Origin of the sequence: Streptomyces sp. NPDC048504, from assembly GCF_043200035.1 — a bacterium.
Classification (GTDB): domain Bacteria; phylum Actinomycetota; class Actinomycetes; order Streptomycetales; family Streptomycetaceae; genus Streptomyces.
The window spans coordinates 574,450-687,132 of the sequence record NZ_JBICXA010000002.1; the positions used below are offsets into that span (position 1 = coordinate 574,450).

Consider the following 112,683-nt stretch of genomic DNA (forward strand, 5'->3'; position numbering starts at 1 on the left):
CCGCGCAGGTCACCTTGACCGACGCCCAGTTCCAGGCACTCAGCCAGGCCGTCTGACCAGCGCCCCGCCCCTGGCCCGGCCCTGCTGCACTCCCAACTCCCACGCATGCGCGGTACGCGAGCGCACCCGCGGCCCGCATCGGACCCGTCAGCGCCTCGATCGCCCCTTTCCTCTCATTGGTGTGCGCCCTGTGCACCCACTCCCGACGGCCCGCTCCAGGACCACGGGCGGCCCGTGCCCGTGCCAACCCCTGATCACCTGGCCCCCAGCGCCCGCCTGACCCGGCCCTCCACTCACCCGCTCGACCCCCACCGCCTCCCGAGGAGATCCACCATGTCCATCCCCCGTCCCCGGCCGCGCACCCTGCTCATCACCGCCGCCGTCACCGCTTCGGCCAGCCTGTCCCTGATCCCGCTGGCCTCCGCCCACACCACCCCCGCCGCCGCCAAACCGACGGTGGTACTGGTGCACGGCGCCTTCGCCGACGCTTCGAGCTGGAACGGCGTGGTCGAGCGCCTGCAGCGCGACGGCTATCCGGTGATCGCTCCGGCCAACCCCTTGCGCGGCCTGGCCGAGGACTCGACCTACGTCGCCAGCATCCTGGCGAGCGTCAAGGGTCCGGTCATCCTGGTGGGCCACTCCTACGGCGGCGCCGTCATCTCCCAGGCCGCCGCCGGCGACCCCCAGGTCAAGGCTCTCGTCTACATCGCCGCCCTTGTCCCGGACAAGGGCGAGAAACTGAGCACGCTGTCGGACAAGTTCCCCGGTACCAACGAACTGGCCCCCGCCCTGCGCCCGGTGCCCTTCAGCAACTCCGACGGCACCAACGGCTCGGACCTCTATGTCGACCCCACCCGCTTCCGGGCCGTGTTCGCGGCCGACCTTCCCGCCTCCCAAACCGTCGTGATGGGTGCCGAACAGCGCCCCGTCGCCGCCGCCGCGTTCGCCTCCTCCGCCACGGCCGCCGCCTGGCGCACCATCCCCTCCTGGGCCCTGGTCGCCCGGCAGGACGAGGCGCTGGGCGCACCGCTGGAGCGGTTCGAGGCCCGGCGTGCCCACTCCCACACCGTCGAGATCAACAGCTCCCACGTCGCGCTGATCTCCCACCCCGGCACCGTCACCCACCTCATCGAGGACGCGGCCACCAGCACGGCCCCCTAGAGAATCAGTCCCCTGGAGAAGAGGCCGACGCAGTGCGGTGCGGCGTCGAATAGAGTCGGGACAGACAGGGGAAAGAGGCGCCTCCTCATGAGCGCAGAGCACCCGGGCACCGAAGGTCAGGGCGTCGGGACCGGTCTGACCGGCCGGTCCAGCGAACTGGACCTCATCCGAGCCGTGATCGACGACACCGCCCGGCTCGGCGGCTCGCTGACCCTGTTCGGCGATCCCGGTGTGGGAAAGTCCGCTCTGCTCGACGCCGCCGCCGATCTCGCCCGCGCCAGGGGCATGAGGACGTTGCGGGCCGCCGGCGCCCAGTTCGAGGCCAATATCGCGTTCGCCGGCCTCAACCAGCTGCTGATGCCGCTGGTCCCGCTGTTCGCGGAACTCGACCCGGACCACGAGAGCGCTCTACGAGTGGCACTGGGCTTCGGCGACGGGGCGACCCCCTCGCGCATCCTCATCTCGACCGCCGCCCTGTCACTGCTCCTCCTCGCCGCACGGGACCAGCCGCTGGTCGCCGTCATCGACGACGTCCAGTGGCTCGACGACGCCAGCGCCGACGTCCTGTCCTTCGTGGCCCGGCGCGTCGCCGGAACCCGGGTGCGCATGCTCTCGACAGTCCGCACGACCGGCGAGCCCCTGCGGATTCGCGGCGACGTCAACAGCCTCACCATGCGTTCCCTGGACGACTCGGAGTCCGAGGCCCTCCTGCTCACCCGTTACCCGGACCTGCCCCAGCACGTGCGCCGACGCATCGTCTCCGAGGCCCAGGGCAACCCGCTCGCCCTCGTCGAACTGCCGGCGACACTGACCTCGGACCGGTACCCCACAGCGGACACGCTCCCCACCGTGCTGCCGCTGACCGAACGGCTCACCAGGATGTTCACCGCCCGGATCGCCACGCTCGCACCGGAGACCCGGGACCTGCTCCTGCTGCTCGCCCTGGACGGTTCCGGCCAGGCGCTGTCCGCCGAGAGCGTGGTGGGACCCGGTGCCGCAAACCACCTCGACATCGCCGAACGCGAGCGCATCATCGTCGTCGACAGCCGCCACTCCATCGTCTTCCGCCACCCGCTGGTGCGCTCCGCCGTCGTAGAACTGGCCCGTCCCGAAGAACGGCGCAGGGCCCACCGGGCACTCGCCGGCTGCCGACGCGCCGATCCGGGACGCCGCGCCTGGCACCTCGCCGACGCCTCCTACGGCCCCGACGAGGAGGTGGCCACCCTCCTCCAGCACGAATCGATCCAGGCCCTCAAACGCGGAGACCCCTCCGCGGCGGTGGCGGCCATGACACGGTCGGCCGATCTGAGCCCGGATCCCGAACACCGGTCACAACGCCTGGCCGGGGCCGCGTACTTCGCGGCCGAGGTGATGGGAGACCTCCAGTCGGTCTCACAACTCCTCACCCACGCGCGCCAGCTGAACACCGACGTCGGCTCGCTGGCGACCGCTTCGGCCGCGGCCTCGCTCATGCTGTACTCCGACGCGGACGTCGTCTCGGCGTTCCGGGTACTCACCACCGCGCTGCGGGCGCCCGGGGCGGAGCCGACCGCGGAGGAGATCAACGCCGCGATCTGGGTCCTCTCGGTGATCGCCTCGCTCAACGGACGCAAGGAGATGTGGGACCCGTATCTTGAACTCGTCGACAAATACCGCGACTTGCTGCCAGAGGGCCTACTCATCCGCTCCGAGGTCGTGTCCAACCCGGCCCTCGTCTCCCCCGAGGCACTGCACACCCTGGACCAGGAGATCGCGACACTGACAACCGAGCTCGACCCGGGGCAGATCATCCGCGTGGGGTATGTCGCCAACGACGTCGACCGCCTCGCCGACCTGCGCGAACCGTTGCTCCGCGTCTGGCAGGACGCCGCACGCACAGGGGCCGTCGCCTCCGTCACCAACGCGCTCATGCTGCTGTGCGCGGAGAGCTACCTCGCCGGGCGGTGGGACGACACCCAGCGCTTCGCGGAAGAGGGACTGGAGCGCGCCGAGTCCTACGGATACGTCAACTTCGTCTGGTTCCTGCACTACAGCAGAGCCCTCGCCGCAGCCGCGCTCGGTCAGCAGGACAAGGCGGAAGAACCACTGGAGGCAATGCTGGCCTGGTCGATCCCGCGCCAGGCCTTCATCGTGCCCCAACACGTGCACCGCGTACGGACACTCGCGGCGATCGGCCGCGGCGACTTCGAGACGGCGTACACAGCAGCGACCAAGATCAGCCCACATGGACTGGAACCCGGCACCGCCCGACAACTCCAACTCTTCGTCGCCTACGACCTCGTAGAGGCAGCCGTCCGAACCGGCCGGTCGGACCAGGCGCGGCATTACGTCGAGGCGATGCTGCGGATGGACATCACCAAGATCTCCACCCGCTGGGCAATGCTCGTGGCCGCGGCACAGGGACTGGTGTCCGAGGGAGAGGCGGCGAACGCCCACTTCGAACGGGCCCTCGCGGCGGCGCCCGAGAACCTGTGGCCCTTCGAACGCGGACGCGTCCTGCTGGCCTACGGCGAACACCTGCGCCGGGAACGGGCCACCGTCGAATCACGCATCCACATCACCGCCGCGCTGACGATCTTCGACCGGCTACGGGCCGCACCGTGGGCGGAGCGCGCCCGAACCGAACTGGGAGCGACCGGCGTCTCCCGGCGCCAGACAGGCTCGACAGACACCCGGCTCACTCCCCAGGAGTTGCAGATCGCCACGCTCGCGGCCTCAGGCCTCACGAACAAGGCGATCGGCGAACGGCTGCACCTGTCCGCCCGCACGGTCAGCGGCCACCTCTACAACGTGTTCCCGAAACTCGGCGTCACCGCCCGCGCCGGCCTGCGCGACGCACTCACCGCTCTCACAGCTCAGGAAGACCGGCCGCCGGGTGCGGTGGTACGCCAGACCACCGACGGCCGGTGAGCTCCCAGGACCTGGCGTTTCGTCTGGTCAGCGGCCGACGGCAAACCCGGCCCCCAAGCACGCCTGCGAGCGCACGACCGATCGGGCTCCATCCGCACAACCGCTGCACGCTCGGCCACCGCATGGCCACCACGCCGAGAAACGCCCACTGGCAGTCGACCTCAGACCTACCCATTGCGATGCGTAGCCCACAGGCACCCGATCAGCCCGGATTCCAAGGTCACCCAAAACAAGAAACCCCAGGTCAGAAGCCTGACCCGGGGTTTTCCATGGAGCCCCCTGTCGGATTCGAACCGACGACCTACGCATTACAAGACCATGAGCGATCGTGTTGTGCGGTGCTTGGTCGTGCTACCTAGTGACGTTCTGCCTGATCAGAGGATGCGCCGCAGGTTGGCCTGCACCACCCCGTGACGCACCGTCCAAAGGCGTCCGGCCACCGGGCGGCCACCACGAGCGCTATGGCCACGAGCATCGCCGCCTCCACCTGCCCTCCACACCTGTTGTGGCAGACCTACAAGTCACGGAGGATGCGCGCTCCGGCGCGCGGCCCACGAACCCTGCAGCGAATGGCATCAGCGGCAGTTCACCGGACGTCGACGTAGTCGGTGACCTGGGCGCTTCTGAGGTAGTGGTCTCCGGTCTGGCGGCTGAGGGCGATGGCCCAGGTGCCGTCCTGTTTGGCGGTCTCCATGCCGATGAGGTGGCCTTGCCTGTCGGTGCCCAGTTCGGTGACGTAGCGGTATGTGGTGGAGCCACGGGGCTTGAAGTAGAGGGTGGGGGAACCGCCGTAGAGCGGCTTCCAGGTGGTGCCGTTCTTGTACTGGAGGGTGCCGGCGAAACTGAACGCCTGGTTCTTGCGGACCGGGTTCGCTGAGGCGTGGAAGCCGGTGATGCGGGTGGCGTAGCGGTAGAGGTGGACGGGTTTGGTGGTGTTGGTCGCCAGGTCGGGATTGCCGTCGAAGCGGGCGCGCCAGTAGGCGTTGCTGTTCGTCGTGGTGAGGGTGCGGGCGAAGTCCTCCTCGAACAGGGGCTTGTTGTAGCGGATCTTGATGGGGACCGTGGTCGCGTTCTTCCAGCCGCTCCTGCCGTCCTTGGAGTACTGCAGGGTGACGGTGGGCTTGGCGGGCCAGTGGGCGCGTGCGTCTTCGTAGTAGACGTAGCCGGAGACCTTGAGGGACGAGGTGTCGGTGAGGTCCGCGCTCATGTCGAGGTGGGTGGCGTAGGCGACATGGAGACTGAAGGGTTCGGTGGCGAGCTGCTGGAAGGGCCTGTCGCCGTTGCCCGCCATGAGTTCGGCTGCCGGGGCGGCGTTGTAGGAGGAGACGTGCAGCGTGTAGGCGCCGCGGCTGTCGGTGGTGGTCTCGCCGACCTCGAAGGAGGGACGGTTGCTTGCGTCAAGCCCGGCGAGGGAGATCGTGGTGTTCGGCAGTGGCTGCCAGCCGGCGGTCGTCTGGATCTCGGCGCGGCCGGTGACCGTGCCGGTGGCGCCCTGCTTCAGGTTCAGGGCGTGCGTGCTCGCGGTGAAGCGGACGGGTGCCTGGGTGGTGTGCAGGGACTTCTTGGGGCTCAACAGGTCGATCGCGCCCGGGTAGTTGACGGAGGCCCCGGGAGCGGCCGTCAGGTCGATGGACGTCTGGACGGGGACGAAGGCGGCGGTGAAGCGGCCGTCGGCCGTGGTGGTCGCGTTCACCCGCCCCCGCCCGGTCTCGATGTCGACGGGTACGCCGGCGGCGGGAGTTGGGGTGTCCGGGTGGCGGGGGTCCGTGGCGACGGCGGTGCCGCTGACGGTGACCTGCTGGTGGAGATAGTCCGGCACGGCGGGGGTGGCGGTCAGCTCGGGGATCCTGACCAGGGTCTGATACCGCAGCGTGTGCGGGGAGAGGGCGCTGGTGACGGTGGCGCCGGAGGCGTCCTCAAGGTCGACGGTGACCCGGTAGTCGCCGAGGTCGGCCAGATGGACCGGCGCCCGCCAGACCCCTGACGTCGCGTCCTGTCCGGTGTACTGGGTGAAGTCCTCGGTCGATCCGGCTTCCGGTCCGCCCGCCGGTGCGTCCAGCGGATAGAAGTGGGCCGTGATGTGCGTGAGAGGCCGGTCCGAGTGCGCGGTCACGAAGACCAGCCCCGGTTCGTACCAGCCGTCCGCGTCGGACAGGACGGGCCCGCCGGTGGCGTTGTCCGCCCGGGCCGGCGAAAGGCCCGTGAACAGGGTGGCGGACAGGGCGGTTGCCGTGGCTGCCGCCAAGAAGGTGCTGCGTCTCAAGATGGTCCCCCCAGGGAATCGGTCGACTTCAAGCGTGAGTGTGAGGATCGCGCGGAAGGGGCTGCGCCAGGTCGAGAACCTTCAGGCCGGCATTTGTGCGCGAGTTCGAGGGTCGGGTGATCGAGAACTTTAGTGACGTGCCCTGACAGAGCGGTGCCTGGGAGCGCCGTACGGGCGGTTTGCAACCTGCCAACTCCCGAACGCCCCTTGCAGGTCAGTCGAGTTAGCCGACAACAGGGCGGTCGCCCTTCGCGACGGCGCCGGCCGGGACGGGGCGTTTTCGTAGATGTGGATGTTGCTGACCTTGCCGTTGGCGTACCCGCCGTAGGCGCCCTGGTCGAGGCGACGGCATAGGCGTCATAGACGCCGACCAGGTGGGTCCATCGGCCGACGGCCGGCAGGTGCCACGTGGACCTCTCGGCCTGCGAGACCGTGCGATACCGGGTCCAGAGCGCCTCTTGGATGCACCTCGGCGGAACATGACAGTTCATCAAGTTGCGTCAAAGAGTGCCCACTTGGCGCGCCGCGTTGCCGGGGCAAGGCCTCTTCAGATATTTCGCGCAATCCCACACGATTCACCAGCCACTGCGTCTGTTCCTCCTACCGCAGCCATGCCGTCCCCGAGCCCCTGGACTCGTCCGGGTCTTCAGTCGACCAGGTAGTCGGGCAGATCGACCTGCCCTGAATCCCGGTAGGCGCGGAGGCGGTCATTGTCATCCTCGCTCACCCTCAGTACCTCATAGGCGCCAGCGACGATCCCGGGCAAAGTGCCGGACCAAAGATCCCGGTACAGCAACCAGAGCCCTTGTCGCGCGATCTGCTGGCACCGCTCCGACGAGTCGTCGCCGTCGTTGAACACCAGTCCGCTGAGTAGATCCAGGCATACGAATCTCGCGCCGGGAGAAAGGTCGCCCGCGAGCGCCGCCATCAGCACCGAGGCGACGGGCACCGCCGGCTCCTGCGGGATCGACTGAATCATGGCGTGGTTCTCGATATGAAGCGCCCGAGCCTCCTCGCTGGACTGCGCCACTGCCAGCCGCCGCAGGTCATCGGCGAGGTGCGCGGCCGTTTTCGTACAGCCACAAGCAAACGCCGACCAGTCATACCGGCCGATCTCCACATCGATCAATCGCACGCTCGCTGGTTCCTTCTTCTCAACCCCGCCGGTCCAGTCGATTCGAGATCAACTGGTCATGGGCGCTTTGCCCGCTTTCGGACTCGGTCGATCAGCTTGGCGTCGAAGTACTCGAACCGTTCGCGATCGGTCTCCACCACATCGAGAAGCATGCGGGCCATCGACGCACGACCGGTCGCGTACTCCTGGTAGAGGGTCCAGATACCCTCCCGCGCCGCGACCTGGCAGTCGATCTCCAGCTCGGGTGACCCGGCTTCGATCTCGGTCCAGTGAGACTCTCCTCCCACGCAGGCTCCGAGATTGTCGAGCAACTCGACACGCACCTCGTCGGAGACCTCCTCGTGCAGAGCAGCGACGATCAAAGAGGTGACGGGAATTGCCACCTCAAAGAGGAGGGATTGAATATAGACGTGCCCTTCCAGGGTCGCCTCGGCAATTTCCTGCGGCGTAGCGGCTACCAGCAAACGGGAAAAAATATCAGGGATATGGGCACCCGTCATGCCACATCCACAGCGCAGCGACGCCCAGTCGACCCGCTCAGCCTGGATCAGTGACGGCCTGGCACTCATTCCCTCTCCCGATGTGCTCGTTTCTCGGATGATGCGCGCGGCAAGGAATCACGCGAGCCGCAGATGCTATCTGTTGTCCCAGTCGCCCGGATGCGTGTACAAGGCCCCGGGCTCGACGTCCTCCGGAGTCAGATACGTCTGGCAAACAGTACAGATGGGCATCTCGTCCCAGATCTCCTCTTTTCCGTTCCAGAACAGCGCCCTAGTAAGCATCACGCGGTTCGCGTCACCGCCCAGGGCATTGATGACATTTCCTTCAGCGCAATATCCACAGCCCGAGGAGGCGACAGCTATCTCGCGAGTTTCGGCGTTGTAGCCTGCGGTCCACGTCTTTCTCGCCATCGCCTGACTGACGGCGATGCCATCACCGTTCGGGAAGAGGGTACGCTCCGCCACTCGGTCTCGAAGATTCCGGGCCCCGGCGAGACCATCCTCAATGCTCGTCCCCCGCGGCAAGCGGGTCTTGTTGACGACCGACGCCGACGACGCCTTGGAGCCGGGACTGCCCTTCATGACGGGCGCGCGTGAGTCCCGTGCCGACGGCTTGGTCCCCGAAGCCCCGGTGCTCGGTGAACTCGGCTTGGCGGCTGCCGCCTCGGCCTCCTCGGAGTGGGCCTGAGCGTTCGCCCGCTTGATCGCCGCCATGTCCGCGATGTCGGCCGCCGCGTTTTCCGTCGCCTCGGCGCCCGCCCCCGCCGCAGCGGCCGCGTCGCCGCCGACAGCGCCCCTGAGGTCTCCCGCACCGCCCTCTACTCCCCTCTCCGCGAGGCCGGCGGCACCGCCCCCGGCCTCGCCGCCCGAATACACGCCGCCGGCCGCAGAGCAGGACGCCTCGTGCGACGGGCCACCTCCGCTGATCCAGAACTCGCAGTTGGCGAAGTCGAAGGGCACCAGCAGGACAGAGTCCAGCAGGTTCGGGGCGACCTTGTCATCGAGGTTCGCTTGGGGCAGTTGCTGTGCCGCCGCGACGGTCGAGGAGGAATCCGTGTCACCACTGGAGGTGGTGGTGGGCGGAGACCCCGGTGAAGGCGAAGGGGTCGTGGAATGGGTCTTGGTCTTGGACTTGCAGGTGAACCCCGCGGCGCAGGTGTTCGACGGCGAGTTCGCCCAGTTGTCGTACCCCGTCGGATCCGAACCGCTCGCCGGATTGTCCGCCGCGTAGGTGTACCCGCCCATCTGGTTCGGATCGCCCGCCTGGAAGAGCGGGTCGGCGGTGAGGAACCGCCCCAGCGTCGGGTCGTAGTTCCGCGCCCCCAGCAGATCCAGCCCGGTCACCGAGTCGCTCGGTTTCCCCAGGAAGCCGTGGTTCTCGTCCCCCGCCACCCACGTCGACGGAGCTGTGCCGCGCGGGTTGCCGTAGGGGTCGTAGTACCGGCGGGTCGCCGCGAGGGTGGTCGCGTCTACGGCGGTGGTCGCCGTGCCCTGCGTGGTGGCCACCTGGTAGGTGACGCTGCCGCTGCTGGATCGGGTGATCTGGGTGCCGTCAGGCCCGGCGTAGTAGCGCAGGGCCGTGCACGTCTTCGCCGCCACGTCGAGCGTCAACTGCTCGGCGCCGCCGAAGAGATAGAGGACGCGGGTCTTGTCGGTGCCACCGACCGTCGCCGTCTGTTCCAGCAGGTTGCCGTCGGCGTCGTAGAGGTACTTACTCGTACGGGTTGTCGTCCCGGACGGGGTCGAGACCGTCGCCGTTTGGCCCTCGGCGTCGTACGTGAAGGTCTGCGTCTGGCCGGCCGGCAGTGCGCCGGACGTGGGCGTCGACCAGGTCTGGCCCTTGCCGCCGCAGGTCGTGAGCGTCAGCTGGGTGCCCTTGGTGGCGCTGGCGCTCGGGTCGGTCAGGCACAGGGTGCTCTTGGCCGCGTTGACCAGCGTGCCGGTCGACGTCGTGCGCCACTTCTGGGTCGCGTCGGTCGAGCAGGTGTCCATCACCACGCCCGTGCCGGAGGCCGTCGCGTTGCCCGCGGTGTCCAGGCACAGATTCGCCGCGGTCACCGTGCCGTCGGTGTTGACCGTCCACTTCTGGGCCGCGGCCGTCGAACTGCACGTGTTCACCTCAACCTTGACGCCCGAGCCCGTCTCCTCCACACACAGCTTTCCGCCGCCGGTGAGGGTGAAGCCGGTCGTCAGCGGGCCCGTGGTCTTCGTGGCCCGGCTGACCGTGTTGCCCGCGTTCTTCCCGGCCGTGTCCGTGTACGACGGGGTCTGCGTGGCCGTACCCGTGCCCGGGTTGCTGATCGTGGTCGCGCCCGCCTGGTCGGGGTGGGCGGCGGAGGCGGTTCCGTCCGCACCCGCGTAGGAGGTCGACTGGGTCGTGTCCGCGAGCGCGTTGCCGGTGGTGTCGTGGTTCACCGTGCCGGTGCGGTCGCCGAGCAGGTCGTAGGTGTACGTCTGCCAGTACGGCGCGGGCCCGCCCACCGTCTTCGTCTTCACCGGGGCCGCGCTGGTCTGCACGGAGCCCGAATTGCATCCGCCCACGGCGCCCACCGGTGCGGTGCCGGAGTCGGTGATGCCGGCGGTGTCCGTCCAGGCTGCGGTCAGCCGCTGGAAGGAGTCGTAGGCGAAGCACTGGGTGTCGTGGGTGGTGTTGTCCTGGAGGTCGTCCGTCGCGGTGAGCTCGCCGGCCTGGTTGTAGCGGTAGTTGACGACGTCCAGGGCCGTGGTCGACGTCTGCACCATGCTGCTGGTCTGCGTGGTGGCGCCGGTCGTCGCGTCGTACTGGGCGAAGGTCGCGAGCTCCTTGCCCGTGGGGCCGTAGTTGGTCTGCAGGACCCGGCCGAAGGGGTCGTGGACCGTGCCGTCCAGGTACGAGGGCGTGTTGGCCGCGTTGATGTAGCCGCCGAACCCGTCCAACGCGCCCTGCAGGGTGTAGCCGTAGCCGACGCGCTCGGCCGGGAGGCCGCCGTCCGCCTGGTACTGGGTGGTGGCCAGCAGACCGGTGTTCGGCGTGTACGTCGACGTCAGGGAGTACGTGGTCGTGCCGCCGGCGCTGCCCGCCGTGCCCGGGAAGCCGTCTGCGGAGGGGACTGTGAGGGTCGAACCGAGCGGCTGGTAGGACGTGTTGTAGCCGGTGATCGCCTCGGTGTACGCGCTGCCGCTGGCGCCGCCGACGTAGCGGGTCGAGGAGGTCGGGTAGCCCTTGGCGAGCGTGTCGTAGACCCGGGAGGTCTGCTGCTTGGCCGGGTCGGGCGTGGCCGACCAGGGGGCCGCGTACTCCGCCGTGGCCCGGTTGTCCCAGTCGTAGGCGTACGACAGCACCTGGCCGCGCGGGTCGGTGGTCTGGAGCAGGTTGCCGACCGCGTCGTACTTGTCGAAGGTCGTCGTGCCGGTGTCGGGATCGGTCTGGGAGGTCCGCTCGCCCATCAGGTCGTACTTGTACGACCAGGTGTTGCCCGCGCTGTCCTTGACCGAGTCGAGTTGGCCGGCAGGTGTGTAGGTGTAGCGGGTGGTGGCGTCGGCGGCCGGGACCGCGCCTGCCGTGCCCTGCTTCCACAGGATTGTGCTGCCGTCGCCACCGACGACGGCGAGCGTCGAGTCGGCGCGGACCTGGAGTGTGGCGCCCGTGGTCGCGGTCAGGCCGCTGTTCCACTTGGAGGCGCCGGCGGCCGTGAGGACGGCGAGATTGCCGTCAGTACCGAACTGGGCGTACGCGCCCGGGTTTCCGCTCGTGTTGCTGGACCAGAGGGTCTTGCCGCTGCTGAGCGCGGTGAGGACCAGATTGCCATCGGCCTGCATGGTCAGGCGCACGCTGTTGGAGGCCAGCGAGGTGCCCGACGGGATGATGCTGCCGCCCTTGAGCGTGACCGTGGCGCCGGTGTTCTTCACCACCGACTTCACGGTCTGGCCGAGTGCATTGGTGTAGGAGGCGGTCGAGGAGCCGCCGGCCGGCGGGGTCGTGTCCGTCTCGTCGGCACCGGGGTAGGCCGTGCTCGTGCCCCACTGCTTGACGGCCTGGTGCCACAGGGTGCTCTCGGTGGCACGGCCCTGGCCGTCGTACGTCGCCGTGGTCTCGGCGGGGATCTCGTTCTCGTTGGCCGCGTACAGGGCGGCGGACGGGGAGTGGTCCGGCTCCGAGTAGGGGGCGTACGAGGCGCTCGGCCAGCCGTGGGAGTCGTAGAACGTGTCGGAGATGATCCGGCCGGAGTCGGAGTCGCCGTCCGCGGTCGTCTGGACCTGACGGGGTTGGAGCATCCCGTCGAAGATGCTGGTCGACGTCGAGTAGGTGCCGTCCTCGCGCAGGGTGCGGGTGGTGACGGACGACGGGGCGCCGGGCTGGGTGATCGTGCCGCCGGGGGCGGGGACCGCACCGGGGTTCACGGAGTACGCGAACGTCATGTCCGCGCTCTGTGTCGCCTTGTCGCGTCCGGGCAGCCAGACGGCGGTACGGCGGCCGAGGGCATCGTAAGTGATGTCCGTGACACGGTTGTTGGCGTCGACGTTCTCGACGGGCACCCCGCGCAGCCGGTCGAGGGTGGACGTGACTTTCCACTGCTGCTGGTTGGTGGAGACGATGCTCGTCGGGTTGGTGTTGCCACCCGCGCTGTTCCACTTGGGCAGGTAGTCGGTGTGGGTGCCCTGGCCCGTCGTGTCGAGGGAGTCGGTGACACGGCCCGCGGCGTCGTAGGAAATGCCGCTGGTGGTGCGCCAGTTCTCGGTGCCGTCGGTGGCGAAGCCGATGCCGACCTGGGTGCCGGTGACGCGCGGGTGGGTGACCGTGCCGTAGGCGCCGAGGGCGCTGACGGAACCGTCGCCGTCGTAGTAGACCTTCTTGTCGGAGAGCAGGGTGTCGGTGCCGGGCTTGGTGCCGCAGGGGCCGGAGACCGCGGTGATGCGGTCCGGGTAGGCGAGCAGCATGGTGTTGTCGGCCGACGAGGAAGGCGCCGCGTAATCCGTGGTGGCACATTTCTCCTGCGCCGCCACGGAGACGTCGCCGTGCGCGTCGACGGACTGCACCCGGCCCTGGTCGTCGTAGCCGGTGTCGGTGCGGGTGTGCCGCCATGTGCCGTCGGCGAGCAGGGAATAGCCGTGCGACTGGGTGGACTTGATCCGGCGGGCGGCGAGGTCGGGCAGGGTGGCCTTGTCCGGCGCGGTCTCCCCTGGGTGGTCCTCCTGGGTCCAGGCCGTCCACGAGGTGCGGTCGGCATGTGCCGTGGTGGTGAAGGTGAACGGTCCGTTGACGGTGGAGGCGTTCACCGTGCCGCCGGAGGCGGTGTACGTGTCCGACTGCAGTGCGGTGCCCGCGAGTTGGTCGGCGTCGGTGACGCTCAGCACGGTGTTGCCGCCGACCTTGGCGTCCACGGTGACCGATCGGCGGGTGCCGTCGGCCTTGTAGTCGCCGTCCATGCCCTGGAGGTAGGTGGTGGTCTGCTGGGTGACCGGCTCGGGTGCCTTGCCGGTGCGCACGGTGACCGTGCGGAAGCCGCGGAACTCATCCCAGGTGCGGTACTGGTCGTCGGTCAGGTCGGAGTCGTCGCGATGCCATGCGGCGCCCGAGTAGGCGTATGTGGAGACGTGCGCCTCGGAGCCGGCCGGGATCTTCGAGGCGTCGGGGGTGTACTGGCCGGCGATGGTGAGGTCGGCGACGGTGACGCTGTGGACGGTCGTCTTGTTGAACCAGTCGGCGATCGGCTTGGAGGCGCCGGGCACCGTCCAGTACGCGGGATAGCAGGAGTTGGTGTTGGAGTCGGCCGACTTGATGTCGAGCGACTTGCCCGCGCACGGGTTCTGGTTGTACTCGACGGTGATCGACTCGCCGGTCTCCGTCTGCACGTTGGAGATGCGCGGCCGGTACAGCGGCGGGGCGGACGGGGAGTCGTCGTCGACCCGGTTGTCGATCTCGGTGCCGGTGAAGGAGACCTGGTTCAGCGCGAGGTCGCTGTTGCCGTTGCCGTAGGTGCCCTTGCCGGTGTGCCGGATGGACTGGAGCCACAGAACGGCCTGGAGCGAGCCGGCGTCCTTGGGGTCGACAGTGGTGCCGCTGACCGGGTCGACGGCGCCGCCCGCGTCGGAGTACACCTGCCCCAGGTCGTAGCTGTCGACCGGGACCAGCTTGTCGGTGTCGCCGTCCTTGACGTGGACCTTGGTGGTGATGTTGTCCAGTCGTGTGGTCGACCAGAACGTGGGCGAGGAGACGACGCAGACATCCGTCGGCACCTTGGTGGCGTCGTCGGGCAGTTTGGTCTTGTCGGTCGCGTCGCAGTGCAGGTCCCAGGGGACGTCCGGCCAGTGCGGTGCGGTGTTGTCGTCCAGATTCCCGGCCGAGCAGTCGGTGAAGGCGGACGTCGTCTGGCAGCGCTGCTTGGAGGTGAAGGCCACCTGCGCGGACGGGGTGCGGCCGGCCTGCTCGTCATCGAGGGTGTAGCCGTAGGAGATCGAGGTGAGCGTGCCGCCGTGGGTGTACGAGGTGAGGGTGCCGGTGTCGTCCGTGTCGTCGGTCGCGGCCGCTTGGCCACCGCCGAGGTCGTAGTAGCCGGTCTCGGTCGAGTAGTCGTAGCGCTGCACGAAGCCGCTTGGCGAGACGACGAAGTCCAGGTTCCAGCGCCAGCCCTCGGGCTTGTCGCAGCGGGACTTCTTGCCGTCGGCGTCGCTGTGGCACGGGTCGGAGGACCGCGGGTGCAGGACGGGGACGCCCCAGGCCGCGTGCGTGGAGTCGTCGCCGGAGTCCGACGAGGCGAGCCCCTTGGTGCCGGGGCCGGTCGGTGAGTGGTCAGCACCGAAGTAGGCGGCGGTGCCGTCAGTGGTCAGGACGCGGAAGTAGGTTCCGTCGTACAGGCCGTTGGCGGCCCCGGACAGTTCCTGTACGACAGTGCCGTCGTCGCCCTGGAGCTTGAACTCCCTTATCTCACCGGGCAGTCCGGAGGAGGTGGTCGGGACCAGGACACCGGAGTGGGAGCCGAAGGAGACGGTCGCGTTGGCGCCGCCCCAGCATTCGTCGCCCGAGCCTTTGAGAATCTTCTTGTCGTCGGAGTCGAGCAGCGAACCGCAGGAGCGGTACGCCCGCTCCACAAAGCCCGGCTGGTAACTCCAGCCGTCGCCGATCCAGGATGCCTGCGAATTGCGAGCCGAGGTCTCGCCGTCCACGGACTGCGAGTCGTACGCCAGTGCCACCGAGGGGCCGCTGTCCCCTACCCCGGCCGGCAGGTCGATGGGGTAGGAGTACGAGTAGCCACCGGTGCCAGTGGCCTGCCAACTGCCCGCCGGGGTCAGCGAGGTCGCCGAGTAGTCACCCTGTGAACCCCGGCTGCCGGAGGTGACGGCGATCGCCGAGTCCGCGGTGGTGGTCGCGGTGAGCTGGTTCGCGGTGGCGCGGTTGACGGACTTCAGGGGCGTGCGGGTGCGGCATTCGGCGCGCTGCGGAGTCGTCAGGGCACAGGCGGGGAGGCGGGTGAGGGTGAGTCGGGCTCCGTAGCCTCCGCCGTAGGCCTTGGCCACGGACGAGTAGTCGACGACCACGCTGACCTTGGCGGTACCGGACGTGGCCCTGTCCAGTCCAACCAGGAGGCCGGTGTCCGCGCCGGCCCGCAACGCCTGGGCGCGGGAGGCGAGTCGGACACGGACCTGCTCGGACTTCGCCTGCGGAGACTTCGCCTTTCCGGACGACGCCACCCACACGGGCAGCGAACCCGCCCTGGCCGGCTCGGCCTTGAGGGCGACGGTATGTGAACCAGCCTGTGGCGCGGCTGCCTTGACCGTCTGGTAGCGAGTCAGCGCACGGTAGCCACGGGGATGAGCGATCGTCGGGCGGGTCAGTTCGTGGTCACCCACAGCGGGTGTGGCCGGCAGCGGCTTCGGCTTCCAGATGTCACCGTCGAAGACATACGGCCCGACGCCGTTCTGCGCGACCGCGCCCGTCACCAAGAGCGCCATCACGGCCAGCAGAGCGGAGACGAGCGTCATCGTTCTTCGCACACCCACGTGTGACCTACCCCCGAATGAAACGGCCTTGGTGGCCCGTTGACTGAAAGGTCACGTGGTCGGCGTGAACCAGGTTGGGAGGTTAAGAACGACCTTGACCGAACCTCAACACTTTTTGCCAATGCCATGACAATGTTGTGATTTCCCTTGACGTTTCCTGTGTACGTTTTGTGCCGGGGGAGCGAACATCACTGCCGCACGCCGTCGCCGACGTCCTGACCCGTCGTCCGGCGAGCCGTTCACTGGCGCGGATGGTCGCAGATCTCGTGTCTGCCCTGTCCGTCGTGCGAAGGAGTTGTTCCGTGCTGCCGTCATCCGCCCGAAGACTGGCGCTGTTCCCGGCGCTCGGCGCACTGCTGCTCACGGCGCTGGCCGTTCCGACCGCAGCGCTCGCCGACGGCGAACCCGCCGACACCGCCGACCCGTTGCTCGCCGCACAGGCCCAGGCGGTCGCCGACGGGACCTCCGTACCGGTCGACGCGCTGACCAGCCAGACTGACACCGTGGCCGCCAATCCGGACGGTTCGTTCACGACGACCTCGACAGTTCTGCCGGTCCGCGTGCGTCAGGACGGCGCCTGGGTTCCGGTGGACGCCACGCTCGCCGTCGGCGCCGACGGCACGTACTCGCCCAGGGCCACGCCCAACGGCGTGCACCTGTCCGGCGGAGGCAGCGGCCCCCTGGCCACGCTCACCGACCCCGCCGGGCACAGCATGAGCCTGACCATGCCCTTCGCCCTCCCCGCCCCGCAGGTCAGCGGTGACACAGCGCTGTACGCGTCCGTGCTGCCTGGCGTCGACCTGTCGGTGACGGTGACGGACCAGGGCGGCTTCAGCGACGTGCTGATCGTCCATAACGCGCAGGCGGCGGCCGACGCGCGGGTCCGACAGCTCTCAGTGTCCACGGACACCGACGGCCTGGACCTGTCGGCCACCGCAGCGGGTGGCATGACGGCGACCGCCCCCGACGGCTCGGTGTCGTACACGAGTCCACCGCCCCTGATGTGGGATTCCAGTACGACGGCCACCACGTCGACGGCGCACGCGGCCGGCGTCGTCAAACCCGCCTCCTTCTCGGGGCTCTCCGCCGCCGGTGACGAACCGACGGCTCCCGCCACCTCCTCCTCGGCGGCAGGCCCCGGCTCCGGCGCCCAGGTCGGCCAGGTCCCGATGACCACCACTTCCGACGCCATCACGCTGGCGCCCGACACCTCGGTGCTCGACGGTCCGGACACGCACTACCCGGTCTACATCGACCCCTTCGAGAACCCGGTGACCAGCAAGTCCGGCGCCTTCGACGAGGTGTACTCCAACTCGGCCTGCTCCGACGCCCCGCAGTACAACAAGCCGCAAACCAACGGCGAGGGTGTCGGCTACCAGCAGTGGGGCGGCGCCTGCGGGGACGGCCTCGAACGGTCGTACTACGCGATCGACACCTCCGGCCTCGACCCGTCCATGAAGGTCATCAAGGCCGAGGTGAAGGTCAGCACCAAATACGCGGCCAGCGTCGACTGCTCCCACAACCAGCCGATCACCCTGCACACCACGGGCACGATCAACGAGAACACCGACTGGGGCAATCAGCCCGGAACTCTCGACGACAACGGCTATCCGGCCGTGAAGACGACCGTGCCCAGCGGGGCGAACGGCAACAGCAGTTGCAGCGACAGCACCGCCTCCTTCCGCGTCGACGACCAGGTCCAGAAGATCGCCGACGGCAACAAGGGCACCTGGACGATCGGCCTGTTCGGCAACGAGTCCAGGACCAGTTCCAATCTCGACTACCTGCGCATGTCCCAGACGCTCGCCCTGACCACCAACTTCGACATCCCCCCGGACGTCCCCACCAAGGTGCGCACCGCGCCCAAGCCGGTGGGCGCGGACGGCGACTGCGTCACCGGCAGCGCGGCCGGCTGGATCGGCGCGACGACGTACAGCGGCGCGGGCAGCAACATCCAGTTGCACTCCACCGTCACGACCCACATCTCCGGCGAGCACGCCGAGGCGCACTACCACGTCTGGGACCGCTCCGACCTCGACGCCGACGGAAACGCCGCGGACAAGGGCACGCCGGACAGCGGCATGGTCGCCTCGGGTGCCGACGCGGACGCACCGATCGGCTTCACCCTCAAGGACGGTCACGGGTACGGCTGGGACGTCTACGCCCAGGACAACTCCTCGATCAAGATGACATCGCCGATCAGCGACCACTGCTGGTTCAACACCGACTTCACTCCGCCACAGACACCGACGGTCGCCGACAACCCGCACTTCCCGCCGGTCGGCAGCGGAGTTAGCGACACCTACGCGGGCAGCGACGTCCATGCGGACTTCGCCGTCTCCGCGGCCGACAACACCCCGGCCGACACCTGCGCCCCGGCTACCTGCCAGGCCAGCGGCATCGACCACTTTCTGTGGCAGCTCGACAGCCAGCCGACCATCGCCACCGGCCAGCCCGCCAAGGTGACGTCCACCAGCGGCGCCACCGCCTCCGGCACCGTCACGATCAAGGTCACCGACTGGGGTGTGCACACCCTGTACGTCGGCGCGGTCGACAGGGCCGGCAACCTCTCCCAGAATCCGGTGAGTTACACCTTCACCGCACCCTGGGACCCGAAGACCAAGATCGCTCCCGGGGACATCACCGGCGACGGCAGCCCCGACCTGCTCGCCACCACAAGCAGCGGCGACCTGGAGTTGGTCCCCGGCGACAGCGACCCCGCCCAGGCGCCCGCGGCGGCTCAGGACGGCCCCGTCGGCAGCAACCCGCCCGCGATCACCGGCCCGGTGATCGTCTCGACGCCGAAGGGCGCGCCCACCGGCACCTGGAGCGACTACCTGATCGCCCACCGCGGCAATCTGCACGGTGACACGCACGACGACCTGTTCGCGTACAACACCAAGACCCAGCAGCTGTACGTGGTGAAGAACGACCTCGATCCGAAGGAGGACGGCGCCTTCCCGCGCACGCCCTACTCCACCTTTCCCGGCTTCGTCGGACGCCGCTACGACGTCGTCACCAAGGACGACTGCGAGGCCACCGACACCGTCCCCGCCGACCGCTGCACGAACGCGGGCTACGATCCCGCGAAGCCCTGGGACATCTCCCAACTGGTCGTCGACGGAGACGTGTACGGCAACGCCGACCACCCCGCCGTGCTCACGGTGGAGAACAACAAGCTGTGGCTGTACCAGACATACGGCGTCAACCACCTCGGCCATCCGCTGCTGCTCGGCGACGGCGACTGGTCCGGCCTGACGCTGATCGCCCCCGGCCGGGTCGGCGGCACCTTCTCGGTGGACGGTGGCGGCAACGGCAAGGTCACCGGCGGCACGCCCACGGTGTGGGCGCGCGATGACGCCTCGGGCACCGTCTACACGTTTCCGATCGACGTGGACAGCGGCACGCTCCTGCCGAAGCTGCTGCACGCCCCGGTGCGCACCCCGCTGGTCTCCGCCGTGAAGACGTCCTCCGGCGGCACGGTCTGCCTGGACGACGCGGGCGGACACACCGCCGACCACACCAAAATCCAGATCTATACCTGCAACGGCAGCGCCACCCAGCAGTGGGTCCTGCACGACGACGGCTCACTGCGCGTCCTAGGCAAGTGCCTCGACGCCACCGACGGCGGCACGGACAACGGCACCCTGCTCCAGCTCTACACATGCAACGGCGCGGGGTCCCAGAAGTGGACCACGGGCGCCTCCGGCAGCCTGGCCAACCCGCAGTCCGGCAAGTGCCTGGACGATCCGGTCGCGAGCGTGACCAACGGCACCCAGGTCCGCCTCTACACGTGCAACGCCTCCGCCGCCCAGAACTGGACGAGCAGCTCCGCCACGGGCTGGAACACCCACCCCGCCACGGCCCTGTCCATGGTCCTGCGCAAGCGTGACTACCCGACCGTCGCCTCTCCCGGTGACGTCAACAGCGCCACTGGCGGCCCCGACGGCAAGCCCGACCTGTACGCCACGGACACCGCGGGCCAGCTGACCGAATACCCGGGCGCCACCCCGTCCGGCACGACCGCCGCCTTCGCCGACCCCGCATCACTCGGCACCGTCACCGACACGGCCACCCACCGCTGGAACCTCACCGACGGTACGGGCACGACCGCGGCCGACCCGACCGGCAACGCCCCCGCCACGCTGACCGGCGGCGCCGCCTGGACCTCCGACACCGACCGGGGCACAGTCCTGAACCTCAACGGCAGCACCTCGTACGCCGCGACCACCGCTACCGGCGTGAACACCGCCGGCAGCTTCACGGTCTCGGCCTGGGTGAAGCTGAACTCCCTGTCAGGCACCAACTCGACGTTCGTGTCGCAGTCCGACGACCCGGCCGTCGGCGCGGCCAACGGCTTCCAGCTCTACTACTCCTCGGCCAGCCAGGTCTGGGCCTTCGGCCGCCACGACGACGACAGCACCAGCACCGCCTTCACCGCGGTCTACAGCGCGAAGGCCGCGGCCTCGAAGTGGACCCACCTCGTCGGTGTCTACGACGCGGTCGCCGGCCAACTGCTCCTCTATGTGAACGGCCACCTGTCCGCCACCAAGTCCTACACCGGCACCGACTGGAACGCCGCCGGCCCCGTCCAGTTCGGCCGCCGCATCTTCCAAGGCACCTACGCCGAGTACGCGAACGGCCGCCTCAGCGACGTCCGCCTCTACCCGACGGCACTGCCCCCGGCGGACGCGACGACGCCCGGCAACAGCATGGTCGTCGTACAAATGGGGTGAGGCATGAACACCGGTCAAACAGGGTGGAGTTGGAGCAGCAGCTCGGGAGCCGAAGTGGGTGCTCCGCCGAGCGACCGTCCCCGGCGCCCGTCCCGGCGCCGACGTCTGGCTCCGTTCGACACTCTGCCCGGACCAGGCAACTGCCCATCATGGGACAGCCGCTGCTGAAGCTTGTCGGAGTGGCGTCAGGGTGGGTGCGGTGATAGCCAGGCAGTGGTCGCATCAGGCGATGCGACCACTGCCTGCCATCGAGTGCGGCCCCACCGGGAAAACGAGCAGCAGGCTGACCGCGTAATCGTCGGGGTGCCACAACAATCGCCCTCCCCTGCACGTCCGCTTACTCGGTTGGCCAGGAGCCGGTCTGCACCGTGACCGCACGCTCGGCCACCAAATGGCTACCGCACCGATCCGAACAGACCGAGGCGAACCAACAGCAAGGGGAAAAGTACCAGTTCACAGGCCTGCAAGACGGAATCATCACTGGCTGCCAACCTTGGACCTACGCATTGCGATGCGTAGCCCACAGGCACCCGATCAGCCCGGATTCCAAGGTCACCCAAAACAAGAAACCCCAGGTCAGAGGCCTGACCCGGGGTTTTCCATGGAGCCCCCTGTCGGATTCGAACCGACGACCTACGCATTACAAGTGCGTTGCTCTGGCCAACTGAGCTAAGGAGGCCTGCGCGATACGTGCGTACCCGGCGGGGCATGGACGGGACATACCCGACCCGCGTGCCCGGGACGCGCGCGATCACGTGCCCGTGCAGTGTACCCAGGTCCCCGTGGCACCCTGTCGAAAATTTCCTCGAAGTTCACATGGGTCCAGGTACTGACAGACCAGGCAAACGCCAGGTACCGTCCTGACCCAGTTCACTCGCGTGGACTACACCACCACCTTCCTACAACGGATCGTCCGGCACGTTCCTGCCGGTAGAAGGGGGCCCTTCACCATGGCCACTGTTTCGTTCGACAAGGCGACCCGGATCTACCCGGGTTCCGAGAAGCCCGCCGTAGACGGTCTGGAGATCGAGATCGAGGACGGGGAGTTCCTCGTTCTGGTCGGTCCGTCCGGCTGTGGCAAGTCCACCTCGCTCCGGATGCTCGCGGGGCTTGAGGACGTCAACGCCGGCGCCATCCGCATCGGTGACCGCGACGTCACGCACCTGCCGCCGAAGGACCGGGACATCGCCATGGTGTTCCAGAACTACGCGCTGTACCCGCACATGACGGTCGCCGACAACATGGGCTTCGCGCTCAAGATCGCCGGCGTCAACAAGGCCGAGATCCGCCAGAAGGTGGAGGACGCGGCGAAGATCCTCGACCTCACGGACTACCTCGGCCGCAAGCCGAAGGCCCTCTCCGGCGGTCAGCGCCAGCGCGTCGCGATGGGCCGCGCCATCGTGCGTGAGCCCCAGGTCTTCCTCATGGACGAGCCGCTGTCGAACCTCGACGCCAAGCTCCGTGTCTCCACCCGTACGCAGATCGCCTCGCTGCAGCGCCGCCTCGGCATCACCACCGTCTACGTCACCCACGACCAGGTCGAGGCCATGACGATGGGCGACCGGGTGGCCGTACTGAAGGACGGTCTGCTCCAGCAGGTCGACTCGCCGCGCAACATGTACGACCGCCCCAAGAACCTCTTCGTGGCCGGCTTCATCGGCTCCCCCGCCATGAACCTGATCGAGGTCCCGATCACCGACGGCGGCGTGAAGTTCGGCAACTCGGTCGTCCCGGTCAACCGCGACGCGCTCAAGGCCGCCTCCGACAAGGGTGACCGCACGGTCACCGTCGGCGTCCGCCCCGAGCACTTCGACATCGACGAGCACAACGGCGAGGCCGCGAAGTCCCTCACGAAGGACTCCGAGGACGCCCCGGCCGGTCTCGCCGTCTCCGTGAACGTCGTCGAGGAGCTGGGCGCCGACGGTTACGTCTACGGCAGCGCCAAGGTCGACGACAACCTCAAGGACCTGGTCGTCCGCGTCAGCGGCCGCGCGGTGCCGGAGAAGGGCTCCACGCTCCACGTGGTCCCGCGTCCGGGTGAGATCCACGTGTTCTCGACCTCCACGGGCGAGCGACTCACCGACTGATCGGTTCTCACCGGCTGATCAAACGTTCCCAGGAAGGGCCCCGCGGATCGCCGCGGGGCCCTTCCTGTTGCGCACAGCCCCCGACCGTGTCGACAAATACCCCGGCAGAGCGGTCATTTCGAGCAGCGTTCGTCAACGCCTTACCCAATCCGAGGCACCAATCCATCCCCCGAATTGGTGACTAAATGTCGCCAAATCATTACCGGACGCTACCCTCACACGCGTGAAGCACTCCAATAACCAACAGCCGCGACGCGGCCGGGGCCCCGCCCGCCGGGTCGGCCGCACGCTCGCCCTCGTCCTGCCCGTCGTCATGGTGCTCTCCGGGACCCTCGCGGTCACCCGGGTCAACTGGTCGGGGAGCCCCTCCAGCTCGATGCTCACCGCGACGGACGTCACGGCGGCCGGAGCCTCCTCGCGGGCCGCCGCACGCGCCCCGCAGGACATCCTGCGCGACCAGCTCATGACCGAGCTCCAGGACAAGAACCCCGGCGTCGTCCTGACGCACCTCCAGGAGGCGGTGAACGGCCACCCGTCGCTCGCCACGCACTGCACCTCCATCGCCCGCGCACTGGGCCGCGCCGCGGTCCGTATCTACGGCGCCGCACGCGCCCAGTCCTACGCCCGCCCCGTGTGCGACACCTCGTTCGCCTCCGGGGTCATGGCCGCGCACAGCTGACCGGAGCCGGCGGGCGGAGTAGGAGGTCGGTAACGGCTGATTAAGGAACGGTTGCAGCCGAAAGATGCGGTGGGGCCGCCACGTACAGTTCGGGTCATGACCGATCCGAACGCCGCGTCGCGCCCCACCCAAGCCGTGATCCTGGCCGGTGGCCAGGGATCCCGGCTGCGCCCGTACACCGACGACCGGCCCAAGCCGATGGTCGAGATCCCCGGCACGGGGACGCCGATCATCGGCCACCAGCTCGTCTGGCTCGCCGAGGAGGGCGTGACCGACGTCGTCGTCAGCTGCGGGCATCTCGCCGAGGTGCTGCAGGACTGGCTGAAGTCGGCCGACCTGCCGGTCGAGGTGACCACGGTCGTCGAGACGGAGCCCCTGGGCCGCGGCGGCGGCCTCAAGTACGCCGCCGCGCACCTGCCCCGGCCGGACAGCGCCTGGTACGCCACCAACGGGGACATCTGGACCCGCTTCTCGCTGCGCGACATGGCCGACTTCCACACCGAGCGCGACGCCGTCGCCACGATTGCGCTGGCCCGGCCGCGGATCCCGTGGGGGGCCGTACAGACTGACAGCTTCGGGCGGGTCACGGACTTCATCGAGTCGCCGCCGACGCAGTACGCGATCAATGCGGGGGTGTACGTGTTCTCGCCCGAGTTCGCGGGGTTGCTGCCGGAGCGGGGGGATCACGAGCGGACGACGTTCCCTCACCTTGCTCGTGAGCGGCGGCTGGCCGGGTTCCCTATTCCTCAGGGGGCTTACTGGCGGGCCATCGATACCGCGAAGGATCTCCGGGAAGCAGCCAAGGAGCTTGCTGCGCTTGGTCGTTGAGTGCGGCGCCGTCGTGGCTGGTCGCGCCGTTCCCCGCGCCCCTAAAAACCAAAACCGCGGGCCCGCACTAGAAAGTGCGGGCCCGCTTGGTGTTCCCGGAGGTCAGCCGGTGGGCGACTGTGTCAACAAGCCGCCCACCGGCCCAGTTACCCCAACAGGCCGCCCACCAGGCCCGGCTGGCCGGAGGAGGATGAACCCCCGGTGCTGGAGCCGCCGTTGGAGCCGGTGCCGCCGCTCGTACCGCCGCTGGACGTGGGTCCTGAGGTGGTGCTGGGGGCCTGGCCGGCCGGGGAGGACTGCTGGGGCTGGGTGCGGCCCGCGGTGCCCTGGGTCTGGCTGGGGGCGCCGCTGGTGGCCGTACCAGAGGAGGAGTGGGTCGCGCCCGGGGTCGTCGCGGCGCCGGACGGCTTGGCCGAAGTCGCGGGGCGGGAAGGCGACTTGGATGCCCTGGGGCTGCTGCTGTGGCTCTTGGTCGGTTCTCCGGGGAGCGGGGCGCCCGGCAGTTCGTTGCGCGGGGCCTCGCCGGGGCCGGGGACGACCACGCGGCTGGAGTCGCGGACCGCGCCGCCGAGCAGGGAGCCGATGAGCAGCGTGAGGCCGATGGAGACGGCCGTGATGAGGGCGCCGCGGCGCAGGACGTAGCGGCGCAGCTCCCAGATGTCGGCGCGGGGTCCGAGGCGGCGCCAGGCGCTGCCCGCGAGGCGGCCGTCGACGGAGTAGACGGGGGCGCCCGCGATGATCAGCGGGGACCAGGCGGCGAGGTAGATGATGTCGGGGGCGTCGTAGGCCGGGACGGTCTTCCAGCTGACCGTGACGATCAGTGCCGCCGAGAGCAGCGCGCCGAAGACCGCGGCGACCCGCTGCCACAGGCCGAGGATCGTGAGGACGCCCACGATGACCTGGGCGAAGGCGATGACGAGCCCGGAGCCGACCGGGTGGTGGAGCGCGAACTGCCGTAGCGGCTCGGCGACTTCCCACGGGTGGAGGGTGTTGAGCCACTTCACCATGGAGCCGCGTTTGCCGCCGTCGAAGTAGACGGGGTCGCACAGCTTGCCCATGCCGGCGTAGATGGAGATGAAGCCGAGGAAGATGCGGAGCGGGAGGAGGACGACCCCGAGGTTCATGCGGCGGCCCGGGTAATAGGCGTGCCGTACGGGCTCGTTGGGGTTGCGCCGGGTGCGGCGCTCCTGTTCCGTGCCCTCGAAGTCCTCGAACTCCGGGTCCCCGTAGGCGGGTTCGTCGTAGGCGCTGCCCGCCGTCCGCATGGGCGGCAGGAGTCGGGTCTCGCCGGTGTCGTGGTCGCCGCCGCGCTGGGCGCCGACGACCGGGGTCTCGATGGTCTGCGCGGTCAGCTCGTCGTCGTAACCGCCGCTGCCGATACGGGGGATGACCTGCGTGGCTCCGGCGTCGCCGACCGGTTCGTCGCCGTGACGGACGCCCGTGCCGCGCACGGCCTGGAGCAGCCGGTGGGCGCCGGTGTCGTCCGGTGCCGACTTGCCGCTCCAGACGACGGGCCGACGGCGCGCGCCGGCGGCGGGGATCCGGCCGGGGGCCTCGGTGGCGCTCAGGTGCCGTGCGATCCGCGGCGACGGGGAACGCGTCGAGGCGCCCAACTGCACGCGGAAGCTCGCATGATTGACGATGATCTGCGCCGGATCGCTCGGCACCTTCACCATGCTCAGCGCGGGAGCGTCGTCGAAGCCCGACGGGCCGTCCCCCGTGGGTGTGCGGGGTGTTCTGGTGTCCACACTCATCTAACCGAGTGACGTGTGTTTAGGACACTGCTTTGACTCGCCGGAAGTGTCCGGACCGCGTCAAGCGTGTGCCCGGCGCCCAGATTGCCCCGAGTGGGGGACGGTGCCGAACGCCCGTTCAGGAACGCTTGCGTGCCGCCTCGTAGAGCACAACTCCGGCCGCCACACCGGCGTTGAGGGATTCGGCGCCGCCGGGCATGGGGATCCGGACCCGGAAGTCGCAGGTCTCGCCCACGAGTCGGGACAGGCCCTTGCCCTCGCTGCCGACGACGATGACCACCGGCCCTTCCAGCGCGGCGAGTTCACCGACCTCGTGGTCGCCGTCGGCGGCGAGACCGACGATCGAGAGACCTGCCTTCTTGTACGCCTCCAGCGCGCGCGTCAGATTCGTGGCGCGGGCGACCGGCGTACGAGCGGCCGTACCGGCGGACGTCTTCCAGGCACCGGCGGTCATGCCGGCCGCGCGCCGCTCGGGGACGAGCACGCCGTGGCCGCCGAACGCGGCGACGGAGCGGACGATCGCGCCGAGGTTGCGCGGGTCGGTCACCCCGTCGAGGGCGACGATCAGCGGGTCCTCGCCCTTGTCGTAGGCCGCGTTGGCGAGGTCCTCGGCGTGCGCGTACTCGTACGGCGGGACCTGGAGGACCATGCCCTGGTGGTTGAGGCCGTTCGTCATGCGGTCGAGCTCGGGGCGGGGGGCCTCCATGAGGTGGACGCCGCCGCGCTCGGCGACGAGCTGGAGCGCCTCGCGGACCCGCTCGTCGTTGTCGATGAACTGCTGGACGTAGAGCGTGACCGCCGGGACGCCCTCGCGCAGCGCCTCGACGACCGGGTTGCGGCCGACGACCATTTCGGACGTGCCCTTGCCTCCGCGGCCGCGCGGCGCGGGACGGCGCTGGACCTGCTTGGCCTTGGAGTTGGCGATGCGGTTCTTCTTGTGGCCCTTGCGCGCCTCGGCGGGCGGGGTGGGGCCCTTGCCTTCGAGGCCCCTGCGCCGCTGGCCGCCACTGCCGACCTGCGCGCCCTTCTTGCCGGACATGCGGCGGTTGTTGGCTGCCATGACCTACCTGTCTGTGTGATCCGTCTTGGAGTGCGGTGAATACGTACGTCTATGCAGTGTGCCGCCCGGGAGGCCGGGCGGCACAGTCGATCTTCGTTGACCGGGTGTGATCGGGGTGGGTTCAGCGGGGGCCGAGGGTCCAGCGCGGGCCCTGCGGGCCGTCCTCGATGTTGAGTCCGGACTGGTTGAGCTGGTCGCGGATGCCGTCGGCGGTGGCCCAGTCCTTGCGGCCCCGGGCGGCCTCGCGCTGGTCGAGGACCATCCGGACCAGGGTGTCCACCACCCCATGCAGGTCCTCGCCGCGGTCGCCGCCCTCGCCGACCCAGTGCGGGTCGAGCGGGTCGAGTCCGAGCACCCCGAGCATGGCGCGCACCTCGGCGAGACGCGCTACGGCGGCTTCCTTGTCGTCGGCGGCCAGCGCGCTGTTGCCCTGCCGGACCGTGGTGTGGATGACGGCGAGCGCCTGCGGGACGCCCAGGTCGTCGTCCATCGCCTCGGCGAAGGCCGGCGGCACCTCGGCGGCCGGCTCGACGACTCCCCCGGCCTTCTCCACGACCCGCTGCACGAAGCCCTCGATCCGCGCGAACGCGGACTCCGCCTCGCGCAGGGCCTCCTCGCTGTACTCGATCATCGAGCGGTAGTGCGGGGTGCCGAGGTAGTAGCGCAGGACGATCGGGCGCCAGCGCTTGACCATCTCGGAGACGAGGACGCTGTTGCCGAGCGACTTCGACATCTTCTCGCCGCTCATGGTGACCCAGGCGTTGTGCACCCAGTACTGCGCGAAGTCGTCGCCGTAGGCCTTCGCCTGGGCGATCTCGTTCTCGTGGTGCGGGAAGATCAGGTCGAGGCCGCCGCCGTGGATGTCGAAGGCGGGGCCCAGGTACTTGTGCGCCATCGCCGAGCACTCCAGGTGCCAGCCGGGGCGGCCGCGGCCCCACGGGGTCTCCCAGTCGGGCTCGCCCGGCTTGGTCGCCTTCCACATCGCGAAGTCGCGCGGGTCGCGTTTCCCGGTGATGCCTTCCTCGGTGGGCTGGCGCAGGTCGTCGATGTCCTGGTTCGACAGCTGCAGATAGTCCGGGTACGACCGCACGTCGAAGTAGACGCTGCCGTCGGCCTCGTACGCGTGACCGCGCTCGATGAGCCCGCGCATCATCTCGATCATCTCGGGGACGTGGCCGGTCGCCCGCGGTTCGTACGTCGGCGGGAGGCAGCCGAGTGCGCTGTAGCCGTCGTTGAACGCGCGCTCGTTCTCGTAGCCGATCGCCCACCAAGGGCGGCCCTGTTCACGGGACTTGGTGATGATCTTGTCGTCGATGTCCGTGACGTTGCGGATGAACGTGACGTCGTAGCCGCGGTGTTCGAACCAGCGGCGGAGGATGTCGAAGTTGAGGCCCGAGCGGATGTGGCCGATGTGGGGGGCGGCCTGCACGGTGGCGCCACAGAGGTAGATCGAGACACAGCCCGCTGTGAGCGGGGTGAAGTCGCGAATCTGCCGGGCGCTGGTGTCGTACAGGCGAATGGTCACGGTACAAGGGTAGTGGGCGGTAAGGGGTGCGCGGGACCGTATATCAGGTGCAGGCCGGTGGGGGCTTGTCGTGCAGTTCCCCGCGCCCCTAAAAGCAAAGGTCGGACCAGTTAAGCGTGTTTCACGACCAGGGCCGTTGCCACTGCCATCAGCCCTTCGTCTCGCCCGGGGAAGCCCAAGCCGTCCGTTGTTGCACCCGACACCGACACCGGGGCTCCTGCAGCATCCGACAGGAGCTTCTGGGCTTCGTCTCGCCGTTTGCCGATCTTCGGCCTCGGGCCGATCACTTGGACCGCCACATTGCCGATCGTGAAGCCCGCCTCGCGGACGACCCTCGCCGCCTCTGTCAGCAACGTGACCCCGGACGCGCCCGACCACTCGGGGCGGCCGGTGCCGAAGTGCTGGCCCAGGTCACCGAGACCGGCGGCGGAGAAGAGGGCGTTGCAGGCCGCGTGGGCGACGACGTCCGCGTCGGAGTGGCCGGCGAGGCCGGGGCCTTCGCCCTCCCACTTCAGGCCCGCGCACCACAGGTCGCGGCCCTCCTCGAAGGCGTGGATGTCGGTGCCGATGCCGACCCGGGGCAGGGGGTACGTCTCAGAAGCCATCGTTCAGCCTCCTGCGGGTCAGGACCGCCTCCGCGAGGACCAGGTCCAGGGGGCGGGTCACCTTGAAGGCCTCCTCGTGGCCGGGGACGACCACGACCGTGAGGCCGAGCTGTTCGACCATGCTCGCGTCGTCGGTGACGTTGTCGGTGACCGTCTCGTGGGCGTGGACCAGGGTGGCGCGGTCGAAGCCCTGAGGGGTCTGTACGGCGCGGAGGCGGGCGCGTTCCGGAGTCGCTACGACCGGCTCGGGTGCGCCCGGTGTCTCGGCGGGCTCGACTTCCTTGACCGTGTCGGCGAGGGGCAGGGCCGGTACGACGGCGGGAGCTCCGTCCCGTACGGCCTCGATGACCGCGTCGACCGTGTCGACCGGGACGAGCGGGCGGGCCGCGTCGTGGACGAGGACGATGTCGTAGCCGGGTGGCAGGGCGTCCAGGCCCAGCTTCACGGAGTCCTGGCGGGAGTCGCCGCCGGGGACGACGAGGAAGTCGGTGCGCTCCGGGAGGGCGTGCGCGTCCAGGAGGGTCTTCACCTCGGCGGTGCCGTCGGGCGGGGCCACTACGACGACCAGGGAGACTGCTCGGGACGCGGCCAGTGCGCGGATCGCGTGGATCAGCATGGGGGTGCCGTTCAGCGTGCGGAGCGCTTTGGGGGCGCCCGGGCCGAGGCGTACGCCCCGTCCGGCGGCCGGAATCACGGCGGCGACGGAGGACTGCGCCTGCGAAGAGCGCGAATCGTCAGACATCGGTTCCTGTCAGGTTTGTGTGCTCGACCTACGTGGGTATGGCCTCAGGAGTGCCGGGCGCGACGCCTTGACCGGACCCTTCCGTGACACCGGTCGAGCCAGCTGCCCGGGCCCGGCACACCATTATCGGGGGATGTTTCTCCGGCGTTCGACAGAGTCGCGGGGTCGTCGGAGTCTTCGACCTCGGCGGAGTCGCAATCGGCGTCGGCGTCGGAAAATTTCCCCGGACATGCCGAAGCGCCCGGCGACAAGGGAGCTGTCATCGGGCACCACGGCATTTCAGTGTGCTGAGCAGGGCGTACCAGTCGCCTGCGTCAGGACGCGAGAACCTCGTCGAGCAGGGCCTCGGCCTTGTCCTCGTTCGTGTTCTCCGCGAGCGCGAGCTCACTCACCAGGATCTGGCGAGCCTTGGCGAGCATGCGCTTCTCACCTGCGGAGAGTCCGCGCTCGCGCTCACGACGCCACAGGTCACGGACGACTTCCGCGACCTTGATGACATCGCCGGAGGCGAGCTTCTCCAGATTTGCCTTGTAACGACGCGACCAGTTCGTGGGCTCCTCGGCATACGGAGCGCGCAGCACCTCGAAGACCCGGTCCAGCCCGTCCTGACCGACCACATCACGTACGCCGACGAACTCCGCATTGTCCGCTGGCACACGCACCGTCAGGTCACCCTGAGCGACCTTCAGCACCAAATAGGTCTTGTCCACGCCTTTGATCTGGCGAGTTTCGATAGCCTCGATCAGCGCGGCCCCGTGATGGGGATAGACCACGGTGTCGCCAACCTTGAACGTCATGTGACAGGTACCCCTTCCGTGGCTATCCAGGGTAACACGGAAACTGCGGGTTCTGAATGGCGTTTTCGCAGGTCAGGGCACATCTCGGGGCTTGACAACAGCAACAGGAACGTGCTGCGGAGACCGAGCGGAAGAGGGTATTCGCAGGTCGGAGCGGCTCTCCGGGCGAGGTGAAACGCGTACGTTACACACATCCGGAGGCGCCTCCAAGCGGACGAACGTCCCTAAATGTCTGGTTCCAAGTGCTCGACTTCCGCTACTCCGTTCGGTGGGCGGAGCCCGGTACGAGACGAATCCGGAATTGATCACCGAAGCCCGTCGAGATGCCGGTGATCAATTATCCGAGGTGCCGTGCATTCTTCACCGAAAATCCGCCGACAGACGTCTGAGCTGGTTATGTGAATGCCGGACGAGTGCCGGTCGCAAGTGACCCGCGAGTCACTTGAGGCACATGGGTACCCGGTTGAGGGAGGGTCGGGTGCGGTGGTGCGGGAACGGCTCGGTAACCTAAGGCCGCTGACAGACACTTAGGGCGGCTTTATTCGGGAGTCGCCCTGCTCCGCCCACGTTCAAGGAGTAGCCGCCGCCGTGAGCAGCAGCCTTCGACGCGGCGCCCTCGCCGCCGCCACCATCGCGTTCTCGATCGCCTCCCTCGCCGCGTGCGGTGCCGGCAACGACGCACAGACGCTGGAGGTCAAGCCGGACAACGCGGCCGTCTCCGTCGGCTCCATCAAGGTGCAGAACGCGCTCGTCATCACCCAGCCCCTCACCGAGTCCGGTACCGAGGGCACGGGCCCCGCGGTGATCTCCGCGACCCTGTTCAACACCAGCAAGGACCCCCAGACCCTGGACTCCGTCAGCGTCGACGGCGCCGGCACGGCCACGCTGACCCCCGCCAAGGGCAAGGGCAAGCTGGTCGTCCCGGCCTTCGGCTCGCTCGTCCTGGGCGGCAAGGGCAACGCCTCCGCCGCGCTGACCGACCCCTCCGGCATCACGGACGGCAACGCCCAGAAGGTCACCTTCACCCTCAGCACGACCGGCGGCGTGAGCCTGAGCGCGTTCGTCGTCCCGGCCGACAGCTACTTCACCAAGTGGGGCCCCACCTCGATCCCCTCGACGCCGGCCGCGGGCGCCACCGCTACCACCTCCGGCTCGCCGAAGCCGGGCAAGAGCACGTCGGCCACCCCGACCGACTCGGCCTCCGCGAGCGCCACGGCCACGGAGTCGGCCACGGGCACCGCCGGCTGAGCGGCCGTAGCGGCGGCAGTCGTACGCCTACGACGACGGGCGGGACCTCACGGAGAGGTCCCGCCCGTCGTCGTGGAGCTGGTGAGAGAGTGTTCGCGGTTTACGGCTCGAACTTGTAGCCCAAGCCACGCACCGTCACCAGGTATCGCGGCGCGCCCGGGTCCGGCTCGATCTTGGCGCGGAGGCGCTTGACGTGGACGTCGAGGGTCTTGGTGTCGCCCACGTAGTCGGCGCCCCAGACCCGGTCGATGAGCTGCATGCGGGTCAGTACGCGGCCCGCGTTGCGCAGGAGCATCTCCAGCAGGTCGAACTCCTTGAGGGGCAGGTCGACCTTGGAGCCGGAGACCGTGACCACGTGGCGATCCACGTCCATGCGGACCGGACCGGCTTCGAGGGCGGCCGGGGTGACCTCCTCGGGCTCGCCGCGGCGGCGCAGGACGGCCCGGATACGGGCGACCAGTTCGCGGGACGAGAAGGGCTTGGTGACGTAGTCATCGGCTCCTATTTCCAGGCCTACGACCTTGTCGATCTCGCTGTCCTTGGCGGTCACCATGATGACGGGGACGTTGGAGCGGCCGCGCAGCTGGCGGCAGACCTCCGTGCCGGGCAGCCCCGGCAGCATCAGATCGAGCAGGACGAGGTCGGCGCCGTTGCGCTCGAACTCGTCGAGTCCGTCGGGCCCGGTGGTCGCGATGGCGACCTCGAAGCCCTCCTTGCGGAGCATGTACGACAGGGCGTCGGAGAAGGACTCCTCGTCCTCGACGACGAGCACTCGGGTCACGGAAGGACCTCCGGGGCGGGAAGCGGTTCGTACGGGGATGGTTCAGGGGACGCCTCGACCTCGTCGTCGAGGTCGGGGTGCTGGTGGGCACGGTCGCGGGCCGCACCCGCCTCCGGCAGCCTCAGGGTGAACGTGGAGCCCTGTCCCTCGGAGCTCCACACCGTGACCTCCCCGCCGTGCGAGGCGGCCACGTGCTTGACGATCGCCAGTCCGAGACCCGTACCGCCGGTGGCCCGCGAGCGGGCCGGGTCGACACGGTAGAAGCGCTCGAACACGCGCTCCTTGTCCTTCTCGGAGATGCCGATGCCCTGGTCGGTCACGGCGACCTCGATGTGGTCGCCGCCGCCCGCGGAGACCCGGCGGGCGGCTATGCCGACACGGGTACGGGCGGGCGAGTAGTTGACGGCGTTCTCGACCAGGTTTCCGAGGGCCGCGGCCAGCTGGCCCCGGTTCCCGTAGACATGCAGGTCGGCGGTGCCGCCGGCGGCCATGGTGATCTGCTTGGTGCCGGCCTGGTGCCGGCAGCGGTCGATGGCCTCGGCGACGAGTTCGTCGACGCGGACGGGTTCGGCGTCTTCAAGGGGGTCGTCGTTCTGGACCCGCGACAGGTCGATGAGCTCCTGCACGAGATTGGTCAGGCGCGTGGCCTCGATCTGCATCCGGCCGGCGAAACGCTCCACCGCCTCAGGATCGTCGGAGGCGTCCATGACCGCCTCCGAGAGGAGGGAGAGCGCGCCGACCGGGGTCTTCAGTTCGTGGCTGACATTCGCCACGAAGTCACGTCGTACGGCCTCGATACGGCGGGCCTCGGTGAGGTCCTCCACGAGGAGCAGGACGAGCCGGGAGCCGAGCGGCGCCACCCGGGCGGAGACCGCGAGGGCCTCCCCGCGGCCGGTGCCGCGCCGGGGCAGATCCAGCTCGACCTGGCGTATCTCGCCGTCGCGCCGGGTGTCCCGGGCCATCTGGAGCATCGGGTCGACGGAGAGTTTCCCGCCGCGGACCAGTCCGAGGGCGTACGCCGCCGAGCTGGCCTTGACCACGGCGTCCGCCTCGTCGAGGACGACGGCCGAGGAGCGGAGCACCGAGAGCACGGTGTCCACACCCGGCGGAAGCACCGGGTCCGTGTGCAGGGAGGTCCTGGTCGGCCGCTTCTGGTCGCGTTCGCTCCAGCGGAACGCCAGCATGGCGATGACACCGGTGAGTACCCCGGCGATCGCTGCCGCTGCGGCGACCGCCGCGTTCACGTCCATGCCCCCAGGTTAGGCATGGGATACCTCCTGGCCACAGCCATCGGAGTGCGACCTCGAACACTCGTCGCCCAGAGTTCACCTTGGAGCCAGTATTGATTCATTTGGGGTGGCGTAAACCGTCGCGTAGGAGCGGGAACGTGGGAGCGTGGGGTGGAAGGGCCGGTTTTTAGTCACACCGACAGGCCCAGGGCCCCGGAGCCCCCGAAGCAAACGTAGGAGAGGGAACCCTGATGCGGGACGCGTACCACGAGGAACTTGACTCGATCGGTGACGGTCTGGTGGAGATGGCCCGGCTGACCGGGTCGGCGATCGGACGCGCCACGACGGCCATCCTGGACTCCGACCTGAAGCTGGCCGAGAGCGTCATCGAGGCCGACAAGAAGGTCGACGACCTCCAGCACGACCTCGAAGCCCGGGCCATAGCCCTGCTGGCCCGGCAGCAGCCGGTGGCGACGGATCTGCGGATCGTCGTCACGTCGCTGCGCATGTCGGCCGACCTGGAGCGCTCCGGCGACCTCGCCCAGCACGTGGCGAAGCTCGCGCGGCTGCGCTTCCCCGAGCGGGCCGTGCCGCACGACCTGCACGCGACCATCCTGGAGATGGGCCAGCTCGCCCAGCGCCTGATGGCCAAGGCGGCCGAGGTCATCATCACGAAGGACGTCGACCTCGCGCTCCAGCTGGAGCAGGACGACGACGCGATGGACCTCCTCCACCGCGCGCTCTTCCAGCACCTGCTGGACGACAAGTGGAAGCACGGCATCGAGACCGCGGTCGACGTGACCCTGCTCGGCCGCTACTACGAGCGCTTCGCCGACCACGCGGTCTCGGTCGCCAAGCGTGTGGTGTTCCTGGTGACGGGCGAGCACGCGGACGAGCTGCAGCCGGACATCCAGCCGGTGACGGGGGCGGAGAGCGCGTAGCGCTTCGCCGCCCACGGACCTGTCGGCCGGGGGTTGCTGGAAGCCGGGGTCATTTCTAACCACTGTCACAACCAATGACTGGTTAGAAATGACCCCGGCCTGCGGAAGGGGCCGGGGGCTTGCGGGGGAAGCCTCAATGCGCCGTTGATGCGCCCGGCGAAGCGGGCATCCAATGGGCACAGGCACCAGCCTCTAGGAGGACCCATGGCCGAATCCCCCGCCACGACGCCGGACCCGACGCAGGAGCGCGAGACGCAGCAGCCCGCCGAGATCAAGAGCCTCCCGCTCTTCGGCGCCTGCGGCTGCGGCTCGGGCTGCGGCTGCGGGTGCCAGTCCGGCAATCCGTGCCAGTGCGGCTGACCGCCGCCTACTCCAGGAGGGGCCTCGGTGCTACGGCGCCGGGGCCCCTCCGGCGTGTTCGGCCGCCGGTGGCCCCGGACGCCGTAGGAGCGCAGCATTGAGGGGAAAGCACTAGGAGGTGCGAGGCCATGGCTCAGTACATGGACGTACATCACGGGATGAAGGGCATCACGGCCGACCAGTTGATGGAGGCCCACAAGGCGGATCTCGCCGTGGAGAAGGACGAGGGTGTCCACTTCGAGCGGGCCTGGGCGGATCCGGAGAGCGGGACCGTCTACTGCCTGTCGGAGGCCCCGTCGCCCGAGGCGGTCCAGCGCGTCCACGAACGCGCGGGGCACCGGGCTGACGAGGTGCACGCGGTGCCGTACTCGATCTGACGGCCGGCCGCCGACCGCGGTCTGAGTCAACAGGTCGGATCGGCAGGGGTGTTCGAGTCTTTGGTGCTGTTTGGGCAAAGGGTTCGGCATCGACAGTTCAACAGTCTTGTCCTGTGCATGTCTCACTCGATGAGATGCGCGGAGACCTCTTCGCCCGGCTGACGGCCGGGCGGACTCCGCAGCACTCAGGGGGGATTCATGCGCATAGCCCGCACGAGACTGAACATCGCCGCCGCCACGGCCGCCTCCGCCACGCTCGCCGTCGCGGCGCTGGCGACCGCGCCGCTGGCCGGTGTCGTCGGCGCCGCGCCCGCCGCCGTACCGCTGACGAAGGCGATCCCCGCGATCACCGGACACACCCTCGCGCGCGATGTGCCGACCCCGCTCACCAGCGCGCAGTGCGAGGCCAAGTGGCAGATCGCCTGCTACAACCCGCTGCAGTACCGCACCGCGTACAACCTCAACTCCCTGTACCGGCAGGGCATTACGGGCAAGGGGCGGACGATCGTCATCGTGGACTCGTTCGGTTCGCCGACGATCCAGCACGATCTCGACACGTACAGCAAGCAGTTCGGCATGAAGAGCGCCAAGGTGAATGTCGTCAAGTGGGGCAAGGTCCCGGTCTTCGACCCGACGAACGCGGACATGACCGGCTGGGCCGGTGAGACGACCCTGGACGTCGAGATGGCGCACGCGGTCGCGCCCGACGCGAAGATCGTGCTGGTGGAGACGGCCGTGGCCGAGACCGAGGGCGTCACCGGGCTGCCGGAGATGATGGACGCCGAGAAGTACCTGATCGACCACGGCGTCGGCGACGTCATCACACAGAGCTTCGGCGCCACCGAGAACACCTTCCCCGGCTTCGACCAGGGCGACTTCTCCAGCATCAAGAAGCTGCGCTACGCCTTCCAGGACGCCAACCGCAAGCACGTCACCGTCCTCGCCTCCTCCGGCGACGGGGGCGCCACCGACTACAACGCGGACGGCTCGGCCTTCTACGACAAGCCCGTCAACTCCTGGCCCTCTTCGGACCCGTTGGTCACGTCGATCGGCGGCACGCAGCTGCACCTGGACGACAAGGGCGACCGCGTCACGCCGGACAGCGTCTACAACGACTACGGCGCGGGCGGCGGCGGCCAGTCCCACGTGTTCGCCCGCCCGTCCTTCCAGAACGGCGTGAAGAGCGTCGTCGGCACCCAACGCGCCACCCCCGACGTCTCGATGGCCGCCGCGGTCAACGGCGGCGCGTGGACGTACTCCAGCTTCGACCCGACGGCCGTGGGCTGGGACGTCTACGGCGGCACGAGCGAGGCCAGCCCGCTCTTCTCCGGCATCATCGCCCTCGCGGACCAGGCGGCGGGCCACCGGGTCGGCAACATCAACTCGGCGCTGTACGCACTGGCGAAGCACGGCGCCAAGGGCAACGGCATCGTCGACGTGAACGACGGCACGAACAACACATATGCGGGCGTGACCGGTTACACCGCGGTCGACGGCTACGACATGGCGACAGGCGTGGGCACGGTGGACGCGCTGCGGTTCGTACCGGCGCTGGCGCGGGCCAGCCGGCGCTGACCCACCCATCCCATCTTGAGACGGCCCAGGCGCAACTCGCCTGGGCCGTCCGCGTGTTCACACGCTTCACATGCCTCAGACGCTGATGGACCGGGCGTAGTCGACGCTGACCCGCACGAAACCGGGCATCGACCCGGCCGGGCTCACGATGGTGTCGCCGTCCGTTTCCGATACCGGGTGAGCCGGCGCCCGAGCGTGTAGAGGGTGGCAAGGAGCAGTACCGACGCCCCGATGGGCCAGCCGATGGAGCCTCCGTCGCGGTAGGTCTGGATCCCCATCACCAGCAACAGGACGTTGACCGGCGGCCCCATCAGGTCGCCCAGGACGTCCATCCACCGCGTGACTTTCGAGAGGTCGTCCACGGCTTGATCGTGACAGGGGGGCGGCTCCTTGCCAAGGATCAGTTCGTCGCCCTGCCACGGCGGTTGCTCAGTGCAGCCGTTCCGCCTCGTCGTACTCCGCCGCCCGGAAAGTGGGCCAGTGCGTGATCTGCGGCTGGGAGCGCTCGATCATCGCCAGGAGAACTCGCCGTGCAGGACGCGCACGCCGATCTCGGCCCCGTCCAGGCCGGCGAGGTTGTCCACCACGTAGAGGTGGAAGCGCTCGGGATTCGCCCGGGCGGCCACGACCTTCCGGTGTTCCAGCGGCAGCGGCTCGCTGCGCGCCGACCGGCTGAACGCCTTCACCTCGATCATGCGACGTACGCACGTCCCTGGGCTCACGCCCGGCGGCCCGTTCCAAGGCCAACACGTGTGTGATCGCGGCCTGTTCGGTCTCTTCGTTGCCCATGGCACGGCACCCCCTGAGTTCCTGCGACGCCATGGTTCCGTGGGGGCCCGCGAGTTGGGAAGCGCTCGCCGGCCACAGGGCCGAGGACGTCCCCCGCCCCTCGATCGCGCGGGCAGGGGACGGGCACCCTCAGGGGTCAGGGGTCAACGGTCAGGCGTCAGCGGGCCGGGTTCATTTCACGTCGACGTAGTCGGCCGCGCCGGTCGTCGGCTGGGTGAGGCTCGTGGTCGCGAAGTCGTAGCGGTACGCGCCGTCCGCCGTCGCCTTCACGGTGGACGTGGCCCAGCCGTTCCGGTCGGTCTTGAGCTTCTTCAGGGTGACGAAGGGGCCGCTCGTGCCCTTGCGGTACTGGAGCAGCACCTGGTGTCCGATGAGGGGCACGTTCTTCTTCTGCTCCCAACCGGCCACCGTCATCCGGGCCTTGACCGTGATGTTCGTGCCCTTCTTCACCGGGTCCGGGGTGACGACGGTCTGGGACAGATAGGTCTGGCGCTTGATAACCGCGAAGTAGGCGCCCACCCCACGGGTGACGTTGCCGGCGCCGTCGACGGCCACGGGGGCCATGTACCAGAGACCGGCGAGGGCGTTCTTGCGGAGGTTGACGTTCGGGTCGGCGGTCACGAGGGCCTCGCAGTAGGAGGTGAGCTCGTTGATCTTGTGGCACTGGGCGGCCCCGGACATGACCCCGTCGACCTTCGTCCGGTCCTCTGAGCCGTGCCACAGCTCGAACGACATGCTCTTGACGCCGGACGGGTCGCTGACCGTCGCGGAGACCGAGAACACCCTCTTCTTCGTGGCCTCGACGCCGACGGTGTAGTCGAGGTTGTGGTTGACGCTGATGTTCACGAACGTCGTGTCCGCGTCGCTCTGGTCGGCCACGGCGGCCGGAACGGTGAGAGCGGTGACGGCCAGGGCGGCGCTGAGAGCGGCGGCGGTCGCGGCGGCGACAGTGGTGCGTCTGCGCATGGTGTGGTTTCCCCCCATGTGTGATGTGCCGAGTGGTGACTTCATCCGCGTCAGACAGAGGGGGCGGGTGGGGGGTTGTGCATGATCGCCGCCCCACCCCATCTCTTAACTTCGGCTTCTCCAGGGGTTGTTGGGATCACCGGGTGCCGGTCACCGGCCAACTTCCCGTGCGGGCCGCAGAGGGGACCGTCGCAGGCCGCTGGGCGACGGACGGGAGTCTCCATCGGGTGATCGCGGCTGGTCGCGGACTGATGCCAGGGCCTCTTGGCGGCTCGGGATCGCGAAGCCGACCGAGGTCCAGGAGTCCCTGTCGCCGCAGTTGTACGCGCTCGCGCCGATGGAGTTCAACTCGGCTGCTCCGTCGTGCGATTAACGCGCCATCTTCTTGAGAGTCCAGTCAAGCGTCATTGCCGACTTGCTCGTCGTGGAAGCGGTGAACATGGTGCCGCCGGAATCGGTCCGCAACTCGGAAGTGCCGCCGCACTGTACGTCCGTGGCCTTTCCCCCGGTGTGCTGGACATGCACCAGTCCCTTGCCCCGGCAGGTCAGAACGAGCTCCCCGGCCACCCCCGGTGTGCTGTCGGCACCGAAGTGGACGGGCGTCCCGGCGACAAGGCGCAGCCCTGTCCCAGAGGCGGTCACATGCAGAGCCGATGCCGTACGGGTTGGACTGGCCGTCGCGGAAGCGTGAGCGTCGGCGGTAGCTCGATCTGCCGGGTGACCGCCGCATCCCGCCAATGCCACACCGGCAGCCAGAGCCGCCCAAGCAGCAGGCGCACGCTTCATGAACTGGTCTCCCAGTACTTGATACGGATGGAATAGGAAGGCGCTGTCAGGGTACCCGAGGCAATGGTTTTGACATTGCACGGGGCGACGATCTCGGTCTTCTTCCAGGGTATTTTGTATCCGTCCGATCCCGGCTTGGCGTTCCCGATCTTGTGTGGGCTGACCGAGTAAGTTCCGGTCAAGGTCGTCGAAGCCGTGATGGAACCGTGGAGCGTGACGGACAGACTTGCCTCGGCTTTGACTATCAGCCCGTTGATCTCGCTTTTCGCCGTACCGGTCACGGACGCGCCGACGGTGGCACCCGCTTGGAATGAGACGCTCATCGTGCCGCCCTTGGGGCCGTACGGGCCGGAGCGGAAGACAGGGACGGGCGCGCCGATGAAGTAGCCCTTCTTGGCCCCGAAGCTGGTGGCGACCTCGCCCACTTCGGGACAGGCCTGCGGGCGGGCGGTCACCGCGTCAGCCGCTTGGGCGGCCGGCGCGGTAACCACACTTGCCGATGCGATTGTCGCGAGCGCCGCTATTGAGGCCCGGAACATGAATCCCCCTGGTCAGGCATTGTGCATGGTGATCTTGGTCGACCAGGAACGTAGCGCACCCACAGATAGTCGATCAACAGTTTTGAGACGAACTTGAGGCGCCTCATTTTTTGACGTTCCATCAGAGGGCATTCAATTCAGCCAGAGAGAGTTCAACTCGGCTGCTCCGCCGCGCAATTGGGTCGCTCACCGCTTCGAGAATGCGCCCGGTCACGCGGAGCGTGTTCGGCGGTATCCGTCGGACATGACGGACGCGGAACCGGCGGTCATGAAAACGCCCCCGATCCGCGCCGTGTGCGCATCTCGGGGGCGTGATCGCGGGAGTTACTTCTTCTTGCCCTGATTCTTGACCGCCTCGATCGCGGCCGCGGCCGCGGCCGGGTCGAGATACGTCCCGCCGGGCTTGACCGGCTTGAAGGACGCGTCCAGTTCGTATGCCAGGGGGATGCCCGTCGGGATGTTCAGGCCCGCGATGTCGGCGTCGGAGATGCCGTCGAGGTGCTTGACCAGGGCGCGGAGGGAGTTGCCGTGGGCGGCGACCAGGACCGTGCGGCCCGCGAGGAGGTCGGGGACGATGCCGTCGTACCAGTACGGGAGCATGCGGACGACGACGTCCTTCAGGCACTCCGTGCGGGGGCGCAGCTCCGGGGGGATCGTCGCGTAGCGCGGGTCGTCCGACTGGGAGAACTCCGTGCCGTCCTCAAGGGGCGGGGGCGGGGTGTCGTAGGAACGGCGCCACAGCATGAACTGCTCCTCGCCGAACTCCGCGAGGGTCTGGGCCTTGTCCTTGCCCTGGAGGGCGCCGTAGTGGCGCTCGTTCAGGCGCCAGCTGCGGTGGACCGGGATCCAGTGGCGGTCCGCGGCCTCCAGCGACAGCTGCGCCGTGCGGATCGCGCGCTTCTGGAGGGACGTGTGGACCACGTCGGGGAGCAGGCCGGCGTCCTTGAGCAGCTCACCGCCGCGGACCGCCTCCTTCTCGCCCTTCTCGTTCAGGTTGACGTCCACCCAGCCGGTGAACAGGTTCTTCGCGTTCCACTCGCTCTCGCCGTGGCGGAGGAGGATCAGCTTGTACGGTGCGTCGGCCATGCCTCAGAGCGTAATCCACGCATTCGGGCCACCGCCTGGCGCCCGCCTCCCAGCCCCACAGTTGACGGCTTCTGTTAATTGAGTGGTCCGCCACCCTCCCCCCTTCGTAAGTTGTGATCGCCACCTTGGCCACTTACACCCGTCCGACCGTGGGGGAACGATCCATGTCACTCGCCGCCCTGAGACGCGCCGCCCGGGAAACCGTGTCCGGCCTCCCCCGCGAGTTCTGGTGGCTGTGGACCAGCACCCTCGTCAACCGGCTCGGGGCGTTCGTCTCGACGTTCATGGCCCTGTACCTGACCCTCGACCGCGGCTACTCCGCGACCTACGCCGGCCTCGTCGCCTCCCTCTACGGCCTCGGCGGCGTCGTCTCGTCGATCGGCTCGGGCGTGCTGACCGACCGCATCGGCCGCCGCCCCACCCTCCTCATCGCGCAGTCGTCGACCGCCGCTTCCGTGGCGCTCCTCGGCTTCATGCACGACCCCGTCGCCATCGCCGCCGTAGCGTGCCTCGTCGGGGCGGCGAGCAACGCGTCCCGCCCGGCGGTGCAGGCGATGATGGCCGACCTCGTGCGCCCCGAGGACCGGGTCCGCGCGTTCTCGCTCAACTACTGGGCCATCAACCTCGGCTTCGCCATCTCCTCCATGGCCGCCGGCTTCATCGCCGAGGTCAGCTACCGCGCCGGGTTCCTGCTGGAGGCGGGGATGACGGCGGTCTGCGCGGTCGTCGTGTTCCTACGGCTCCCCGAGTCCCGGCCCACCGCCCCGGCGACCGCCGTCGACGGCAAGGAACCGGCGGTCGGCCTGGGGACCGTACTGCGCGACCGGCGGTTCATGAGCGTCGTAGGACTGTCCTTCCTCGTCGCGCTCGTCTTCCAGCAGGGTTCGGTCGGCCTGCCGGTCGCGATGGGTGAGGCCGGCTTCACGCCCGCCGACTACGGCACGGCGATCGCCGTGAACGGCTTCCTCATCGTCGCCCTCCAGATCCCGGTCACCCGCCTCATCGAACACCGCGACGCCAAGCGCCTGTTGGTCGTCTCCTCGATCCTCGCGGGCTACGGCTTCGGGCTCACCGCGTTCGCGGGCTCGGTCGGCGTCTTCGCCCTCACCGTGTGCGTGTGGACCCTGGGCGAGATGATCAACGCCCCGACCCAGACGGGACTCGTGGTCCGCCTCTCCCCCGTCCAGGGGCGCGGGCGCTACCAGGGCATGTACACCCTGTCCTGGGCAGTGGCCGCGCTCGTCGCCCCGCTGATGTCCGGGTTCGTCATCGACCACCTCGGCGCGGAGTGGCTGTGGGGGACGTGCGCGGTCGTGGGGACGGGCGCCGCGGTGGGGTACGGGGCGCTGATGCGGGGGCTTCCGGCGAAGGAGACGGCGACCGTCCCGGCCCCCGCCACCGGGAAGCCGGAGGTCAGCGCGGCCTGACGGCCCTCCGATGACACGGCTGTGCCGTCACCTTCCCGACGATGACATACCCGACGACCAGCCCCCTGCCCGCACGTCTTCTGCGGGTAGGGGGCTCGTCGTCGTGACCGGCGATGACCGGCGACGGGCGTCGGTCAGTAGCCGACGTTCACGCCGACGCTGTGGGGGAGCGCGGCGAGGGTGCCGCCGAGGGTGCCCAGGGCGGTCGCCTTGACCGAGTCGACCTCGGCGAGGAGGTCCGCACTGCTGAGGGTCGTCGAGCCGATGCTGACGCTGACCTGCGGGCTCACGCCGCCGGAGACGGTGTCGAGCTCGGCGTCGGAGATCTCGAGGGTCTGAACCTGGGGAGCGGAGTTCATGAGAAGACTGCCCTTCGCGTGGTGGTCCACATGGGGATGCGGTCCCGCTGGGGGACAGGCTGCGGGCCGCGATGCGCAGGATCAAACCACGCGACGTGCGGGGCATCCAGTCCGAACCCGCTCCCGGCAGGGCAGTTGAACCCGGCGGTGACCGAACCGTGTGAGTGTGCACACGAGTTGGGTCCGGGTTCTCTACACGCGGCGGCGCACAGCGGGCTGACAGGCGGTACGGCGGCCGGTTCGAACCGGACAACTCGGCCCCAACGGGCCCCGCCCGCCCCGCTGTTGCGCACGCCCTGTGCAGATTCGGTCATGGATGGCGTCACGGGTGCATCCGCGCACCCTTCACCACCTTGTCCACCCCATTCCGAGGCCCATAAACAACCAGCCCCACCACATCCAGCCCGGCCGTGGCGACGGCCCGTACCGCCGCCCGGTTGTCCCGGTCGTTGCCGGTGGTGAAGAGGTCCGAGGTGAAGATGGCGCGCGGCAGGGCGCGGGACAGTGCCCGCCCGTGCGCCGCCACCAGGACCTCCTTCGTCGCCTCGAAGACCATCACCGGCTGCCGGAACATCGGCAGATATCCCACCCCGTCGGCGTCCTCGTACGGCTCCCCGATCACCTCGGGAACCTGTGATCCCAGGCCGCTGACCAGGAACGACGTGACGTTCAGCCGCTGCCAGGGCTCAAGGTCGTCCCGCAGCAGGACGGCGATCTTGGTGTCGAAGCGCATCGGTTCGGCAGTGATGTCAGTGCTCATACGTCGAGACTGCCGACCGCCCCGCGCCCCCGTCTTGTACGTTCTTTGCATGGCCCCGCAGCGCCCCGAACAGGAAGTCTCCGCGTGGCGGCCCCGCATCCCCGGTGTCGTCGAGGTCTTCCACGCCCACTTCACCGAGTACGCGTACCCGATGCACGTGCACGACGCGTGGACGCTGCTGATCGTGGACGACGGAGCCGTACGGTACGACCTCGACCGGCACGAGCACGGCACCCCGCACGACACGGTGTCGCTGCTGCCGCCGCACGTCCCGCACAACGGCTCCCCCGCCACCCCGCACGGCTTCCGCAAGCGCGTCCTCTATCTCGACGGTACGCATCTCGCGGACGATCTGATCGGTTCCGCCGTCGACCAGCCGGACCTCCGCGATCCCGAACTCCGGCTGCGCGTGGGCCAGTTGCACACCGCGCTCGACCACCCCGGCGACGAACTGGAGGCGGAGAGCCGGCTCACGCTCATCGCCGAACGGCTGCACGCCCACCTGCGGCCGTCCGACACCCCCACCACCCTGGCCCCCACGCTCGCCCGCGACCTACGCGAACTCCTCGACGAACACGTCACCGAAGGCATCACCCTCGACGCGGCCGCCCGGCTCGTGCACGCCCATCCCGCCCATCTGGTGCGGGCGTTCAGCGGTGCGTACGGCATCGCACCGCACCAGTACCTGATGTCCCGCCGCGTCGACCGCGCCCGCCGGCTCCTCCTCGACGGCCGTCCGCCGGGCGAGGTGGCGACGGTGACCGGGTTCTACGACCAGTCCCATCTCACGCGCCATTTCCGGAAGTTGGTGGGGGTCACGCCGGGGCGTTATTCACGCGACAGGCATCAACCCCCCAGCTAGATTCCGCGCATGGACTGGCACGAGTGGCACGACGCCTACGACTCCCCCGACTCCTACCTCAGCCGCCGCCTGGCCCTCATCCAGGAACGCCTCCGCGTCGCCCTCGACACCGCCCCGCCGGGCCCGCTCACCGCGATCAGCCTCTGCGCGGGACAGGGCCGCGACCTGATCGGCGTACTGACCGAGCATCCCCGCGGGCCCGAAGTCCGCGCCCGGCTCGTCGAGTTGGACGAGCGGAACGTCACCTACGCCAAGCAGGCCGCCCGCGCCGCCGACCTCCCGAACGTCGAAGTCGTCGCCGGAGACGCATCGTTGACGGATCATTACGCCGAACTCGCCCCCGCCGACCTCGTCTTGGCGTGCGGCCTCCTCGGCAACATCTCCGACGCCGACGTCGAACGCGTCCTCGACCACTGCACCGCGCTGTGCCGGACGGGCGGCACGCTGGTGTGGACGCGCAGCCGCGACATCGCTCCCGACCTGGTCCCCCAGGTCTGCGCCTGGCTGGAGGAGCGCGGCTTCGAGCGCCTGTGGGTGTCGGACCCCTCGATCCCCCAGTCCGTCGGCGCCCACCGTTTCACCGGCGAGCCCCGCAAACTCCCCACCGGCACCCGCATGTTCGACTTCATCGGCTACGACGTCCTGCGACAGACCTGAGTCACAACTCCCGCTGCGCCTCGTACAGGTTCCGCGGCCGTACGACACCCGTCGTGCCGTAGAGCTCCAGCCGTGCGTGCAGGTCGCCGGTGAAGTCGGGGACGTCGATCTGGTCGAACTCGGTGACCGTGTTGAGGCCCACCGTGGCGCTGTACGGCGCGAGTTGGTCGATCTTCATCAGGCCGGCGCGGCCGTTCGTGACGCGGATGTTCCAGTGGGTGAAGCGGGCGCCGAAGAGCGGACCGGCGCTCGCGTCGCCGCCGTGGCGGCCGTCGTTGTTCACCGTGATGTCGGTGCGGACGTCGGCGAAGGGCAGGCCGCGGTGGCTGTCGAAGGTGCCCATGCGCATGTCGCCGCGCGACCAGACGTTGTACGACGACAGGCCCTCGACGTTGATGCCGTGGAGCTGGGTGTTGGCCGGGGCCGGGACCGTGCGTTCCTCGATGGTGAAGTCCTCGATGAGGTTGTCGTGCGAGCCCTCGCGGCAGAAGTAGGGGTGGTGGGAGCCGCGGCCCGCCACCGTCGTACCGCGCAGCGTGCACGCCGACGCCGCCACCAGCCCGAAGCCGTTGTCCACATGACGGGCCGTCACGTCGTCGAGCCAGCAGTCGTAGGCGCATTGGAGGACGACGCCGTTGTAGCCCTTGTCGAGGAGGTGCGGTTGTTGTGGGGTCTCGACAGCCTCCAGGGTGAGGCCTTCCACTCCCGCGCCCGTCAACTCCTCGACGTGGGTGGTGAATTGGGGGTTCCACTCGGGGCGGATGTCGAGGGGCAGCGGGCGTTCGAGTGTCACCTTGCGGCCGTGGACGTGCGCGATGCGGACGAGCCATTCGTAGGGGACGTACGACAGGAGCTTGGTCTTGTCGTCCCAGTAGTACGCCTCGGGGCCGGGGCCGCCGCCCGCCATGTGCTGGAGGAGAGTGTGGGCGGTGTCGTCGGCCAGGCGGAGCAACACCAGTCCGCCCGGCCTCAGTTGTGAGGTGTCCGCCACCGTCACCGTCCACGCGCCCTGCCGCGCGGGCTCGATCGTCGTCAACTGCCGCCATTCGTCACGCCTGTTGCCGGTCCAGCCCTCGAAGGGCCACGCCTTCGCCCTGATCGCGGCGACCAGGGAGTCCCAACGGGCCGTCGGGGCAAGCCAGATGAGGCCGCCCGCCCAGGACCAGGACGACTTGTCGCCGCCGTAGCGGGAGCCGTAGACACCGATCAGCTCCGTCAGGTTCTTCGTCGCGTAGAGCTTCGTACGGTCGCTGCCGGCGCCCCGCAGGACGACCCCGGAGTGACCGACGCGGATCACGTCGTCGATGCGGAAGGTGCCGGGCGGGATGAGCACCGTGCCACCGCCGGCCCTGCCGGCAGCGGCGATGGCACGGTTGATCGCGGGGGCGGAGTCGGTCGTGCCGTCCGCTACGGCTCCGTAGCGACGGACGTCGAGGACGAGCGAGTGGCCTCCCCTGCGCCGGGTGCGGCAGCCCGCCCTGCCGATGTACGGAATCTGCGGGTGAGTGAAGGGGGTGCGGGTGAACTCCCGCCAGAGGGACGGGACTTCACCCCCAAACCCTTCGGGTCCCCCGGGTCCCTGTTTCGGCAGGGGGACCGCCAAGGCCAGCGTGCTTCCGAGCAGGGTTCGTCTGGTGAGACGGGTGTGGCTCATGTACGTACGTCCTCCCGCAAGGCTCTTCATGGATGTGAACGACGTTCAGAAATGTGCTGGCGGTGAGCATGCCACGGCGCCCGGGGACAACGAAAGGGGGTGAGACGAGATCAGTTGGTCGGCCGCTGGGTCAGATTCGTGAACGCGTCCAGATTCCGCGTGGACTCACCCCGAGACACCCGCCACGCGTACTCCTTGCGGATCGCGGAGGCGAAGCCCAGTTCCAGGAGGGTGTTGAAGCTGCCGTCGGCGGCCTCCAGGACCTGGCCGAGGAGGCGGTCGATCTCGGACTCGGTGACGGCGGACAGCGGCAGCCGGCCGGTGACGTACACGTCACCGAGCTGATCGACGGCGTAACTCACGCCGTACAGCTTGAGGTTGCGCTCAAGGAGCCAGCGGTGGACGCCCGTCTCGTTCTCGTCGGGGTGGCGGATGACGAAGGCGTTGAGCGAGAGGGAGTGGCGGCCGACGAGGAGGGAGAGGGTCGTCGACAGCTTGCGGGTACCGGGGAGTTTGACCACGAACGTGCCCGACTCGGGGCTCTCCCAGTCGAGTTCGGCGCCCTTGAGGAAACCCTCGATGACCTGCGCCGCCCGCTCCTGGTCCGCTGCTGCCTCACCCATGGTGCGAGCGTACGTGACGGCGGTGGGCCTGCGCCGCCGCCGTGTAGACGTCCGCCGTGGCGGCGGCCGCGGTGTCCCAGCCGAAGCACTGGGCGTGCCGGGCGGCGGCCTCGCCCATGCGGGGCGCGAGGTGCGGGTCGTCGGCGAGGGTGCGCAGCACGCGCGCGTAGGCGGCGGGATCGTGGCCCTGCACCAGGAAGCCCGTCTCGCCGTCGCGCACGGCGACCGGGAGGCCGCCGACCGAGGCCGCGAGCACCGGCGTACCGGCCGCCTGCGCCTCTATGGCGACCAGCCCGAAGGACTCGCTGTACGACGGCATGACCAGTACGGACGCGGCCCGGAACCAGTCCGCGAGCTGCTCCTGCCCTACCGGCGGGCGGAACCGTACGACGTCCGCGATGCCGAGCCGTGCGGCCAGTTTCTGCAGGCCCTCGGGCTTGGCGAGCCCGCTGCCGCTGGGGCCGCCGACGACGGGCACGACGATGTTCGAGCGCAGCTCGGGCCGCTCGTCGAGGAGCACGGCGACCGCGCGCAGCAGGACGTCCGGCGCCTTCAGGGGCTGGATGCGGCCCGCGAAGAGCGGGATCAGGGCGTCCTGCGGGAGGCCGAGGCGGGCGCGGGCCGCCGCTCGGCCGTCCGCGGGGCGGAAGCGGTCGAGGTTCACGCCGGGGTGCACCACGGCGACCTTGGCGGGGTCGGCCGCGTAGTGCCGTACGAGTTCGTCGGCCTCCTCCGCCGTGTTGGCGATGAGGCGGTCGGCGGCGGCGACGATCTGGGTCTCGCCGATGACGCGGGCGGCGGGTTCGGGGGTGTCGCCGTCGGCCAGGCTGGCGTTCTTGACCTTGGCCATGGTGTGCATGGCGTGCACGAGGGGGACGCCCCAGCGCTGGGCGGCGAGCCAGCCGACGTGACCCGAGAGCCAGTAGTGCGAGTGGACGAGGTCGTAGTACCCGGGGCGGTGGCCGGCCCACGCCTGCATCACTCCGTGCGTGAACGCGCAGAGCTGGGCGGGGAGTTCCTCCTTGGCGAGACCTTCGTACGGGCCCGCGTCGACGTGCCGGACGAGCACGCCGGGCGCCAGCTCGACGGTCGGGGGGAGGACGGCCGTGGTGGCGCGCGTGAAGATCTCGACCTCGATGTTGATCGCGGCGAGGCGCTGCGCGAGCTCCACGATGTAGACGTTCATGCCGCCGGCGTCGCCGGTGCCGGGCTCGTGCAGCGGAGACGTGTGCACGGAGAGCATGGCGATCCGGCGGGGTTTGCGGTGCAGCCGCAGCCGGGCGGACGAGGCCGCGGAGCGCCGTCCGAGCCTGCTGCCGTACTGGCTCACGTGGCGTTCCTCCTCGCTGCGGGCATGCCTGAGGGAGGGCGTGCGGTTCCCTCCAAGGCTGTGCAACGTCAGGGGGCGGGAGTCTCATTCCGGCGCATGGGGATTTTACCCAGCCATTGCCGGGGATCGCTCAACCGTTCGAGGCGAGGGTGCGTTGCGGATGGGGCGTGCCGGGTGCTCGCCCCACTCCGGCCGTGTTCGTGGCCGTGTCCGTCCAGGCGGTCAGCCCACCGGCGACGTCGCGAAGGCATGCCAGTTCGCGGCCGTGCGGCCGGTCTGCTTGAGCAGCCGGGCCGGTTCGGGCGCGGCGGGCCATATCTGGAGCAGGTACCGGTCGTCGGTCGGCGGCTCGTCGTCCTCCCGGACGTCCTTGCTGCGGCCCGCGTCCATGCCGATGGCGGAGTACCGCACGCGGTAGTCCCGCTCCCCCAGCTCCAGCTCCCACCGGTTCTTCCCGTTCCACTGCCGCAGCACCGTCTCCTCCGACACCGGCCGGAACGGGACCTCGACGATCTCCTCCCACGTCTCGTCCAGCTCGGGCCGGCTGTCGTGCAGCTCGGCGGTGAAGTCGACGCCGCCGATGCGCAGACCGGTCAGAAGTAACAGCATCCCCGCCTGCCCGGCGAAGGCGTCGTGCGGGTCGCTGACGTCCTCACCGCTCTCCACGAATATCTGGCCGTAGTCGACCTGCACTTCGTCGCCGACAAGCACCTTCATCGGTCCCGCCTCACCCTCGGTCGACTTGATCTCCGATCCTGCCAGGCGGCACTGACAACGGGACGGGACTCGCACCGACAACGTCGGCCGGTGCCCGTGCGGCGCCCTTCGTCCCGTGCCGCCTACCCTCGTACGTATGACAGCCCGCGCGACGACCCCCCGCCCCGTGGGAACGGTGACGCGCGGCACGACCAACCCCAACCGGCTGCGCCGTATGGACCGCTGGATCGCGGCGACGCACGGCGCCGAGCTGCGGCGGGCCGTCGATCCCGTCGCGGTCGACCTGGGCTACGGCGCCGCACCCTGGACGGCCGTAGAACTGCTGGAACGCCTCCGCACCGTCGCCCCGCACGCGCGCGTGGTCGGTGTCGAGATCGAACCGGCGCGGGTCACGGCGGCGAAACCGTACGAGCGGGAGGGGCTCGCCTTCCGACACGGCGGGTTCGAGATCCCGGTGCCGCAAAGGCCGTTGCTGATCCGCGCGGCGAACGTCCTGCGGCAGTACGACGAGGCGCAGGTCGCCGACGTGTGGGCGCGGCTGTGCGGGCGGCTCGCGCCGGCGGGCGGGGGCTCCCACGGCGGGCTGCTCGTCGAGGGGACCTGTGACGAGATCGGGCGGCGGCACGTGTGGGTCGCGCTCGGGCCTGAGGGGCCGCGCACGGTCACCTTCGCGACGCGGCTCGGTTCCCTGGAGCGGCCGTCCGACCTCGCCGAACGCCTCCCGAAGGCCCTCATCCACCGCAACGTCCCCGGCGAACCGGTGCACGCCTTCCTCCGCGACTTCGACCGCGCGTGGGCCGCCGCCGCGCCCTACGCCTCCTACGGCGCCCGCCAGCGCTGGATCCGCGCGGTGCGGGACCTCACCGCCGACTGGCCGGTGACGGACGGACCGGTGCGCTGGCGGCAGGGCGAAGTGACCGTGACCTGGGGGGCGTTGGCTCCACGCGGGTGAATCCGGTTGCGGGTGTCGGCTGCGGGGAACGATCTCCGGCGGCCATTCGTCACAGCTCATGACCTGGAAGGAAAGGGAAGAAGTACGGGAAGTACTACCTCTGTCGTTTTCTGCAGGGACATGGCACGATCCCCCAGGCGTCCGTAAGTTACTGACGGTCAATCAGATACCGGTACGGCAGATGTGGATGTGGGGGCAGGGGTATGGGAACGGGCAGGCGGGCCCTGATCACGACGGCCATCACGGTCGTCTGCGCGGTCACCGTACTCGCGGCACCCGGCACCGCGTTCGCGAGCCCTGCGCCGACCCCTTCGTCGACCCCGTCCGCGACCGCGTCCCCAACCCCCGTGACCAACAAGGACCTTGAGGCCGTACGCGAGAAGCTCGACGCGCTCTACCACGACGCCGCCGTCGCCACGGACGCGTACAACGCGGCCGAGGAGCAGGCGCGGAAGCAGTCCGCGGAGATCGTCGAGCTGGCCAAGAAGATCGTCGAGGGCCAGGAGAAGCTGGACGAGTTGAAGGACCGCGCCGGTGCCGCGGCCCGCTCCCAGTACCGCACGGGCGGGCTCCCGGACGAGGCGCAGTTGCTGCTCAGCGACAACCCGCAGGCGTTCCTGGACGGTACCGGCCGGGTGCTCCAGGGCCAGCGCGCCACCAAGGGCCTGATCGCCGAACTGACCCGCACCCAGCAGGACTTGAAGCAGTACACCGCCGACGCCTCCGCCCAGTGGCAGCAGTTGGAGAAGAACCGCCAGGCCAAGGCCACCGCCAAGAAGAAGGTCACGACCCAGATCGCGGCGGCCGAGAAGCTGGAGTCCCAGCTGGAGAAGCAGGAGAAGGAGCGGCTGGCGAAGCTGGAGCAGCAGGCCGCGCTGAAGGCGCAGACCGCGTGGCTCGACTCCGGCGCCCTCAAGGACGTCAGCGGCAAGGCGTCCGCGGCGGACAAGGTGGCGGTGGCCTACGCGACGGCCCAGCTCGGCAAGGCGTACGAGTGGGGCGCCGAGGGCCCGTCGACGTACGACTGCTCGGGGCTGACCTCACAGGCCTGGGCGAGCGCCGGCCACCCGATCCCGCGCACCTCGCAGGAGCAGTGGAAGCAGCTCCCGCACGTCGCCGTGAAGGACATGCGCCCCGGCGACCTCATCATCTACTTCGACGACGCCAGCCATGTCGCCATGTACATCGGCGACGGCGCGATCATCCACGCCCCGCGGCCGGGGCGGACGGTGACGGTCGCGGGGGCGGGTTCGATGCCGATATTGGGTGTTGTGCGCCCGGATGCGTGATACGTCCGCTTGACGAGCGGGGCCCGGCCGGTGACCGGGGCCACGTGACCTGGCGCACGCGGCCTCCGCGCCAAACACCCGCCCGGCGTGACCTTCGTCATCCCCAGGTGAGGGCCACCCTGCCCAACTGCGGTACGGATCACGGCATATGACACTGGCCGCCTGCCAGGCGACGTGTCTCACACCATTCCTTTACGGCGCCCACTACCGCTATGGTCCCCGTCGGTGGGTCGAGGTCCCTCGCCCCGCCGTGCCCTCGGGGGGAGGGAAGGAACCAGGACGATGCCCGCACCCATACCGCGGCAGAGAGCGGTCCCGGCCGCGGAAAGTGGTCAGGCGCAGACCGGGCCCGCGATCGGCGGCCCCTCCGGAGACAGTTCCGGAGGCCTCACCGGAGACAGCTCCGCAGCCGCCTCCACGGCCGTGTCCGGAGCCGTATCCGGAGCCACGGAGGCTCCGCGCACGCAGGACACGGTCGACGACGACACGGTCACCGCCGACAAGGCGGGCGACAAGACCGACGACGGCAAGGCGGACAACCGCCCGGCCGACGCCGTGCCCAGCGCTGCCCACGCCCAGGCCCCTGCCTACGGCACCCCGACCGGTCACCTCACCCTGCTGATGATCGAGGACGACCCCGGCGGTTCGCCGGTCGTGCCCGAGCTGCTCGACCCGACCGGCAAGCCGATCCGGGTCCGCACCGCCCGCAACCTCACCGAGGCCGAGCGGCTGCTCACGGACGACGTCCACTGCATCCTGCTGGACCTCGCGCTGCCCGCGCCCGCCCGGGCCGGGGACGGCACCGACGACGAGCTCGCCGTACTCAGGCACGTACTGCGGCTCGCGCCGCACCACGCCGTGCTCGCCCTCACCGCGTCCGGCGACACCGAGCGCGGCGCCGAGGCGGTCCGCGTGGGCGCCCAGGACTATCTCTTCCGCGACGAGCTGGACGGCCGGCTGCTGAGCCGCGCGATCCGCTACGCGGTGGAGCGGAAACGTTCCGACCGCGCGGAGCGCAAGCTCACCGAGTCCAAGCTGCGCGCCCAGGAGAACGCCCGCCTCGAACGCGGCCTGCTGCCCACGCCCCTCCTGGAGGGCTCCCCGCTGCGCTTCGCCGCCCGCTACCGCCCCGGCCGCTCCCGCGCGCTGCTCGGCGGCGACTTCTACGACACCGTGCGCACCCCCGACGGCACCGTGCACGCGATGATCGGCGACGTCTGCGGCCACGGCCCCGACGAGGCCGCGCTCGGCGTGGAACTCCGCATCGCCTGGCGCGCGCTCACCCTGGCGGGTCTCTGCGGCGACCAGCTGCTCGGCACGCTGCAGCAGGTCCTGGAGCACGAGCGCTCCGACGACGAGATCTTCGCGACGCTCTGCACGGTCGACATCGCCCCCGACGGCCGCCGCGCGGGCCTCTGCCTGGCCGGTCACCCGTCCCCGCTGCTGGCCTGCCCCGGCCGCCCGGCCGAACTCCTCCCCTACGACAACAACGGCCCCGCCCTCGGCCTGCTCCCCGGCGCCCGCTGGCCCCGGACGCAGGTCGAACTGGGCGCCGAGTGGAGCCTGATGCTCTACACCGACGGCCTGATCGAGGGCCGGATCGGCGAGGGCCGCCGCGAACGGCTCGGCCAGGACGGCATGGTGGCCATGGTCCGCCGCCAGCTCGCCGAGGGCCTGCGGGGCGAGGAACTGCTCCGGGCGGCGGTCAACGAGGTCCGCGACCTCAACGGCGGCGAGCTGACGGACGACGTGGCGGTACTGCTCCTGGACCGGACGCCGTGACTCTGTGACGCCCTGACTCCGCGGCGAACGGTCGAGTGGGTGATCGCCGTACGGCTTCAGCGGCCGCCGTTGTACGGGCCGTAGGGGCCGTCGCTGCTGGAGCCGCCTCTGCGGCTGCGGCCGCCGCCGGGGAGGCCGCGGAGGGCCGGGCGTACGTCGACCATGTACACGATGGTCGCGACGAGGCCGATGATCGGCAGGAACGACAGGATGTTGAAGATGAGGTTCACCACGAAGGCGAGCCCCAGGACGATCAGCCAGAACGGCTTGGTCTTCTTGTCCGCGGCGCGGTAGGCGTCCTCGCGACGCGTGGCCGCGTCGACCAGCGCGAAGCCGCTGAAAACGATCAGGGCGGTACTCAACAGCCACATGAACCCTGTGAAGCCCTGCATCAGCACTACGTCCACCACCCGACTCGACTCGTCCGTACGCGGTCACCGTACCGGCAACCGGATTCCCGCTACCCGAAGAACGGGCCGGGCACTCGTGGAGTGCCCGACCCGTTACTGATCACCCGTACGTGTTACTTGGCGGGCGGAGTCGTCTTCTTGGCGGTGGTCTTGCGGGCCGGGGCCTTCTTCGCGGCGGCCTTCTTCGCCGGAGCGGGGGCGGCAGCGGCGGGGGCCGGGGCGGGCGCGGGCTCGGTCTTGACCACGACCGGCTCGGGGTCGGGCTCGACCGCGACGGCCAGTTCCTCGATCTCGTCAGCGGCCTCGCCGCGCCAGGTCTTCACGGCCTGCTCGCCGTGCTCGGCGACCTTCTCGTACGCCTCGCGGGCCTTGACGGCGTACTCGGCGGCGACGCCGACACCGCGCAGCGCGAAGTCCTGGGCGGACTCGCCGAACTTCTTCAGGTCGGCGTCGAGGGTGCTGCTGAGCTTCTTGAAGTCACCGTCGAGGCTGGTGATGAACTCGTTGACCTTGGTCTGGAAGGTCTCCTGCGCCTCCTTGGCCTTGGCACCGGCCTCCTTGGCACGGGCGGCGGCCTTCTCCTGCACGGCCTTCGGGTCGGTGCCGCGCACGGCGTCGATCCGGGCCGGCGCCTCGGCACGCAGCTGCTCGACCAGGCCGGGCACCTTCTTGGCCTGCTGGAGCGCGAGGTCGGCGGTGCCGGCGGCAAAGTAGAGGGGGGTGGGGTCGCTCAGGGTCTTGCGCAGGTCATCGGTGATGGCCATGGTGATGGTCCTCCCGGTTGCTATCAGCTGAGGGTTTTGTGTTGTACGTCCGCGGGTCAGCCGGCGGTCTCGTGCGGCGCGGCACTGTCGCCGCCGTCGGCAACACCGGGGCCGATGGCCTCGCCCCCGTCGGCGATCTCGAACCCGTTCTCCTTGCGGAAGGACTCGTAGATCTGAAGCAGCACCTGCTTCTGCCGTTCGGTGAGCGTGGGATCGGCGAGGATGACGGCACGCGTCTCGACCTCGTCCCGGTCCCGCTCGGCGTCGAGGATGCCGGCTCGCACGTACAGCGTCTCGGCGGAGATCCGCAGCGCCTTGGCTACTTGCTGCAACACCTCCGCGCTCGGCTTGCGCAGCCCGCGCTCGATCTGGCTCAGATACGGATTCGACACCCCGGCGGCATCGGCGAGCTGCCGCAGAGACAGCTGCGCGTTGCGCCGCTGCTCACGCAGATACTCCCCGAGATTGCCGACGTTGAGCGTTGCCATGCCTCCACCTTGCACCACCTCTGCTAACTATTGCAAGCACCTGCTTGCAAAAGTGTGCTGCGCCACTCGGTGTGATGGCGGGGGTGCGGCTGTCCTGTCTCTGTGATGTGTAGGCAGTCCCGCTCTTCTGTAGGCATGTGCGGCTGTGTCCCGGTCATGTGTAGGCAAGTTCTGGAGGGTTCCGGTCTTGTGTAGGTACGGCGGTCACGGCGCTTCTACGGTCGAGGTGGCTGGTCGGCGTCGTACCGGAGGCCCGGATGGGTGTGTGCGAGGTATCGGCGGAGGGTGTCGAGCTGGAGTACGTCAGCGCGGCCGGGGTCCGTGAGCGAGGGTCTTTGGGACGGCTGTGGTCGGTCCCGTTCGAGTCGGTACGGCCTGAGCGTCGCTTCCCGGCCTTCCGAGGTCAGGGCAACTGGTGCGGCTGGTACTGGTCGGCGACCTGTGGTGGTCATGTGGGATACGAGTCGTGGCTGGAGCGCGATCATCTGATGCTGCTCGACTTCGATCCGCTGGTGAAAGGTATGGCCTCACAGCCGTTTCGGCTGTCGTGGGCCGGGTCGGACGGGAAAAGGGTGCGGCACACGCCGGACTTCTTCGTGCGCCGCACCGACGGCACGGGCTTGGTGGTGGACGTGCGTCCGGACGAGCGGATCAGGCCGGATGATGCGGAGAAGTTCGCCGTGACGGCGGCGGCTTGCCGGTCAGTGGGCTGGGACTTCGCGCGGGTGGGGACGCCGGAGGCGGTGCTGATGGCGAACGTGCGGTGGCTGGCCGGCTACCGACATCCGCGGGTGCACCGCCCGGATGTCGCCGCCCGCCTGACGAAGGTGTTCACCGATGGCGGCGGGCTGCTGGCCGGGGCCCTGAACACGGGTGACCAGATCGCGGTGCTGCCGGTGCTGTTCCACCTGCTCTGGCGCCGGGTCCTGAACGTGGATCTGGAGGCCGGGCTGTTGTCGGCGGACTCGCGGGTCCAGCTCGGCATGGTGCGGGAAGGGGGCGGGGATGCCGTCGCGTCCACGGTTGCTGCGAGCGGGTGATGCAGTCCGGTTCGACGGGCGGCTGCACACGGTGGCCGCGCTGGAGGGGACTGCGGTCCGGCTGGTCGACGAGGCCCAGTCGGCGAGCGTGGTGATGCTGGCCCATCTGCTGTCCTCAACCGGCTTCGAGGTGGTCACTCCCGCCTCGGTGCGGACGGTCATCCCGGCGGCCGGCGTGCTGGAGGGGCTTCCGGCCAAGGCGGTCGAGCGAGCCGAGTGGTGGCAGCGGCACCTGGTGGAGATGCTCACGGGCCGCCCGTTGGACGATCCGCAGGGCCCGGTGCGGGCTGAGTACGACCCAGCGGTGAGGTCGCTGCGGCAGCGGGAGCTGACCAAGGCCGCCGAGCTGGCCGGGGCCGGGCACACCACATCGCTGGCACTGATCCAGAGGATGAGGCGCCGTTTCGAGGATGAGGGGGTACTGGGGCTGGTCGACCGGCGGCTGCGGGCCGTCTCGGACGGCACGGGCCGCGTCGATCGGAGGGTCGTCGACGCTCTGCGGAAGGTGGTGGAGGACCAGACCAGCCGCTCCACGGTGTCCGCTCAGGTGCTGCGGCGCCGTCTGGAACGCGAGCTGGATGCCGAGCACGGGTCGGGAGTAGTCCCGCTACCGTCCCGAACCACGTTCTACCGCCTGCTGTCTGCTGTCACCTCCGGGCGGCACACCCTGGGCTCGGCCCGCACCCGCCGCTCGCTGGCCAAGCAGCCGGATGGCATGTTCGGCCAGCTCACCACAGTCCGGCCAGGCGAGGTGATGGAGATCGACTCAACTCCCCTGGACGTGCTGGTCGTCCACGACGACGGCACGGTGGACACCGTCGAGCTCACCGGGATCGTGGATATCGCGACCCGCACGCTTGCCGCGGCGGTGCTGCGGCCCTCGACGAAGGCCGTGGATGCCGCGCTATTGCTGGCGCGGGCGATGACACCGGAGCCGATGCGGCCGGGCTGGGCGGACGCGCTGAGGATGTCCCGTTCGGTGCTCCCGCACGTCTCGCTCATCGCGCTCGATGAACGGCTTGCCAACGCCGCCGCCATCCCTGTGATCACGCCCGAGACGATCGTTTGTGACCGCGGCAAGGCCTATATCTCCGACACATTCCGTTCGGCTTGCCAGGCTCTGGGCATCTCCTTCCAGCCCTGCCACCCGGACACCCCTACAGACAAACCGCACATCGAGAAGACTCTGGGCTCGGTGGCCACGATGTTCGCCCAGCACCTCCCCGGCCACAAGGGACGCAGCACCGAGCACCGTGGCGTCGATCCGGCGGCAGAGGCTGTCTGGTCGATTCACCAGCTTCAGGAACTGCTGCAGCAGTGGATCGTCATCTGGCAGAACCGGCCGCACGAGGGCCTGCGGGACCCGCTGATGCCGGGCAAAGCGATGAGTCCCAACGAGAAGTACGCCGCGCTGGTCGCGGCTGCTGGGCACGTCCCGGTCGCGCTCAGCGCGGAGGAGTACATCGAGCTGCTGCCCCGGCGCCGTCGGACGATCAACTCCTACGGCGTCCGCATCAACCATCGGACCTATGACAGCGCGGAGTTGAACCCGTTCCGCCGTCAGCGGTCCGGCACGGGCGACGACGGCCGGGGCTGGGACGTGCATTACGACCCCTACGACATCTCTCGCGTCTGGGTACGCAACCACCGTCAGGGCGGTTGGATCACCGCGATCTGGCGTCACCTTCGCACTGCCCCGATGCCGATGGGTGAGCTGGCCTGGGACCACGCCCGGCTCATCCTCGCTCAGCGGGGCGCGGATGCGGTAACCGAGGCGGAGATCGCCCAGACCGCCGTCGCGTTGCTGGACCGGGCTGCCGACGGGCCGGAGCAGACGCCCTTGAAGCTGCCTTCGGCCTCCTCCCGCCGGAGCCGCCGGGACCGCAAAGTCGCCGCCCGCACCCGGACGACTTCCCCACCATCCTGGCCGCGCCCCACTGACGAGCCCGAGCCGCCCGTTCTGCCCACTCCCATGGAGGACGGTGACGAGGACCTCGCCGAGGTCGTCCCGCTGGAGATCTTCGACGCTCGGAAGGAGGCAAAGCAGTGGTGGTGAACGATCCCGGCACAGTGCTGGAGCCCGACGGGGAACGCAAAGATCCGTCCACGACGCTCGCCGGGTGGCGCCACTTCGTGGACGCCGACCCCGCAGTTTTCGAATTACTGCCCCATCGTCAATGGCAATCCCTGGAACCGCCATTGCGAGCAACTTATGACGAAGTCCGGATCTCTTACCACTCCGAGCTCCAAGTCGTCCGCACCTCAACCGTCAAGGACATCGCCCATCAGGGACGCCTGCTGACCCTGCTCAACCAGCGAGAGCACGGCGCCCGCCGGGGGCTGATCGTCTCGGGCCAGTGGACGACTGGGAAAACGACTGCGCTCAAGCAGCTCGGCCGACTGCACGAACTGCGTGTCCAGCAGCGCTATCCGAACAGCAGGCGTATCCCGGTTGTCTACATCACCGCCCCGCCTCGGGGCTCTCCCCGCAAACTCGCCATGGAATTCGCTCGATTCCTCGGCCTCCCGATCATCACCGCGCGTCACAACACCACCGACGTGACCAGCGCCGTCTGCCAAGTCCTCATCGAGGCCCGAACCGACATGGTGTTGGTCGACGAGATCCACCTGATGAACCTCGCGACGACCTCGGGCGAGGAACTGTCCGACCATCTGAAGTACTTCACCGAGCACCTGCCGGCCACGTTCGTCTATGCAGGCATCAACGTGGAACACTCCGGGTTGTTCACCGGCATCCGCGGCAGCCAGCTCGCAGGTCGCTGCGTCCTCATCCGCACCGGCCCCTTCCCCCTGACCTCCGAGTGGCGATCTCTGGTGGCAGGCCTCGAAGCCACGCTGCGTCTTCACTGGCACGAAGAAGGGACATTAGTGCGGCTGTCGAAGTACCTCCACCAGCGCACCGGCGGAATGATCGGCAGCCTCTCCCACCTCATCCGGGCCGCCGCCATCACCGCGATCCTTGACGGCAGCGAGCGCATCACCCGATCTGCGCTCGCTGCGATCCGCATCGACCACAGCAGTGAGTCCACCGACGACGGCCAGGCTTCCCCACTTCATTGGGAGACCGGATGACCACCGCGTTCAGGCCCGCGTTGTTCCGCCCCTTGCCCCTGCCTGTTCTCCCTGTCCCGAACGAGACGCTCGCGTCCTACTGGGCACAGCTCGCAGAGGCCAACTGGAGCCGGGAGTCCCAGATTCGCTATCCGTCCCCGTGGCTCTACCACCCCTACAGCAGGACCAAGAACACCGCCGAGGAGCTGAGCATCCTCACCGGACTGTCCCCGGCACGTCTGCGGAACTTCCTTCCGGAACTCCGCTGGCTCCACGAGACCGGATACTCGTCTCCACCACCAGGGATGGCTCCTCTCGTCAAACGGCGCTGGGCCTGCCGGCGCTGCACCGCCGCCCGTGGACGAGGGCACCAGGTCCAGATCTGGGATTCGTACATCCACCGTCAGCTCTGCCGACGCCACCGCCTCTGGACCGGCGAAGCCGTGAATTCCCCGGCCGAACAAGCCGACCTGCACGGCATGGACGCCACTGTCCGGTCGCAGGAACTCCACTCCCGCCTCATCCGTCACCACGGTATCGACCTAATCGCTGAATGCCACCGTGCAGTACTGCCTCTCTGGAAACTCTTCGCTGGCCAGCACTATCGCAACACCCCAATAAACCGCCGGCCGTCCCTGGTCAGAGCCGCCGGGCCTCGCACCCGCTGGGGACCGGAACTGTTCGCCGCTGCTTACCCCGAGACCATCGCGGTCATAACCATGGCCACCACCCCGAAATGGCGATCTCTGCTTGAGCGCAGTATGTATCCGGCGGACGTCGAGCAGTTCCTCACAGAGCTCAAACGACGGCTCCCCGAAAATCACATCATGCAGACGTCAGAAACCAGAGGGCTCCGCAGTAAAATCGGCGCCTTCGTACGCCGTGTCGCGCGATACTCCACAGAGAATCACGCCGCCAGTGCGGCTAAATACTAGTCGCCGCACGATGAAAACACATGCGACCGTCTAGGAGAGGACACGACTCACTGCGCCTCCACCGAACTCTGCAACATACAAAGCTCCAAGGGCATCTCCTGCCAACTGGCCGGGATTTACTAGACCTTCACTAATCGTCATGAGGGCGCCGGTGTTCTCAGACTTCAAACGCAGAACACGACCACCGTCGAAGTCGCTCACGTAGATATCTTCTCCCAAACAAGCCAACCCGTTGAGCCCGGTGACACGTTGGCCTGCCAGCAAATCGGTGCCATGGTCCTTGTCACGCGGGATGTTCCAGAGCGAGCACCAGCGATCCGGCGGAACCGCAGCAAGGCTGGGAGCGCACAGAACCAACAGAGCCCCCTTCGAACGCGCCACAGCCAGCGGAATGCCATCGACCGAAGCGATCCGCGTCGCCACGCCGTCCATAGCCACGCGATGTACCGCGCCGCTATCCATGGCGACGATTAGGTCCTCGTCATCCCAGACGAACGCCATCGGTGTACCCGAGCAGTCCGGGTTGACGATGTGGCTGCTGCAGTATTCATCGGCATCCTTTTCTCCATGATGGAGCACCAGAATCATGCGACTACCCAATAGCCGTACTGCCAGCTCACCATCATCTCGGGCAACTAGGGTGTCAGTTCCACGCCCCTGCGGGAACAGCTGAGGCACCCCCGCGATCAGCCGGTATACCCCGTCCAGCCCAGCTCTCCACAAATCAGTCCCGCGTGTACTGACGACTAGGCCCTTCAAGGTGCAAGCGATCCCCGCCACGGGCGGTAGACCCGTCAACAGCTTAGTTGCAGTGCCACGTGGATAGGCAGCAATCTCGACGGTGGCCTCGGCGGAGCAGCCAGCGTACAAGCAGCGCAACGTGGCGCTCCCAGGTGTCTTCGCAAATACAGCACCACCCTTGAACGTGATGATTTTCTCATCACTGGTCTCTACTTGCGGATTATCCAATGGTTCGGTCCAGGTTGCGGTGCCATCGGTGAAATGTGCCAGCACACGCAGGGGAGCCTTTTCTCCCTTGCGGAGCCGCAGATGGCTGGGCTCCATGCTGATGCGCATCAGACGCTGCGAGTGAGCGGGTGCAACAGGCTGGCCTGCGAAGAGCAAGGAGGCATCCCAGACCTGCCACAGCGGCCCTCCTACACGCTCGCGAACCCAGGTGGCAGCGGTCGATGCCGTATTGGACCATTGCCAGCTGACGTAATGGCCTACCTGATATACCTCTCGGGTCGGTACGACCCGCTCACTGGCGACGCCCCCCTCCAGACAGGCGAGGCGTACGCCCGCGATGTCGAGCTGGTGCTGCCCCTGTGCATCCCCATACAAGGGCACGTTCACTTCAATGACCCGATACCACGAAGACAGACCGGGATCGCCGGTGAGCCACACGGTATGGGCCGCGCCTTGGCGATGCCCCTCAACCAAGTGGATACGGTGCTCGCCATGCGAGACACGTGCAACGTCCACAACGAGGGTTCCGGGTTGAAAGCTGAGCTTGTCCAGCCGGATCGCCTCGTCCAGCCAAACGTCCACTTGGGAGCCTGCTCGGTCCACCCAGAGGGTGAGGGTGCTGCCTTGGCGGTGCTCGTAACCTCGGACGGATGGTGCCAAGTCGATGTCGCGATCCAAGAGGTCCAGCAAGGTACTCGCGTGAGCCAGGAGCCGCAGACACTCGTGGCGCGACCGGCACGGCAGCAAGGGGCGGTCCTTGTGTGACCGGTCTCCTTTAAACAAGCCAATGGCGCCGCCGAACAGCTCCACTAGCCGGTCCTTATCCTTCTCGCGCTCCGTGATCCTGATCGGATCCTTCCGCTCCAGGAAGGCAAGCTTGATCAGGTCATTGCCGATCGAAGAGTTTCCCGTCCGCTGCTGGAGCTCGTGTTCGACGCGCCGAAAAGCGGCGAAGATGGCGTCATCGAAGCGGTTCATGCGAACCAGATCTGCGCTGGCCTCAGTGACCTCCTCACGAAGCATCGTCAGAAGGACATCCAGGTCGCTGCCTCCGGCGGGAGTAGCGGCTCCTGTCTCGACCGGGAAAGGACTCTCGTATGCGCTTGAGCTGTCTGTCCACGCCGCAACAGCCGTGTGCGCGCGTTCATGGGACTCGGCATACTCCAGCAGGGCGTCCACTCCCCTTACATGGCGGTAGGGGCGCAGACGCCGGCGATCGACCGTGTACTGCCACAACCACGGTTCATCCTGGCTCCAGCCAGCACCTCCCCAGAAGTGGGGAAGAAGATCAGCCAGCACTCGGACCCGCGACATCGTCGCTCGTGCGGTCACAACCTCCGTCGCTGGTTCAGGCTGCTCCGTGCCACCAGACTCGACTGCGGGCTCCAGTTCCGTGCCATCGGGAAGGGCCTCCCTCAATGGCAGCTCCAGGTAGGCGGCAAAGTCCTCACTCTTCGCCAAGAGTGGCTCTTCACCACCCGAGGCATCCTCACTTTCAATCTTCACGAGCCAGGCAACGAGTTGCGTAAGCAGCGCTAGATCCTCTGCACCACCGTCGCAGGTAGCCACGCCCCTCAGCGTGAGCCGAACTTCGTCGTTGTCGGAGAAACCGAAGGATTGCCAAGGCCGGGAGAGATAGCCAGGCGGGACACCAACAAGGGCGGCCTGTGCGTCCTCGACTCCGAGATCACGGTCGGCCCGCAAATCCACCGCCGTGAAGGTGGGCCACGCTCCGCGCTGACCCATCAAGTCGTAGACCAATTGAAGAAGGAGCTGATCGGCTTCGCTCAAGTCGGAGGCTGGGTTCACACCATGATTCTTCCTGCTTCCGGCCACTGGCGCGGCGTCTTTCCCTCCACGTACCAACTCACCCTGCCCAGCCAGGTGAAGCCAGCAGTCGTACGCCAATAGGCCGTGACCAGCAAAACGCGGTCGTCCAGCGGCAGGCTCCACGGTCGGCCCGTCCGGCCTCTGTCGGCGCCCTCGCGGCGCAGTGCGGTCACCAACTTGGCGAAGCAGCGCGGGTTCAGTCCGGTGAAGGGAGAAATCCAGGACGGCTCCGAGGCCGTGATCACAGCAGCCACCCCTTGATGATGTCACCGCGTCTACACGGTCCGTGCGGAGCTTACCGGCGGACCACTGTGGGAAGGGCAGCCTCGTGACGGACCTGGTAGACCTGGAACTGGTGCACCGCCTAGCCGATGAGGCGGATGCCATCGCCCGACGTTACTTCTCGAGCGCCACCATCGAATCCCGGGCTAAGAGCGACGGCAGCCCTGTCACTGATGCCGACCGGGAGATCGAACTCGTCCTTCGCTCCTTGATCCGCCAGGAGTATCCCGGCGACGCGTTCATCGGTGAGGAGTTCGGTGCCCATGGACACGGCACACGGCGCTGGATCATCGACGCCATCGACGGCACCGCGAGCTTCCTCGCCGGCGAACCGGAGTGGAGCACACTGATCGCCCTGGAGGAGGACGGCCGCATCACCCTGGGCATGGTCTCCGCCCCTGCCCTGGGCCGTCGGTGGTGGGCCAGGCCAGACTCGGGCTCCTGGACAGGGCCATGCCCCTCCACCCCGGACGCACCGGCACACCGGTTGACCCTCACCCAAGGCGGAAGTGCCCAGAACGCAGCCATCGGCATCTGGCCACCTCCGTCCAGACTGAACCAGCAAGAACGCGCCGCGGCCGCGAGACTCGCCCGGGGCGTCACGCAGGTCCGGCCGCTGCTGGACTGGACCACAGCGGATCCCGCCGCGCCAGCGCCCCGCAAACCCTCCACCGGGTCCGGCACCTGCCATGGCGCCCTTCTCGTCGCGACCGGTCAGCTGGACGCCTTCCTCCTCCTGGGAGCCGGCCCGTGGGACATCGCTCCTCTGATTCCCATCGTCCAAGAAGCGGGCGGCACCTTCAGCGATCTCGCCGGCCAGCACCGGACCGACACCGGAGCCGCGCTTTTCGCGCGCCCCGGACTCCATCAACAACTCCTAGACATCGCCGTCGCCGACAACTGAGCGAAGCCCGCCCCCGGATACATGGCCTCGCCCTGAACAGGGGTTACGGGACCACAACGAGGAGAGGCTCCAGTCGCCAGACACTCCTGAAGCTCCCACTCACAACAAGGAAGCCGACAGTTACAACGGTGCTGATGAATGGGTGCCCACGCTCAACCGGGACGGACTTCCCGTAGCCGTCCCACTCAACTCTAGGCATCGCAGGTCAGAGCCCTCTCGTGCCCACACTTATCTGAGACAGGACAGCGGCTGCCGCCCTCGTGTCAGACCCGCCCCTGCGACGAGGCGTGGATCCAGTACCGCAAGGGTCTGATCGCCCCCCTTCACCGGGTGTCACCGCGCCGTCCAGGAAACGTCGGCACCAGCAGCACCGCCGCGAGCAGCATGAGCGTGCCCAGGGACACGACACTCAGCACCTGGTCGCGCGTGCCGTACATGTCGAGGTGCTGCACGTGATAGCCGAAGTGCAGCACGTTGAAGACCAGCCACACCGCACCCGTCGTCTGCACCAGCCGGGTGTTCCGTACCTGGCGCAGCGCGATGAGCGTCAGGCAGGCCAGCGCGAGGAACATCGCCCCCGCGTCCTTGACGAGGTGTTCGTTGTAGGGGCCCAGCTGGGGCAGCCAACTCAGCCCGAGTCCGGGGAAGTTCGCGTACCACCCCGTAGGCGAGAAGTAGGCCCACAGCCCTGTGTACAGGCTGACCACGGCCAGCAGACCGAGGCTGACGTACCGGATTCCTGTGTTCATACCCGTACGACGACACAGCCCCCGCGAACGTCACGGCGTAGGCCGAAGCCGTAGTTCAGGCGGGCAGTGCCCGCACCATGAAAACGTCCACCGCGTCCTCGGTCCCGACGGCGAACCCGTGTCGCTCGTACAACCGCCGGGCCGGACTCCCCCGCAGCACATTCAGCCGTACGACGCGGACACCGTCACGGTCGCACCGCCCCAGCAGCTCCCCCAGCACCGCGGAACCGATCCCGCGCCCCTGGTGTTGCGCGCCCACATAGAAATGCTCCAGCCAGTGGCAACGGGCGTCCGCGTCCGGCCGTAGCGCCACACACCCGGCGAACTCCCCGCCCGCCTCGATCACCCAGGTGCACCCCGGCTCGAACCCGTCCCGCAACCGCTGCCGCACCCGCCGCGCGTCGTACCGGCCGAGCCGCTCCAGGTCACCGCGCAGTACGACGGCACGCAGCTCGGCGATCGCCTCGACATCGGCGGCCGACGCGGGCCGTAGCTCCCAGTCCGCCATGATCGGCACGCTACCGCGCGGAAATCGATGGAACCCGGGCGGCCCCGCTGCTGGAATGACCCGATGCACGACGACGACACATGGGCGGTCATGGACCGAGGTCAGCACGAGGGCGCCAAGACGCCCTGGGACCAGGCGACTTGGCGGGACGAGGTCCTCGGCTGGGCCGCCCGCGAGCTCGCGGCGAGGGGGTTGCGCGAGAGCGGGACAGTCCGCCGGGGCGTACGCCTGCGCCCCTGGTCCGTCCTGGTCCGCATCCCCGTCGAAGGCACCACCGATGCCGCCGTGTGGCTGAAGGCCAATCCCCCCGCCGGCGCCTTCGAGGCACCGCTCACCGCCGCACTCGCCCGCTGGGTCCCGGAGTACGTCCTGGAACCCCTCGCCGTCGACGCCGACCGCGGCTGGTCCCTGCTCCCCGACGGCGGCGAACTCTTCCACCAGGTCCTCGACCGCACCCCCACCGACCCCCGCGCCTGGGAGGAACCGCTGCGCCAGTACGCCACGATGCAGCGCGCCCTCGTCCCGTACACCAAGGACCTGGAACAACTCGGTGTCCCCAGCGCGAGGACCAAGGCCCTGCCCCAAGTCTTCGACGAGACAGTGGAGTTCATCGGGTCGGTCATGGAACAGACAGCGGCGCTACGGAAACCCGCCCCCGACCTCGATCCCACCAGCCTGCGCGCCCTACGGCCGCGCCTGCTCAACTGGTCCGAAGAACTGGCCGACTTGGGCATCCCCGACTCACTCGACCACTCCGACCTGCACGACGGCCAGTTGTTCAACCCGGAGCCCGGCCGCTACACCTTCTTCGACTGGGGCGACGCGGCCGTCTCCCACCCGTTCTGCAGCTTCCTGGTCCCCGCGGGGCGGGTCACCGAACGCTACGGCCCCGAAGCCCTGCCCCGCCTGCGCGACGCCTACCTGGAACCCTGGACGGCAAATGGCCGTACCGGCAAGGAACTTCGCCGCGCACTCACCCTGGCGGGACGGCTCGGTGCCGTCGGCCGCGCGGTCTCGTGGGGCCGGCACTTCCCGGGCGCGTCCGACGAGACGCGGGCGGCGGGCGCGACGGCGAGTGCGAAGTGGCTGCGGCAACTGTCGTACGACGAGCCCCCGTTCTGACGGTTGACCACCCCAAGGAGCCCCAACTCCCCACCCCCCGCTACCGGTTGACCGCCAGCCACGCCTCCATGGCATCGAAGTCCGCGCCCGTGATCCCGTACCGATGGTCGACGCGTCGCAACAGGGCCCGTTCGGGATGGTGGGCGGTGACCCAGTCGCGGTCGGCGTCCCGGATCTCGTCGTCGACCCAGACGAAAGGCCGGCCGGCGGCCCAGGCGACGAGCGACCGGGTCTTCCAGTGCAGGCGGCCGCCGGCCGCACTCTCGCTCTCCTCGGGCGGGTCGAGCCAGTCCACCAGGGGGAGTTGGGGCAGCCCGAGCCAGGGCGCGACGCACACGTTCGCGTTGTCCATCCAGGTCGTCGCCCACACCAGTTCGCACCGCAGCGCGGCGAGCCGCGGCCCGAGCGAGGGGTCGATCCGGGTCAGCAGAGGCGGGGCGGCCGCCGCCGGCGGCGCGAATCCCGGCTCGTACACCGGGTAGGGCCGCGACGCACCGAAGGGGAGCAGCGTCCCGTCGACATCGAGGAAGAGGAGCATCGCCACCAGGATCGGACACAATCCGCTCCTACGCCACGCCTGTCAGCCATTCCTCCCCTACGCCCCGCACGTCACCCCTCGAACCCGCCCGCGCGCAGCAGCTCGTCGACCCGGGCGCGATGTGCGGCCTCCCACTCGTCAAGGCTCTCGTCGCCCTCCTGAACCAACCGAGCCAACGCCCCCGCGAGCACCTCGGCCCGCCGCGCACCCGGCACGACCACGACCCCGTCCTCGTCGGCCACCACGACATCCCCGGCGTCGACGGCGACGCCCCCGCACCGCACCCGCTCGTTCAACGGCAGTACGGTCTTCTTGACCCCCGGGATCGGCACGACCCCCCGCCCGAACACGGGGAACCCGGCCGCCCGTACCTCCCCGATGTCCCGGATCACCCCGTCGACGACGAACCCGGCGATCCCGCGCCCCTGCGCGACGGCACAGACGTTCCCCCCGGCGAGCGCGTACTCCACATCCCCCGACTCCACGACGACGACCGAACCGGGCTCGGCACGGTAGACGGCCGCGTGCAGCATGAGATTGTCGCCGGGCGGACACCGCACGGTGAAGGCCGGCCCGGCGAGACGCGACATCGGCCCCCACAGCGCCCGGACGCCGAGGTCCAACACCTGCTCGTGGCCGAGCAGATCGGCGAGGGTGGTCGTAGGGATGTCCTCGAATTCGGTGGCATCAGTCATACGGCGGACGCTACCGTCCTCCTCATGACTGCCGGGTCGGCCCTGTGCCGTGAGCGAGTCGGGTACCCGGCCTCCGAGTGAGGCCGAGGCGGGCGAGAGGCCCGCCGTCTGTCACTGCATCGACGTCAACACATCAGCGCGCGACAGCGCTGTCCACGGACCAGCAGCGACAGAGAGAAGAGACCACCACCGCATGCCCAACGACTTCAACCAACCGGTCATCGACGAGTTCCGCGCCAACCGGGGCCGTATGAGCGGCTACTTCGAAGGCGCCCGCCTGCTCCTCCTCACCACCACCGGCGCCCGCACCGGCACCCCGCACACCACCCCCGTCGGCTACCTCCCCGACGGCGACCGGGTCCTCGTCATCGCCTCGGCGGCCGGCTCCGACCGGCACCCGGACTGGTTCCACAACCTCGTCGCCCATCCCCAAGTCACCGTCGAGAGCGGCGTGTTCACTTACGATGCCCGGGCCGAGGTCCTCACCGGCGAGGAACGCGACCGCCTCTTCGCCCGAGCGGTGGAGGCGGACGCGGGCTGGGCGGCATACCAGGAGAAGACCACCCGAGTGATCCCGGTCGTAGCCCTCCACAGCTTGGCGCAGGGCGGCCCGGGAAACATCAACGCGGCGTCCTTCGGCGAGGCCATCAAGGTGGTGCACGACGCGTTCCGCCGTGAACTGGCCCTGATTCGCGACGAGTTGACCACCGGCACAACCACCACAACCCTCGGCGCCCAACTCCGCGTCAACTGCCTCACGTTCTGCCAGGGCCTGCACAACCACCACACCGGCGAGGACACCGTCCTCTTCCCCCTCATCGCCGAACGCCACCCCGCCTCCGCGCCGGCCCTGACCCGCCTGCGCGAGGAACACGAACGGATCGCGGCACTGGTGGAGGAGTTGCGCGGGACACTCGCGACCACCAGGGACCCGGCGGAGGTCCGGGCCGAGGTGGAGCGGCTGACGACGGCGCTGGAGGCGCATCTCACGTACGAGGAGGAGGAGTTGATCCCGCTCTTCGACGCCGTCGCTTGACCTCAAGCCTGCTTGAGGTCGAAGACTGCACGCATATCCCGACGCGGTGGAGGCTGGTCATGCGTGCAGCGCAGGTACAGGAGTTCGGCGGGCCGGAGGTCCTGGTCCCGGTGGTACTGCCGGACCCGGTCCCCGGTCCGGGAGAGGTGCTGATCGACGTCGCGTACGTCGACACGATCTTCGTCGAGACCCAGGTGCGGACCGGCTGGGGCCAGGAGTTCTTCCCGACGACACCGCCGTACGTCCCGGGCGGCGGCGTCTCCGGGGTGGTCAGCGCGCTCGGCCCGGAGGTCCCGGAGGAGTGGCTGGGCCGCAGGGTGACGTCGTACGTCCAGGGCGGCTACGCCTCGCGAGCGGTGGCGGCGACCACGGCCCTGACGGTCGTACCGGACGGCTTGGACCTGCTGCCGGCGGCTGCCCTGGTCCACGACGGCGTCACCGCGTCCGGCCTCGTCGAACTGACCGCCGTGTCTCCCGGCGACCGCGTCCTGATCCTGGGCGCCTCGGGCGGCATGGGCACGCTGCTGGTCCAACTGGCCCGTTCCCGTGGCGCGTTGGTCGTGGGGCTGGCCCGGGGTGAGGAAAAGCTGGCACTGATCAAGGAGTTGGGCGCCGACGCGGCGGTGGACGTCTCGGCTTCCGACTGGCCGGCGCGGGCCCGTGCGGCACTGGGCGGCGCGGCCGACGTGATCCTGGACGGCGTGGGCGGCCAACTCGGCGCCGTGGCCTTTCCGTTGACCGCGGACGGCGGCCGCTTCTCGGCCCACGGGGCCCCGTCCGGCACCTTCGCCCCCGTCGACACGAAGGAGGCCGCCGACCGGGGCATCAAGCTGTTCGGCATCGCGGACATCCAGTTCCCTCCGGCGGAGTTGCGCCGGTTGACCTCGTACGCCTTCGAGGAGGTGGTGGCGGGGCGGTTGCGGGTGGTGATCGGGGAGGTGTTCCCGCTGGGGCGTGCGGGAGAGGCGCATGCGGCTGTCGAGGGCCGAGTACTGGTGGGGAAAGTGGTGCTCAAGAGCTGAGCGCCTTCAGCCAGGCATGCCCCTGTGCCAGGGCGGCCTTGCGGCCAGTTCCCACAGGGCGTCGAAGTGCCTGTTCCAGGTCACGATGGCGGCCTTGGCGTCGTCGGTGTCCTCCCGCGACCAGATGTTGAGGTCGGTGCGGTATCCCTGGGGATCGTAGTAGTCGGGTTCCGGGCTGAATCCCATGGTGCGGGCGGACACGTCGTAGAGGCCGTGCAGGACCAGTTCCCGGTTGAAGATGCAGATCTTGTCGCGCGGTATGCCCGGGTAGAAGCGGTACTCGCAGGCGGCCGTCACCCGCCCCACCGACGTCAACCGCTGCGCGATGGCCGACAGTCGCTGGTCGAACTCCCTGCACTTGACCTCTATCCGCCTGCGGAACTCCTCGTCATCGACGGGTAACCCATCCGTGCCCACCCGGGAGGGCACGGTCATGGGAGCGCGGAAGTCCGGGACGAGGAATCTGACCACCACGTGCCGCGTCGGACCAGGATCTTCATGGAGGCCCTCCAGACGGTGGTAGAGCTCGTTGTAGAGCGTCTCGCCGGTGTAACCGAGAAAGCTGATCTCCACAGTCCGCGCACGGAAGGCCTCGGTGACGAAGGTGCCCAACTCGCGTGACTTCACCTGGGCGCGGGACGGCAGCCGAAGTGATGCATCGAGGTCGTTGACCTTGTCGTACAGCACATAGGCCACCACGCTGAGGAGCGCGCTGCCCAGGAACACCTTGCCTTGAAGAGCGTCGCCCACCGGCTTCACGAACTGCGCGATCAGCCCGATGACGAAGACGACGAGAAGCAGAAGCCGTGTGACCGTCGACTGGTACCGGGCCTGGAACCGCTTGAGCCGTTCGCCCAGGGTGCTTTCGGGCAACCCGCCTCTGCCGCCGCGCATCACAAGCCTCCTCCCCCGTCGCGCAGGGCACAGCCGCGTGTCACATGTGTGCGGGGTGCTCGTTCGTCCACGCCTGTCCATGGTCGGCCCGGGGCAGTGCGAAGGCAAGATACGGGTTGGCTGTCGATCTGGCCCTGAGCCCAAGTGACGCGGTCGCCGTCTTCAGGGTCATGGCATATGTATCCACCGCCCGGCGGACGTTGGGAGCTTCGAGGCTGTCTCCGGTCACGAGCCGGTCCAGATCCACATAGGCGGACCGCACGGTCTCGATCCAGCGGTACACGTTCCAGTCCTCGCGCCAGCCCTTGGTGTACTCCTCCGGCATCCTCTTCGCCCAGCGGGTGAACAGGCGCTCACGGATGTCCGGGCTCGTCGGGGTCAGGTGGATGTGGCGGACCAGGTCGTAGAGCGGATCACCCACCATCGCCATCTCCCAGTCGATGAGGGTCAGTCCCGTACCGTCCTCGCGGCGCACCAGGTTCCAGGGGTTGAGATCGCCGTGCAGCAGCACGGAACGGCGCGGGGTCAGCATGTACCGGTCGAGGATCTCCCCGAGCCGGACGGTGTCTCCAGGCAGGCCCAGCTGCCGAGCCAACCTCAGTGTCTCTTTGGGCAGTTCGGACACCATGCGGAGCAGTTCGCCGCGCAGGCCGTAGAAGAAGTCGTGCCCCAAGGTGTCCGAACCCAGCTCCTCGCAGTCGATCGCCGTCAACTCGCAGAGCTGGTCGACGAGATCGTCCGCCTCGTGCGGCAGCAGACCCTCGGCGGGATGGTCCGGATGCCGGATCTCGCCCTTGGGCCCCTCGTACGAGTGAATGGTGAACTGGTCCTTCAGACGGGGACCGCTGCTGCCCAGTGCCAGCACCCGCGGGGCACGGACCCGCACACCCGATGCCTCGATCACCCCCAGAACGGCGTGCTCGTTGAGGAACCGCCGTTCCCGTGGGTTCGCCGATCCCACCTTCCGCCGCACCATGACCGGGAGGGAGACGTCTCGTACCCGAACCGCCGTGCTGAGGTGGGCCGTTCCCTTGAACACGTGGTCCGCGGGAGCCGCACCCTCCGCGAACAGGGCGTCCCGCACCGCCCACGCCGGGAACTCGGGGTGCTCGGGAACCCTGAAGTCCCGCCGCCAGGGGATGTGCAACTTGATCTGGTCCTTGCTGTGCTTCTTTCCGTTGGACACGTTCCACCGGAAGAGAATCCCCTCGATGGACTTCTCGTCCGGCACGCTCTTGAGCCGCAGGGGAGCCTCGGCCAGCAACAGGGCCCGGCGCACCGCGTACGTCGCGGCATCCAGCTCCCGTTGGTCGAACTTGTCGCCGAGCGACGTCACCGCGCGCATCACGTCCGGGTAGACGGACTGGGCGCGTTCGAAGTCGACGTAGTGCCTCAGGTCCCGCTCGGCGCCCTTGACCGCCTCGCCGCACCGCAGGTCCATGGCAGCGCGCCAGGCGTCCATCACCTCGGCCCACTGCTGAGCCGGGTAGTCCATCCGTACCAGATGGGTGGCCAGATCGTGAACCGGGTCACCGAAGGTGGCCAGCTCCCAGTCGACGCAGATCAGGGGCGGGCTGCCGTGGTACGAGAAGATCACGTTGTCGCGGTGCAGATCGGTGTGGAGCAGGCTGAAAGGGCGGCTGATCATCGCGGGTACCCGTTCGGCGAACCGCACCATGGCATCCCCGGGAATACCCAGCGTGGCGAACAGACCCCCGAACTTCGGCCAGTTGCGCTTCCTGATCTGTTCCTCCGTCGCCATGGCCAGAGCCCGGAGGAACGCCCGGCTGTCCCTGCTGTGCCGGGGCCAGGACGGCGGCAGCGGAGGCAGATCCTTTCTGCGTACCTGCGTCATGTCCGCGAGCAGGCCGGCAAGGGCGGAGATGAGCTCGGAATCCACCAGTGTGCCGTTGGGGCGGACGGTCGACAACGGCACGCCTTGGACATAACTCAGGACGGTCATGTCCTCGCGTCTGACGAGACACTGCGGCACATGGGGCAGCACGCCACGGAGCGCGTCGAGGATCCTCGCCTCGTCCTGCCACGTCCTGATGACGACCGGCAGCACATCGGGGATCCGCTCGCGGACGGTGACGCGGTCGTGTCCCCTCAGCTCCGGCAGCCTGAAACGGACGTCCTGCGGCGGTCGGACGACATAGTTCAGGTTGTGGTGACCCCGGCTGAACTTCCCCTCGTTCCTGGCGCAGGCCACGAGCCCGTCGAAGGCGTCGCCCGTATCCCTGGCCCTGGGGGGAGTTCCGGGCATTGGTGGACCACCCAAGGTCGCTCCTGAATAGCTGTACGTCGCCGCCGATGTGCATGCGCTGCGAGCAGGGTGGGCACACTGTAATGCCCAAGGCTGTAGCGCACGGCGCAACCTGGCTAAACCGAAACCCACTTGATGACTTCGCTCGAACGAGCTGCGGATGTCATGAGGTCAGGGCCAGGCGCTCCCAGCAGGCGTCGAACCACGCCTGCATGCTCTCCATGAACACCGATCCGGTGGAGTTGGGGTCGCCCTCGTCGTTGACGTGCCGTATCAGCGTCGACCCCAGACCAAGAACGTCGAGGGCGTCGATCTCCGTGTCTTCGTCGAGGCGGATGGAACGCTCCACGACTTCGTACGGGCCGAACAAGGCTTCGGCGCCTCGATGCAGGTACAACTTGAAGGCAGGGACCAGGGGGACGGTCCTGACCTCCACGTTCACCGACGGCACTACTCCCTCTGTCTGCAGGTTCCGCAGGGCCGCGCGCAGTGACGTCGTGTGCAGCCGGGTGATGTCCCTCAACCGCTGTTGCGTCCGCTCCTGCAACCCGCCCAATTGGTCGGCCCCATCAGCTCCGTCTGCCACACCCTTCAGCTTCAGGGCGCGCGGGTACGGAAGTTCCAGCGACTCCGAGGGCAACAGCATCCGCAACTCGATGCGCTCAGGGGTGGCGATCTCCCCCGTGCGGATGTGTTCGGCCTGTAGGCGGACATGAGTGTCCAGGCTCTCGGACGTGAGGGTGAAGACGTCCAACTGCACGACCGGCTGGGTGAAGGCCCGGGCGACGAACGGCCCCAGTGCCGCCCGCAGCCGGGGTGCCGCCTGCGGAACCCGGCCCGAGTGCATGGGGCTCTTCACCACGCGTGAACCGCTTCCCTGACGGGACTCGATCCACCCCTCGTCCTTCAGCTCACGCAGAACTCGCTGGACCGTGTCACGGGAGACTCCGAACTCCTCGGCGAGGTCGCGCTGTGTGGGGAGGAGCTGTTCCACCGCGTACCTGCCGTCGGCGATGCGGACACGGAGCTCCTCCAGCAGGGCGTTGAACTCCCTGCCGCCTCCCTCGCCACGTCCTGAGCTCACACGGCGACCGTACCTCCTCACCGGAGCGGGCAAACCACTTCCAGTCATATCGCGGCCGGATTTGACGGTCCGCCATACACATTCCGCAGCGACGTTAGGGGATCAAGCAGTCAGGGCACATCCAATCCAAGGCAACCAGTCCAATTGGACGGATTGTTGATCAGTTGTCAGACGAGAGCGCTGTCCAAGAGACAAGGGGTGGGGTCCCATGGTCGTCATCGAGTTGCTGGGAGCCGTCATGACACTCGGCATCGAACAGCTGCTGCAGTCGCGTTACGGGGCCCTCGGCCTCCTCTGCCTCTTCCTGATAGGCGTGGGTCTCAGGGCCCGCAACAACGCCTGCCTGTCCGTCGGAGCCGTGATCTTCGTGCTCCTGATGACTCAGGCCTGATCCAGCACCACCCGCAACACCGTCTCCATCGAGCCGACGACATACTCGGCCCCCGCGTCCCGCAGCACCTTCTCCTTGCGGTCGTTACGCGCGTAGCCGAGGAACGGCACTCCGGCCCCTTGCGCGGCTTCGAGGTCCGTCGGGGTGTCGCCGATCATCAAGGTGGCCGACGGTGCGGCGCCCAGGCCGTTCAGTGCGCGGATGAGGCAGTGCGGGTCGGGCTTGAGGAGGTGGAGGTCCTGGGTGCGGCCGTAGATGTGCGGGGCGAAGCAAGGGACGAGCCCGCGGCCCGCCAGGTAAGTACGCACCACTCGCGGGGAGTTGTTGGTGGCGATGGCCAGCCGGGAGCCCACCGCCGACCAGGTGCGGATCAGCGGGTCCGCGTACGCCGTGGGCATCGCCGAGGACGTGGCCCGGAGTTCCTCCTGGGTGAGACGTTCCTCCAGCTCCGCGACCAGATCGCTGCCCGGGTGCCGGCGGTCGACGGCGCGCAGCACCATGTGCGGGTCCAGGGAGTCCCTTTCCGTCTCCGTCAACAGCCCGTGCAGTCCCCGCCCTTCGAGCCACTCGACCAGTTCGCCCGCCACCCGCTCAGCCGTGTGCCCCGCGAACAGACGGCAGACCGGACCGTCGAAGTCGAACAGGACGTTGCGGGCCTTGGTGATCAGTTCTCGCAGGTTCTCTGTCTCTACTGTCACCGGTTCAGTCTGCGCCGTATCAGGAGTCACTAGGAGAGTGTCAGGTCCGTCGTGATGGTTTCCCAGAGGGCGTCGAACCACAGCTGGGATTGATCCACGAACGCAGCGTCCCGCTCGCCGGTCTGGCGGAGGAAGGAGAAGAGGAGGGACTGAGAACCGAGGACGTCGTACATGTCCAGGGTCTGGGTGCCGTACTCCTCCTCCCGTCTGGTGAGCATGTAGTAACCGAGCAGCGCCTCCTGGCCGTTGAGGAGGTAGAGCTTCACGGGCGGGGTGAAAGGGAGCGCCCGGAAGGTGACCTTGACGTCCATGCCATGCGTGGCCCTCAGGGAGAGCAGGTTGTGCTGGAGCACCTGCCCCTGTGCGTTGCGCATCGACAGCCAGCGCTGGTGGACCGAGTTGTCCTCGTCGCTGCCGTCGGCCGGGACGGGGAACGCGAGGGTGATCTCCTTGGAGGGGACCAGGATGCGGACCTCGATCGACTGGGGGCTGAGGCGGCCCTCGTGGATCTGGCGGAGGGGTTCGCCGATGGCGATCATCAGGGTCTCGGCCGTGTGACACACGACATCTATCCGTACGTTCGACGACGCGAACGCGTCCGTCAGGCGTGGCGCCAAGCCGACCATCGTCGGCTGGGGTTCGCCGCGCAGCGGAGTCGGCGGCTCCGCGATCCGCGGTGGGCTTCCCTTGCTCACGTTGGTCAGGAGGCCCGCTTCCTGGAGGAGGCGGAGTGCCTGGCGTACGGCGCCGCGTTCGACCCCGAACTCCTCCGCCAGGTCGGCCTGGGTGGGCAGGCGGTCTCCCGCCTTGAGGTCGCCGGTGCGGATGCGGTCGCGCAGGGCGTCGGCGATCTCCTGGGGCGAGAAGCTTCTGCTGCCGTTCACTGCCACGTTCTCCTGGGTCACGACCAAACGGTATAACTCTGCCCCATCTAAGGGGAGTTGTTTGGAACCTGATTGTAAGTAGGTGTGAGTAGGTGCCAATCGGGAACAACTTAAGCAGAGTTGGCTGCCAACTTCTCCAAGTTGGTGGAAGTTTTGCTTCCACAGCCCGAAGGGGGAACCACCGTGCCTGCCATCGCCCTCCTCTCCGCCGTCTTCGTCGTCGGCTTCGAGCAGATCGTCCAGTGGAAGTACGGCGCCACCGGGATCATCGGCCTGCTGTTGCTCTCCATCGGCATCAAGGCCAAGAGCCCGGCCATCAGTTCCATCGGGGCCGTCGTCCTGGCCCTGCTGGTCACCGGACCGGCTCTGTGACCGTACGACCCGAAGGCCGCCCCCAAGGTCACGTCAGGTCAGCCACTGCGGGAGGCGATCAGCTCGTGGGTGTCAGTGTGAGCTCCGAACTGATCGTCTCCCACAGTGCGTTGAACCACAGGTGCGACTGTTCCACGAACGTCGTGTCCCGCAGCCCCGCGCCCTGGTCGAAGGCGAACAGCATCGACTGGGTGCCCTCCGCGTCGTACATCTCCACCTGCTCGTGGCCGATCTCCTCCTCGCGCTGGGTCAGCGTGTAGTAGGCGAAGAGCGCCTCCGAGCCGTTGAGCAGGTACAGCTTCACGGGCGGGGTGAAGGGCAGCGCGCGGAACGTGATGTGCACGTCGATGCCGTGCGTCGCGCGTAACGCGAGCAGGTTGTGCTTCAACACCTGGCCCTGGGCGTTGCGATGGGCCAGCCAGCGGCGTTGCAGCAGGCCGTCGGCCGGGGCGTCCACCCGGGAGGGGAAGGCGAGTTCGATGTCGCTGCTCGGCAGCAGCACCCGGACGTCGACCTTGGCCGGTTTCAGACGTCCGGCGTGGATCTGGCGCAGCGGTTCGCCGATGGCCAGCGTGAGCGAGACCGCCGTCAGACACAGCGCCTCGATCTCCACGTGCGGCTGCGCGAAGGCCTCCGATATGCGCGGTCCCAGGCCCACCATCGTGGGCTGCGGCGGGGCTCCCGGGCCGGTCAGCGCCAGGTTGAGGTCGGGGGCCACGGTCGCCGGGCTGCCCTTGGACACGTTGGTGAGCAGCCGCTCGGACTGCAGGATGCGCAGGGCCTGTCGTACGGCCCCGCGCTCGACGCCGAACTCGTCCGCCAGCTTGGCCTGGGTGGGCATGCGCTGGCCGGGCCGCAGTACACCGGACCTGATCCGGGTGCGCAGCTCGTCGGCCAGCTCGCGGTGTGACCACTGTGGCCGTGGTGACCTCGTCCGTCCATTGACGGTGGCGTGTTCCGGGTCCACGACCAAACACTACAACTTCCCGCCATCTTTGGGCAGTTCAAGGAAAGGTGGTTATGAGACGTACCCAAGAGGAGATAACTAGAAGAGAGTTGGTCGCCAACTTGACCGACTTGGCCGCCTGGGTCTCTCTCCTGGAGGGGAGCCGAGAGCCCGGCGGCCGGCACCACCACAACTGAACAGCTACGGATGAGTCCAGTCCATCAACCGGCACCAGGGGAAAGGTCGTTCAGGATCAGAAGATGTCCGGGCACCATGGCCGCCTGGACGTACGCAGCAGGGCGTCGGCCACACGGGCGGCGCCCGCTCGTTCTTCCCGCACCCGCCCCAGCGCCGCGAGCCGCACGACCGACTCGTCCCCCAGCCACAGCGTCCCCAACTCCCCCACACCGAGGGTGAGTTCGGCGCTCTCTGTCGTCGGCGTGCAGGACGCGCCCTGCGCCGAAGCCTCCAACCGGTAGCGGCCGCCCGCCAGTCCAGCCCCGTCGACCACCTCGAACACCAACGCGCCCTCCCCCTCGTACGACCGCGCCTCCATGGCCCGTACGACGTCCAGGACCCGCACCCACAACCAGTCCGCCTGGGTCGTGATCGTGGCCGCCCGCGGGTCCGGCAGGAGGAGGGGCAGCAGGTCGTCGGGGGCACGCCAGCCCGACTTCACCTTCGTCACCCAGTCGATCGAGCAGATGTGGTGCCACAGGGCGCGCTCGGCCGCCGGGGTGGTGGCGATCAGCCCCTTCACCGTGGCCGTGTCGAGCGGCTGCTTGGCGTCGGTCCAGGTGTCGTCGCAGACGTACGCGACCAGGCCCTCCACCTCGCCGTCCGCCGCGCGGTAGACGGCGTAGAAGGGCTCGGTCCACGGCGCGCGCTCCAGGCGTACGGCGCCCGTGGTGACCTGCCACCAGCGGTCGTCGCGGTTGACCGCGCCTGGCTGGGTGCGGCGCAGGCGCTCGTGCAGTTCGGGGCCGAGTTTGCGTACGTCCTCGCCGTCCACCAGGTCGATACGGCCGCCGTCTTCCGGTGCCGACCAGCGCGGGTCCAGGCCGGCGCGCTGGACGTCGATCTCCCACTGGGTCGCCGAGGTGGCGGGGCCGAAACCGTAGCGGCCGTAGATCCGGTACTCGGCGGCGATGAGCGTGGCTACGACGTCACCGCGCTCCTTCGCCGCCGCCAGGTCCTGGGCCATCATGCGGGTCAGGAGGCCTCGGCGGCGGTGCGTGGATGTGACGGTGACGTTCGAGATGGCGTCTGCGGGGACCGGGCTGCCGCCCACTGCCGTCAGTTCCTGGGGGAAGGAACGGAAGGTCGCCACGCAGCGGTTGCCGTCGAAGGCGCCGAGGGTGCGGGTCGGGTCGATGTAGCTGGTGCGGTCGGCGATCTCTTCGTCGGAGACGGACGGGGTGCGCAGGAAACCGGTGTTCAGGGCGCGGATCCAGTCGGGGATCTCGGGCTCTGTGACGGGGCGGACGGCGAGATCCTGGGGGTGACTGGTCATGGGATCACGCTAGGTGTACGAGCGGTGGGGTGTCTCGCGGATTTTTCCTCGCCCCCGCCGCCCCTACCCGTCCCATCACTGGGGGCTGCGCCCCCAGACCCCCCTTCGGCCTGAACGGCCTCGTCCTCAAACTCCCCCAGAGGGGGGACCCCCAACGGGCTGAGTGGGGCCGACCTCGCTGAAAGGGTGAACGGGTGGGTGGTTGCTGGAAGCCGGGGTCATTTCTAACCGGTCTAAGGTCGCGACGGTGGTTAGATTTACCCCCAGCTTCCAGCAACCACCCACCCAGGGTTGGCCGCTGAGCCGACCCGGCGTGCAGGCGAGACGCGAACGCGCCACTCCACCTCCGGGCCGCTCGCTCGCTTCTCAAACGGGCTGGAGCGGCCCTAGTCAAGGGTGGCCCGCAGGGCCATCGCCGCAGGCGACGCGACCGCAGGGAGCGCCCTTTACTCGGGCCGCGGAAGCCCGACACTGGCCAAGAAGCGAGTGGCCCAACGTCCATCCCTAGAACACCGCCTAGAACACCGCCCGGATCTCCCCCACCTCACGCCCCCCACCCAGCACAGCCACCTTCCCTAGCCCCTCCACACCCGGCACGCCCATCACGTCCAGCACCCGCCCCAACACCGGCTCCACCGCCCGCCCCGCCCCGTCCTCCACCTTGAACGCCAGCGCCCGCCCATCCGGAAGGGCAACCGCCTGGACCGCCTCCGCGCCCATCTTCGACAACGCACCCGGTACCGCCCGCATCAGCCACGTGTCGGGACGGCGCGTGCCGGCGACGTACTCGGGGTGGGCCCGCATCGCGTCGGCGACCCGGCGTTCCGCCGAACCCGGGGCGGCCAGGACGAAGGAACGGTAGGCGCGGGCCAGGCCCGTCAGGCTGATCGCCATCAGCGGGGCGCCGCAGCCGTCCGTGCCCACAGCCGCGACCCGCTCACCCGACACTTCTTCCACAACCCTGTGGATAAGTTTTTGGAGCGGGTGATCCGGGTCCAGGTACGACTCCAACGGCCAGCCTCGCAGCGCGCTCGCCGCCAGCATCGCCGTGTGCTTGCCGGAGCAGTTCATGGCGATGCGGTCGCGTACGGCGCCCGACGCCAGGTACGTCTCCTGCTCGACGGGGTCGAGGGGAAGGTCCGGCGGGCACTGCAACTGGCCTGCGTCCAGGCCGTGTTCGGAGAGGAGGCGGCGTACGAGATCGCGGTGGAAGAGTTCGCCGGAGTGGCTCGCGGCGGCGATCGCGAGGCGTTCGCCGGTGAGGTCGAGGCCCGCGCGCAGGACGCCCGCCGCTTGCATCGGCTTGTTGGAGGAGCGGGGGAAGACCGGGGCCGTCACGTCACCCAGGGCCAGTTCCACCGAACCGTCCGCCGCCAGGACGACCAGGCTCCCCCGGTGCCGGCTCTCCACGAAGCCGGAGCGGACGACCTCCGCGAGCACCGGAGGGGGCGTATCAGAAACCCCCGCGGAAACCCCCGCGGCAACCCCAGCAACCCGCGCGGCCCCCGCAGAACCCGCATCCTCAACCGTCACATCAGGCCCCTCACGTCACTCACGTCAGCAGGTCGTCCACCTGTGCCTCTCCCTCACGGTACCTGCGGGCGATCTCCGCGCTACAGCCGTCGGCCGTGTGCTGGAGGAGCTGGCGGCGCCGGGACACCTGCTGCTCGTACCGGACCAGGCGGCCCATCGCCGTCGTCAGCTCCAGGTCGGTGCGGGCCTCCAGGTCGGAGAGTTCGACCTCGGCGAGCATCTCGGCGGCCAGCAGCCGGTACTCCTCGCTGTGCGGCGTGCCCAGCGTGACGTGCCGGGCCGACGAACGGTGCCGGGCGGGTGCGTCGGCCAGGATCTCCGACAGCCGGTCGACGACGGAGGCCGCGCCCGCCGGGGAACGCCGGGCCAGTTCGGCGCGCAGGATGTCGATCCGGCCCTGCAGGAGCCGTCGTACGTAACTCAGGTCGGCCTCGTCGCGCTGGGCGTCGCGGCGCAGCGCGCGCAATTCCGGGAGCCGTAGCGCGGTCAGGTCGGGTGCGGGCGGTTCGGCGGGCAGCAGCGGACTGTCGACGCGCTGCACGGGCGGGCGGCGCGTGGCCGCCGGTCCTCCCGCGCGGATCAGCGAGACAGGCCTGTGGTGCTGCCCGGTACTCGGTGTGCTCATGTGCCTGAACCGTCCCCTCGACCGGCGTGTGGACAGCATCGTGCCACCCCAAGTGGCCGCTATGTGACCGAGTGCCCCCGAACGGCCCCAGATGGGGGGTTAAGGATCAAAAATCGACCCTCCTACGGCCGCCCGACAACCGCTTCCGCCCGCACGGCATCATGGGACCCATGCGAGCAGTGGTGCAGAGGGTGGACGGCGCGAGCGTCGTCGTGGACGGGGAGACGGTCGGGGCGATCGAGGGCGAGGGGCTGTGCGTCCTCGTCGGCGTCACCCACGAGGACACCAAGGAGAAGGCGGCCCAACTCGCCCGCAAACTCTGGTCGATCCGCATGCTCCACGACGAGAAGTCGTGCAGTGACATCGATGCGCCGCTCCTCGTGATCAGTCAGTTCACGCTGTACGGCGATGCCCGCAAGGGGCGCCGGCCCACCTGGAACGCGGCCGCCCCCGGCGACATCGCGGAGCCCCTCGTCGACGAGGTGGTGGCCCGACTCCGCGCCCTGGGCGCCACCGTGGCGACGGGCCGCTTCGGCGCCCGGATGCGCGTCTCGCTCACGAACGACGGCCCGTTCACGGTGGTCGTAGACCTCTAGAAAACCCTAGGGTTCTACGACCACTTCCTGTGCGGCCGCCGTGCTGTCGGCCAGCAGCGGCGCGTCCAGCGGCACGTTCCGCTTCACCAGCGCGAGGGCGATCGGCCCCAGTTCGTGGTGGCGTACGGAGGTCGTGATGAAACCGATCTTGCGACCGTCCGCGCCCTCCTCCGCGAGCCTCAACTCCGTGCCGTGGCCCGGAAGATGGACCTCGCTGCCGTCGAGGTGGAGGAAGACGAGGCGGCGCGGCGGCTTGCCCAGGTTCTGGACTCGGGCCACCGTCTCCTGGCCGCGATAGCAGCCCTTCTGGAGATGGACCGCCGTACCGATCCAGCCCAGCTCGTGCGGGATCGTGCGGTGGTCGGTCTCGAAGCCGAGGCGGGGGCGGTGGTGCTCGACGCGCAGCGCCTCGTAGGCGAGGATCCCGGCCGGGGGGCCGGACTTCTCGGCGTACGACTCCAGGTCCTCGCGCGGGAGGAAGAGGTCGCGGCCGTACGGCGTCTCGCGTACGACCGCACCGGCCGGGACCTCGGCGATGGAACCGGCGGGGACGTACACGACCGCGAACTCAGCTGTGCGGTCGGTGACTTCGACCCGGTAGAAGAACTTCATCGACTCCAGGTAGGCGATCAGCGCCTCCTGGGTGTCGGGTTCGGTGTGCATCCACACCGTGGTGCCGTCGTCGACGAGGTACAGGGCGTGCTCGATGTGGCCGTGCGCGGAGAGGATCAGCGCCTCGGTGGCGACGCCGGTGGGGAGGTCGCTGACGTGCTGGGTGAGCAGGAGGTGCAGCCAGCTCAGCCGGTCGTCACCGGTGACGGCGACGACCCCGCGGTGCGAGAGGTCCACGAAACCGGTGCCGTCGGCGAGGGTGCGCTGCTCACGGAACAGGTCGCCGTAGTGGGCGGCGACGCCTTCGTCCACTCCTTCGGCGGGGACGGCGCCGGGCACGGACAACAGGGGGCTCTTCATACGGGTAAGCCTACGACTCGGTAGTTGAAGACTCAGCCGACGTCTTACCGGTCGGATTCCGCTGCGCGCAGTCCTTGCAGCGGCCGAAGATCGCGAAGTGCTTCATGTCCGTCTCGAAGCCGAACGCGTCCCGCAGCTTGGCCCGGAACTCGGTGGCCACCTCGACATCGGCCTCGATGACGTTCGTGCAGTCCCGGCAGACCAGGTGGATGTGATGGTGCCGGTCCGCGAGGTGGTACGTCGGCGCCCCGTGCCCGAGATGCGCGTGGCTGACCAGCTGGAGCTCCTCCAGGAGTTCCAGGGTCCGGTACACGGTGGAGATGTTGACCCCCGACGCGGTCTTCCGTACTTCGCCGAGAATGTCGTCGGGGGTCGCGTGCTCCAGGGTGTCCACGGCTTCGAGCACGAGCTGTCGCTGCGGCGTCAGCCGGTAGCCGCGCTGCCTGAGGTCACTCTTCCAGTCGGTGCTCACCACACTGGAAGTGTAGAACTACTTGAAGAAAGCGATCCCGTCGTCCGGCATGTCGTCCGGGAGGGCCTTCGCCCAGCGTTCGACGTCGTCCGGGGTGACGATCTTCTTCAGGTGGGCGGACATGTAGGGGCGGAGTTCGACCTCGGGGGTCTGCTTCTCGCCGACCCACATGAGGTCGCTCTTGACGTAGCCGTAGAGGCGCTTGCCGCCGGTGTAGGGGCCGGAGGCGGCGGTGCGGGCGACGGCGTCCGTGACCAGGTCGATCTGGGGCTTCTGCTTGGCGAGTTCGCCGTACCAGATCTCGACGACTCCGTCGTCGCGGGTCATCGTGACCTCGACCTTGCGGTCGGCGTCGATGCGCCAGAAGCCGGACTCGGTCTCCAGGGGGCGGACCTTGTTGCCGTCGTTGTCCAGGACCCAGGTGTGGGAGCGGTACTCCAGGAAGTCGCGGCCGTCGTGCGTGAAGGAGACCTCCTGGCCGAAGTTGCACTTCTCGGAGCCGGGGAAGTCGTGCACGCCCGCGCCGGCCCACTCGCCGAGCAGGAAGACGAGGGGGACCAGGTCCTTGTGGAGGTCGGACGGGATCTCGATCATGACGTCAGCAGTTCCTCGGTGGGGGTCAGCGCTGGCCCTGGTACAGCTTCTTCACGCTCAGTCCGGCGAAGGCGAGGACGCCGACGCAGACCAGGACCAGCAGGGTTTCGAAGAAGATCTCCAACACGGGTGCTCCTTGAGCGGTACGTACACAGGCCGGGCCCCAGCTTACGCGGCTGGGGCCCGGCCCTCATGGTGGGTACGGCTAGGCGAGCAGCTGGCTCTGCAGGGTGACCGTCTGCTGGAACGGCACGGCCTCCGCCTCGCCCTTCCTCGACTGCACGATCATCGCGACGGTGTCGCCGGCCGTGAGGAACGCCTCGCGGACCTGTTCGGCTCCGTACGGCTTCGTCTCGACGTACGGCAGGAGCGAGATGTCCGTGACCTTGGCCGCGTCCGGGAAGTCGTCGTCCGACTCGTAGCTGTCGGCGCCGCGCACCGGGTAGGTGGGCGCCGAGTATCCGCCCAGGCTCCCCGAGACCAGGCCATCGGCGACCGTCCCCGTGTCGAACTGGAGCAGGTAGATCCGGGTGTGCGTGCCGTCCGGGGTGGTCCAGCCGCGGGCCGCGATGTGCCGCAGACCGTCGTCGGTGAGCTTCTGCGCGAGCTCGGTCCGGTCGTCGCCCGAGGAGAACTCGGCGAGGAACACCTTCGTGGCCAGCCAGCCGTCACTGCCGTCGAGCGCCTTGTCACCCGTGGCCCCCTTCGGCGCCGGCAGCACCAGCGCCCGCAGGTCCGCGAAGTGGGACCCCGCCGGGTTCGCCTCGGCCAGCGGCCCCGGGCTGCCCTTCGGCAGCGGCGGCTTGGTGAGCACGGGGTAGTCCCACCGCCCGTCCGACTCCGTCCCGAGCCCGGGTACGTCCGACCGCTTCATGTCGGTGATCCCGTACGCCGTCCCGGCCCCGGCCACCGCGAAGACGACCACGGCGGCGGTCCAGCGCAGCACCGCGCGCATGACCCGGCGGTCTTTCCCGGCGGGGGCGGGTTGGGGGTCCTGCTCCTGGAGGACGGTGGGCGGGAAGAGCGGCGGCTCCGGGACGGCCGGGCTCTCGACGGTCGCCGGAGGTTGGACGGCCGGGCTCTCGACGGCGGGCGCCGAAGGCTCGACGGCCGGGCTCTCGGCGGGCGCCGGAGGTTCGGGGGCGAGTTCCGGCTCAGGGGTGGGCTGGGCGGGCTCCGCGGACTTCTCATGCTGCTGGTCGGTCATACCGCCTCCCCCGGGTCCTTGATGCGGTCGAGTTGTTCCTGGAGCAGCCGGCCGATGGCGTACGTCTGCATCGGGCGGGCGGATTTCGCCGTGAGGGTGACCAGGACTTCTCCCTGGTAGGCGGAGCAGTAGATCGTGTCGAGCTTCTCGTCGCTGCTCTTCGGCGAGAGGAAGCACTCGGCGTTCTTGTAGCCGTTGATCGACGGGCCGGGCCGGAAGACGCCCAGGGAGTCGAAGAACTCGTTCTGGAAGCGGGACGCGTTCCGTACCGCCGTCTTGTCCGCGATCTGGGCCAGCACGATGCTCACCGTCGACGCCTTGTCCGTGTAGACGGACGCCTGCTCGTCGGTGCTGACGTAGCTGCGCATCGCCAGGCCCTTGGTGTGCTGCTTGTCGATCTCCTTCTCCAACGGCTTGCGCTGCTTGGCCGGCAGTTCCTTCAGCGACTCCTTGCGCAGCGCCGCCGCCTGCGCGCCGGTGAACGCCACGTCATGGCCGTACTCCGCGAGGTCGGGCCCCTGACTCCAGCCGTCCGGGCCGTACGGCACGAGCGCCGCGGCGAGCCCGGTCGGCTTGGCCGCGCCCTCCGCCTTCTCCGTGGACACCTTCGGGAACTTCCATACGGCGTCGCCCGCGTCCCGGTCCGCGCCGTTCACGGTCACGACGGTGTACCCGGCCGCGCCGACCACGGCGACGACGAGCAGCACGGCCCCGGCGATCGCGGCGATACGGCCCTTGCGCACCGGTTTCCTGACGGCCTCGGGGGCCAACTCCTCGGAACTGCCGACGAGTTCGGGGACAAGCACGTCCGCCTCCGGCTCCGGCTGCGTCTCCGGCTGCGCCTCGGGCCGCGGCTCCGGTTCCGGCTCCACCCGCTCGGTGGGGTTGTCGGTGGTCACAGCCGCTCCATCTGCCGCTCGGCCAGATCCATGATCTTCTTCTTCGGGACGGGCTTCGCCGAGGAGACCCAGATGTCCATCTCGACGTCACCGCGCCAGGCGTGCGCCTCGGCGTTGTAGACGTCCGTGTAACCGGCCTCGCTGTCCGGCGAGTTGTGGACGTACGCCATCCCGTCGCCCGTGCCCGGGATGGGCCAGCTGTCGGTGTCGGACTTCTTCTCGGCCCAGTAGTAGGCGTCGTCCGAGTCGTCGGCGACCACGAGTTCGTCCTCCTGGCGGAACTGCACGAGCCGGATCTCGACGAAGAGCGAGCTGCCCTCCCGCCAGTTGGCGACGGCCGCGCGGCGGAACTCACTGGCGACGAGGTCGCTGAACGCGTCGGCCGGCTCGTCGAACGTCTCCGCGTACTCGGCCAGGTCCATCCACCCGTCGACGCCGACGTCGTAGCCCGCGTCCCGGGCCCCGCTCGGCCTCTTCAGCAGCAGCTTGCGCAGGTCGCCGTCCGTCTTGACCCTGCGGTCCTGGGCGGCGGCCAGGGGCTCCGGAGCGGGGCCCTTCGCCTGGGTGAGCGTGGCCTGCGAGAGCGAGGGCAGCGCGTCGGGTGCGCGGTCCGCCTGGACCAGGTAACCCGTGCAGGTCCCGGCGACGACACCGAGTACGGCCCCGACGGCGATGAGGAGGGTGGTGCGGCCCCGGCGGCGCGGGCGGGGCGCGGGCCCCGGCTCCGGCTCTGTCTCCGGGCCCAACTCCGGCTCCGGATCCGGCACTTCTTCGATGGATTCTTCCGGTACTTCCAAAACGTCCCCCACGGAACATGACGTGCGCATTCCATATGCGCGCACAGGAGACCCATGGCCAACGCACGGAGTTGTAAGGAAGTTGATTACGATTCGGTCATGTCGAAGAAGCTCGTGATCAAGGTGACCGCAGGAACCGACGCCCCCGAACGCTGCTCACAGGCGTTCACGGTGGCCGCGGTCGCCGTCGCCAGCGGAGTGGACGTCTCCCTGTGGCTGACCGGCGAGTCCGCGTGGTTCGCCCTGCCGGGCCGCGCCGCCGAGTTCGAACTCCCGCACGCCGCCCCGCTGCCCGACCTGATCGACTCGATCCTGGCCGCGGGCCGCATCACCCTGTGCACGCAGTGCGCGGCCCGCCGGGACATCTCCGAGAAGGATGTCATCGAGGGGGTGCGGATCGCCGGGGCGCAGGTGTTCGTACAGGAGGTAATGGCCGACGGTACGCAGGCGTTGGTCTACTGAGCCCGTCCCTTGACCGAGCCTACGAACTCCGCCCAGGCGTCGACCCCGAAGACGAGGGTGCCGTGGGCGGGGTTCTTCGTGTCACGGACGGGAACGAGGGGGAGGTTGGAGGCGACCTCGACGCAGTTGCCACCGTCCGTGTTGCTATAGCTGCTCGTGCGCCAGTCGGCGGCGCTCAGGAAGTCGTCAGACACTTCGATGCAGTTGCCGCCGTCCGGGTTGCTGTAACTGCTCTTGCGCCATGTCACGTTGCTCAAGTCGATGGCTCGCACGGCACTTCCTCCAACATCCGCAGGACGAACGATCGCGACTCCGCCGGGGACATCGCCAGGTCGCGTACCGCATCATATGCACGTTGAAGGCGCTCAACCCGTTCGGTTTCCTCGATCAGTTCGCCGCGCACATCGTTCTCTGTGTAAGCCACGGTACGACCGTCGGGCAGCCTCAGGAACATGGTGTCGGTGTTCGTCAGACCGTGGACTCCACTGCCGAACGGCAGGACGTGGGGCGTGATGTTCGGGTGATCCGCCACCTCAGCCAGGAACCCCAACTGCTGACGCCAGGCTTGCTTGTCGCGCATCCCCATGCGCAGCACCGCTTCGGAAATGATGGCGCGGAACGGCGGTGCATCCTCGCCCTCCAGCAACTTCCGTCGGCGCACGCGCGCTTCGACCTGCTGCTCCAGCTCTTCCCCTCGGAGCCCGCCTGCCGCGAGGGCCTCCCTCACGTACCCGTCTGTCTGGAGCAGACCTGGCGGGGCGCTCACGGAGTACTGCCACAACCCCAGAGCCTCGGCTTCCAGCATCATGTAGCGCCGGTACTGCTCCTTGAACTGGGTCGGGTCACCAACTGCCAACTCCCACAAGGTAAGTAGCAGCGGCCCCGTGCCGTAGTACTGATCCAGCGCCTGTACGACCTCGGGCCCACCCAACGTGCCCCCGCGCTCCATCTTGCCGAACAACGACGAGTCCCACCCCACCGCCTTCTGCAAGTCCCGCAAGCTCAGGCCCCGTTCGACCCTCAGCCTCCGCACCTCCTCGGCAAACCGCTTCCTGGGCTCATGGCTCATCTCCGTGACCACCAGCCGTTGCGGCATCTCGACCTCCTGCGCTGTGGAATTTGTGGAATTTGGCGTGCCCAGCGCGGAAGTTGAGCCCGTTGGCGCTGCATCCGCCTCCGCCCTGGGCCATCCTCGTAACACACCCAGGACTGCACAGAGTATCCCAACTGTCGCATTCTGTATGGAAATTACACAAAGAGGAAGAGGAGGACGCGCCGATGGAACCCGGAACGCTGCTCTACGACCCGGCGACCGACACGGTCGGCGAGTACCAGGACAAGGCAGGGCCCTACGCCCTGTTGCGCCCGGTCGGCGGTGGGCGCGAATGGCAGGCCGACCCCGGGTCGCTCCGACCGGCCACGGACGCGGAGCGCCTCAGTGCCGGGGTCCGCGCCGCGAACTACCGCGCACGGACCGACGCCCCGTTCCTGGTCGCCCTCCCGCCGCAGCCGGCCCCCGGCTGCGCGGGGTGCGCGGAACTGGCCGAGGTCCGGGCGGCGGCACGCACCGCACGCGACTACAGCGCCGAGACCGACGCGAACGTCCTGCTCCGCAAACACCGCAGCGAGGCCCACCCCGTATGAACCGTCCCCGCCCTCACCAGCTGATCCAGGTCCCCCCGGCCCAGGCGGTACCGCCCCCGCTCATGCCGGCCGCGCCCTTGCCCGTCGTACGACAGCAGCAGCCCCCGGCACCACCACCCGCAGCCACACCCGTACCCACACCCCGACCCGCCCGCCGCCGACGGTTCCGCGCGCCCCGGGCCCTGCGCGAGGACGCCTTCTGGACCGGGGCGCTCACCGCGATGTGCATCGGCGGCCTGCTGATGGCGATCATCGCGACGACCTGAGCGGGCCTGGGCCTGCGGCCGTAGTCGAAGGGCTGTCAGGGGGCTGTCAGGGGTGTCCGCCGCAGCCGCAGCCCTTCATGGTCGCCCCCTCCTCGGGCGGCGGGGTGGTCGCGGCGGCCCGTTCCACCGCCGTGAGCAGCCGGCGGCGTTCCTCCGGCGGGATCCACCGGCCGTCGACGACCACGCCGTGGATGCGGCGGGTGTTGCGGATGTCGCGCAGCGGGTCGGCGTCGAGGACGAGCAGGTCGGCGGCGTGTCCGCGGGCCACGGTGCCGACGGCGGCCAGGCCGAGGGTGCGGGCCGCGTCCGACGTGGCCGCGCGCAGGACCTCGGCCGGGGTGAGGCCGGCCGTCACGAGCAGCGCCAGCTCGTCGTGGAGGGCGAAGCCCGGGACGAGGTATCCCGTGCCGGTGTCCGTGCCCGCCGCCAGCCGAACCCCGGTGTCGTGCAGCTCGCGGACCAGCCGGAGCCGGTGCGCGAAGATCTCGCGGATCCGCCGGGCCTGCTCGGGGGTGCGCCCGCCGATCAGGGCCGCCAGTTGGTCCGGCCAGCTCTCCACCTGCCAGGCGGGCAGGTACTTCCACTCCTCGGCCCGGGTCGGAACGTCGTCGGGCAGCTCCAGCGTGCGGTGCACGCTGAGCGTGGGGACGACCGCGGTCCCGTGAGCCGCCAGACTCCGGAAGAGCGCGTCCGCGCGGTCCCGGTCGTAGCCCCGCACCGCCCGCCATTCGAGGGGATGCACCTGCTGGAACCAACTGTGGTACCGGGAAAGGCTGCTGGGGTCGCGCGAGTCGATCCGTACGGCGTCCAGCAGGCGCCGTATCTCCTTCTCGTGCCGTGAGGTCGCCAGGAGCAGCGCGTGCAGGTGCTCGATGGTGCGGTGGCCGGCGGCGCTCGCCTCCGCGATCCGTACGGTGTCGGGGCAGTGCCCGAGGTGCGGGATGCCCTGGCGCCGTGCCTCGTCCGCGATGGCGAAGTAGGCCTCGCGGGACAGGCGGGAGTACACCTTGACGAAGTCTGCGCCCTCGCGCTTGACCCGCCGTACGGCGCGCCGGGCCTCGGCCGCGTCGCCCACCTCGATGGTCGGGCCCACGTCGGCCGCCCACAGTGAGGGCGTGCCGTCGACGATGGGGCTGCCGATCACCCAGCGGGGGCCGAGCAGTTCACCGCTGCGGATCTTGTCGCGCCACTCGTGGTGGACCGGCTCGCCCCGCATCTCCCGGACCGTGGTGACACCGGTGAGGGCGTACAGCGCCGGGACCACCGTCTCCGGGCCGTCGCTGTGGGTGTGCGCCTCGATCAGTCCCGGCATCAGGTACTTGCCGGTCAGGTCGACCGTGCGGGTGCCCGGGCGGAGCCGGGTGCGTGCGCTCGGGGCGAGTGCGGTGACGCGGCCGCCCTCGACGACGACCGTCATGTCCCGGGCCGGCGGTGCGCCCGACCCGTCGATCACGGTGACGTGGGTGAACGCCAACGGCCCGGTGCCGGCGCCGTTTCCGCCCCTCGTCCCGGCCGCGCGTGCCGTACCGGCGGACGCCGTACCGGCGGACGCAGTGCCCGTCAGTGCCGCCCCCGTCACGGCGGCGGCCCCGCCCAGGAACCCCCGTCGGGCCATACCGCGATGTGCCTCAACTGTCGCTTCGGACATGCTGTTTCCCCCTCCTGATCGTGAGTCCGTCGGCCGTGTCCGCCGACTCCCACGACTCTGGCGGCTCCGGGGCGACAGGACAGTGCGGCCAGACCGTGGATGTGGGGGTGTTGCTGGGCCCACCGGCGACGGCCCAGCCGCGTGACGCTCCTCGGCGAGGGCTGCCTCCGTCGCACCCCTACTCCCGTCGCCACAGGCAGAACGGGTGTCCCGCCGGGTCGAAGAAGACCCGTACGTGGTCCTGGGGCTGGTAGTCGGCGAGCGTGGCCCCCTCCGCCACCGCCCTCGCCGTCTCGCCCGCCAGGTCGTCGACCTCGATGTCGAGGTGGAGCATCATCTGCTGCTCGCCGGGCTTGCGGGTGGGCCACACCGGCGGGACGTACTCCGGCTCGGTCTGGAAGGAGAGGCCGGTGCCTCCGGCGGGCGGCACGATGACCACCCAGTCGGGCTCGTCCTCCCGCACCACGTACCCGAGCAGCCGGCAGTAGAAGTCGGCCAGCTCGTGCGCGTCAGGCGCGTCGAACACCACAGTGGTCAGGGTCGTAGGCGACATGCCTGCCCTCTACCCACTCTCCGCAGCCCTGCTCTACTGGCGGCGCTTCTTGCCGTCCAGCTCGTCCCACCACTCGTCGGACTTGGGGTCGCCGGACGGGTCGTCCCACCAGCGGTCGTCGGGGCCGCGCCGGTTGGCGACCATCGCGGCGACCGGCGGGATCAGCATCGCGACCACACACATCCCCACGGCCACGGGCACCGACCAGATCCGCACGACTCCCCAGGCCAGGACGAAGAGTCCGATGCAGATGCCCATCATGACGAAGTACACGCGACGGCGACGTGCCAGCATGCGTCCAGCGTAGGCCCGCATTGATGCCGACTCCACAGATGCGGGCCCGCCGACGCCGACGGCCGGAGGCCGGCGCAGCGCTCCGCAGCCTGCGAAGCAGTGCAAGGAGCGCATCAAGAAGGGGTCACGCGACGGCGACGTGCCAGCATGCTTCAAGGGTAGGCCCGCGCATGCGAAAGGGCCGCACCTCAGGAGGTGCGGCCCTTCGACAGTAGGACGGCGATCAGACGGCGATCGCGACCTCCGCCAGGCCGCCCGTCTGGGCGACCACCGTGCGGTCGGCGGTGGCGCCCGGAACGAGGGCGCGGACGGTCCAGGTGCCTTCGGCCGCGTAGAAACGGAACTGGCCCGTCGCGGAGGTCGGGACCTCCGCGGTGAACTCACCGGTCGAGTCCAGGAGACGGACGTAACCCGTCACCGGCTCGCCGTTACGCGTCACCTGGCCCTGGATGGTGGTCTCACCGGGCTTGATCGTCGAGGCGTCGGGGCCGCCGGCCTTCGCTCCACACATGTCTTGGTTTCCTTCAGGTCGCAGCGGTTGTGCGGGGTACTGGTGCTTACTTGTTGGCGCCGAGCTCGATCGGGACGCCGACCAGGGAGCCGTACTCGGTCCAGGAACCGTCGTAGTTCTTGACGTTCTCGACACCGAGCAGCTCGTGCAGCACGAACCAGGTCAGGGCCGAGCGCTCGCCGATACGGCAGTACGCGATGGTGTCCTTGGCGAGGTCGACCTGCTCCTCGGCGTAGAGCTCCTTGAGCTCGTCGTCCGACTTGAAGGTGCCGTCGTCGTTGGCGTTCTTCGACCACGGGATGTTGCGCGCGGACGGGACGTGGCCCGGACGCTGCGACTGCTCCTGCGGAAGGTGCGCCGGCGCGAGCAGCTTGCCGCTGAACTCGTCGGGCGAACGGACGTCGACCAGGTTCTGGGCGCCGATGGCCGCCACGACGTCGTCGCGGAACGCGCGGATCGCCTTGTTCTGCGGCTTGGCCTTGTAGTCGGTGGCGGGACGCGAGGGGACTTCCTCGACCAGCTCGCGGGCGTCCAGCTCCCACTTCTTGCGGCCACCGTCGAGCAGCTTGACGTTGTCGTGGCCGTAGAGCTTGAAGTACCAGTAGGCGTACGACGCGAACCAGTTGTTGTTGCCGCCGTAGAGGATCACCAGCGTGTCATTGCCGATGCCCTTGCCGGACAGGAGCTTCTCGAAGCCCTCCTGGTCGACGAAGTCACGGCGTACCGGGTCCTGGAGGTCCTTGGTCCAGTCGATCCGGATCGCGTTCTTGATGTGGTTCTTCTCGTACGCGGACGTGTCCTCGTCGACCTCGACGATCGCCACGCTCGGGTTGTCGAGGTTGGCCTCGACCCAGTCGGCGTCGACCAGGACGTCACTGCGGCTCATGCTTTTCTCCTCCGGGGCAGTTACGGCGGTGCGGTGCGTGAGAGAAAGGGTGCGCGCTCGCGCGGGTGTCCCTGATCAGGGACACGGAGGGGGGAAGACGGAAGCCTGCGCTTCCGCTCAGACAGTGCGACAGAGCATGGCGGCGACGCGGCACAGGTCAACTGCCCGCCGCTTCGTGAGGTCGTCCGCCTGGCCCTGGGGCCGGAGGGCGCTGAATGTGCACTGCATAGGGTCGATCGTAGGGACGGATCGCGGGGCATGTCACCGGTGTGTCGTATTTTGAGACGCGATCGTCCGTGATGTGAGACGGGAGAGGCGCCGGAGGCCCTGCGACAGGGAATCCGGGCCCTCGCGGCCGTTGATTCCCCTGCCGCACGGACGCGGGTGTCTCGCCCCTCGGACGCTCGCCGTCCACCCGGAACGGCACCGCCCGTCGTCCTACCCGGCCAGCCTGACGTTCGAACCCTTCACCTTGATGTCCACACCGGCCTTCGCGGCCTGCACACTGTCCAGCTTCACACCGCCCGGCAGCTGGTCGAGCGTCTGCTGGAAGTCGGTGATCGAGCGGACCCGGGAGTCGGCGAGGTCGACGACCAGCTTGGGCAGGTTGTCCGCGTGCACCTTCACCGTGTTGCCCACGACGGTGACCGTGCTCAGCACCGGGTACGTCGTCGTCCCGACCCCCGTGACCGTGACCTTCATGTCGGCCTTGATCTTGCCGTCGCCGCCGTCCGAGAGGCTGACGATCTGGGCCGTGACACCGGTGAAGACGGGCGTCGGCGCGGACTTGGCGGCCTTGAGCAGCTGGTCGTAGGAGATGCTCGCGGTGCCCGTCGCGCTGGCCGCCGTGGCGGAGCTGTAGTCGCCGGAGAACTTGACGTCCTTCATGTCGGCCTTGAGGTCGTCGATCCGGATCGTGGTGGCGCCGCCGGTCGCGCTCGTGTTGCCGGTCGGGGCCTCGTACTGGCCGACGCCGAGTTCCACGTCGTCCAGCTCACCGGAGGCGACCTGGGTGAGGAAAGGGAAGCCCTTGATGGAGACGTCGGGGGTGCTGGCCAGGTTCTCGCTGGTCTTCACCTTGGACGCGGCCTCCTCCTCCGCGAAGTGGACCGCGACCCGGTCGACGACCACGAACAGGACCCCCAGAATCACCACGACGATCAGAAGTATTCGCAGCCCACGCATCTACGGAGTTCCCCACCTGGTGGTCGTCGACGAAAGCGGTACAACGACCGGATGGCCGCTCAGCGCGAGAGTAGTCCTGCCGGACACGTGTACCGCGAAATTGTCGATCACCTGTGACAGTGCTCTTAACTGCCGCAGGTGTTTCCATGTTTCCAACAACTGCCGCCTCCAGCATGGGACTTGGCCGCCCGGGCTAGACGAGCGCCCGCCCCAGCAGGTACACCGCAGGGGCCGCCGCGGCGAGCGGGAGGGCCACACCGGCCGTGAAGTGGACGAAGCGGGACGGGTAGTCGTAGCTCGCCACCCGGTGGCCGATCAGCGCGCAGACCCCCGCGCCCGCACCGAGCAGCGCACCCTTCGCGCCCATGCCCGTCATCCCTCCTACGGCGATGCCCGCTCCGGCGGCCGCGAGCAGCGAGACGACGACCGACGCCACGGTCGGCAGCGGCAGCGCGCGGGCCAGGATCGCGACGGCGACGGCGGCCGCGCCGACCGTCACCGCGTCCGGGTCGGCCGCGAGGTGTCCGGCCGCGACGATGGCCAGGGCCGCCGAGGCGACCGTGGCCATCAGGCTCGTGATCCGGGTATCCGGGTCGGCGTGCGAGCGCAGCTGCGTGACGAGGGAGAGCAGGACCCAGACGCCGAGGGTGCCGAGGATCGCTGCGGGGCCGTTCTCCCGCCCGGCCGCGAGCAGCGCCACGTCCGCGACGAGCGCGCCCGCGAAGGCGAGCGCGATGCCCTGCCGGGCGGGCCACATCCCGTTCAGCCGGAACCAGCCCGCGGCCGTCACGGCCTGAAGGATGACGAGCGGTACGACGAGGGCGTACGACCCGACCTGCGCGGTGACGGAGAGCAGGAGCGCCAGTACGGCGGTGAGGCCGGCCGGCTGCATCCCGGGCTCGATGATCGGCGAACGTCCCTCAAGGCGGGCCCGCTGCGCGTCGGTGATGCGGGCGTTGCCGGCGAGGGAGGGCGGGCCGTAGCCGTCTCCGGTGGAGGGGGCGGGGGGTGCCTGCGCCTCGGGCACCTCGGGTCTGGGCGGCTGGGCGTACGCCTCGGCCTGCGCGTAGGGGTCGTAACTCCGCGGTGCCGCTTGGTAGTTCTGCGGTGGGAAGTACGCCAGGTCGGACGCGGAGGGTCTCGACTGCTGGACCTGGGTGTCCCAGGTCTGGCCCTGCCACTGCTGGGTGTACTGCTGCTCGGCCTGCGCGTCGTCGTACGCCTGCTGCTGATGCCCGGGCCACGCCTGCGCCTGTGCCTGCTGTGCCTGTGCCTGCTGTGCCTGTGCCTGCTGGGGCTGCTGTTGCTGGGGCTGCTGCTGGGCGTAGGGATCGTAGCCCTCGCCATAGCCCTCGTACGGCTGGTTGCTCATCGCTTCGCTCATCCTCCTGCGAACGGCGGGAGCACCTCGACCGTGCCGCCCTCGGCCAGCCGTACCGTCTCATGTCCGCGGGTGCCCACGGGGTCACCGTCAATGAGGAACGAGCATCGCAGCAGTACGCGGGCGAGTTCCCCGGGGTGTCGCTCGCGGACGGCGGCGAGGGCGTCGGCGAGGGTGTCCGCGTCGTACGGCTCCTCGGCGATGCCGGCCGCGGCCTTCGCGGCGGCCCAGTAGCGCACCGTGACCTTTGGCATGTGCTCGCTTCCTCGGTAGACCGGTGTCGACGGATCGGGCGTCAACACCGTCAGGCTAGCCGTCCTGTGAATTGCCCCAGCGCCCGATGCGGGCCAGCAGGTCGTCGGCGGCCGCGTGCTCGGCGTGGCCCATGCCCGGCTCCAGCCAGAGTTCAGCCTGGTCACCGGCGGCGTCGGCCAGCATGCGGGGGTGGTCGACGGGGAAGTAGCCGTCGCGGTCGCCGTGCACGATGAGGAGGGGGGTCGGGGCGATGCGCGGGACCGCCTCGACCGGGGAGAGCGGGACCGGGTCCCAACCCCTGTGCTCGATACGGGTGTTGAGGCCGTAGCGGCCGACCAGACGCCCCTCGGGGCGGGTCACGAGCCAGTGGAGCTTCCGCATGGGAGCCGTGCCTCGGTAGTACCAACGGGCCGGCGCACTCACGGAAACCACCGCGTCCGTGTGCGCTTCCGTGCGCCCCTCGCGCCCCGAGCCCTCAGATTCACCCGGTCCGTAGAGCGCCGCGTGCCGCAGCACCACCGAACCGCCCATCGAGAAGCCGACAGTGACCACGCGCGCGTGCCCCTGTTCGCGCGCCCAGGCGACCGCCGCCGCCAGATCGAGCACCTCGCGGTCGCCGACGGTGGACCGTCCGCCGGAGGCGCCGTGGCCCCGGAAGGAGAAGGTGACCACGGCCCCGTACTGGAGGAACGCCTCGGCAACCCGCCGTACATGTGGCTTGTCCACATCGCCCGTGAAACCGTGCGCCACGACGAACACGGGATCACCGGAAGGTGACCGGGAGGCGTCGTATACGGGCGCCCCCGGTTCGTATACGGAATCGATCGTCACCCCGTCGTCGGTGTGCAGAAACGTCCGCAAAGGTGTACGTCTGATCGTCTCAGAGTTCGGACGAACGGTGGATCGTGCCACATGACCTGCCGTACCAGCGCTCATGTGGGCTATTCTGCTCGACAGAGGACTCGGGCAGCGAAGCCCCCGAGTCCTTTTGTGCTTCCAGGAGCGTTGTATACGAAGCGGTACACCACGGGAAACCACAGGTGGCCGCCGGTGATACAGGGCCCCCGGGACCGCAAACGCTGTGCCGCATGACACACGTCCTCGCAGGGACCGAGGAGGAACCAGACTTATGAGTTCTCTGCTGCTCCTGACCAACGCCCTCCAGCCGTCTACGGAGGTGCTTCCGGCCCTTGGCCTGCTGCTGCACAACGTGCGCGTGGCACCGGCGGAAGGCCCCGCTCTCGTCGACACCCCAGGTGCCGACGTCATCCTGATCGACGGCCGCCGTGACCTGCCTCAGGTGCGCAGCCTGTGTCAGCTCCTCCGGTCCACCGGCCCGGGGTGCCCGCTCATCCTCGTCGTCACCGAGGGCGGCCTCGCCGCCGTCACCGCCGACTGGGGCATCGACGACGTCCTGCTCGACACGGCCGGACCGGCCGAGGTCGAGGCGCGACTGCGCCTGGCCATGGGCCGCCAGCAGATCGTCAACGACGACTCCCCCATGGAGATCCGCAACGGCGATCTCTCCGTGGACGAGGCGACGTACTCCGCCAAGCTCAAGGGCCGGGTCCTCGACCTGACCTTCAAGGAGTTCGAGCTCCTCAAGTACCTCGCCCAGCACCCGGGCCGCGTCTTCACGCGCGCCCAGCTGCTGCAGGAGGTCTGGGGCTACGACTACTTCGGCGGTACGCGCACGGTCGACGTCCACGTACGACGCCTGCGCGCGAAGCTCGGAGTCGAGCACGAGTCGCTGATCGGGACCGTCCGGAACGTCGGTTATCGATTCGTTACCCCGGAGAAGGGTGACCGGGGCGGCGAGGAGGCCAAGCTCAAGGCAAGCGCTGCCATCGCCGACGCAAAGCCGGAGGATGCGGACGGTACGGCCGATTCGGCCGCGCTGGACGCCGCCGAGATCCCGGCCGAGGCGTAACCGTATCGGGCAGGGCGTCGCTTTTCGGTGTCGCGTCCGCGCGGAGATGGTGCGCGGAAGCCGAGAGAAGCTTCGAAACGCCCTGCCCAGGGCGGGTCCATCCGCGTAGACTCCGCGCGTGGCCAAGGTGACTCGGGATGATGTAGCGCGGCTGGCAGGGACGTCGACTGCCGTCGTCAGCTATGTCATCAACAACGGACCCCGGCCGGTTGCCCCGGCCACGCGCGAGCGTGTCCTCGCCGCGATCAAGGAACTGGGGTACCGACCCGACCGGGTGGCCCAGGCCATGGCGTCGCGGCGTACGGACCTCATAGGCCTGATCGTGCCGGACGCGCGCCAGCCCTTCTTCGGGGAGATGGCGCACGCGGTGGAACAGGCCGCGTCCGAGCGCGGAAAGATGGTGCTGGTCGGCAACTCCGACTACATCGCCGAGCGCGAGGTCCACTATCTACGGGCCTTCCTCGGGATGCGGGTCTCCGGACTGATCCTGGTCAGCCACGCGCTGAACGACAACGCCGCCGCGGAGATCGAGGCCTGGGACGCCCGGGTCGTCCTGCTCCACGAGCGCCCCGAGGCGATCGACGACGTGGCCGTCGTCACGGACGACCTCGGCGGCGCCCAGCTCGCCGTACGACATCTCCTTGAGCACGGCTACGAGTACGTCGCCTGTATGGGCGGTACGGCGGCGACGCCGGCCGTCGGTGACCCGGTCTCCGACCACGTCGAGGGCTGGCGGCGCGCGATGACCGAGGCCGGCCTGCCGACCGAGGGGCGCCTCTTCGAAGCCCCGTACAACCGCTACGACGCCTACCAGGTCGCCCTGGGCATCCTCTCCGGCCCCCGCCGTCCGCCCGCGATCTTCTGCTCCACCGACGACCAGGCGATCGGCCTGCTGCGGGCCGCGCGCGAGCTGCGCATCGACGTACCGCGCGAGCTGGGTGTCATCGGCTTCGACGACATCAAGGAAGCGGCCCTGGCCGACCCGAAGCTGACAACGATCGCATCGGACCGCCCGGCGATGGCCCGCGCGGCGGTGGACCTCGTCCTCGACGACGGCCTGCGGGTGGCGGGGTCGCGGCGCGAGCGGCTGAAGGTGTTCCCGTCGCGGCTGGTCATACGGCAGTCGTGCGGGTGCGAGGGCTGAGGCCACCCGTAGGGGAGGTCGCCGGGGTCGCCGCGGCGGTCAGCGGGTTCGCTCCGGCTGTCACAGGGTTCGCTGGAATCCCCGAGTTTCCGGGGATCCGGCGTCTTTATATCGGGCATACGAGGTTCTGTCGGGCTTCTCAGCGGGCGCTCAGGTACCTCTCATGATCCCGCGACAGGCTCTGTTCCATGACCGAGAGCTTCCGCCGCAGCGGCGAGTACGAGACCCCCCAGGGCGACCAGCCGCAGGCGTACCCCCAGCAGCAGCACGCCTCTTCTCCCGTGAACCCGGAGTGGCCGCCCCCGCCGGCCTACCAGCCTCCGGCGCAGCAGGCTCAGCCCGCCCAGCAGCCGCAGCAGCCGGCCGCACCCGCGTGGCCGGCCCAGGCGCCCGCCCCCTCGCCCGCCCCGCAGGCCGCCTTCGGCGCCGATGGCGGAGCGTACGGCGGCGGTGACGGCGGAGCTCTCGCCGCCGACGGCAGCGGCGGTCACGGTGGTGGCGGCGACACCGCTCTCCTCACCCACGTCCAGGGCGAGGCACCCAAGCCGAAGAAGCGCACCCGGGGCCCGCTCGCGCTGCTCGCCGCCGTGGCGATCGTCGCCGCGGCCGTCGGCGGCGGCACGGCGTACGCCTTCCAGGAGCTGACCGGCAAGGACACCGTCGCCACCTCCAGCACCACCACGGCCGTCGTGCCCTCCAGCAAGAGGGGCGACGTCGCCACGATCGCCGCGACCGTCAGCCCGAGCGTGGTCGAGGTCGAGGCCACCCTCAGCAACGGCTCGTCGACCGGCGCCGGCGTGATCATCACCTCCGGCGGCGAGGTCATCACCAACAACCACGTCATCTCCGGCGCCACGTCCGTCAAGGTCAAGACGAGCGACGGCAAGTCGTACACCGCGAAGGTCGTCGGCACCGACAGCAAGAAGGACCTCGCGCTGCTCAAGCTGGAGAACGCCTCCGGCCTGAAGGCGGCCACCCTCGGCAACTCCGCCGGCGTCCAGATCGGCGACACGGTCGTCGCGATCGGCTCCCCCGAGGGTCTGACCGGCACGGTCACCAGCGGGATCGTGTCCGCCCTGAACCGTGACGTGACCGTCTCGACCGACGAGAGCCAGAGCCAGGGTTCGGGTTCGGGTTCGGGCGGCAGCGGCCAGTGGCCGTTCCAGTTCGGCGGCCAGCAGTTCAACGGCGACACCGGTTCGTCCACGACGACGTACAAGGCGATCCAGACCGACGCGTCCCTCAACCCCGGCAACTCCGGCGGCGCCCTGATCGACGCGAACGGCAACATCATCGGCATCAACTCCGCGATGTACTCGTCCAGTTCGGACTCCTCGTCCTCGTCGTCCGAGGCCGGAAGCATCGGCATCGGCTTCGCCATCCCGATCAACACCGTCAAGGCGGACCTGGCTTCGCTGCGGGCGGGCGGTTCCGACAGCTAGACCGACGCAGGTGCGGTCGATCCATCACAGTAGGGAGTACGTCATGATCAAGCAGGTTTCGCACACGGTGACCGACACCGGAGCGGCCGGTCTCGGCCTGGCCCTCGGGGTGGCGTACGAACTGCACGCGCCGGCCGCACGGGCACCGGAAGTGGCGCCCGTCCCAGAGCTGATGGGCCTGCGCACCAGCGCGGCCCGCCCGCACCACCGCAAGGTGCCGCTGAACCGCCTCCAGACGATGCGAGGCTGATCACATGGAGGATTGAGGGGCAAGGCTGATCTCACGCTTTTTCTCACTTCCTCCCCTCTTCACGCACCGGCCGGGAAACATGCGAGGCTGATTGCGACCAGCCGATCGTTGTCTCCCCGTCCCACCGCACCCGAGGAATCCAGCCCATGAGCCCCGCCGAAGGCGACCGTGACACCCAGCGCATCCTGATCGTCGACGACGAGCCGGCTGTGCGCGAAGCACTCCAGCGCAGCCTCGCGTTCGAGGGGTACGACACCGAGGTCGCCGTCGACGGCGCGGACGCGCTGGAGAAGGCGACCGCGTACCAGCCCGACCTGGTCGTCCTCGACATCCAGATGCCGCGCATGGACGGCCTGACGGCGGCCCGCCGGATGCGGGGCGCCGGTACGACGACCCCGATCCTGATGCTCACGGCCCGCGACACGGTCGGCGACCGGGTCACCGGCCTCGACGCGGGCGCCGACGACTACCTGGTCAAGCCCTTCGAACTCGACGAACTCTTCGCACGGGTACGGGCGTTGCTCCGCCGCAGCTCGTACGCGGCGGCCGCGGCAGCCGGTACCGCCCCCGAGGACGACTCCCTCACCTTCGCCGACCTCCGCATGGACCTCGCGACGCGTGAGGTCACCCGCAACGGCCGCCAAGTCGAGCTGACCCGCACGGAGTTCACGCTCCTGGAGATGTTCCTGGCGCATCCCCGCCAGGTCCTCACCCGCGAGCAGATCCTCAAGGCGGTCTGGGGCTTCGACTTCGAGCCGTCCTCCAACTCCCTTGATGTGTACGTGATGTACCTGCGCCGCAAGACGGAAGCTGGGGGCGAGCCTCGGCTTGTGCACACGGTGCGTGGCGTGGGTTACGTGTTGCGACAGGGTGGAGCGGAGTGAAGAACGTCCTCAACCGGTTCCTGCACCGGTTCCGGACCCTGCCGATCCGGTCACGGCTGGCGATGCTGGTCGCGGCGGCGGTGGCGTTCGGGGTGGCGGCGGTATCGGTGACCTGTTGGTTCATCGTGCAGGGGAAGTTGTACGACCAGGTCGAAGGTGACCTGAAGGACATGGTGCGCCGACCCGGCACGGTCCAGTCGCTGCTGCAGAGGTGCACGCAGACCCCTGTGAAGAACAACGACATGTTCTCCGGCCGGAACGAGTACGTGGAGGCGATCAAAGCGAAGGGCGCCCCCTGCGTCGACCCCAGCTCCCCAGGCACGGTCAAGGCCACGAGCAGCGACAAGGACGTCATCAAGAAGGCGAAGGCCGGCGAGGCCATCTTCCGCAACGGCACCGACGAGGACGGCAACGCCGTACGCGTACTGACCCTGTACCTGGGAGTCGACCAGTCCGACTCGCAGGGGGTGGCCCTGATTCTGGCGGCCCCTCTCAAGGGCACTCAGTCGACGCTCAACGAACTTGCCCTGATCCTGCTCCTCGTCTCCGGCATCGGAGTCGTCGGCGCCGGCGCAGCCGGTCTCGCGGTAGCCCGCGCAGGTCTCCGCCCCGTCGACAAACTCACCGAGGCCGTAGAACACGTGGCCCGTACCGAGGACTTGGCGGTCCGCATCCCCGTGGACGAGGACAGCGACGACGAGATCGCCCGCCTCTCCCGCTCGTTCAACTCGATGACGACCTCCCTCGCCAACTCCCGCGAGCTGCAGCAACAACTCATCGCGGACGCCGGTCACGAACTCCGTACCCCCCTCACCTCCCTCCGTACGAACGTCGAACTCCTCACCCGCAGCGAGGAGACCGGCCGGCCGATCCCCCCGGCGGACCGCAAGGCACTACTCGCGTCAGTCAAAGCCCAGATGACCGAACTGGCGTCCCTGATCGGCGACTTGCAGGAACTGTCCCGTTCGGAGGGACAGCGAGGTGAGCGCGTCCAGATCGTCTCGCTCCAGGACACCGTCGAGGCCGCCCTGCGCCGAGCCCGCCTGCGCGGCCCGGAGTTGACGATCACGGCGGACGTACAGCCGTGGTTCGTCCAGTCGGAGCCCTCCGCGCTGGAGCGCGCGATCGTCAACATCCTCGACAACGCGGTGAAGTTCAGCCCCGAGGGCGGCACGATCGAGGTCCAGCTCACGCACGGCGTCCTCACCGTCCGCGACCACGGCCCCGGCATCCCCGCCGAGGAACTCCCGCACGTCTTCGACCGGTTCTGGCGCTCACCGTCGGCGCGCGCACTCCCCGGTTCGGGCCTCGGCCTGTCCATCGTCGCCCGCACGGTCGAACAGGCCGGCGGCGAGGTGACCCTGGCGCACGCGCCGGGCGGGGGGACGGTGGCGACGGTACGGATTCCGGGGACGCCGACTGCACCGCCCGAAAGCTCCGCCCCTCAGTAGGCGAGTTGAAAAAGTGTGACACTTCGGCGGAAAGTGTCACACTTCGCGGGGTAAGGGTCGGCGGGTCTCAGCCTCCGCCCGTCGCATTCGCCCTCAGTGGAAGCCCAGCATTCCGGGGGAGTCGATGTCGACAGTGACCACACCCGGCGGGTAAGCCTCTTCCCGGGTCGTCAGGAGAATCGACATGCCCGTGAACTCGGCCCGCGGCAGTGCGCAGTACAGGGCGTGACAGGTGTCCGGTCCGCCGTACCCGTCACGGATCATGGTGCCGACGGTGACCGAGGAGACCGTGGTCAAGTCGTCGACGACTACCGAGGAGAACGCGAGCACACGGTCCCCGGCGTCCGCGTCCTCGGACTCCGCCTGCATGAGGCAGAGCGCGGGAATCCGAAGCAGATCGCCTGGGGTGTGGGCCATGTTCGCGGCGAGAAGGTTCAACGTCTTGTGCCCGTTCGCGAGAGCACGGGTGGCACCGGTGTCCAGAATGATCACGTCGCCGCGCCTCGCGCCCTACGGATCTTCTCGGCAGCGACTTTGTACACGTTGCCGAGGATGTCAGGCGCCCTGTCGAACTCCTCGTCGCTGATGTCCAGGCCGATCACGTCTCGGACGACCTTCCGGTCGGCGGCCACCCGCTCCGCGATCTGCTCCGCCGTCGGCTGCTCGCTGGCCAACTGCTCGACGAACTGGCCCAAGGTCATCCCGTGCTCCTTGGCGACCTGGGCGAGATGGTCTCGGGCCTGTCGGGACACCTGGATGGTCGTATTCTCTGCCATGGCTCCACCATAGTCTTACCATGGCCACACTGCTTCCCGATTCCCCCGGTTCGCCGAACAAGGCTGACCGCGCATCTACGGCCCCGCATCAAGGGCCAGGGAGCTTCCGCGTGCGGGCGATGGGCCGCCGACCGCAACCGTGAGGTGGTGGGCGGATCTGTTCGGACGTCGGACGGTGGGAACAGATCCGCCCAGCGCTCACAGAGTCGAGGAACTCTTGACCGCCTCGACGAATGATCCCCAGGGCGACCAGCCGAAGATCAGCGGACTGCTCGACGGGGTCTTGCTGTCCCGGACAGGGACGAGGCCGGTGTAGCCGTCGGCGACCTCGACGCAGTTGTTGGCTCCCCCGTCGCTGTAGCTCGACTTGCGCCAGGCAGCGGTGCTGAGATCAGGGGTGTGCGTCATGACGTCGGTGCTCCTTCAGAACGGCCCGGATGAACGCCAGCGAGTCCGGTGGGTACAGCGCCAGGTCGCGTAGACGATCGTAGGACAGTCGGAGTCGCAGAACATCGTCCGGATCATCGTCGAGTTGGCTGCAGTCATCGCCTTCCTCGTAGGCAACAGCACTGCCGTCCTTCTGCCAGAGCAAGGTCAGCGAACCCGTCATGTGGTGATGAACGCCCGCCGAGAATGGCAGTACTTGGAGAGTCACGTTGGGCAGCATCGCCACAGTCTCCACATGAAGCAGCTGGTCATGCCAGGTCTTCGCGCGGGCGGCGGGGCGCCGGAACGCCACCTCGTCCATGATGATCCGGACGTCGGGCGAGGGCTTCTGCCGTAGGACGTACTGCCGTCCCAGCCGGGCTGCCACCTGCTCCTCGACCATTTCGTCCTCCGCCAGTTGCCCGAGGGACTTCCCCGCCTTCTCGCGCAGATACCGGAGCGTCCGTCCCAGTACCGCGCGCCCCGACTCGCCCTCGGCGTCAACCTGTTCGGTAACTTCACCCCTCCCCGCTGCGTGGCCCGCAGACAACGCCAACCCTCTTCCGCAGCGTACGCCGCACCGGTGACCATCGAGGCACGAACGGTAATCACCGCTCGTCAGGACCCCGGCAGGACAGAGGAGCGCCACGGAATGAGTGAACGCATCATAGGAATCTGGGAGTTACTGCTCATGACACTCGTGGACGCCCTGCTCCCCTCGCAGCGCCGCGCTCGGCGCAAACGGAGACTGCAACGGCAGCGGCGACGCGCCCTCTGGCTCGCCGTGCACGGCATCGACGTCGGGCCCCGCCGTATCCACGGAGTGGTGGTGCGGGCATGAGCATCCCCAACAACATGAGCGTCCCCAACACCACGCGCAACGAACTGCGGCTGCTCCCCTGGACCACCCCCGACGGCAAGCCCTGTTACCTCAGCGCCGACAGTCACGACAGCCGGCTCTCCCTTCTCGCCGATGACATCGAGGCGGCCCAACTCGACTCCGAGGACCAAGTGTTGGCTGGCGCCAAGGCCGTACTCGCCGACCCGAAGGCCGGCGAACGGGCCGTGCGGTTCGCACTCACCAGGGCGTCCGAATCCCTCGGCGACGCCCTCCGTATCGCCGTCAGCCGAGGCGAACGCATCCCGGGGTGTGAATGGTGACGCCCCCCTGCTGACGTGCGCAGGTTGCTGCCATACGATCCACCTCTGCCGCTGACCGGGGGAGGGTCCATGATCGGGATCGAGCGGGCGTACGGACGGCGAAGAACATTGTCCATCGTGTGGTGGCAGGCCGGCATCAACGTGCTCATCGGCGTCTACCTCTTCTTGGAGACGTCGACGAACCCCTACGGCTCCCAGCGCGGGGCAGGGATCGTGATCCTGGCGCTCCTCCTGGGCAGGGCCGTGCTGGTCCTGCTCTACCGGCAGCGGGGCGGCACGATCGTAGGCGCTCAAGGGATCAGCGCCCGCAACGCCGTACGAACAGCCACCCGGACCTGGCACGACGTCTACGACATCCGGGCCGAGCTGAACCCAAGCGGACGCACCGAGAACGCCGAGTGGACGACCTATGTCTACGACAGCGACGGCCGCCGGATGCGCCTCCCCTACTTCGACGACTGGCAACTCCCCGACTTCCACGCCGAACTCGCCGGCCTGCGTGCCGCATCCGCTCTGCACCGGGGCGTGGCCTGGGAGTTGCGGCCCGAGGTGGAGGACCGGATACTGCGGCGTGCGCGGGACCGCAAGGTCTGGGGCATGGTGTGCATCGCAGCCTTCATCGCCCTGTTCGCCGCGTTCGTACTCCTGGCGTAGCTCCTGCGAACCGAGCCCTGGCTCACCCCTCCCGGCCGGCACAGCTCCAGACCTTAGGATCGCCCCCCAACACAGGCTCTGGGGAGGGTCGATGGGCGGGGACGGCGAGGACGACCGCGACGACGAGCGGGGGATCGAGCGGGAGTACAGCAGGCGGAGAAAGATGTCCCGGGGAAGATTCGTCGCCCTGTGCATCGTCCAAGGGAACTTCGCTCTCCAGATGGCGCGGCCCGACATCATCCCCGGCCGGTACAGGCTGCTCGCGGTGGCGCTCATGGCGCTGCTGGGTGTCTGGGCGATTCTCACCGCGCGACGGGGGCGCACCACCGTGGGGGCCGACGGCGTAACCACCCGCGGAGCCTTCCGCGTGCGCAGGTGGGCCTGGCACGACATCTACGATCTCCGCGTAGAGACCAATCCGGGCCAACGCAGGGCCGACGTCAAGTCGCTGACCTACCTCTACGACAACGACGGCCGCAGGGCACGCCTCCCCCACCTCGACGACTGGCAGCTCCCGGACCTCTGGGCCGAGGTCGCCGACCTGCACACCGCGTCCGCCCGGCACCGGGGCATGACCTGGGAGCGGCGCCCGGCGGTCGAGGTGCGCATCCGCGAGCGGGTCGCGCACCGCAAGGCCCAGGAGCGAGCGATCACCGGGGCCCTGATCGTCTTCTTCGCCGGCCTCGCGTATCTGCTGTGGGAGATATTCACCGATGCCGATCCCCACCCCTTCCTCCTGCTCCTCTGCGCCCCCCTCGCCGCCTACGCCCTCCTCGCCCCTCTCTTCCGTCGGCGCTACATCCGAGCCCTAGCCCCCGCATAACCAACTGCCAGCCCCGCCACAGGCGTTCGTCCCACCGTGTCGGCATGGCGCCGAAGATTCTCCTGGCCGACGACGACGAAGACGTGCGGGAAGGGATCGGCAGGCTGCTCCGGTACGAGGGGTACGAGACCGTCCTCGCCGGGGACGGGCGTACCGCGCTCGACCTCCTCGGCGTATCCGGCGTATCCCTCGGGCTGTCCCTCGGTGTGCCGGAGGATGCCGCCGCGCCGGACCTCGTGCTGATGGACGTCACCATGCCCGAGCTGGACGGACTCGCCGCCACCCGGCGCATCCGCGCCTCCGGGTCCACCGTGCCGATTCTGATGATCACCGGGCGGGACGCGGTCGGCGACCGGATCGTCGCCCTCGACAACGGTGCCGACGACTACCTGAGCAAACCCTTCGCCGTGGAGGAACTCCTCGCTCGTGTACGGGCGTTGCTGCGGCGCGGTGCCCAACACGCCCCGGTGGTCGATGGATTGCCCGAGCTCGAACAGCTCGTCTTTCAGGACCTCGTCCTGGACCTGCGTACCCGTACCGTCACCCGTGACGGACGGCCGCTCGATCTCACCAGGACCGAATTCCTGTTGCTGGAGCACCTGTTGAGGCATCCGGGCGCCGCGCTCACCCGGTCCCAGATCCACCGGCACGTGTGGGGCTTCGACTTCGAGCCCGCCTCCAACACCCTCGACGTGTACGTCATGTACCTGCGCCGGAAACTGGAGAGCCGCGGCGAACCGCGGCTCATCCACACCGTGCGGGGGCTCGGGTACAGCCTCCGGGCCGCTCCGCCTGCCTGATCTATCGCCTCGGGAACTTCGGGAACTTCGGAAGCCTCAGGATCATCGTCTCGTCCGGCGCCTGCGGCGGGACCTGGCGAAGGACCATCGTCTCGTCCAACCGCCTTCCCTCTATGGCCATTTCGGGCAACGGACCCGCAAGTCGCGCGTACGCGCCGCCCCTTGCCACCAACTCCGCGTGCGTGCCGGTCTCCACCAGCCGTCCGCCGTCGACGACGATGATGCGGTCCGCGTCGGGGGCGAGGCTCAGGTCGTGGGTGATCATGATGGTCGTACGGCCGGACATCAGGCGGCGGAGGGGCTGGATCACCTGGCGGGCGGCCACCGAGTCGAGGCCGGCGGTCGGTTCGTCCAGGACCAGGACCGGGGCCTCGCGGAGCATCGCCCGGGCGATCGCGATCCGTTGGAGCTGGCCGCCGGAGAGTGCCGCCGTGCCGGGGGCGATCTGAGTGTCGTAGCCCTGGGGAAGGGATGCGATGAAGTCGTGGGCCGCTGCCGATCGCGCGGCCCGTTCGATGTCCTCGTCGCTCGCGCCGGGGCGGCCGCACTCGATGTTCTCGCGGACCGTGCCGTTGAGGATGAGGGTCTGCTGGGGCAGCAACGCCACGTTCTCCCGCAGGAATTCGAGGGGTACGTCGCGGAGGGGGACGCCGTCCAGGCAGATCACGCCCGCCGAGGGGTCGTAGAAGCGGGTGAGGAGTTTGGACAGGGTCGACTTGCCCGCTCCGCTCTCGCCCGTGATGATCACCAGCTCGCCCGGGTTCGCCCTGAAGGTGACGTCGTCGACCGAGTTACGGGTCGCGCCGGGGTAGCCGAAGGTCACGCCGTGGAAGCTGACCCAGCCGTGGACGGGCCAGGCGGGGACGGGTTCCCGGGGGTCGCCGACGGACGGGGTGGCGTCCAGGATCTCGTTGATGCGGGCGGCGCCGGCCGTGGCGGCGGTGAGGGTGAGGCCGAGTTGGCCGAGGTTGCGGACCGGGGGGTAGAGGTAGCCGATGAAGGCGGCGAAGGCGAGGAGTGCGCCGAGGGTCATGCGGTCGGCGGAGATCTCCCAGACGCCGAGGCCAATCACCGACAGGACGCAGAGCGTCTCCACGACCTCCACGAACTGCTCGTACATCTCGCTGAGTCGGGCGCCGCGGACCGATGCCTTCATCCAGGCGCGGGCTTCGACGTCGAGGCGCTTCTCCTCGTCCCGGCGGCGGTTGTACGCCTGGGTGAGGACCACGTTGCCGAGGGACTCCTCGACGACCGAGGTGATCGCGCCGTCGGCGACCCGTTCGTCCTGCGAGGCCTGCTTGATGCGGCCGGAGAAGCGGCGGGCCGCGATGAGGAAGAGGGGGGCGAGGACGAAGGTCGCGAGGGCCAGGTCCCAGCGGAGGTACAGGGCCGCGCAGGCGTAGAACACGGCTGAGAAAGCCGCCGAGATCGTGCCGACCACCCCTGACACGACCATCTGCTCGATGGCCTCGACGTCTCCGGTGAGGCGTTCGACCAGGTCGCCCTGGCGGTGCTTCTGGAAGAAGTGGGGTGGTAGGTCCTGGACGTGGCGGAAGACGTTCGCGCGCAGGCGCAGGACGAAGCGTTCGGCGGTCCAGGTGGCCAGGGAGTTGCCGAAGTAGCCGACGAGCGCGCCGAGCGCGGCGACGCCGAGCCAGGCCGTGGCCGGGCCCCAGAACTCGGACAGCGAACCGGCCTTGAGGGCGTTGTCCGTGAGTTCCGCGAAGAGCAGGATCGCGGCGGTCTCGGCGAGCGCCGACACGACGACGCACGCGATGATCACCGCGAGCCACTTGCGGTCACCGCGGGTCAGCGGCCAGAAACGGCGGAAGGCCTCACGGGCTTCCCTCATGGTCAACAACTCCCTTCAGAGCGTGGGCTGGTCATGGCCGAGGCGGGGCCACCGGAGCGAGTTCGCTCGCTAACCGGTGGCCCCGCCTCAAGGTGTGCCGGGTCAGTCCTTGTGGCCGACGGGGCGCTTCGGGGCGGGCTTCTTCGGCGCCTTCTTCTTGGGGGCCGGGGCGGGCTTGTGGGCCTTCTTGACGGGGACGATCTTGTGGAAGCTCATGACGGGGTCCCTCCCGGTAAGTGCCGCTCAGTTGCGGCGAGTTGTGGGGTACTGCGGGTGGTGCTGCGGGTGCTGCGGGTCTTCTACGGCCGACCTGGCTGCTTACTTGTGACCGATCGGACGACGCTTCGGGGCCGGAGCAGCCTTCTTCGGGGCCTTCTTGGGCGCCGGAGCGGGCTTGTGGGCCTTCTTCACCGGGGCGATCTTGTGGAAGCTCATGCTGGGTTCCCTCCCTGGGAGTGCCGCTGTGCTGCGGCGGGTTGTGGAGTACTGCGGGTCTGCTGCGGGTGGCCGAGCCGCTTACTTGTGGCCGACCGGGCGACGCTTCGGGGCCGCCGCCGGCTTCTTCGAAGGCTTCTTCTTCGGGGCCGGGGCGGGCTTGTGGGCCTTCTTGACCGGGGCGATCTTGTGGAAGCTCATGTCTGTGTCCCTCTCTGTCGCGGCTGCTGCCGGCTCTGCTGCGGTTCTGCAACAGTTCCTCTACCGATCTGCTGCAATTGCCTTTGAACTACGTCAGAATTACGTCTGTAAATTCTCTGTCAGCCCTTGTGGGCGACCGGGCGACGCTTCGGGGCGGGCTTCTTCGGTGCCGGCTTCTTGGGGGCCGGGGCGGGCTTGCGGGTCTTCTTCACCGGGGCGATCTTGTGGAAGCTCATCGTGCTCTCCTTCGTCTCTTGCGCCTTCTTGTCGTTTGCGCCGTTCGCTTTCGACATGGAAAACACTACTGGACTTCCGACGCAGGAAAAGCCTTTTCCGCTTAGACCTTCCTGAGCAATCCCTGTGGAAGACTCTTATGGAATTTGCGGAACTGAACCGGTCCTTACACAGAATTTAGAACGGGAAAACAGAAGGGGCCCGGCGCCGACCTGCGGCTCCGGGCCCCTCGTCAGGGATGGGTCAGGGATGGGTTACCGCACGATGTTGATCCGGTTCGCCGCCGGGGGCACCAGCGGGCCGGTGGCCGACGAGTTCGCCGTCAGGTAGTCCGCCAGCGCGGCCAGGTCGTCCGTGCCGACCAGGTCGCCGGTACCCTGCCCCAGCGTCGTGAAGCCGTCACCGCCGCCCGCGAGGAAGCTGTTCGTCGCGACGCGGTACGTGGCGGCCGGGTCGATCGCGGAACCGTTGAGCCTGATCGAGGCCGTGACGACCCGGTCCGCGCCCGTCTTCGTCAGGTCCAGCGTGTACGTCAGCCCGGACGAAGGCTGGAGCACCTTCGGCGCCGCCGCGTTCGTGCCGCTCACCTGCTCCTTGAGCACCTGGATCACCTGGGCACCCGTGAAGTCCTGGAGGTTCACCGTGTTGGCGAACGGCTGCACCGTGAAGCCCTCGGCGTACGTCACCACACCGTCGCCCTCGGCACCGGCAGCCTTGTAGGTCAGGCCCGCCCGCACCCCGCCCGGGTTCATCAGCGCGAGGTCGGTCTCCGGGTCCAGCTTCTTGCCGTACGCGAGTTGGGCGTCCGCGATGAGGTCGCCCATCGGGGACTCGGTGCCGGTGTTGCCCACGTCGGCGGAGATGTAGCCGATCGCGCGGTTGCCGATGGGGGCCGCGAGGGTGTTCCACTTGCTGATCAGGGAGGTCAGGTCGGCGGCCTTGGGCACGTCACGGGTGACCACGTGGTTCGCCGACTTGACCGCCGTACGCGCGATGTCGCCGGTCCAGCGGTCGTACGTCAGCGTGGTGTCCGTGTAGAGGCGGCCGAAGGACGCGGCCGAAGTGACCATACGGGGCTTGCCACTTGGGTCGTCGATCGTGCAGACGTACGCGTTGTGGGTGTGGCCGGTGACCAGCGCGTCGACCGCCGGGGTGACGTTCTTCGCGATGTCGACGATCGGGCCGGAGATGCCGGAGCCGCCGCCGGACGCGTCGCAGTCGTAGTTGTAGGACGCGGAGGCCGGGAAGCCGCCCTCGTGGATCAGCGCGACGATCGACTTGACGCCCTGCTTCTGCAGCTCCTTGGCGTACTTGTTGATCGTCTCGACCTCGTCCTTGAACTGGAGGCCCTTGACGCCGTCCGCGGAGACGATGCCCGGGGTGCCCTCCAGCGTGACGCCGATGAAGCCGACCTTGACGCCGTTCTTCTTCCACACCCAGTACGGCTTGAGGATCGGCTTCTTCGTCTTCTCGTCGAGGACGTTGGCCGCGAGGTAGGGGAAGTCGGCGCCCTTGAACTTCTTGTCCGTGTAGCAGCCCTCGGTGGGGTGGCAGCCGCCGTTCTGGAGGCGGGCCAGTTCCTTGGCGCCCTCGTCGAACTCGTGGTTGCCGACCGAAGTGACGTCCAGGTCGAGCTTGTTGAGCGCCTCGATCGTCGGCTCGTCGTGGAAGAGGCCCGAGATCAGCGGGGACGCGCCGACCATGTCGCCGCCGGCCGCGGTGATCGAGTACGGGTTGCCCTTGCGGGCGTCGCGCAGATGCGTCGCGAGGTACTCGACACCGCCCGCGTCGATCGTCTTCGTCGTGCCGTCCGCCTGGAGTTCGGTGACCCGGCCGGACGAACCGGACGGCGGCTCCAGGTTGCCGTGCAGGTCGTTGAAGGAGAGGAGCTGTACGTCCTGGTAGCGGCTGGGCCTGTGCCCGTGGCCGCCGGGGTCGCCGTGGGCGTCGGCCGGCAGCGCGGCGGCCAGCGCGCCCGCCGTGGCGAGGCTCACGGTGGCGGCGAGGAGTGCGGCGGTACGGCGTCCGCGCGGGCGGTGCGGCTGGGTTGTGGCTGGCATGAGCCCCCCTGTGTGTCGGCTGAGAAGGTCACCACGTTCCGGCGCAGCCTAGGGTCAACGCGCGTAGCGCGGCAGGGGGTTCTTGGTTACATCCTGGTTTCTTCTTTGCCGCCACTTTGC

General features: G+C 68.9%; 107 protein-coding genes, 1 tRNA gene and 1 pseudogene (1 of these 109 only partly in view). 43 read left to right on the forward strand and 66 right to left on the reverse strand.

Translation table 11 applies throughout. The features are described from left to right. The 3 genes from ACGFY9_RS06975 to ACGFY9_RS06985 form a co-directional block, all read left to right on the forward strand. Positions 1–56, forward strand: the 3' portion of a protein-coding gene (locus ACGFY9_RS06975; RefSeq protein ID WP_393752705.1) for an aldo/keto reductase. The gene continues 814 nt to the left of window position 1, outside the view; the window shows 56 of its 870 coding nt (coding positions 815–870); its start codon lies beyond the left edge, outside the window; the stop codon is at positions 54–56. Between the two features lie 277 nt (positions 57–333). Continuing rightward, positions 334–1,161, forward strand: coding sequence for an esterase/lipase family protein (locus ACGFY9_RS06980; protein ID WP_393752706.1), 828 nt, complete (start codon positions 334–336; stop codon positions 1,159–1,161). 87 nt (positions 1,162–1,248) lie between these two features. Beyond that, positions 1,249–4,071 carry an ATP-binding protein gene (locus ACGFY9_RS06985; protein WP_393752707.1) on the forward strand — a complete coding sequence of 941 codons (2,823 nt, stop codon included), beginning with the start codon at positions 1,249–1,251 and terminating at the stop codon, positions 4,069–4,071. A gap of 586 nt (positions 4,072–4,657) precedes the next feature. On the opposite strand, the gene ACGFY9_RS06990 is transcribed toward ACGFY9_RS06985, so the two are convergent. The 4 genes from ACGFY9_RS06990 to ACGFY9_RS07005 form a co-directional block, all read right to left on the reverse strand. After that, positions 4,658–6,334, reverse strand: a complete 1,677-nt coding sequence (locus ACGFY9_RS06990) for a hypothetical protein (RefSeq protein ID WP_393752708.1) — start codon at positions 6,332–6,334, stop codon at positions 4,658–4,660. Positions 6,335–6,980: 646 nt separating this feature from the next. Then, positions 6,981–7,469 (reverse strand): hypothetical protein, encoded by a 489-nt coding sequence (locus tag ACGFY9_RS06995; RefSeq protein ID WP_393752709.1) that lies wholly within the window; start codon positions 7,467–7,469, stop codon positions 6,981–6,983. A gap of 56 nt (positions 7,470–7,525) precedes the next feature. Continuing rightward, positions 7,526–8,038, reverse strand: a complete 513-nt coding sequence (locus tag ACGFY9_RS07000) for a hypothetical protein (RefSeq protein ID WP_393752710.1) — start codon at positions 8,036–8,038, stop codon at positions 7,526–7,528. 66 nt (positions 8,039–8,104) lie between these two features. Beyond that, positions 8,105–15,928: a ricin-type beta-trefoil lectin domain protein gene (locus tag ACGFY9_RS07005; RefSeq protein WP_393752711.1), complete on the reverse strand. Its 7,824-nt coding sequence runs from the start codon at positions 15,926–15,928 to the stop codon at positions 8,105–8,107. Positions 15,929–16,248: 320 nt separating this feature from the next. Between ACGFY9_RS07005 and ACGFY9_RS07010 the strand changes: the two genes are divergently transcribed. Further along, entirely contained in the window at positions 16,249–20,682 is a 4,434-nt protein-coding gene (locus ACGFY9_RS07010) for a LamG-like jellyroll fold domain-containing protein (RefSeq protein WP_393752712.1), read from the forward strand. Positions 20,683–21,284: 602 nt separating this feature from the next. Here ACGFY9_RS07010 and ACGFY9_RS07015 read toward each other — a convergent pair. Continuing rightward, positions 21,285–21,361, reverse strand: a tRNA-Thr gene (locus tag ACGFY9_RS07015). 271 nt (positions 21,362–21,632) lie between these two features. Between ACGFY9_RS07015 and ACGFY9_RS07020 the strand changes: the two genes are divergently transcribed. The 3 genes from ACGFY9_RS07020 to ACGFY9_RS07030 all read left to right on the forward strand — a co-directional run bounded on the left by ACGFY9_RS07020 (position 21,633) and on the right by ACGFY9_RS07030 (position 24,276). After that, a complete protein-coding gene (locus ACGFY9_RS07020) occupies positions 21,633–22,769 on the forward strand; it encodes an ABC transporter ATP-binding protein (protein WP_393752713.1) in 1,137 nt (378 codons plus the stop codon). A 223-nt stretch (positions 22,770–22,992) separates the two neighbouring features. Next, complete coding sequence (locus tag ACGFY9_RS07025) at positions 22,993–23,448, forward strand: hypothetical protein (protein WP_033281255.1); 456 nt, start codon at positions 22,993–22,995, stop codon at positions 23,446–23,448. A gap of 96 nt (positions 23,449–23,544) precedes the next feature. Further along, entirely contained in the window at positions 23,545–24,276 is a 732-nt protein-coding gene (locus tag ACGFY9_RS07030; protein ID WP_393752714.1) for an NDP-sugar synthase, read from the forward strand. Positions 24,277–24,422: 146 nt separating this feature from the next. On the opposite strand, the gene ACGFY9_RS07035 is transcribed toward ACGFY9_RS07030, so the two are convergent. The 6 genes from ACGFY9_RS07035 to ACGFY9_RS07060 all read right to left on the reverse strand — a co-directional run bounded on the left by ACGFY9_RS07035 (position 24,423) and on the right by ACGFY9_RS07060 (position 30,759). Continuing rightward, positions 24,423–26,030, reverse strand: coding sequence for a DoxX family membrane protein (locus ACGFY9_RS07035; RefSeq protein WP_393752715.1), 1,608 nt, complete (start codon positions 26,028–26,030; stop codon positions 24,423–24,425). A 118-nt stretch (positions 26,031–26,148) separates the two neighbouring features. Next, complete coding sequence (gene rlmB, locus ACGFY9_RS07040) at positions 26,149–27,090, reverse strand: 23S rRNA (guanosine(2251)-2'-O)-methyltransferase RlmB (RefSeq protein WP_393752716.1); 942 nt, start codon at positions 27,088–27,090, stop codon at positions 26,149–26,151. Between the two features lie 121 nt (positions 27,091–27,211). Further along, positions 27,212–28,615 (reverse strand): cysteine--tRNA ligase, encoded by a 1,404-nt coding sequence (cysS, locus tag ACGFY9_RS07045; RefSeq protein ID WP_393752717.1) that lies wholly within the window; start codon positions 28,613–28,615, stop codon positions 27,212–27,214. Positions 28,616–28,725: 110 nt separating this feature from the next. Further along, on the reverse strand, positions 28,726–29,220 hold the full coding sequence (ispF, locus tag ACGFY9_RS07050; RefSeq protein WP_393752718.1) for a 2-C-methyl-D-erythritol 2,4-cyclodiphosphate synthase: 495 nt from the start codon (positions 29,218–29,220) through the stop codon (positions 28,726–28,728). After that, a complete protein-coding gene (ispD, locus tag ACGFY9_RS07055; RefSeq protein ID WP_393752719.1) occupies positions 29,210–29,962 on the reverse strand; it encodes a 2-C-methyl-D-erythritol 4-phosphate cytidylyltransferase in 753 nt (250 codons plus the stop codon). The genes ispF and ispD overlap by 11 nt, the downstream gene beginning before the upstream one ends. A gap of 314 nt (positions 29,963–30,276) precedes the next feature. Continuing rightward, complete coding sequence (locus ACGFY9_RS07060) at positions 30,277–30,759, reverse strand: CarD family transcriptional regulator (protein WP_003953493.1); 483 nt, start codon at positions 30,757–30,759, stop codon at positions 30,277–30,279. 588 nt (positions 30,760–31,347) lie between these two features. Here ACGFY9_RS07060 and ACGFY9_RS07065 point away from each other — a divergent pair. Beyond that, positions 31,348–32,007 (forward strand): DUF461 domain-containing protein, encoded by a 660-nt coding sequence (locus tag ACGFY9_RS07065; RefSeq protein ID WP_393752720.1) that lies wholly within the window; start codon positions 31,348–31,350, stop codon positions 32,005–32,007. Positions 32,008–32,107: 100 nt separating this feature from the next. Here the strand turns inward: ACGFY9_RS07065 and ACGFY9_RS07070 are convergent, their stop codons facing one another. Next, entirely contained in the window at positions 32,108–32,788 is a 681-nt protein-coding gene (locus ACGFY9_RS07070) for a response regulator transcription factor (protein WP_009340348.1), read from the reverse strand. After that, positions 32,785–34,038 carry an ATP-binding protein gene (locus ACGFY9_RS07075; RefSeq protein WP_318017122.1) on the reverse strand — a complete coding sequence of 418 codons (1,254 nt, stop codon included), beginning with the start codon at positions 34,036–34,038 and terminating at the stop codon, positions 32,785–32,787. The genes ACGFY9_RS07070 and ACGFY9_RS07075 overlap by 4 nt, the downstream gene beginning before the upstream one ends. Before the next feature lie 230 nt (positions 34,039–34,268). Here ACGFY9_RS07075 and phoU point away from each other — a divergent pair, with 230 nt between their 5' ends. The 4 genes from phoU to ACGFY9_RS07095 all read left to right on the forward strand — a co-directional run bounded on the left by phoU (position 34,269) and on the right by ACGFY9_RS07095 (position 37,270). Further along, positions 34,269–34,958 (forward strand): phosphate signaling complex protein PhoU, encoded by a 690-nt coding sequence (phoU, locus tag ACGFY9_RS07080; RefSeq protein ID WP_393752721.1) that lies wholly within the window; start codon positions 34,269–34,271, stop codon positions 34,956–34,958. 204 nt (positions 34,959–35,162) lie between these two features. Then, positions 35,163–35,318, forward strand: coding sequence for a hypothetical protein (locus ACGFY9_RS07085; protein ID WP_019062518.1), 156 nt, complete (start codon positions 35,163–35,165; stop codon positions 35,316–35,318). 128 nt (positions 35,319–35,446) lie between these two features. Continuing rightward, complete coding sequence (locus tag ACGFY9_RS07090; protein ID WP_033281264.1) at positions 35,447–35,695, forward strand: SCO4226 family nickel-binding protein; 249 nt, start codon at positions 35,447–35,449, stop codon at positions 35,693–35,695. A gap of 198 nt (positions 35,696–35,893) precedes the next feature. Further along, on the forward strand, positions 35,894–37,270 hold the full coding sequence (locus ACGFY9_RS07095; RefSeq protein WP_393752722.1) for a S8 family serine peptidase: 1,377 nt from the start codon (positions 35,894–35,896) through the stop codon (positions 37,268–37,270). A 143-nt stretch (positions 37,271–37,413) separates the two neighbouring features. Here ACGFY9_RS07095 and ACGFY9_RS07100 read toward each other — a convergent pair whose 3' ends face one another. The 5 genes from ACGFY9_RS07100 to ACGFY9_RS07120 form a co-directional block, all read right to left on the reverse strand. Continuing rightward, on the reverse strand, positions 37,414–37,632 hold the full coding sequence (locus tag ACGFY9_RS07100) for a hypothetical protein (RefSeq protein WP_393752723.1): 219 nt from the start codon (positions 37,630–37,632) through the stop codon (positions 37,414–37,416). A 147-nt stretch (positions 37,633–37,779) separates the two neighbouring features. Continuing rightward, on the reverse strand, positions 37,780–37,965 hold the full coding sequence (locus ACGFY9_RS07105; RefSeq protein ID WP_393752724.1) for a hypothetical protein: 186 nt from the start codon (positions 37,963–37,965) through the stop codon (positions 37,780–37,782). A gap of 265 nt (positions 37,966–38,230) precedes the next feature. After that, entirely contained in the window at positions 38,231–39,025 is a 795-nt protein-coding gene (locus ACGFY9_RS07110) for a hypothetical protein (protein WP_393752725.1), read from the reverse strand. Between the two features lie 782 nt (positions 39,026–39,807). Beyond that, the gene (locus tag ACGFY9_RS07115) at positions 39,808–40,350 is read right to left on the reverse strand and encodes a hypothetical protein (protein ID WP_393752726.1); all 543 of its coding nucleotides are present in this window, start codon (positions 40,348–40,350) and stop codon (positions 39,808–39,810) included. A 324-nt stretch (positions 40,351–40,674) separates the two neighbouring features. Continuing rightward, positions 40,675–41,436 (reverse strand): phosphoglyceromutase, encoded by a 762-nt coding sequence (locus ACGFY9_RS07120; protein WP_390165599.1) that lies wholly within the window; start codon positions 41,434–41,436, stop codon positions 40,675–40,677. 164 nt (positions 41,437–41,600) lie between these two features. Between ACGFY9_RS07120 and ACGFY9_RS07125 the strand changes: the two genes are divergently transcribed. Further along, positions 41,601–42,863 carry an MDR family MFS transporter gene (locus tag ACGFY9_RS07125; RefSeq protein WP_393752727.1) on the forward strand — a complete coding sequence of 421 codons (1,263 nt, stop codon included), beginning with the start codon at positions 41,601–41,603 and terminating at the stop codon, positions 42,861–42,863. Positions 42,864–42,997: 134 nt separating this feature from the next. On the opposite strand, the gene ACGFY9_RS07130 is transcribed toward ACGFY9_RS07125, so the two are convergent. Together ACGFY9_RS07130 and ACGFY9_RS07135 are read right to left on the reverse strand one after the other, a co-directional pair. Beyond that, complete coding sequence (locus ACGFY9_RS07130; RefSeq protein WP_393752728.1) at positions 42,998–43,222, reverse strand: hypothetical protein; 225 nt, start codon at positions 43,220–43,222, stop codon at positions 42,998–43,000. A gap of 322 nt (positions 43,223–43,544) precedes the next feature. Then, positions 43,545–43,982: a DUF2000 family protein gene (locus ACGFY9_RS07135; RefSeq protein ID WP_393752729.1), complete on the reverse strand. Its 438-nt coding sequence runs from the start codon at positions 43,980–43,982 to the stop codon at positions 43,545–43,547. 49 nt (positions 43,983–44,031) lie between these two features. Here ACGFY9_RS07135 and ACGFY9_RS07140 point away from each other — a divergent pair, with 49 nt between their 5' ends. After that, positions 44,032–44,844 carry an AraC family transcriptional regulator gene (locus tag ACGFY9_RS07140; protein ID WP_393752730.1) on the forward strand — a complete coding sequence of 271 codons (813 nt, stop codon included), beginning with the start codon at positions 44,032–44,034 and terminating at the stop codon, positions 44,842–44,844. Positions 44,845–44,853: 9 nt separating this feature from the next. Then, complete coding sequence (locus ACGFY9_RS07145; protein WP_393752731.1) at positions 44,854–45,501, forward strand: class I SAM-dependent methyltransferase; 648 nt, start codon at positions 44,854–44,856, stop codon at positions 45,499–45,501. Between the two features lies 1 nt (position 45,502). Here the strand turns inward: ACGFY9_RS07145 and ACGFY9_RS07150 are convergent, their stop codons facing one another. From ACGFY9_RS07150 to ACGFY9_RS07165, 4 genes are all read right to left on the reverse strand, one after another. Then, positions 45,503–47,155 carry a glycosyl hydrolase family 28-related protein gene (locus tag ACGFY9_RS07150; protein WP_393752732.1) on the reverse strand — a complete coding sequence of 551 codons (1,653 nt, stop codon included), beginning with the start codon at positions 47,153–47,155 and terminating at the stop codon, positions 45,503–45,505. A gap of 110 nt (positions 47,156–47,265) precedes the next feature. Next, positions 47,266–47,778, reverse strand: a complete 513-nt coding sequence (locus tag ACGFY9_RS07155) for a YbjN domain-containing protein (RefSeq protein WP_393752733.1) — start codon at positions 47,776–47,778, stop codon at positions 47,266–47,268. Continuing rightward, positions 47,771–49,108 (reverse strand): D-inositol-3-phosphate glycosyltransferase, encoded by a 1,338-nt coding sequence (mshA, locus tag ACGFY9_RS07160; RefSeq protein ID WP_393752734.1) that lies wholly within the window; start codon positions 49,106–49,108, stop codon positions 47,771–47,773. The genes ACGFY9_RS07155 and mshA overlap by 8 nt, the downstream gene beginning before the upstream one ends. A gap of 222 nt (positions 49,109–49,330) precedes the next feature. Beyond that, complete coding sequence (locus ACGFY9_RS07165) at positions 49,331–49,825, reverse strand: hypothetical protein (RefSeq protein ID WP_393752735.1); 495 nt, start codon at positions 49,823–49,825, stop codon at positions 49,331–49,333. A 136-nt stretch (positions 49,826–49,961) separates the two neighbouring features. Between ACGFY9_RS07165 and ACGFY9_RS07170 the strand changes: the two genes are divergently transcribed. The 3 genes from ACGFY9_RS07170 (at position 49,962) to ACGFY9_RS07180 (ending at position 53,848) form a co-directional block, all read left to right on the forward strand. Then, on the forward strand, positions 49,962–50,777 hold the full coding sequence (locus ACGFY9_RS07170; protein ID WP_393752736.1) for a class I SAM-dependent methyltransferase: 816 nt from the start codon (positions 49,962–49,964) through the stop codon (positions 50,775–50,777). Between the two features lie 203 nt (positions 50,778–50,980). Then, the gene (locus ACGFY9_RS07175) at positions 50,981–52,066 is read left to right on the forward strand and encodes an NlpC/P60 family protein (RefSeq protein ID WP_393752737.1); all 1,086 of its coding nucleotides are present in this window, start codon (positions 50,981–50,983) and stop codon (positions 52,064–52,066) included. A 282-nt stretch (positions 52,067–52,348) separates the two neighbouring features. After that, positions 52,349–53,848 (forward strand): PP2C family protein-serine/threonine phosphatase, encoded by a 1,500-nt coding sequence (locus ACGFY9_RS07180; protein WP_393752738.1) that lies wholly within the window; start codon positions 52,349–52,351, stop codon positions 53,846–53,848. A 56-nt stretch (positions 53,849–53,904) separates the two neighbouring features. On the opposite strand, the gene ACGFY9_RS07185 is transcribed toward ACGFY9_RS07180, so the two are convergent. The 3 genes from ACGFY9_RS07185 to ACGFY9_RS07195 form a co-directional block, all read right to left on the reverse strand. Next, entirely contained in the window at positions 53,905–54,240 is a 336-nt protein-coding gene (locus tag ACGFY9_RS07185; protein ID WP_078651503.1) for a DUF2516 family protein, read from the reverse strand. 131 nt (positions 54,241–54,371) lie between these two features. After that, a complete protein-coding gene (locus tag ACGFY9_RS07190) occupies positions 54,372–55,022 on the reverse strand; it encodes a hypothetical protein (RefSeq protein WP_393752739.1) in 651 nt (216 codons plus the stop codon). 56 nt (positions 55,023–55,078) lie between these two features. Beyond that, complete coding sequence (locus ACGFY9_RS07195; RefSeq protein WP_393752740.1) at positions 55,079–55,510, reverse strand: helix-turn-helix domain-containing protein; 432 nt, start codon at positions 55,508–55,510, stop codon at positions 55,079–55,081. Between the two features lie 335 nt (positions 55,511–55,845). Between ACGFY9_RS07195 and ACGFY9_RS07200 the strand changes: the two genes are divergently transcribed. Genes ACGFY9_RS07200 through ACGFY9_RS07215 form a run of 4 tightly spaced genes read left to right on the forward strand, consistent with a single transcriptional unit; the run spans position 55,846 to position 60,557 of the window. Next, the gene (locus ACGFY9_RS07200; protein WP_393752857.1) at positions 55,846–56,550 is read left to right on the forward strand and encodes a TnsA-like heteromeric transposase endonuclease subunit; all 705 of its coding nucleotides are present in this window, start codon (positions 55,846–55,848) and stop codon (positions 56,548–56,550) included. Then, the gene (locus ACGFY9_RS07205; RefSeq protein WP_393752741.1) at positions 56,516–58,606 is read left to right on the forward strand and encodes a Mu transposase C-terminal domain-containing protein; all 2,091 of its coding nucleotides are present in this window, start codon (positions 56,516–56,518) and stop codon (positions 58,604–58,606) included. The genes ACGFY9_RS07200 and ACGFY9_RS07205 overlap by 35 nt, the downstream gene beginning before the upstream one ends. Beyond that, the gene (locus ACGFY9_RS07210) at positions 58,597–59,643 is read left to right on the forward strand and encodes a TniB family NTP-binding protein (RefSeq protein WP_393752742.1); all 1,047 of its coding nucleotides are present in this window, start codon (positions 58,597–58,599) and stop codon (positions 59,641–59,643) included. The genes ACGFY9_RS07205 and ACGFY9_RS07210 overlap by 10 nt, the downstream gene beginning before the upstream one ends. After that, positions 59,640–60,557: a hypothetical protein gene (locus ACGFY9_RS07215; protein WP_393752743.1), complete on the forward strand. Its 918-nt coding sequence runs from the start codon at positions 59,640–59,642 to the stop codon at positions 60,555–60,557. Before ACGFY9_RS07210 ends, ACGFY9_RS07215 begins: the two co-directional genes overlap by 4 nt. Before the next feature lie 30 nt (positions 60,558–60,587). On the opposite strand, the gene ACGFY9_RS07220 is transcribed toward ACGFY9_RS07215, so the two are convergent. Both ACGFY9_RS07220 and ACGFY9_RS07225 read right to left on the reverse strand, forming a co-directional pair. Continuing rightward, positions 60,588–63,362, reverse strand: coding sequence for a TIGR02391 family protein (locus tag ACGFY9_RS07220; protein ID WP_393752744.1), 2,775 nt, complete (start codon positions 63,360–63,362; stop codon positions 60,588–60,590). A gap of 62 nt (positions 63,363–63,424) precedes the next feature. After that, a pseudogene (locus ACGFY9_RS07225) lies at positions 63,425–63,610 on the reverse strand (IS5/IS1182 family transposase); the annotation flags it as partial. Between the two features lie 74 nt (positions 63,611–63,684). On the opposite strand from ACGFY9_RS07225, the gene ACGFY9_RS07230 reads away from it, so the two are divergent. Beyond that, positions 63,685–64,542 (forward strand): inositol monophosphatase family protein, encoded by an 858-nt coding sequence (locus ACGFY9_RS07230; protein WP_393752745.1) that lies wholly within the window; start codon positions 63,685–63,687, stop codon positions 64,540–64,542. A 323-nt stretch (positions 64,543–64,865) separates the two neighbouring features. On the opposite strand, the gene ACGFY9_RS07235 is transcribed toward ACGFY9_RS07230, so the two are convergent. Both ACGFY9_RS07235 and ACGFY9_RS07240 read right to left on the reverse strand, forming a co-directional pair. Continuing rightward, positions 64,866–65,291, reverse strand: a complete 426-nt coding sequence (locus ACGFY9_RS07235; RefSeq protein WP_393752746.1) for a hypothetical protein — start codon at positions 65,289–65,291, stop codon at positions 64,866–64,868. Between the two features lie 55 nt (positions 65,292–65,346). After that, complete coding sequence (locus ACGFY9_RS07240; RefSeq protein ID WP_393752747.1) at positions 65,347–65,799, reverse strand: GNAT family N-acetyltransferase; 453 nt, start codon at positions 65,797–65,799, stop codon at positions 65,347–65,349. Positions 65,800–65,862: 63 nt separating this feature from the next. Here ACGFY9_RS07240 and ACGFY9_RS07245 point away from each other — a divergent pair, with 63 nt between their 5' ends. Continuing rightward, positions 65,863–66,921 carry an aminoglycoside phosphotransferase family protein gene (locus ACGFY9_RS07245; RefSeq protein ID WP_393752748.1) on the forward strand — a complete coding sequence of 353 codons (1,059 nt, stop codon included), beginning with the start codon at positions 65,863–65,865 and terminating at the stop codon, positions 66,919–66,921. Between the two features lie 40 nt (positions 66,922–66,961). Here ACGFY9_RS07245 and ACGFY9_RS07250 read toward each other — a convergent pair whose 3' ends face one another. Together ACGFY9_RS07250 and ACGFY9_RS07255 are read right to left on the reverse strand one after the other, a co-directional pair. Then, positions 66,962–67,459, reverse strand: a complete 498-nt coding sequence (locus ACGFY9_RS07250) for an HAD domain-containing protein (protein WP_393752749.1) — start codon at positions 67,457–67,459, stop codon at positions 66,962–66,964. A 71-nt stretch (positions 67,460–67,530) separates the two neighbouring features. Next, on the reverse strand, positions 67,531–68,154 hold the full coding sequence (locus ACGFY9_RS07255) for an RraA family protein (protein ID WP_393752750.1): 624 nt from the start codon (positions 68,152–68,154) through the stop codon (positions 67,531–67,533). Positions 68,155–68,347: 193 nt separating this feature from the next. On the opposite strand from ACGFY9_RS07255, the gene ACGFY9_RS07260 reads away from it, so the two are divergent. Together ACGFY9_RS07260 and ACGFY9_RS07265 are read left to right on the forward strand one after the other, a co-directional pair. After that, positions 68,348–69,190 (forward strand): nitroreductase/quinone reductase family protein, encoded by an 843-nt coding sequence (locus ACGFY9_RS07260; RefSeq protein WP_393752751.1) that lies wholly within the window; start codon positions 68,348–68,350, stop codon positions 69,188–69,190. 59 nt (positions 69,191–69,249) lie between these two features. Next, complete coding sequence (locus ACGFY9_RS07265; RefSeq protein ID WP_393752752.1) at positions 69,250–70,212, forward strand: zinc-binding dehydrogenase; 963 nt, start codon at positions 69,250–69,252, stop codon at positions 70,210–70,212. 6 nt (positions 70,213–70,218) lie between these two features. Here ACGFY9_RS07265 and ACGFY9_RS07270 read toward each other — a convergent pair whose 3' ends face one another. The 3 genes from ACGFY9_RS07270 to ACGFY9_RS07280 all read right to left on the reverse strand — a co-directional run bounded on the left by ACGFY9_RS07270 (position 70,219) and on the right by ACGFY9_RS07280 (position 74,456). Next, positions 70,219–71,106 (reverse strand): hypothetical protein, encoded by an 888-nt coding sequence (locus tag ACGFY9_RS07270; RefSeq protein ID WP_393752753.1) that lies wholly within the window; start codon positions 71,104–71,106, stop codon positions 70,219–70,221. A 40-nt stretch (positions 71,107–71,146) separates the two neighbouring features. Beyond that, positions 71,147–73,372, reverse strand: a complete 2,226-nt coding sequence (locus tag ACGFY9_RS07275) for a phosphotransferase (RefSeq protein WP_393752754.1) — start codon at positions 73,370–73,372, stop codon at positions 71,147–71,149. 163 nt (positions 73,373–73,535) lie between these two features. Beyond that, positions 73,536–74,456 (reverse strand): GntR family transcriptional regulator, encoded by a 921-nt coding sequence (locus ACGFY9_RS07280; protein ID WP_393752755.1) that lies wholly within the window; start codon positions 74,454–74,456, stop codon positions 73,536–73,538. 208 nt (positions 74,457–74,664) lie between these two features. Here ACGFY9_RS07280 and ACGFY9_RS07285 point away from each other — a divergent pair, with 208 nt between their 5' ends. After that, positions 74,665–74,847, forward strand: a complete 183-nt coding sequence (locus ACGFY9_RS07285; RefSeq protein WP_393752756.1) for a hypothetical protein — start codon at positions 74,665–74,667, stop codon at positions 74,845–74,847. Here the strand turns inward: ACGFY9_RS07285 and ACGFY9_RS07290 are convergent. Beyond that, entirely contained in the window at positions 74,838–75,545 is a 708-nt protein-coding gene (locus ACGFY9_RS07290) for an HAD family hydrolase (RefSeq protein ID WP_393752757.1), read from the reverse strand. The two genes, ACGFY9_RS07285 and ACGFY9_RS07290, sit on opposite strands and share 10 nt — an antisense overlap. Before the next feature lie 29 nt (positions 75,546–75,574). Next, the gene (locus tag ACGFY9_RS07295; RefSeq protein WP_393752758.1) at positions 75,575–76,456 is read right to left on the reverse strand and encodes a winged helix-turn-helix domain-containing protein; all 882 of its coding nucleotides are present in this window, start codon (positions 76,454–76,456) and stop codon (positions 75,575–75,577) included. 156 nt (positions 76,457–76,612) lie between these two features. On the opposite strand from ACGFY9_RS07295, the gene ACGFY9_RS07300 reads away from it, so the two are divergent. Next, complete coding sequence (locus tag ACGFY9_RS07300; RefSeq protein ID WP_019062567.1) at positions 76,613–76,801, forward strand: hypothetical protein; 189 nt, start codon at positions 76,613–76,615, stop codon at positions 76,799–76,801. A 58-nt stretch (positions 76,802–76,859) separates the two neighbouring features. Here the strand turns inward: ACGFY9_RS07300 and ACGFY9_RS07305 are convergent, their stop codons facing one another. The 4 genes from ACGFY9_RS07305 to ACGFY9_RS07320 form a co-directional block, all read right to left on the reverse strand. Beyond that, positions 76,860–77,774, reverse strand: a complete 915-nt coding sequence (locus tag ACGFY9_RS07305) for a winged helix-turn-helix domain-containing protein (RefSeq protein ID WP_393752759.1) — start codon at positions 77,772–77,774, stop codon at positions 76,860–76,862. A gap of 226 nt (positions 77,775–78,000) precedes the next feature. After that, positions 78,001–79,260 carry a GNAT family N-acetyltransferase gene (locus ACGFY9_RS07310; RefSeq protein ID WP_393752760.1) on the reverse strand — a complete coding sequence of 420 codons (1,260 nt, stop codon included), beginning with the start codon at positions 79,258–79,260 and terminating at the stop codon, positions 78,001–78,003. 516 nt (positions 79,261–79,776) lie between these two features. Beyond that, positions 79,777–80,700: an asparaginase gene (locus tag ACGFY9_RS07315; protein ID WP_393752761.1), complete on the reverse strand. Its 924-nt coding sequence runs from the start codon at positions 80,698–80,700 to the stop codon at positions 79,777–79,779. A 112-nt stretch (positions 80,701–80,812) separates the two neighbouring features. After that, positions 80,813–81,418 (reverse strand): aerial mycelium formation protein, encoded by a 606-nt coding sequence (locus ACGFY9_RS07320; protein ID WP_393752762.1) that lies wholly within the window; start codon positions 81,416–81,418, stop codon positions 80,813–80,815. Positions 81,419–81,588: 170 nt separating this feature from the next. On the opposite strand from ACGFY9_RS07320, the gene dtd reads away from it, so the two are divergent. Further along, a complete protein-coding gene (dtd, locus tag ACGFY9_RS07325; protein ID WP_393752763.1) occupies positions 81,589–82,014 on the forward strand; it encodes a D-aminoacyl-tRNA deacylase in 426 nt (141 codons plus the stop codon). 6 nt (positions 82,015–82,020) lie between these two features. On the opposite strand, the gene ACGFY9_RS07330 is transcribed toward dtd, so the two are convergent. The 6 genes from ACGFY9_RS07330 to ACGFY9_RS07355 form a co-directional block, all read right to left on the reverse strand. Beyond that, entirely contained in the window at positions 82,021–82,986 is a 966-nt protein-coding gene (locus tag ACGFY9_RS07330; RefSeq protein ID WP_393752764.1) for a YgfZ/GcvT domain-containing protein, read from the reverse strand. A gap of 10 nt (positions 82,987–82,996) precedes the next feature. Next, positions 82,997–83,461 (reverse strand): Fur family transcriptional regulator, encoded by a 465-nt coding sequence (locus tag ACGFY9_RS07335; protein ID WP_393752765.1) that lies wholly within the window; start codon positions 83,459–83,461, stop codon positions 82,997–82,999. Between the two features lie 15 nt (positions 83,462–83,476). Then, a complete protein-coding gene (locus ACGFY9_RS07340) occupies positions 83,477–84,052 on the reverse strand; it encodes an FABP family protein (RefSeq protein WP_019062576.1) in 576 nt (191 codons plus the stop codon). A gap of 205 nt (positions 84,053–84,257) precedes the next feature. Then, a complete protein-coding gene (locus tag ACGFY9_RS07345; protein WP_393752766.1) occupies positions 84,258–85,259 on the reverse strand; it encodes a hypothetical protein in 1,002 nt (333 codons plus the stop codon). After that, entirely contained in the window at positions 85,256–86,158 is a 903-nt protein-coding gene (locus tag ACGFY9_RS07350; protein WP_393752767.1) for a hypothetical protein, read from the reverse strand. Before ACGFY9_RS07350 ends, ACGFY9_RS07345 begins: the two co-directional genes overlap by 4 nt. After that, positions 86,155–86,985, reverse strand: coding sequence for a hypothetical protein (locus tag ACGFY9_RS07355; RefSeq protein WP_393752768.1), 831 nt, complete (start codon positions 86,983–86,985; stop codon positions 86,155–86,157). The genes ACGFY9_RS07350 and ACGFY9_RS07355 overlap by 4 nt, the downstream gene beginning before the upstream one ends. Before the next feature lie 69 nt (positions 86,986–87,054). Here ACGFY9_RS07355 and ACGFY9_RS07360 point away from each other — a divergent pair, with 69 nt between their 5' ends. Then, on the forward strand, positions 87,055–87,417 hold the full coding sequence (locus tag ACGFY9_RS07360; RefSeq protein WP_393752769.1) for a DsrE family protein: 363 nt from the start codon (positions 87,055–87,057) through the stop codon (positions 87,415–87,417). Here the strand turns inward: ACGFY9_RS07360 and ACGFY9_RS07365 are convergent. After that, positions 87,411–87,689: a DUF397 domain-containing protein gene (locus ACGFY9_RS07365; protein ID WP_393752770.1), complete on the reverse strand. Its 279-nt coding sequence runs from the start codon at positions 87,687–87,689 to the stop codon at positions 87,411–87,413. The two genes, ACGFY9_RS07360 and ACGFY9_RS07365, sit on opposite strands and share 7 nt — an antisense overlap. Beyond that, positions 87,671–88,513: a helix-turn-helix transcriptional regulator gene (locus tag ACGFY9_RS07370; RefSeq protein ID WP_393752771.1), complete on the reverse strand. Its 843-nt coding sequence runs from the start codon at positions 88,511–88,513 to the stop codon at positions 87,671–87,673. The genes ACGFY9_RS07365 and ACGFY9_RS07370 overlap by 19 nt, the downstream gene beginning before the upstream one ends. A gap of 182 nt (positions 88,514–88,695) precedes the next feature. Here ACGFY9_RS07370 and ACGFY9_RS07375 point away from each other — a divergent pair, with 182 nt between their 5' ends. Beyond that, positions 88,696–89,061: a hypothetical protein gene (locus tag ACGFY9_RS07375; RefSeq protein ID WP_393752772.1), complete on the forward strand. Its 366-nt coding sequence runs from the start codon at positions 88,696–88,698 to the stop codon at positions 89,059–89,061. Next, positions 89,058–89,327, forward strand: a complete 270-nt coding sequence (locus tag ACGFY9_RS07380) for a hypothetical protein (RefSeq protein WP_393752773.1) — start codon at positions 89,058–89,060, stop codon at positions 89,325–89,327. Before ACGFY9_RS07375 ends, ACGFY9_RS07380 begins: the two co-directional genes overlap by 4 nt. Positions 89,328–89,373: 46 nt before the next feature. Here ACGFY9_RS07380 and ACGFY9_RS07385 read toward each other — a convergent pair whose 3' ends face one another. The 10 genes from ACGFY9_RS07385 to ACGFY9_RS07430 all read right to left on the reverse strand — a co-directional run bounded on the left by ACGFY9_RS07385 (position 89,374) and on the right by ACGFY9_RS07430 (position 96,976). Then, positions 89,374–90,975, reverse strand: a complete 1,602-nt coding sequence (locus tag ACGFY9_RS07385; RefSeq protein ID WP_393752774.1) for an amidohydrolase family protein — start codon at positions 90,973–90,975, stop codon at positions 89,374–89,376. Positions 90,976–91,153: 178 nt separating this feature from the next. Continuing rightward, entirely contained in the window at positions 91,154–91,528 is a 375-nt protein-coding gene (locus ACGFY9_RS07390) for a VOC family protein (RefSeq protein ID WP_393752775.1), read from the reverse strand. Between the two features lie 33 nt (positions 91,529–91,561). Beyond that, complete coding sequence (locus ACGFY9_RS07395; RefSeq protein ID WP_393752776.1) at positions 91,562–91,822, reverse strand: DUF3099 domain-containing protein; 261 nt, start codon at positions 91,820–91,822, stop codon at positions 91,562–91,564. A 223-nt stretch (positions 91,823–92,045) separates the two neighbouring features. Continuing rightward, positions 92,046–92,333, reverse strand: coding sequence for a DUF1416 domain-containing protein (locus ACGFY9_RS07400; protein ID WP_019064558.1), 288 nt, complete (start codon positions 92,331–92,333; stop codon positions 92,046–92,048). Between the two features lie 46 nt (positions 92,334–92,379). Continuing rightward, complete coding sequence (locus ACGFY9_RS07405; RefSeq protein ID WP_393752777.1) at positions 92,380–93,219, reverse strand: sulfurtransferase; 840 nt, start codon at positions 93,217–93,219, stop codon at positions 92,380–92,382. Between the two features lie 117 nt (positions 93,220–93,336). Then, positions 93,337–93,447, reverse strand: coding sequence for a putative leader peptide (locus ACGFY9_RS07410; protein WP_393752778.1), 111 nt, complete (start codon positions 93,445–93,447; stop codon positions 93,337–93,339). A 210-nt stretch (positions 93,448–93,657) separates the two neighbouring features. After that, on the reverse strand, positions 93,658–94,404 hold the full coding sequence (locus ACGFY9_RS07415) for a DUF2993 domain-containing protein (protein WP_393752779.1): 747 nt from the start codon (positions 94,402–94,404) through the stop codon (positions 93,658–93,660). A gap of 193 nt (positions 94,405–94,597) precedes the next feature. Then, the gene (locus tag ACGFY9_RS07420; RefSeq protein ID WP_393752780.1) at positions 94,598–95,776 is read right to left on the reverse strand and encodes a hypothetical protein; all 1,179 of its coding nucleotides are present in this window, start codon (positions 95,774–95,776) and stop codon (positions 94,598–94,600) included. A gap of 8 nt (positions 95,777–95,784) precedes the next feature. After that, the gene (locus ACGFY9_RS07425; protein ID WP_393752781.1) at positions 95,785–96,039 is read right to left on the reverse strand and encodes a MoaD/ThiS family protein; all 255 of its coding nucleotides are present in this window, start codon (positions 96,037–96,039) and stop codon (positions 95,785–95,787) included. A gap of 55 nt (positions 96,040–96,094) precedes the next feature. Continuing rightward, positions 96,095–96,976: an alpha/beta hydrolase gene (locus tag ACGFY9_RS07430; protein WP_393752782.1), complete on the reverse strand. Its 882-nt coding sequence runs from the start codon at positions 96,974–96,976 to the stop codon at positions 96,095–96,097. A gap of 193 nt (positions 96,977–97,169) precedes the next feature. Between ACGFY9_RS07430 and ACGFY9_RS07435 the strand changes: the two genes are divergently transcribed. From ACGFY9_RS07435 to ACGFY9_RS07460, 6 genes are all read left to right on the forward strand, one after another. Continuing rightward, entirely contained in the window at positions 97,170–97,970 is an 801-nt protein-coding gene (locus ACGFY9_RS07435; protein ID WP_033281324.1) for a response regulator transcription factor, read from the forward strand. A 118-nt stretch (positions 97,971–98,088) separates the two neighbouring features. After that, a complete protein-coding gene (locus ACGFY9_RS07440) occupies positions 98,089–99,114 on the forward strand; it encodes a LacI family DNA-binding transcriptional regulator (protein ID WP_393752783.1) in 1,026 nt (341 codons plus the stop codon). Positions 99,115–99,302: 188 nt separating this feature from the next. Further along, entirely contained in the window at positions 99,303–100,556 is a 1,254-nt protein-coding gene (locus ACGFY9_RS07445) for a S1C family serine protease (RefSeq protein ID WP_393752784.1), read from the forward strand. Between the two features lie 43 nt (positions 100,557–100,599). Further along, a complete protein-coding gene (locus tag ACGFY9_RS07450) occupies positions 100,600–100,806 on the forward strand; it encodes a hypothetical protein (protein WP_033281327.1) in 207 nt (68 codons plus the stop codon). Between the two features lie 146 nt (positions 100,807–100,952). Next, the gene (locus ACGFY9_RS07455; RefSeq protein ID WP_019073726.1) at positions 100,953–101,690 is read left to right on the forward strand and encodes a response regulator transcription factor; all 738 of its coding nucleotides are present in this window, start codon (positions 100,953–100,955) and stop codon (positions 101,688–101,690) included. After that, entirely contained in the window at positions 101,687–103,141 is a 1,455-nt protein-coding gene (locus tag ACGFY9_RS07460) for a sensor histidine kinase (RefSeq protein ID WP_393752785.1), read from the forward strand. The genes ACGFY9_RS07455 and ACGFY9_RS07460 overlap by 4 nt, the downstream gene beginning before the upstream one ends. 93 nt (positions 103,142–103,234) lie before the next feature. Here the strand turns inward: ACGFY9_RS07460 and ACGFY9_RS07465 are convergent, their stop codons facing one another. The 4 genes from ACGFY9_RS07465 to ACGFY9_RS07480 form a co-directional block, all read right to left on the reverse strand. Beyond that, positions 103,235–103,633 carry a hypothetical protein gene (locus ACGFY9_RS07465; protein WP_393752786.1) on the reverse strand — a complete coding sequence of 133 codons (399 nt, stop codon included), beginning with the start codon at positions 103,631–103,633 and terminating at the stop codon, positions 103,235–103,237. Beyond that, on the reverse strand, positions 103,630–103,917 hold the full coding sequence (locus ACGFY9_RS07470; protein ID WP_393752787.1) for a hypothetical protein: 288 nt from the start codon (positions 103,915–103,917) through the stop codon (positions 103,630–103,632). Before ACGFY9_RS07470 ends, ACGFY9_RS07465 begins: the two co-directional genes overlap by 4 nt. Before the next feature lie 198 nt (positions 103,918–104,115). Next, positions 104,116–104,325, reverse strand: coding sequence for a DUF397 domain-containing protein (locus tag ACGFY9_RS07475; protein ID WP_393752788.1), 210 nt, complete (start codon positions 104,323–104,325; stop codon positions 104,116–104,118). Further along, positions 104,309–104,992, reverse strand: a complete 684-nt coding sequence (locus ACGFY9_RS07480; protein ID WP_393752789.1) for a DUF5753 domain-containing protein — start codon at positions 104,990–104,992, stop codon at positions 104,309–104,311. Before ACGFY9_RS07480 ends, ACGFY9_RS07475 begins: the two co-directional genes overlap by 17 nt. Positions 104,993–104,995: 3 nt before the next feature. On the opposite strand from ACGFY9_RS07480, the gene ACGFY9_RS07485 reads away from it, so the two are divergent. The 5 genes from ACGFY9_RS07485 (at position 104,996) to ACGFY9_RS07505 (ending at position 107,781) form a co-directional block, all read left to right on the forward strand. Then, entirely contained in the window at positions 104,996–105,184 is a 189-nt protein-coding gene (locus tag ACGFY9_RS07485) for a hypothetical protein (protein ID WP_393752790.1), read from the forward strand. After that, positions 105,181–105,504 (forward strand): hypothetical protein, encoded by a 324-nt coding sequence (locus ACGFY9_RS07490; RefSeq protein WP_393752791.1) that lies wholly within the window; start codon positions 105,181–105,183, stop codon positions 105,502–105,504. Before ACGFY9_RS07485 ends, ACGFY9_RS07490 begins: the two co-directional genes overlap by 4 nt. A gap of 69 nt (positions 105,505–105,573) precedes the next feature. After that, entirely contained in the window at positions 105,574–106,158 is a 585-nt protein-coding gene (locus ACGFY9_RS07495; RefSeq protein ID WP_393752792.1) for a hypothetical protein, read from the forward strand. Positions 106,159–106,249: 91 nt separating this feature from the next. Next, positions 106,250–106,981 (forward strand): PH domain-containing protein, encoded by a 732-nt coding sequence (locus tag ACGFY9_RS07500; RefSeq protein ID WP_393752793.1) that lies wholly within the window; start codon positions 106,250–106,252, stop codon positions 106,979–106,981. Positions 106,982–107,025: 44 nt separating this feature from the next. Further along, entirely contained in the window at positions 107,026–107,781 is a 756-nt protein-coding gene (locus ACGFY9_RS07505) for a response regulator transcription factor (protein ID WP_393752794.1), read from the forward strand. 1 nt (position 107,782) lies between these two features. Here the strand turns inward: ACGFY9_RS07505 and ACGFY9_RS07510 are convergent, their stop codons facing one another. Together ACGFY9_RS07510 and ACGFY9_RS07515 are read right to left on the reverse strand one after the other, a co-directional pair. Further along, the gene (locus tag ACGFY9_RS07510) at positions 107,783–109,633 is read right to left on the reverse strand and encodes an ABC transporter ATP-binding protein (RefSeq protein ID WP_393752795.1); all 1,851 of its coding nucleotides are present in this window, start codon (positions 109,631–109,633) and stop codon (positions 107,783–107,785) included. 1,124 nt (positions 109,634–110,757) lie between these two features. Continuing rightward, positions 110,758–112,563: a bifunctional metallophosphatase/5'-nucleotidase gene (locus ACGFY9_RS07515; RefSeq protein WP_393752796.1), complete on the reverse strand. Its 1,806-nt coding sequence runs from the start codon at positions 112,561–112,563 to the stop codon at positions 110,758–110,760. Positions 112,564–112,683: the final 120 nt, after the last annotated feature.

Coding starts and splice junctions, on each gene's coding strand:
- ACGFY9_RS06980 (WP_393752706.1), top strand. CDS start 334: ATGTCCATCCCCCGTCCCCGGCCGCGCACCCTGCTCATCACCGCCGCC.
- ACGFY9_RS06985 (WP_393752707.1), top strand. CDS start 1,249: ATGAGCGCAGAGCACCCGGGCACCGAAGGTCAGGGCGTCGGGACCGGT.
- ACGFY9_RS07000 (WP_393752710.1), bottom strand. CDS start 8,038: ATGAGTGCCAGGCCGTCACTGATCCAGGCTGAGCGGGTCGACTGGGCG.
- ACGFY9_RS07005 (WP_393752711.1), bottom strand. CDS start 15,928: ATGACGCTCGTCTCCGCTCTGCTGGCCGTGATGGCGCTCTTGGTGACG.
- ACGFY9_RS07020 (WP_393752713.1), top strand. CDS start 21,633: ATGGCCACTGTTTCGTTCGACAAGGCGACCCGGATCTACCCGGGTTCC.
- ACGFY9_RS07030 (WP_393752714.1), top strand. CDS start 23,545: ATGACCGATCCGAACGCCGCGTCGCGCCCCACCCAAGCCGTGATCCTG.
- ACGFY9_RS07035 (WP_393752715.1), bottom strand. CDS start 26,030: ATGAGTGTGGACACCAGAACACCCCGCACACCCACGGGGGACGGCCCG.
- rlmB (WP_393752716.1), bottom strand. CDS start 27,090: ATGGCAGCCAACAACCGCCGCATGTCCGGCAAGAAGGGCGCGCAGGTC.
- ispF (WP_393752718.1), bottom strand. CDS start 29,220: ATGGCTTCTGAGACGTACCCCCTGCCCCGGGTCGGCATCGGCACCGAC.
- ispD (WP_393752719.1), bottom strand. CDS start 29,962: ATGTCTGACGATTCGCGCTCTTCGCAGGCGCAGTCCTCCGTCGCCGCC.
- ACGFY9_RS07060 (WP_003953493.1), bottom strand. CDS start 30,759: ATGACGTTCAAGGTTGGCGACACCGTGGTCTATCCCCATCACGGGGCC.
- ACGFY9_RS07075 (WP_318017122.1), bottom strand. CDS start 34,038: ATGGACGTGAACGCGGCGGTCGCCGCAGCGGCAGCGATCGCCGGGGTA.
- phoU (WP_393752721.1), top strand. CDS start 34,269: ATGCGGGACGCGTACCACGAGGAACTTGACTCGATCGGTGACGGTCTG.
- ACGFY9_RS07085 (WP_019062518.1), top strand. CDS start 35,163: ATGGCCGAATCCCCCGCCACGACGCCGGACCCGACGCAGGAGCGCGAG.
- ACGFY9_RS07090 (WP_033281264.1), top strand. CDS start 35,447: ATGGCTCAGTACATGGACGTACATCACGGGATGAAGGGCATCACGGCC.
- ACGFY9_RS07095 (WP_393752722.1), top strand. CDS start 35,894: ATGCGCATAGCCCGCACGAGACTGAACATCGCCGCCGCCACGGCCGCC.
- ACGFY9_RS07105 (WP_393752724.1), bottom strand. CDS start 37,965: ATGATCGAGGTGAAGGCGTTCAGCCGGTCGGCGCGCAGCGAGCCGCTG.
- ACGFY9_RS07110 (WP_393752725.1), bottom strand. CDS start 39,025: ATGCGCAGACGCACCACTGTCGCCGCCGCGACCGCCGCCGCTCTCAGC.
- ACGFY9_RS07115 (WP_393752726.1), bottom strand. CDS start 40,350: ATGTTCCGGGCCTCAATAGCGGCGCTCGCGACAATCGCATCGGCAAGT.
- ACGFY9_RS07120 (WP_390165599.1), bottom strand. CDS start 41,436: ATGGCCGACGCACCGTACAAGCTGATCCTCCTCCGCCACGGCGAGAGC.
- ACGFY9_RS07125 (WP_393752727.1), top strand. CDS start 41,601: ATGTCACTCGCCGCCCTGAGACGCGCCGCCCGGGAAACCGTGTCCGGC.
- ACGFY9_RS07130 (WP_393752728.1), bottom strand. CDS start 43,222: ATGAACTCCGCTCCCCAGGTTCAGACCCTCGAGATCTCCGACGCCGAG.
- ACGFY9_RS07135 (WP_393752729.1), bottom strand. CDS start 43,982: ATGAGCACTGACATCACTGCCGAACCGATGCGCTTCGACACCAAGATC.
- ACGFY9_RS07140 (WP_393752730.1), top strand. CDS start 44,032: ATGGCCCCGCAGCGCCCCGAACAGGAAGTCTCCGCGTGGCGGCCCCGC.
- ACGFY9_RS07145 (WP_393752731.1), top strand. CDS start 44,854: ATGGACTGGCACGAGTGGCACGACGCCTACGACTCCCCCGACTCCTAC.
- ACGFY9_RS07150 (WP_393752732.1), bottom strand. CDS start 47,155: ATGAGCCACACCCGTCTCACCAGACGAACCCTGCTCGGAAGCACGCTG.
- ACGFY9_RS07155 (WP_393752733.1), bottom strand. CDS start 47,778: ATGGGTGAGGCAGCAGCGGACCAGGAGCGGGCGGCGCAGGTCATCGAG.
- ACGFY9_RS07165 (WP_393752735.1), bottom strand. CDS start 49,825: ATGAAGGTGCTTGTCGGCGACGAAGTGCAGGTCGACTACGGCCAGATA.
- ACGFY9_RS07170 (WP_393752736.1), top strand. CDS start 49,962: ATGACAGCCCGCGCGACGACCCCCCGCCCCGTGGGAACGGTGACGCGC.
- ACGFY9_RS07175 (WP_393752737.1), top strand. CDS start 50,981: ATGGGAACGGGCAGGCGGGCCCTGATCACGACGGCCATCACGGTCGTC.
- ACGFY9_RS07180 (WP_393752738.1), top strand. CDS start 52,349: ATGCCCGCACCCATACCGCGGCAGAGAGCGGTCCCGGCCGCGGAAAGT.
- ACGFY9_RS07185 (WP_078651503.1), bottom strand. CDS start 54,240: ATGCAGGGCTTCACAGGGTTCATGTGGCTGTTGAGTACCGCCCTGATC.
- ACGFY9_RS07190 (WP_393752739.1), bottom strand. CDS start 55,022: ATGGCCATCACCGATGACCTGCGCAAGACCCTGAGCGACCCCACCCCC.
- ACGFY9_RS07195 (WP_393752740.1), bottom strand. CDS start 55,510: ATGGCAACGCTCAACGTCGGCAATCTCGGGGAGTATCTGCGTGAGCAG.
- ACGFY9_RS07205 (WP_393752741.1), top strand. CDS start 56,516: ATGCCGTCGCGTCCACGGTTGCTGCGAGCGGGTGATGCAGTCCGGTTC.
- ACGFY9_RS07215 (WP_393752743.1), top strand. CDS start 59,640: ATGACCACCGCGTTCAGGCCCGCGTTGTTCCGCCCCTTGCCCCTGCCT.
- ACGFY9_RS07235 (WP_393752746.1), bottom strand. CDS start 65,291: ATGAACACAGGAATCCGGTACGTCAGCCTCGGTCTGCTGGCCGTGGTC.
- ACGFY9_RS07240 (WP_393752747.1), bottom strand. CDS start 65,799: ATGGCGGACTGGGAGCTACGGCCCGCGTCGGCCGCCGATGTCGAGGCG.
- ACGFY9_RS07245 (WP_393752748.1), top strand. CDS start 65,863: ATGCACGACGACGACACATGGGCGGTCATGGACCGAGGTCAGCACGAG.
- ACGFY9_RS07250 (WP_393752749.1), bottom strand. CDS start 67,459: ATGCTCCTCTTCCTCGATGTCGACGGGACGCTGCTCCCCTTCGGTGCG.
- ACGFY9_RS07255 (WP_393752750.1), bottom strand. CDS start 68,154: ATGACTGATGCCACCGAATTCGAGGACATCCCTACGACCACCCTCGCC.
- ACGFY9_RS07260 (WP_393752751.1), top strand. CDS start 68,348: ATGCCCAACGACTTCAACCAACCGGTCATCGACGAGTTCCGCGCCAAC.
- ACGFY9_RS07265 (WP_393752752.1), top strand. CDS start 69,250: ATGCGTGCAGCGCAGGTACAGGAGTTCGGCGGGCCGGAGGTCCTGGTC.
- ACGFY9_RS07270 (WP_393752753.1), bottom strand. CDS start 71,106: ATGCGCGGCGGCAGAGGCGGGTTGCCCGAAAGCACCCTGGGCGAACGG.
- ACGFY9_RS07275 (WP_393752754.1), bottom strand. CDS start 73,372: ATGCCCGGAACTCCCCCCAGGGCCAGGGATACGGGCGACGCCTTCGAC.
- ACGFY9_RS07285 (WP_393752756.1), top strand. CDS start 74,665: ATGGTCGTCATCGAGTTGCTGGGAGCCGTCATGACACTCGGCATCGAA.
- ACGFY9_RS07310 (WP_393752760.1), bottom strand. CDS start 79,260: ATGACCAGTCACCCCCAGGATCTCGCCGTCCGCCCCGTCACAGAGCCC.
- ACGFY9_RS07320 (WP_393752762.1), bottom strand. CDS start 81,418: ATGAGCACACCGAGTACCGGGCAGCACCACAGGCCTGTCTCGCTGATC.
- dtd (WP_393752763.1), top strand. CDS start 81,589: ATGCGAGCAGTGGTGCAGAGGGTGGACGGCGCGAGCGTCGTCGTGGAC.
- ACGFY9_RS07330 (WP_393752764.1), bottom strand. CDS start 82,986: ATGAAGAGCCCCCTGTTGTCCGTGCCCGGCGCCGTCCCCGCCGAAGGA.
- ACGFY9_RS07340 (WP_019062576.1), bottom strand. CDS start 84,052: ATGATCGAGATCCCGTCCGACCTCCACAAGGACCTGGTCCCCCTCGTC.
- ACGFY9_RS07345 (WP_393752766.1), bottom strand. CDS start 85,259: ATGACCGACCAGCAGCATGAGAAGTCCGCGGAGCCCGCCCAGCCCACC.
- ACGFY9_RS07355 (WP_393752768.1), bottom strand. CDS start 86,985: ATGCGCACGTCATGTTCCGTGGGGGACGTTTTGGAAGTACCGGAAGAA.
- ACGFY9_RS07360 (WP_393752769.1), top strand. CDS start 87,055: ATGTCGAAGAAGCTCGTGATCAAGGTGACCGCAGGAACCGACGCCCCC.
- ACGFY9_RS07370 (WP_393752771.1), bottom strand. CDS start 88,513: ATGCCGCAACGGCTGGTGGTCACGGAGATGAGCCATGAGCCCAGGAAG.
- ACGFY9_RS07375 (WP_393752772.1), top strand. CDS start 88,696: ATGGAACCCGGAACGCTGCTCTACGACCCGGCGACCGACACGGTCGGC.
- ACGFY9_RS07380 (WP_393752773.1), top strand. CDS start 89,058: ATGAACCGTCCCCGCCCTCACCAGCTGATCCAGGTCCCCCCGGCCCAG.
- ACGFY9_RS07385 (WP_393752774.1), bottom strand. CDS start 90,975: ATGTCCGAAGCGACAGTTGAGGCACATCGCGGTATGGCCCGACGGGGG.
- ACGFY9_RS07390 (WP_393752775.1), bottom strand. CDS start 91,528: ATGTCGCCTACGACCCTGACCACTGTGGTGTTCGACGCGCCTGACGCG.
- ACGFY9_RS07395 (WP_393752776.1), bottom strand. CDS start 91,822: ATGCTGGCACGTCGCCGTCGCGTGTACTTCGTCATGATGGGCATCTGC.
- ACGFY9_RS07400 (WP_019064558.1), bottom strand. CDS start 92,333: ATGTGTGGAGCGAAGGCCGGCGGCCCCGACGCCTCGACGATCAAGCCC.
- ACGFY9_RS07405 (WP_393752777.1), bottom strand. CDS start 93,219: ATGAGCCGCAGTGACGTCCTGGTCGACGCCGACTGGGTCGAGGCCAAC.
- ACGFY9_RS07410 (WP_393752778.1), bottom strand. CDS start 93,447: ATGCAGTGCACATTCAGCGCCCTCCGGCCCCAGGGCCAGGCGGACGAC.
- ACGFY9_RS07415 (WP_393752779.1), bottom strand. CDS start 94,404: ATGCGTGGGCTGCGAATACTTCTGATCGTCGTGGTGATTCTGGGGGTC.
- ACGFY9_RS07420 (WP_393752780.1), bottom strand. CDS start 95,776: ATGAGCAACCAGCCGTACGAGGGCTATGGCGAGGGCTACGATCCCTAC.
- ACGFY9_RS07425 (WP_393752781.1), bottom strand. CDS start 96,039: ATGCCAAAGGTCACGGTGCGCTACTGGGCCGCCGCGAAGGCCGCGGCC.
- ACGFY9_RS07430 (WP_393752782.1), bottom strand. CDS start 96,976: ATGAGCGCTGGTACGGCAGGTCATGTGGCACGATCCACCGTTCGTCCG.
- ACGFY9_RS07435 (WP_033281324.1), top strand. CDS start 97,170: ATGAGTTCTCTGCTGCTCCTGACCAACGCCCTCCAGCCGTCTACGGAG.
- ACGFY9_RS07445 (WP_393752784.1), top strand. CDS start 99,303: ATGACCGAGAGCTTCCGCCGCAGCGGCGAGTACGAGACCCCCCAGGGC.
- ACGFY9_RS07450 (WP_033281327.1), top strand. CDS start 100,600: ATGATCAAGCAGGTTTCGCACACGGTGACCGACACCGGAGCGGCCGGT.
- ACGFY9_RS07455 (WP_019073726.1), top strand. CDS start 100,953: ATGAGCCCCGCCGAAGGCGACCGTGACACCCAGCGCATCCTGATCGTC.
- ACGFY9_RS07470 (WP_393752787.1), bottom strand. CDS start 103,917: ATGGCAGAGAATACGACCATCCAGGTGTCCCGACAGGCCCGAGACCAT.
- ACGFY9_RS07475 (WP_393752788.1), bottom strand. CDS start 104,325: ATGACGCACACCCCTGATCTCAGCACCGCTGCCTGGCGCAAGTCGAGC.
- ACGFY9_RS07485 (WP_393752790.1), top strand. CDS start 104,996: ATGAGTGAACGCATCATAGGAATCTGGGAGTTACTGCTCATGACACTC.
- ACGFY9_RS07490 (WP_393752791.1), top strand. CDS start 105,181: ATGAGCATCCCCAACAACATGAGCGTCCCCAACACCACGCGCAACGAA.
- ACGFY9_RS07495 (WP_393752792.1), top strand. CDS start 105,574: ATGATCGGGATCGAGCGGGCGTACGGACGGCGAAGAACATTGTCCATC.
- ACGFY9_RS07500 (WP_393752793.1), top strand. CDS start 106,250: ATGGGCGGGGACGGCGAGGACGACCGCGACGACGAGCGGGGGATCGAG.
- ACGFY9_RS07505 (WP_393752794.1), top strand. CDS start 107,026: ATGGCGCCGAAGATTCTCCTGGCCGACGACGACGAAGACGTGCGGGAA.
- ACGFY9_RS07510 (WP_393752795.1), bottom strand. CDS start 109,633: ATGAGGGAAGCCCGTGAGGCCTTCCGCCGTTTCTGGCCGCTGACCCGC.
- ACGFY9_RS07515 (WP_393752796.1), bottom strand. CDS start 112,563: ATGCCAGCCACAACCCAGCCGCACCGCCCGCGCGGACGCCGTACCGCC.